The following is a 111,512-nucleotide window of genomic DNA, read 5'->3' as shown; positions in this document are numbered from 1 at the left end:
TGCCCCTGCTTGATGGCGAGGACCGTGCAATCGGCGTGGCCGGCCTGTATCTGCCAGGTGCGCGCCTGCTGCCCGAGCAGCGCCAGCTCGCCGAAGCGATGGTGGACGACATTGCCCAGGCGGCATTGCGCACGCGGCTGGTGGCCGAGCTGGAGCGGGCGCACGTCAGCAACGAGACCGAGCGCCTGCGCTCTGCTCTGTTGTCTTCGGTATCGCACGATCTGCGCTCGCCGCTGGCGGCGATGATCGGATCGGCCGACAGCCTGGCCAGTTATGGCACGGCGATGGACGTGGCTGACCGCCGCGCGCTGCTGGACACCATCCTGGTCGAAGGCGAACGGCTGGACCGCTACATCCAGAACCTGCTGGACATGACCCGGCTGGGCCACGAAGGCTTGAAGATCAACCGCGACTGGATCGGGGTGGACGAGTTGATCGGGTCGGCCGCGCGACGGCTGCAGCGCTACCAGCCCAACGTGAGGCTGGAACTGGATATCCCGCCGACCCTGGCGCCGATCTGGGTGCATCCGGCGCTGGTCGAGCAGGCGGTATTCAATGTCATGGAGAATGCGGCCAAGTTCTCCCCCGCCGATGCCGCGGTACAGGTGCAGGCGCGCGAACTGGACGGCCAACTGCGCATCGACGTGATCGATGCCGGTCCCGGCATCCCCGACGAAGAGCGGGCACGCATCTTCGACATGTTCTACAGCGTCGAGCGTGGCGACCGTGGCCGCCATGGTACCGGTCTGGGCCTGACCATCTGCCAGGGAATGATCGGCGCGCATGGCGGCAGCGTGCAGGCGCTGCCGGGACGCGACGGTCGCGGTACCCTGATCCGCATCACCCTGCCCCTGCTCAAGCCAGCCTCCCACGATGAGCCCGACCCCGATTGATGCGAGCGTACCGGCCCCGCGCGTGCTGGTGATCGATGACGAGACCCAGATCCGCCGTTTCCTGGATATCAGCCTGCGGGCGCAGGGCTATCAGGTCAGGCAGGCCGCGACCGGCCAGGAAGGCCTGCAGCTGGCTGCCAGCGAGGACATGGACCTGGTGATCCTGGATATCGGCCTGCCGGACATGGAGGGCCACCAGGTGCTGGAGCAGCTGCGGCAATGGAGCCAAGTGCCGGTCATCATGCTGACCGTGCGTGCCGGAGAAGCGGAAAAGGTGCGGGCGCTGGACAACGGTGCCAACGACTATGTGACCAAGCCCTTCGGCACGCAGGAACTGATGGCGCGGGTGCGCGCGCTGTTGCGGACACGCAGCGTGCCGACCGATGGCACGCCTCCGGTATTCGACGACGGCCATCTGCATGTGGACCTGGTGCGCCGGGAAGTGGCGATCGCGGGCGAACCGGTGGCGCTGACCCGCAAGGAGTACGCGCTGCTGTCGCTGCTGCTGCGCAATGCCGGCCGGGTGGTCACCCAGCCGCAGATCCTGCAGGAGATCTGGGGACCCACCCACCAGCACGACACGCACTACCTGCGCATCCTGGTGGGCAAGCTGCGGCACAAGCTGGGCGATTCGGCGCTGGATTCACGCTACCTGTTCACCGAACCTGGCGTCGGATTGCGGTTCAAGGGGTGAGGGTGTGCCGACCAACGGTCGGCACCCACCCGGATCGATCAGAACCCCAGCGGGGTGTCGCCGACGATCGGCTGCAGCTGGCTGCGGAACAGTGCCTGGATGCGCTCCAGCGCCGCCTCGTCGTCGCCCTCGAAGCGCAGCACCAGTACCGGGGTGGTGTTGGAGGCGCGCACCAGTCCCCAGCCGTCGGGGAAATCCACACGCAGGCCGTCGATGGTCGACAGGCGGCCACCCACATACGGGTTGTCCGGCGACTGCGCTGCCGCCACCAGCATCGCCACCAGGGCGTGCGGCGTACCCTCGGACACCGGCACCTTCAGCTCCGGTGTGGCCACCATCTCCGGCAGTCCGGACAGCACCTCATCCGGGGTTTCCTCGCGCTGGGCCAGGATCTCCAGCAGGCGCGCGGCGGCGTACAGCCCGTCATCGAAGCCGAACCAGCGTTCCTTGAAGAAGAAGTGGCCGCTCATCTCGCCCGCCAGCTCGGCGTCGGTCTCGCGCATCTTCGCCTTCATCAGCGAGTGCCCGGTCTTCCACATCAGCGGGCTGCCGCCGTTGCGCAGCACGTGGTCGGACAGCTTGCCCGTGCACTTCACGTCGTAGATCACCATCGCCCCGGGATTGCGCATCAGCACATCGGCGGCGAAGAGCATCAGCAGGCGGTCGGCGTAGATGATCCTGCCCTCGCCGGTGACCACGCCCAGGCGGTCGCCATCACCGTCGAAGGCCACGCCGAGATCAGCGCCAAAGCGTTTGACCGTCTGTACGAGGTCCTGCAGGTTGTCCGGCTCGCTGGGATCGGGATGATGATTGGGGAAGGTGCCATCAACATCGCAGTAAAGCGGAATCACCTCGGCACCGATCGCTTCCAGCAGCTGCGGGGCCAGCGCACCGGCAACCCCGTTGCCGGCGTCGGCCACCACCTTCAGCGGGCGGTCGAGCTGCACGTCGTCGGCGATCCGCTGGATGTAATCGGCGCCGACATCGCGCTGCTGGTAGTCACCCGGTTCGGCCGCCTGCACAAGGCGACCCTCGACGATGCGCTGGTACAGGCCGGTGATGGCATCGCCGGACAGCGTTTCGCCGCCGATGACGACCTTGAAGCCGTTGTACTCGGGAGGATTGTGGCTGCCGGTCACCGCCACGCAGGTGCCGGTACGCAGGTGGAATGCGGCGTAATAGACGACCGGCGTGGGCGCCAGGCCGATGTCGATGACCGCGCAGCCGGCACGGCGCAGGCCTTCGGCCAGGCCGGCTGCCAGCTCGGGGCCGGACAGGCGCCCGTCACGGCCGATCACCACCTCGCGCAGGCCCTGTTCCAGCGCAGCGGTACCGATGGCCTGGCCGATCAGCGCGGCGGTCTTTGCCGTCAGTTCGCTGCCCACCACACCGCGGATGTCGTAGGCCCGGAAGATGCCCGCTGCCAGCGCTTCCGCCGGGACCGGCGGCGGAGGGGCCACTGTGGCGTCGGCGGCAGCTTCGGCGACCTGCGGTGGCGCCATCTGCAGGCTCTCGCGCAGCGTCGGGCCCTCATCCACCTCGACGGCGGACGTGCGCCGCGGCAGCGGCAGGCGCTTCGGCAGGCGATCGCGACCGACCAGCAGCAGCACGGCGATGAAGGCCAGCAGCAGCGCGACGATGCCGCTGGCCAGCGCGCCCAGACCGAGCGGGCCGGGTTCGACGTTGGGCACGGCCGCTGCCAGCCGCAGCGGGGTGCCGGCAATCGGCCTTGCCTGCGCCTCGGCGATCTGCGCCAGGCCGGAATCGCCCTGGGTGACCAGATCGTGCGTGCCCTGGCGCAGGCCGAGGAAACCACTGGCAGGTGCGCGGATCTGATCCAGCGGCGCGGTCAGGCGCAGCAGCGGCTGACGGACGTAGACCACCGCCGCCCCCAGACTGCCCAGTTGCACCGGCGCAGCCAGGCCGAGGCGGTTGCCTCCCCCATCGCGGACCACCCGCAGGCTCGGCCGGTCCTCGCCCAATGCCTGCTCCAGCAGGGCCAGGCGCGCATAGCCAAAGGTGGCCGGATCGGCGTAGGCAGCGGCCAGGTCGGCGCCCAGCACCTCCACCCGCTCCACGCCGGACCAGCTCTCGCGCAGGGCCAGCGCAGCGGCGGACGCATCGCCGGCCTGCAGCGCCTGCTGCAGGCGCTCGTTCTTCAACTGCTGCTGCAGCTGCTGCAACTGGCCACTGGCGGCCTGTTGCAGGCCCTGCACGGCCTGGTCACGCGCCTCTTCCAGCGCCTTGCCACCTGCCTCCTGGCGCCACTGCTGCACGGCGCTCCAGCCGATCCAGCCGGCCAGCAACACGAGCAGCACTGCCAGCAGCGGTGCGCTGCGCCCCAACGACCGTCCCTGCTGCCTTTCCCCGATGCCGCTCATCAATGTCCCCCGTCAACGCACCCCGGTATGGCCGAATCCACCCGTTCCCCGCACGCTGTCGGTGAAAGTATCCACCACCTGCAGGCTGACGCGGGCAATCGGAACCACCACCAGCTGCGCGATGCGGTCACCCGGCTCGATCGTGAAGGCCTCGCGGCCCCGGTTCCAGACGCTGATCAGCAGCGGACCCTGGTAGTCGGCGTCGATGAGGCCGGTGCCGTTGCCGAGGACGATGCCGTGGCGATGGCCCAGGCCCGAACGCGGCAGGATGACCGCGCACAGGTGCGGATCGGCAATGTGGATGGCCAGGCCACTGGGAACCAGCGCGGTATCGCCCGGCTGCAAAGTCAGCGCGGTGTCCAGCGCTGCGCGCAGGTCCATGCCGGCACTGGCCTCGGTGGCATACGCCGGCAGCGGCCAGCTGTCGCCGAAGCGCGGATCGAGCAGTTTGACCTGCAACGGTTGCGATGAAATCACCTGGGTCATGCCTGAAGTCTCCGCGCGATCAGCGCCAGCAGTTGTTCGGCCAGCTCGCGCTTGGAGGTCGCCGGGAATACCTGTTCGCCATCCTGCCAGAAGGCCGTGGCGGCGTTGTTGTCACTTTCGAAGCCACCGCCACTGATGCCGACCTGGTTGGCGATCACCAGATCCAGGCGTTTGTCGACCAGCTTGCCACGCGCGTACTTCTCCACGTCGTGGGTTTCGGCGGCGAAACCGACCACCAGCTTCAGCGACTGCGTCTGCGCGGCCACCTCGGCCAGGATGTCCGGGGTACGCACCAGTTCGATCACCAGTGACTGGCTGTCGGCGGTCTTCTTCAGCTTCTGCGGCGCCACCTGCCGTGGGGTGTAGTCGGACACGGCGGCGGCACCGATATAGATGTCGGCCGGCAGCGATGAGAGCACGGCGTCGCGCATCTGTGCGGCCGAGCGCACATCGACGCGCTGCACGCCGACCGGCGTCGGCAGCTGCACGGGACCACTGACCAGCACCACCTGCGCCCCCATCGTCGCCGCGGCCGCGGCCAGTGCGAAGCCCATCTTGCCGCTGCTGCGGTTGCCGACGTAGCGCACCGGGTCGATGTCCTCGTAGGTGGGTCCGGCGCTGATCAGCACACGCAGTCCCTGCAGCGCGCGGGTTGCCGCGGGCGCGGCAGGCGCCACGGCATTGCCGTTGGCCGCCAGCGCGGCAACGATGTCACCCGGCTCGGCCAGCCGCCCCGGGCCGGACTCACCCTCGGCCAACGGCCCGTCGACCGGTCCGATCACCTGCGCGCCCCGCTGGCGCAGCAGTGCGACGTTGGCCTGCGTGGCCGGATGCAGCCACATGCGATGGTTCATCGCCGGACACACGGTCAGCGGCGCGGTACTGGCCAGGCACAACGTGCTGACCAGGTCGTCGGCGTGACCATGGGCCAGCCGCGCCAGCAGGTCGGCGGTGCCCGGTGCGATCACGATGCGGTCGGCCCAGCGCGCCAGCTCGATGTGGCCCATGGCCTGTTCTGCGGCGCTGTCCCACAACGTAGTGCGGGTCGGCTGCCCGGACAGGGCCTGGAAACTGAGCGGGGTCACGAACTGCTGGGCGCCGGCAGTCATCGCCACCTGCACCAGCGCCCCGGCATCGCGCAGCCGCCGCACCAGTTCCAGGGCCTTGTAAGCCGCAATCCCGCCGCCGACACACAACAGCAGTTTCTGGCCTTCCAGCGCGCCGGCCGGCGCGGGGGATGCGTTGGGGGAGTCAGCCACCTGGAATTCCTGTGCAAACGAGGGCGCTAGCTTACCCGATGGTCGGTAATGTCCCGATGCACAGCGCACATAGCCGGCAGCTATCAGCAGATGGAACTTCCACTACCGCAGTTCCCGGGTTCACCCGCCGATGATTCGGAACTTTCCTATACCCGTGCCCTGGTCGGCTTTGCAGAATCGGTACTGGCCACCTCCGGTGCGCCGCTCCGCTTCCCCGAGGATCCCGCGTGCAACCGCGCATCATCATCGCCGACGACCATCCGGTTGTACTGCATGGCATCCGTATCGTGCTGGAGGCTCACCAGATGCAGGTGGCCGGCAGCGCGGCCGACGGTGCCCAGCTGCTCGACCTGCTGCAGCGTGAAACCTGCCATGCCGTCCTCACCGACCTGTCCATGCCCGGCGCCGGCCCCGACGGCCCTGCGCTGCTGGGCGCACTGCGCGAGCGTCATCCGGGCCTGCCGGTGGTGGTGCTGACCGGAGCGCGCCACCCGGGACTGCTGGACAGGCTGCTGCGCGAAGGCATCGATGGCCTGGTCGACAAATGCGCCGGCTTCGCCGAACTGCCGATGGCGCTCGCGGCAGCCATGTCCGGCCAGGTCTTCGTCTCACAGCAGCTGCGTCATCACCTGCAGTCGCGCGACCTGCTGTTCCAGCGCACGCCGGTCTCGCTCTCCGCGCGCGAGCAGGAAGTCCTGCAGCTGCTCGCCGAGGGCCTAAACATCAACGCCATCGCGGCCCGCTGCGGCCGCAGCCCGAAGACGATCAGCCGGCAGAAGGCCGAGGCCAAGCGCAAGCTGGGACTGCAGAGCAACCAGGAACTGTTCGACTACCTGAAGACCGTGCGCGATTGAGGCATCGGCTGACGGTCATCGGCGGCAAGCGCCGATGGGAGCGCCGGGCGCCGCTGGCGATGATGCAGGCATGCCCATCCATGACTGGCCTGAACAGGAACGTCCCCGCGAGAAGCTGCTGGCGCGGGGCCCCACCATGCTGTCCGACGCGGAGTTGCTGGCGCTGTTCCTCGGCTCCGGGGTCGGCGGCCGCGATGCCGTGCAGACCGCACGCGACCTGCTGCACGCGCACGGTCCGCTGCGGGTACTGCTGGACCGGCCTGCCGGCGAGCTGGCACGGCTGCCCGGGCTGGGGCCGGCCCGCAGCTGCACCCTGGCCGCCGGCCTGGAACTGGCCCACCGGTACCTGGCCGCCGAACTGCAGCACGGCGAAGCAGTTGGCGACAATCCCGGGGCGGTGGGGCGCTACCTGCAGCACCGTCTGCGCGGGCAGGCCCGCGAACTGTTCCTGGTGCTGTTCCTGGACAACCGCCATCGGCTGATCGCGTGCGAGGAACTGTTTGCCGGAACCCTCACCGCAGCGGCGGTCTATCCGCGGGAGGTCGTGCGGCGCGCCCTGCAGCTCAATGCCGCCGCCGTGATCATCAGCCACAACCACCCGTCCGGCGACCCGGAGCCATCGCCGGCCGACGCGCGCATCACCGAGGAGCTGCAGCAGGCCCTGGCCCTGGTCGACATCCGCCTGCTCGACCATTTCGTAGTGGGCGAAGGCCGTCCTGTTTCGTTTGCTGAACGTGGCCTGCTGGGCCAGCGCCAGGCCCGCCTGTTCGGCTGAGCCCGGCCCCCCGGCCGACCCCGGGGGACCGCACAGGCAGGCAACGGTCAGCGTGGCCGCCGGCATCTGCGCTAAAATGGGCGATTCCGCCGCTCATTCTCACAGCAGGCCTCGTGAAAAATCTCCTCCGCGCCCTGATCAGCCAAGGCATCGAAGCCTTGCGCGCCAATGGCACCCTGCCCGCCGACTCCCTGCCGCCGGACTTCGTGGTCGAGCGCCCGAAGACCCGTGACCATGGCGACTTCGCCACCAACGCCGCAATGCTGCTGGCCAAGGCCGCGCGCAGCAACCCGCGCGCACTGGCGCAGGCACTGGTCGAGGCGCTGCCGCGCAGCGAGGACGTCAGCAAAGTCGAGATCGCCGGACCCGGCTTCATCAACTTCCATCTGGCTCCGGCCGCGTACCAGCGCGAAGCCGCCTCGGTCATCAAGGAAGGCCACGACTACGGGCGCAACCTGTCCGGCAACGGCCGCACGGTGGGCGTGGAGTATGTGTCGGCCAACCCGACCGGTCCGCTGCACGTCGGCCATGGCCGCGCTGCGGCGATCGGCGACTGCGTGGCCCGCGTGCTCGACGCCAACGGCTGGAACGCCAAGCGTGAGTTCTATTACAACGACGCCGGCGTGCAGATCGAGAACCTGGCGCTGTCGGTGCAGGCCCGCGTCCAGGGCATCGCCCCCGACCAGGAGGGCTGGCCGGAAGGCGGCTACCGCGGCGAGTACATCGCCGATGTCGCGCGAGCCTACATGGCCGGCGCCAGCGTCGACCTGGAAGGCACCCTCGTGGTCGGCGCCAAGGATCCGCACGACATGCAGGCGATCCGCCGCTTCGCGGTGGCCTACCTGCGCAACGAGCAGAACCTGGACCTGGCCGCGTTCGGCGTCGATTTCGACATCTACTTCCTGGAAAGCTCGCTGTACGCCGATGGCAAGGTCGCGGAAACCGTGGCCAAGCTGCAGGCGTCCGGCCACACCTACGAGGAAGGCGGCGCACTGTGGCTGCGCAGCACCGACTTCGGTGACGACAAGGACCGCGTGATGCGCAAGTCCGACGGCACCTTCACCTACTTCGTGCCGGACGTGGCCTACCACCTGTCCAAATGGCAGCGCGGCTACGAGCGCGCGATCACCGAGCTGGGCGCCGACCACCACGGGTCGCTGGCGCGCGTGCGTGCAGGCCTGCAGGCGCTGGAAGTGGGCATCCCGCAGGGCTGGCCCGAGTATGTGCTGCATCAGATGGTCACCGTCATGCGCGGCGGCGAGGAAGTGAAGCTGTCCAAGCGTGCCGGCAGCTACTTCACCCTGCGCGACCTGATCGAAGAAGCTGGACGCGATGCGACCCGCTGGTTCCTGATCGCGCGCAAGCCCGATTCGCAGCTGACCTTCGACATCGATCTGGCCCGCCAGCAGAGCAACGACAACCCGGTGTTCTACGTGCAGTACGCGCATGCCCGCGTGTGCAGCCTGCTCCGCCAGGCGCAGGAGAAGGGCCTGGCCTATGACCAGGGCAGTGGCCTGGGTCAGCTCGTGCGCCTGGCCGATGACGCCTCGCTGCTGCTGATGAACGAGATCTCGCGCTATCCGGAAGTGGTCGAAGCCGCCGGCGTGGCGCTGGAGCCGCATCTGGTGGCGCAGTACCTGCGTGAATTGGCGCATGCCTTCCACACGTGGTATCACGGGACACCGGTGCTGGTGGACGACGCCGACGATCGCAACGCCAAGCTGACGCTGGCCTGCGCGGCGCGTCAGGTGCTGGCCAATGGCCTCGACCTCCTGGGCGTGAGCGCCCCGGAAAAAATGTAAGCATCAGGAGACGCAGTACACATGGCAGCACGACGCGGCAAAAACCAGGCACGACGCAACAGCAGCAGCCAGGGCACCCCGGGATGGGTGTGGCTGGTCGCCGGTGTGGCCATCGCCGCCGTGGTGTTCCTGGCGGCGCCGAATCTGTTCAAGGGCGAGGGCGATGGCTTCCTGCGCGCCGGTCCGCAGCCGAACCCGAACGCGCAGCCGGCGCCGGTCGCCGATGCCGACAGCGATGTCGGCACGCAGCCGGCCGCACAACCGGCCACGCCGAAACCGGCCGAAGCCGAGAAGCCGGCGGCGACCCAGTACGACTTCTACACCCTGCTACCCGGCAAGGAAGTGGAGATGTCCGATGCCGAACTGGCTGCCAGCACCCGCGCCGAGGAACAGCGCCGGGCCAAGGCCGAAGCGCAGCGCGCGCAGGCGGCGCTGGAGGGCAAACCGGTCCCCGCAACGCTGGCACCGACCGCGACGGCCAGTGTCGCCAGCACGGCACCGGTGACCGCGACCAGCCGTCCGCTGCCTGCCCCGCTGAGCGAACGCCCGGCAACGGCTGCACCGGCCACGACCAGTCCGGCGGCGACCAGCACGGCATCGACCGCGCAGGCCGCCCGCGTGGACGCGCCGCCGGCCGCCGCTGCAGCACCGGCCGTGGCCGGCGACAACGCGCGCTACATCCTGCAGGCAGGTGCGTTCGGCGCCTCCGGCGACGCCGAGGCCACCAAGGCCAAGCTGGCGATGATGGGCCTGGCGGCACGGGTGGAGTCGGCGCAGATCAATGGCAAGACCGTGTACCGCGTGCGCATGGGGCCCTACGGCAGCGCCGGTGAGCTGTCCGAAGCCAAGCAGAAGCTGGATGGCACCGGCCTGCAGGCGATGGCGATCAAGGCACAGTGATCGTTCGGGTCTGAACGGAAGAAGCCGGGCATTGCCCGGCTTTCTTTTTTGGGCCCCGCAGGGCCGACCCACGCCCGGCGGCCCTGAAGGCACGCAGGTCAGCCCTCGCGCGCGACCTGGAAGCCGGCGAACGACTGGCTGACCGGCATCAGTTCCAGGCGGTTGATGTTCAGATGCGGCGGCAGGCTGGCAACCCAGAAGATCTGCTCGGCGATGTCCTCGGCGGTCATCGGGTTGGCGCCGGAGTACAGCTTGTCCGACGCGGCCTGGTCACCGTGGGTACGCACCACCGTGAACTCGGTCTCGGCCATGCCCGGCTCGATGGTGGTCACACGCACGCCCGTACCGTGCAGGTCCGAACGCAGGCCCAGCGAGAACTGGCTGACGAACGCCTTGGTACCGCCATACGCGTTGCCGCCCGGGTACGGGTAGACGCCGGCAACCGACGAGATGTTGATGATCGCACCCCTGCGTTCGACCAGCTGCGGCAGCAGGCGGTGGGTCAACGTCACCAGGGCGGTGATGTTGGTATCGATCATCGTCGTCCAGTCCTGCAGGCTGGCGCTCTGCGCCGGAGCGGTGCCCTGCGCGAGACCGGCGTTGTTGACCAGCAGGTCGATCTCACCGAATGCGGGGGGCAGCGCCAGCAGCGCCGCTTCCATTGCGATCGGATCGCGGACATCAAACGCCGCTGCGTGCACCACGTCCTTGCCATAGCGCTCGACCAGCGGTTGCAGGCGGTCGCTGCGACGGCCGGTGGCGATCACCTTCCAGCCTGCCTGGGCGAAGCGATGGACGGCGGCGGCGCCAAATCCGGACGTGGCGCCGGTAATCAGGACGGTGCGGGACATCAGGCAACTCCGTGGAGGAACGAGACCCCCATTCTGGCACCGTCGGCAGGACCCTGCCTTGCCTGATCGGTCTTCGCGCCGGGCACACTCAGCGCAGGCGGAACACGCGGGCCTTCGGCAGATCCTCGTCGACCTGCAGGAACCAGCGGCCGGCGATGCCCGGGATCACTTCGATCTGCGGCGCCTGGAGGGCCCTGCGCAGCTTCATCTGTCCCTTCATCACCTGCCATTGCTGTCCGTTGTCGAGGGTGAACACCGTGCCGGGGGCCCAACCGGCCACCTCCCCCACCATGCGTGCGCTGACCGGGCCTTCTTCCAGCCCCAGGTGCATGGCGGCCGGCGCCGGAACATTCGCAGGCAGCGGCGCGCCGGCGGGGGCGGCCGTGACCGCGGAAATGGCAGGCGACGCGGCCTCTGCCTGGCGCAGCACGCGGTTCAACGCCTGCAGCTGGGCCGGACTCAGCCCCACTTCGGCCAGCTGGGCCGCAGTGAGCCGCTGTTCGACCGGAACAAAACGGTCCTGGGCATGGGCGGCAACACTGCTGGCCGCCAGCAGGAGGAGAACGAGGTACCGGCGCATCGGAGGAGGTCTCTACGGAACAGCGCTCACGATGCTTCAATCCGGTGACAATCCGGTGACAACGGCCAGACCGCTACAATGGGCCATGATCAACAATGATGTACTGCGCAGCGTGCGCTACTCCCTGGACCTGGGCGACCATCACGTGGTGGCCCTGTGCCAGCTGGCCGACCCGACCTTCGCGGTGGATCTCGAGCAGGCCAGGGCCTGGCTGCGGCGCGAGGATGAAGCCGGCTTCGTGCCGATGGACGACAGTGCGCTGGCGCACTTCCTGGATGGCCTGATCGTGCACCTGCGCGGCCGCGACGAGAGCCAGCCGCAGCGCGCCGTGGAAACCCGCATCGACAACAACCTGGTGCTGAAGAAGCTGCGCGTGGCGTTCCAGCTGCGCGACGTCGATCTGATGGACATCTTCGCCAGCGCCGGCTTCAAGGTATCCAAGTCCGAGATCGGGGCGCTGTTCCGCCAACCCGGGCATGCCAACTACCGACGTTGCCTGGATCAGATGCTGCGCAATTTCCTCAAGGGCCTGAGCCAGCGCCTGCGCGGTTGAGCCGCCCGGTACCGGCCCATGGATGGCCGATACCGTCGTGGCGGCGCCGGCCCGCTAGAAGCTGCCCTGCAGCGCCAGTTCCCAGCGCCCGCCCGCGTTGCCCGGGAACAGGCGTCTGGCCGCGGTATCGGTGTCATGCACGGTGGCCCGCACTTCCCACGCCGGAGCCAACGTGGCGATGGCGCTGAGCTGCCCGTGCACGTAATCCGGCCCCTGCGCGGCCGTCAGCCAGTAGTGGCCCACGGCCGCTTCAAGCCGGATGCGCTCGTGCAGCGGCAGGCGCACGCCCAACTGTGCGTAGGTACCGCGATGGCCACCGCCCAGGGCATCGCTGGAATGCGCGACCTGCAGCCAGGTCCGCTGCTTCCAGCCCACCGTGGCAGCGAACTCTGTCCAGTCCAGCGCGCGGGCTGTCCCCGGATACACGTAGCGGGTCAGGTTGGCGTCCAGCGTCCAGTCCGCGGCCGGTGTGCCGGACCAGCCCGCCACCAGATCGAACTCGCTGCGTGCGCCGTTGTCCGGATTGAACGATACGTTCGAGCCCCACGCGCTGGCATACCACCCGGACGCGAGCGCGAGCTTCGCTCCGGCCTGCACCGCCGGGTCGCGGTCACTCTGCGAACTGCCCCGCCAGACGTAATCGCTGGTCAACGTGGCGTTGCCGCTCACCTGTGCCTGCGCGCTGCCCACGCCCAGCAGTCCCGCCAACGCCGCGGCCAACGCCACGATCATTCCCTTGCTGTCCACTGCACATCATTCCTCATCCAATGGCGGCTCAACCGCCGGGACGGCAGTGTCGATGGCCGGGCCGTAACGGTTCGATGGCGTTGCGGTGGCCGGGGCGCAAAATCAGCGTAAAACCGCTTGGCAGTGGCGCGGTATGATGGCCGCCTGTTTCCAGGAAACCACCCATGGACGCCATCCTGACGCCGGTATCGATCGGCGAGCTGATCGACAAGATCACCATTCTCGAGATCAAGGCCGAACGCATCGGCGATGCCACCAAGCTGGCCAATGTGCGCACCGAGCTGGACGGCCTGCTGCCGTTGCAGCAGCAGCAGCTGCAGGCACAGCCGGCACTTGCCGCGCTGAAGCAGCAACTGAAGGCCATCAACGAGCGCATGTGGGACATCCAGGACCAGCTGCGCGACAAGGAAGCGGCACAGGTGTTCGATGATGCCTTCGTCCAGCTGGCGCGCGGCGTGTACGGTACCAATGGCGAGCGCGTGCAGGTCAAGAACGAGATCAACCGCGTTGCGGGGTCGGCACTGGTCGAAGAGAAGCAGTACCAGGGGGAATAAGCCCGGGTTTCAGCCGCATTCGAGCAGGTGGCGGATGCGGAACAGCTCGCCGTCGCTGCGGATGCCGAGCTTCTGGTAGGCGGCTTTTTTCTGCGAGCTGACCGTGCTTGCGGAACGGCCGAAGCGCTGCGCGACTTCGCCGGTGCTGCAGCCTTCCAGCACCAGGCGCAGCACCTCGCGCTCGCGGCGGCTGAGCGGCATCAATGAGGGCATGCGGCGCGCCCGCGAGCGGCTCAACTGCGGGCGCAGTTCCGGCGGCACGAACCGCCCACCCCGGGCCACCACCTCCACAGCCCGCAGCAGCACGCGCGGTGCGGTCGCCTTGGACAGGAAGCCGCGCGCGCCGGCCTGCATGGCCGTCACCACCGTGCTGGCGTTGCAATGGGCTGAAAGCACCAGCACCGGCAACGACGGCCACTGCTGCGACAGCGTGCGCAGCAGTTGCAGGCCAACCCCCTGGTCACCCAGCGGAAGTGCATCGATCACCAGCAGATCGACACAACCGGGCTGCTGATGCAGCAGCGACAGCAGGTCGGCTTCATTGGCGAAGCTGCCACGGACCTGCAGACCGCTGTGCTCACATAACAACACTTCCAGGCCCAGCCGCAGCACCGGATGCGGATCCAGCAGCGCCAGGCGGCGCAGCTTCCCGGTATGCGGGGTGGCGGGGGCGGGCGGCATCAGTCGGATCCGGCGGAAGTGGATGCCCACCGTAGGTCGCGCCCTGCAACGGCGGAATCCAATTCGTTGCAATGCAGCATCGACTGCGCAGCCGCAGTCAGATTTCATTTCGGTTGGGTGGAACGCAACAGGCCCGGCAGATGCCGGGCCTGTCGATGCATGCAGGGCGCAGAGCGCCTGCAGCGATTACCAGCTGAAGCGCGGGCCGACGGTGTATTCCTTGTCACCGTCGCGGTTCATCTTGAGCTCGCCGTTCAGGCCCCAGTTCTGGTTCAGCTTCACCTGACCACCCAGGCGGCCGTACCACTCGCCTTCCGGATTGATGCCGCGCTTCTTCGAGAAGTCTTCGTAACCAACCATGCCGTAGACTTCGGCGTGGGCACCGAACGCGGTGCGGATGCCGGCTTCAGCGCTGTAGCCGTTGAAATCCAGGCCATGCTCCAGGTCACGCTTCTGGTACGCCACGCGTGCCACGAAGTCGGTCGACGGTGCGATTTCCTGGTTGTAGCCGACACCGACCTTCCACTGGTCCAGCTTGAGATTGGTGTGGTCGATTTCCTGGCGGCTGTAGTCACCGAAGGCGTGGAAGTTCGGCAGGAAGCCGTAGGAACCCTTCACGCCCCAGCCGTCGGCCTTGAACGCGTCGATGTCGGTCTTGGCGTAGTTGGCTTCAGCATAGTTGTAGGACAGGTTCTCGGCAGCCGAGGCGGAGAACGGCAGGGCAGCAGCCAGCGCCAGGGCAATCAGCGAATTCTTCATGGGGGTACACCTTTGCTTTCTTATGGTGAGCAGCAGCGCGGAAGCGCCGTCGCATCGGGAATGTAAATTCTCCGTTATTCGCCACAACGCACCCTGAAAACAGCAACCTTCGCATTGCTGAATTTTCTGGCTTGATTCAGGCGGTCTCTGGCATACGCGCGGCGCGCGGTACGTCCTGAATGCTTCGACCGCGGCCGTGTCGATCTGCGGCGCCCTGGTTCGTCGAACAGAAGAAGGCCGCACATGCAGTGCGGTCCATCACGGAGGCAGGCAATGAGTTACATCGATGGTTTCGTTCTGGCGGTTCCCACCGCCAACAAGGAAAAGTTCCTCGCCCATGCGCGAAGCGGCGACGTGGTCTTCATCGAGTACGGGGCGCTGCGCGTGGTCGAGTGCTGGGGCGATGACGTGCCGCATGGCAAGACGACGGATTTCTTCGGCGCAGTGAAAGCGACACCGGAAGAGACGGTGGTGTTTTCCTGGATCGAGTGGCCTGACAAGGCCACCCGTGATGCGGGCATGCAGAAGATGATGGAAGACCCGCGCCTTGACCCCGCTAAGAACCCGATGCCGTTCGACGGTGCGCGGATGATCTATGGCGGTTTCACACCCATCTACGAACTGACCCGCTGACGCCTTCGCGGCGCTCAGCGCGTACCTGCGTCGTCTTCTCCGGCAGTGCCGGCGCCCAGTGCGGCGCCGGCCCCCAGGCCGAGCCCGCCCATGCCGGCGCCCATGCCCATTCCTCCGCCTCCGCCCGCACGACCGCCCTTGCCTTCGCCTTCAGGGCGGCCCTTGCCGCCCCCGCTGCCGCCCGCGGGCCGGGTCGGGCCCTGCCGTGGAATCTGCAGATCGGCCGGGATCGGCGCCAGATCCAAGGCTTCGCGGACAAAATCGCGCAGCGACACCACCAGCTCATGCGTGTGCACAGGTCGTCCCTGCGCCAGCTCATCGGCGGCGCGCGCGGCCAGCCGCACCTGCTCATCGGTACCCAGCAGCAGGATGTCCGACAAGGCCGCTTCGACGGCATCGCGGATGCGCCTCGCGCGATCCGAGCCGGGTTCGACGATGCCCTGCTCATGGGCGCGCTGGCGCAGGTCGCGCAGATGGCTGGGGTCGACCCCCAGCTCACCGGTGAACGAACCGCCCAGGGTCTTGTAGGCGGCCATCAGCGTGCGCAGCCGTTCGTTGATCTGCCGGTTCTCGCGCTCGCGGCGCTGCTGCAGGGTCTGCATCACCAGCAGGCGGATACCCACGCCCAGCAGCGTTATCAGCACCAGGCCGGCCAACGTGGAAAGCACACCCTGCCAGGAACTGAAATCGATGCCGCGCATGATGGGAACTCCAGCGGAGGGACTTCATCTTGCCCCAGGACGACCCCGCAGGCTTCATGCCGGGCCGTTGTATCGCCCCATGAACGCAGAAGGCCCCACCACCCGGCAGGGCGGAGGGGCCTTCGCCGCTCGCGCGATTACTTGCGCTTGGCGGCCTTGCGCACGGCTTTCTTGGCCGGAGCCTTCTTCGCCGGAGCCTTCTTGGCAGCGGCCTTCTTCAGAGGCGCAGCCTTGCGGGCGACGGCCTTCTTGGTGGTCGCTGCCTTCTTGGCAACCGTCTTGCGGGTGGCAGCGGCCTTCTTGCCGACAACCTTCTTGGCGGCAGCCGTCTTCTTGGCGGCGACCTTGCGGGTAGCGGCAACCTTCTTGCCGACAACCTTCTTCGCGGCCACGGTCTTCTTGCCAGCCACCTTCTTGGCGGCGACCGTCTTCTTGGCCACGGCCTTCTTGGCGGTGGCCACCTTCTTGCCGACAACCTTCTTCGCGGCGGCGGCCTTCTTGGCGACCGTCTTCTTGGTGGCGGCTGCCTTCTTGGTCGCAGCCTTCTTCACCGTGGCGACCTTCTTGCCGGCAGCCTTGGTGGCGGCCTTGGTGGACTTCTTGGCAACAGCAGCCTTCTTGGCGACAGTCTTGCCGGCAGCGGCCTTCTTCTTGGCCACTTCCTTCTTCAGGGCAGCGGCTTCGGCCTTGGCATTCTTCTTGGCGGCTTCCAGCTTCTGCTTGGCCTTGGCGACCGTCTTGCCGACCGACTTGGCGGCCTTCTCGGCCTTCTTGGCAACGGTCTTCTCGACCTTGGCCACGGCCTTCTTGGCCTTGGCGACGCGGGTGGTGGCGGCCTTGCGGGCGCGCTTGACGGTCTTCTTGACCGACTTCACTGCGTCTTCAGCGGCGTGGGCGATGGTCTCGCCGACGTTGGTGGCGGTTTCTTTCGCGTTCTCGACGGCGTCGGTCACGACCGACACACCATTACCGTTGCTCATGTTGCCCTCCTGGGGGCGTGGATTGTCAAAACGGGGCGATGCTATACCGACAATGACGATCGTGGAACGGGTGGTACGCCTGCAATCGCGTCTGCTGCGACGATAGTAGTGTATGGGGAGGCTGGTGCTGCTACCGTCGATCCGCAGCAAACCCCTTTTTTTCAGCGCTGCGCCATGGGATTGAGGTGCACGTCGCGGCGACGGGCTGCCTGCACGCCCCTTGCCGGAACCTGCACGCGCGACGTGCCATCGCACACCTTGGATCGGCGGAACTGCGCAAGTATCAGAGGGTGTCCTGACCACGCCGGCGGACACACCCTATCGGTGTAGCGCCGATGGCCGACCGCACCGCAGGCGGGTCAGCCGTCGTCGAGTGCCGCATCGACGAGGGTCTCTTTCATCGCGCATTTATCCACGCCGCGGCAGATTCATTCAGCTTGTTTTACCGTATGGGCCAACGGCCCCCATCCCACGCCTGCGAACCGACTCCCATGCGACCGCTACCTACCCTTCTCACGCTCGCAATCGCCGCCGCCTTCGGTGGATTCGTCGCCACCGGCATCAACGCCCACCTGGACAACCGCGCCGACGCCGCGCCCTTGCCGGCGGCCCTTCCGGCCACCGCCGCATTGCCGGCTTCGGTCGCCGGCCAGCCGGTGCCTTCGCTGGCACCGATGCTGGAAAAGACCATGCCCGCCGTGGTCAGCGTCAACACCAAGCAGGTGGTACGGGTACGCAACCCCTTCTTCAACGACCCGTTCTTCCGCCGCCTGTTCCCGGACATCCCGCAGGAACGGATCAACGAATCGCTGGGTTCGGGCGTCATCATCGACGCGAAGGAAGGCCTGGTGCTGACCAACCACCACGTCATCGAGAACGCCGATGACGTGCAGGTGACGCTCGCTGACGGGCGCACGGTCAAGGCGGAATTCCTCGGTTCGGACCGCGACACCGACATCGCCCTGATCCGCATCCCGGCGCAGAACCTCACCGAGATCAAGCTCGGCAACAGCGACCAGCTGCGGGTCGGCGACTTCGTGGTGGCGATCGGCAATCCGTTCGGCTTCAGCCAGACGGTGACCTCGGGCATCGTCTCGGCGGTCGGCCGCAGTGGCATCCGTGGGCTGGGCTACCAGAACTTCATCCAGACCGACGCCTCGATCAACCCGGGCAACTCCGGAGGTGCGCTGGTCGATCTGCAGGGCCAGCTGGTCGGCATCAACACCGCCAGCTTCAACCCGCAGGGCAGCATGGCCGGCAACATCGGCCTGGGCCTGGCCATTCCCACCAACCTGGCGCGCAGCGTGGTCGACCAGCTGGTCAAGCATGGCGTGGTGGTGCGCGGCACCCTGGGCGTGGAAAGCCAGAACCTGAGCGCGCAGATCGCCCAGGGCCTGGGCCTGGGCGAAACCCGCGGCGCGCTGATCACCCGGGTACTGGCCGGTTCGGCCGGTGCGGCGGCCGGGCTGAAGCCGGGCGACGTCGTGGTTGCCGCCAACGGTCAGCGCGTGGACAGCGCCGAAGCCCTGCACAACGTGGAGGGCCTGGCAGCGGTAGGCAGCGTACTGGCGCTGGACGTGCGCCGCGAAGGCAAGCCGCTGCAGATCCGGGCGACGCTGAAGGAGCAGGCGCGCGCCGCCAGCGGCGACAGCCTGGACCCGCGCCTGGGCGGCGCGACCTTCGTCGACCTGCCCGAATCACTGCGCCAGTCCGGCGTACGCGGGGTGCTGGTCAGCGAGGTCAAGCGCGGCAGCCGCGCAGCCAGCAACGGGCTCCAGCAGGGCGACATCATCACCGATGCCACGGTGGGTGAATTCGCCGACCTGGCCAGCTGGCGCGCCAATTTCCAGCAGCGGCCACCGACCCTGGTGCTGCGCATCCTGCGCAACAACGGCCAGCAGCAGGGCCAGTTGGTGATGCGCTGATCGCTCCGCCGTAACACCCCCTATACCCGGCCAGTGCTATTGCTATACGTCCCTGTCGGCTGAAGCCGATCGTCCGTTCCCCCATCGCAACAGGAGTGATTCGATGAGCCCCACCAATACCGAGAACCTGAAGGAACACCTGGGTGAAGCCGGTTCCCACCTCAAGCAGGCCGCCAGTGCTGCCGGCGGTGCGATCAAGGGCGCGACCGGCGCTGCAACCGACGAACTGCGCATCGGCAAGGCCAACGTCAAGGCCGAGCTGTCCGACACGGCGCTGTCCGGCCTGGCTGCGGCTGAATTCGGCGGCGCTGCCGCCAAGGAACAGGTCGATGCACTGATGGACAAGGGCAAGGATCTGATCGACAGCGCCGCTGAACTGATCCGTGAACGTCCCTTGGCATCGTTCGGTGTTGCCTTCGCCACTGGCTGGATCATCGCCAAGCTGGCTCGCGGCAGCAGCGACAAGTAAGTCCACGGCGTGAGCGAAGACAACACGCAACGCCCCGATCCGGCGGCCACCCCGCCGCTGGACGAGAGCATCCGCCAGGTCGGCGCGGCCGGTCGCGCCGCCGCCGATTCGGCCAAGCACACGCTGCGCTCGCTGCGTCGCCTGGCCTCGTCGGATTTCGCGCTCGCCCGCAGTGCGTTCGGCCGGGCCCTGGCCTGGGCGGGCGTGGCGATCGTGTTCGGGGCCTCGGCCTGGCTGCTGATGGCCGCCACGCTCATCGCCCTGCTGCAGAGCTGGGGCCTGAGTTGGCTGCAGGCGCTTCTGATTACCTCGCTGATCAGCCTCGCAGTAACCGGCTATGCGATCTGGCGGGTGTCCTACTTCTTCCACCACACCGGCATGCATGCTACCCGGCGCCAGCTGTCGCGCCTTGGCCTGTTCGACGAGCCCAGCGAAGACGATCCCGATGCCGGCGTACAGATTCCGGAGGGCAAGCCATGAAGTTCGGCGCATTGCAGCGGCGGGTGAAGCGTTGCGAACAGGTGGTGGCCGTGCGCATGGGTGAAACCCAGGACAACTGGACCGTGCTCAGCGAGGTCTGGCGCCGGGGCTGGTCTCCCCTGCGCATCGTGGTGGTCGGCCTGGCCGGTGGCTTCGTGGCCGGCAAGCTGGAAGTGCCGGGCAAAGTGAACGGTGCGCGCTGGCTGCAGATGATCGGCTCGGTCTCCAGCCTGGTGGCCAGCGGCCAGGCAGCGCTGGCTGCCGCCGTGGCAGCCTACGCCGCCGACACCGCAGACGATGCGGCCGACACTGCCGAAGCCGCCGCCGACCCGGTCGCTCCCGCTGCCGCGGCACCCGCTTCCGCGCCACCTGCCGAGCCTGAGGCGCGCGAACCGCGGCCTGCCGAAGCGGCCACCGAACTGTCCGAACGTTGACGAACAGCATCCGCCGCGTTGACCGCGGCGGACAGATAATAGGCTCCCCTTCCCGGTCGGTACGTCGATGAGCGAGTCCCTCCTGTCCCCGTCACCGGCCGAACCCGCACCGTCTGCTGCCGCCCTTCCGCCGCCCACCCGCCCGCGCGGGCCGATGTCGCTGGTGGTGCTGGCAACGCTGGCGGTGGCCTACACGCTGTGGGCCGCACAGGACATCATCCTGCCGGTACTGCTGGCGATGTTCTTCGCGCTGGTCGGCAACCCGATCCTGCGCCTGCTGCAGAAGCTGTGGATTCCGCGGGCGCTGGGAGCGCTGCTGGTTCTCGGTGCCGGCCTGGGCGTGACCAGCTCGCTGGCCGTGCAGCTGATCGGCCCGGCGATGGAATGGGCGCAGGAAGCGCCACAACAGCTGCGCAAGGTCGCCCGGCAGGTACAGGATCTGACCAAGCCGGTGCAGCAGGCCAATCTGGCGGCCGAGAACTTCGCCCGCGTTGCCGGCGGCGACAGCAATCGCAAGGTGCAGGTGATCCGCACCCAGCTGGACGATCCCTATCGCATGCTGACCCGCGCACCCCGGCTGGCCGCCTCGGTACTGGCCGTGGTCCTGCTGACGCTGTTCTTCATGATCTATGGGCAAAGCCTGCAGCGCGCGGCGATCGCATTGTTCCCGAACCGCCAGCAACAGCGCTTCACCAGCGACATCCTGCGCTCGATCGAGCGCGAGGTGTCGCGCTATGTGCTGACCATCAGCGTGATCAACACGCTGGTCGGCCTGGTTTTCGCGGGCGTGCTGATGCTGCTGGGGATCGGCCTGCAGGAAGCGCTGCTGTGGGGGACGGTGGCGGCACTGCTGAACTTCGCGCCCTATGTGGGCCCGTTGATCGGAGTAGCGCTGATGCTGCTGATGGGCTTCGTCGAATTCCGCGACCCGCTGCAGGCACTGCTGCCCGCCGCGGCGTATCTGGGCCTGCATACCCTGGAGGGCCAGCTGGTGACCCCGATCGTGCTGGGCCGGCGCATGAAGCTCTCGCCGCTGGTCCTGATCCTGGCACTGATGGTGTTCGGCTGGGCCTGGGGCATGATCGGGCTGCTGCTGGCGGTGCCGCTGCTGGTCTGCATCAAGCTGGTGCTGGCCCGGCTGGACGGCATGCAGGGCTGGGCGCGCCTGCTGGAATGAAAGCGCGCGCGGGCAGGCGTAGAATGACCGGGTGAATTTCCCCGTCCTTGCCATCACCCTCGACCTCGACGACACGCTGTGGCCGTTCGCACCGATCGGCGCCCGCATCGACCAGGTGCTGCACGACTGGATGCGTGAACACAGCCCGGCCACCGCCGCGATGTATCCGCTGGCGGCGATGCGCGAACTGCGCGAGCGCTCGTTCCGCGACAACCCGCATCTGCATCATGACCTGAGCGCGCTGCGCCGGCTGACGCTGCGTGAGGCGCTGCAGAACAGCGGCGCCAGCCTGGACCTGCTGGAGCCGGCCTACGAAGCGTTCTATGCCGCGCGCAACCAGGTGGAGTGCTATCCCGATGCCCTCGAGGCTCTGGAGCGTATCGCCGCGCGGGTACCGGTGGCCGCGCTGAGCAATGGCAATGCGGACCTGCAGCGGATCGGGCTGGCCCATCATTTCGCCTTCCAGCTGGGTGCGCGCGAACATGGCGCGGCGAAGCCGGAGGCGAGCATTTTCCATGCCGCGTGTGCCCGGCTGGGCGTGGCCCCGGCGCAGGTGCTGCATGTCGGTGACCACATCGAGATGGACGTGGCCGGCGCCATCGCCGCCGGCCTGCGCGGCTGCTGGATCAACCGCGACGCCGCCACCTGGACCCATCCGCAGCTGCAGCCCGACCTGCAGTTCGACACCCTCACCGGCCTGGCCGACTGGTTGGACGCCAACCTCGGCGCCACCGCACCCCGGAGCAATTGACGCATGAGCGAGATCACGGGCTTCACCGCCGACACTTCTGCCGCACTGCCGCTGTACGTGCTGGATCGCGAGCAGTTCGCCCGCTGGAACGCCGGACAGCCGGCCGCCACGCAGGCCTGGCTGGCCTCGCAGGGCTTCACCGCCGGCTCGCACAGCATCGCCCTGCTGCCCGGCAGCGAGGGTCTGGCCGGTGCGGTGATGGGCGTGGGCGATCGCGGCGATGCCTACAGCTATGCGCACGCGCCGCACGCCCTGCCCGAAGGCAGCGTGTGGCAGCTCGCCAGTGAGCTGCCGGCCAGCGAGCAGGCACTGCTGCAGCTGGGCTGGGGCCTGGGCAGCTATCGCTTCGACCGCTACCGCAAGCGCAACCGGCACCCGGCGCAGCTGGTTGCCGCACCGACCGGGGAAGTGGCGGATCTGATCGCCGCCAGCCTGCGCGTGCGCGACTGGGTCAACACGCCCACCGAAGACATGGGTCCGCAGCAGCTGGAAGAGGCCGCACGCACGCTGGCAGCGGCGCACGGCACCGAGGTCGAAGCGATCACCGGTGATGCGCTGCTGGCGCAGAATTTCCCGGCCATCCATGCCGTCGGCCGCGCATCGCATCGCGCGCCGCGCCTGGTCGTGCTGCGCTGGGGCAAGGCGACGGATCCGGCGCTGGTGCTGGTCGGCAAGGGCGTGTGCTTCGATACCGGTGGGCTGGACATCAAGCCGGCCGATGGCATGCGCAACATGAAGAAGGACATGGGCGGCGCCGCGCACGCGCTGGCCCTGGCAGGACTGGTGATGGCCCAGCAGCTGCCGGTGCGCCTGACCCTGCTGGTGCCGGCGGTGGAGAACGCGATCGGCCCGGATGCGTTCCGTCCGGGCGAAGTCATCGCCACCCGCAAGGGCCTGAGCGTGGAGATCGACAACACCGACGCCGAAGGCCGTGTGATCCTGTGCGACGCGTTGACCTTCGCCGCTGAGCAGAAGCCGGACCTGGTTCTGGACTTCGCGACCCTGACCGGCGCTGCGCGCATCGCGCTGGGCCCGGACCTGCCGGCACTTTTCAGCAACGATGACACCGTCGCCCAGCAGTGGCTGCAGGCCGGAGATGAAACGCGCGACCCGGTCTGGCGCATGCCGCTGTGGCGTCCCTACCTGCGTTACCTGAGCAGCGGCATCGCCGACCTGGCCAATGCCGGTTCGCGCATGGCGGGCTCGGTTACTGCCGCGCTGTACCTGGAGCGCTTCCTTGAGGATGGCCAGCGCTGGGCGCACCTGGATGTGTACGCCTGGAACGATGGTGAACGGCCGGGCCGCCCGGCCGGCGGCGAAGCACTGGCCCTGCGCTCGGCCTGGGCGATGCTGAAGGCACGCTACGCCTGAGCGCAGCCGATGCGCGGGTGGAGCCGGACAGGGGTCCGCTCCACCGAGTTGTGACGAAAAATTGAATTCCGGCCACGGTCGGGTTCTGCGAGGATGTGTCGGTCGACCACCCACACATTCCGTGAAGGCAGGACTCCGACCATGTCGCTCTTCCGCTACACCCGCGCCGGCCAGGGGCCGCGCACACCGCGCAGGCATTCGCCGCTGCCCTGGATCGCGCTGATCGCCCTGATTCTTGGCGGGATCACGCTGGGCTTTGCCTGGCTGGCCGGCTGGGTCGGCCACCGCCTCACCGCGCAACGCTTCACCGACACCATCGAGGCCACCGGCCCGGCCCATCCCGGGTTCCGCCGTGCGCACAGCAAGGGCGTGTGCGTGAGTGGCTGGTTCGCACCCAGTGCACAGGCGCCGACGCTGTCCAGCGCGCGCGTGTTCTCGCAGGCCCGGGTACCGGTGCTGGGCCGCCTGTCGATCGGTGGTGGCGATCCCCATGGGGCCGATGGCAGCGCCCGGGTGCGCAGCATCGCCCTGCAGCTGGTCAGCGACGATGGCCAGGAATGGCGGATGGCGATGAACAGTTTCCCGTTCTTCGCGGTGCCGACGGCGGAGGCCTTCTTCGAACAGACGCAGGCGCAGATCCCGGATCCGGCGACCGGCAAGCCCGACCCGCAGAAGATGGCGGCGGTGCTGGCCAAGTACCCCAGCGCGCAGGCGTTCCAGCAATGGGCACGGACCGCGCCGTGGACCGACAGCTGGGCCAATACCCGCTTCAACAGCGTCAACAGCTTCTGGTTCACCAATGCGCAGGGCCAGCGACGCGCCGTGCGCTGGCAATGGCAGCCCCGCACGCCGGTCGCCGAGCTTGATGCCGACGCCCGCAAGCGCGCCGATGTCGATTTCCTCAGCCAGGACCTGCAGCGCCGGCTGGCGGCCGGCCCGGTGCAATGGGACCTGGTGGTCAGCATCGCCGAACCGGGGGACGCCATCGATGATCCGTCGGTGCCCTGGCCGGACGCGCGGGAAACGGTGGTGGCAGGCGTGCTGAGCCTGGAACGCATGCAGTCGCAGGAACAGGGCGCCTGCGGCGAGCTGAACTTCGACCCGCTGATCCTGCCCAGCGGCATCCGCGGCAGTGATGATCCGATCCTGGCCGCGCGGTCGGCGGTCTATTCGCAGTCGTTCAACCGGCGCGAGCGCGAGCGCGCGGCCGGAGCGGCAGCGCAACCGAAGGAGGCTGCACGATGAGTACCGGCAATGGCCACTTCAACCTGTTGGCGCGGGTACTGCACTGGTCGATGGCGGTGATGATCATCGCCATGCTGTTCATCGGCGTGACCATGGTCGCCTCGCTGCACCTGCGGCCGATGCTGCTCGACCTGCACCGCCCGCTGGGCATCGCAATCGGCGTGCTGGTGCTGCTGCGCCTGTACAACCGCCTGCGCCATCGGCCGCCGCCGCTGCCTGCCGATCTTCCGGTGTGGCAGGTGATGGCGGCAAAGGCATCGCACTGGATGCTGTACGCGCTGATGCTGGCAATGCCGCTGGTGGGCTGGGCAATGCTGTCCGCGGGAGGCTACCCCATCGTGCTGGGGGGCGGACTGCACCTGCCACCGATCGTGCCGCACACACCGGCACTGTATGCAGCGCTGCGCAGCGCGCACAGCCTGCTGGCCTACGTGCTGTTCGCCACGGTGCTGATGCATGTCGGTGCCGCCCTCTTCCACCTGTGGGTCCGCCGCGATGGCGTGTTCCAGGCGATGGCGCGCGGGAAGGACTGACGCGACTGCGGCCTGTCGATCGCTCGTGGGCCAGGGAACCCCTCGGGAGCCGCCGGGCATGGCTCGGCTCAAAAGGGTCGAGCCACTCCGCTACAGCCAGCCCTTCTGCCGTGCCAGCCGGTACGCCTCGATCCGGTTGGCCACGCCCAGCTTGCCGATGCACTCGGACAGGTAGTTGCGCACCGTGCCGTGCGACAACCCCAGCTGCTCGGCGATTTCGCTGGCAGTCCGTCCTTCGCCCGCCAGGCGCAGCACGCGCCGCTCGCGGTCGGTCAGCGGGTCCGCCTGTGACCAGGCATCGAGTGCCAGCTGTGGGTCGATCGCACGCACGCCCTGCTTCACCTTGCGCAGTGCATCGGCCAGGTTCTCCGCTGGCGCGTCCTTGAGCAGATAGCCGAGCACGCCTGCGTCCAGCGCGCGGCGCAGGAAACCGGCGCGCGCGAAGGTGGTCACGATCACCACCTTGATGGGCAGTTCGTGGCGTGCGATGCGCTGGGCCAGTTCCAGCCCTGACAGACCGGGCATCTCGATATCGGTCACCAGGATGTCCGGCTTCAGCTGCTGCAGCATGCGCCAGGCGGCCTCGCCATCGGCGGCGCTGCCCAGCACCTCGATGTCCGCCTCCAGACTGAGCAATGCGGACAGTGCGCCGCGCACCATGGCCTGGTCTTCCGCCAGCAGGATGCGGATCATGCCGCGCCATCCTGCGCCACCGGCGCGGGTGCAGCGGGCGGCAACGGGACAGTGGCCGCCGACAGCGGCACGCGCACGCTCAGCACCGTGCCCTCGCCGCGCGGAGACTGCACGGTGACATCCCCGCCCAGCGCCGCAGTGCGCTCACGCATGCCGCTCAGTCCATTGCCCTCGGCCTGCATGCCACCCCGGCCATCATCGCGGATCTGCATCACCAGTACTTTTCCTTCCTTCATGAAGTCCACCCGCGCCTGTGTCGCCTGCGCATGGCGGGCAATATTCGTCGCGGCCTCCCGCAGGACCAGCGCCAGGCCACGCTCCACCTCCACCGGCATCGGCGGCGGCGGCGCGTACTGCAGATGCACCTGCTGGCACTCCAGCAGCAGCCGCGCCGAGGCCAGCTCCCCGGCCAGGTCGCTGGCCCGGATGCCGGTGACCGCACTGCGCACCTGCGCCAGCGCTTCGCGGGCGATGGCCTCGGCCTCGCCAATCTCCTGCCGCGCGCGCGCGTCGCCGCGATCGTGCAGTTTGCGTGCCAGCTCCAGTTTCAGGGTGATCAGCGACAGCGTGTGGCCCAGCAGGTCGTGCAGGTCGCGACCGATCCGCTCACGCTCGGCGGTCGCCGCCAGGCGACGTACTTCCTCCTGCGACAGCTGCAGGGCCGCCTCCTTCTCCTGGTTGAGCGCCTCGACATTGACGACCAGGCCGACGATGTACGACACCGCCGGAATCCACACCAGGCTCTGCCAGGGATACTCGAACGCGAGCGCGACCACGCAGAACACGATGTTCAGACCGGTCAACTGCAGCAGGTACCGCCACCAGCCGCCACGCCCGCTGACCCGCATCAGTACGCAGCCGAACACGAAGTAGGTCAGCCCGGACGGATACCAGGGCAGCAGGACCAGGGCCATTGCAATCAGACCCAGCGCATAACGGGTTGCGTGGTGGCGGGGCGACACCAGCACCTTGGCGTACAGCAGCAGGAACAGCGGGTAGCTGGCCAGGGTCAGCAGCAGCCAGCGCAGGGTGAACCCATGGCCCAGCAGCGGGGTCAGGACGATCCACACCGACCACAGCAGATGGATCGCCTCGCTCCAGGGCGACTTGCCGCGCCGCAGCGTGTCGGCGACCGCCGAGTCCGGCGCAGGGCGCAGCAGGGAGGCCAGCCAGCTCGATGACACGGGAGGGTCCAGGCGGGAACGATCGCTGCCGATCATGCCAGTTCAGCCGATCCTGCGCAGGCGCGGGCGCGCCAGCACGGCCCTGCCGGTCGCGTGCGCTGCCCTCCGCCAGGCCTGCGCAGGCGCAACAGCCCGCTGATCGCGGTACTCTTGCCGGCGCCGTTACGGCGCACCTGCACCTGCTGCAGGCCAGCCAGCGACGGGGCGATCGGAGCCATGGGCGGTACCGGTAGCGGGGACGTTGCCATCCTGCGCCCCCTTGGTCACGTTTCGCAGTTGCCACCGTCAAGGTCATCGGATGACAGCTGTCACTGCCGCCATCCCCGTGCCTGCCGTCATGCTGTGCCGCACGCTCCACTGCCGGAACCGCCGCTGTCGCCCTTCCGGTCACACCCGCCCGAACGCCTGTGATGGAACGAATGAACGCTTCTGCCGAGCTGTTGAAGGAACTCCGTATCGAACGCAAGTCACCGCCGCCTGCCTCTGGTGGTGGTGGCAGCGGGCGCCGCTGGCTGTGGATTGCCGTGATCGCGGTGATCCTGCTCCTGGCCGCAGGCGCCTTCGCGCTGTTCGGCCGCACACCGGCCGTGCAGGTGGAAACCGCACCGGCGGTCGCCATCCAGCAGGGCAGCGCCAGCAGCTCGGTCCTCGATGCCAGTGGTTATGTCGTCGCCCGGCGCATGGCTACGGTGTCGGCCAAGATCACCGGCAAGGTGCGCGAGGTGATGATCGAAGAAGGCATGCGCGTGGAGGCGGGACAGATCATGGCCACCCTCGACCCGATCGATGCCGATGCGCAGCGCAGTCTGTATGCCTCGCAGCTGCAGGCCGCACGCAGCCAGGTGGCCGGACTGGAGGCACAGCAGAGGCAGGCGGCGGCAGAGGCCAGCCGGCTGCAGGCGCTGGTCGGGCAGCAGCTGGTCTCGCGCTCGCAGTACGACCAGGCCGTGGCCCAGCGCGACAGCCTGCGCGCGCAGCTGGAAACCGCACAGCGCAACGTGAAGGTGGCCAACGACCAGCTGGCGATCGCCGACCTTGGGGTGGACAACAACATCGTGCGTGCGCCGTTCTCCGGCGTGGTCACGGCCAAGGCGGCACAGCCGGGCGAGATCGTCTCGCCGCTGTCGGCCGGTGGTGGCTTCACCCGCACAGGCATCGGCACCATCGTCGACATGGATTCGCTGGAGATCGAGGTCGAGGTCGGCGAAGCCTTCATCGGCCGCGTGCAACCGAAGATGCCGGTGGAAGCCATCCTCAATGCCTATCCGGAATGGAAGATTCCGGCCGAGGTGATCGCCATCATCCCCACCGCCGACCGGGGCAAGGCGACGGTGAAGGTGCGCGTGGCCCTGAAGCTGAAGGACCCGCGCATCGTGCCGGAGATGGGCGTGCGGGTCAGCTTCCTGGAACAGGCAGCGCCGCAGGCTGAAGCCAAGCCGCAGGGCGTGCGTGTGCCGGCAGGCGCGGTGGTCGAGCGCGAGGGTGCATCGGTGGCCTTCGTGCTCGGCGACGAGAACCGCGTGCAGCAGCGCACGGTCCAGGCTGGCCAGGCCATGGGCAAGGATCGCCAGCTGCTCAAGGGTGTGAATGCCGGCGAGCTGGTGGTGGTCAACCCGCCGGACACCCTGCGCGATGGCACCCGGGTCCAGCAGAAGCAAACGCAGTAGCGGCACGGCGCCTTCCGGGGCGCCGCCAGCGGCACCGTTCGACAACGACACCGTTCCACGCATGCCCGGCCGGCAGCCGGGGTGCGTCACCGTTTCCCGCCTACGTGGAGAACCACCCATGTCGACCCTGGTTTCACTGCGCAACATCACCAAGACCTACCAGCGCGGCCCCGAGAAGGTGCAGGTGCTGCACGGCATCGACCTGGACATCGCCCGCGGCGACTTCGTCGCGTTGATGGGGCCGTCCGGTTCAGGCAAGACCACCCTGCTCAATCTGATCGGTGGCCTGGACAATCCCAGCGGCGGCGAGATCAGCATCGAAGGCGAGCGCATCGATCAGATGAGCGGTGGCCAGCTGTCGACCTGGCGCAGCCACCACGTTGGCTTCGTGTTCCAGTTCTACAACCTGATGCCGATGCTGACCGCGCAGAAGAACGTCGAACTGCCGCTGCTGCTGACCCATCTCAATGCCGCGCAGCGCCGCCGCAACGCCGAGATCGCGCTGACCCTGGTCGGCCTGGCCGACCGCCGCAACCATCGTCCCAACGAGCTGTCCGGCGGCCAGCAGCAGCGCGTGGCGATCGCCCGTGCGATCGTCTCCGACCCGACCTTCCTGATCTGCGACGAACCCACCGGCGATCTCGACCGCCAGTCCGCCGAGGAGATCCTGAGCCTGCTGCAGCAGCTCAACCGCGAACACGGCAAGACCATCATCATGGTCACCCATGACCCGAAGGCCGCCGAGTACGCCACGCACACGGTGCACCTGGACAAGGGCGAGCTGGCCGACGCGCCGCTGGCCCACTGACGGAGGCCACAGCGATGAAATACTTCTCTCTGGTCTGGGCGCAGCTGTTCCGCAGCCGCACCCGGACCCTGCTGACCCTGCTGTCGGTGGTGGCCGCGTTCCTCCTGTTCGGCATGCTCGACTCGGTGCGCGTGGCATTCACCTCCGGTGGCAGTGTGGAAGGGGCCAACCGCCTGGTGGTGGCCTCGCGCCTGTCGATCACCCAGTCGCTGCCCATCCGCCTGGAAACGCAGATCCGCCAGGTGGCGGGCGTGCGCGACGTGGCCTATGGCATGTGGTTCGGCGGCATCTACCAGGATCCGAAGAACTTCTTCCCGAACTTCTCGGTATCGCCCAACTACTTCGACGTCTACCGCGAACTGCAGATCGACCCGGCGCAGCTGGAAGACTGGAAGAACACCCGCACCGGTGCGATCGTCGGCGAGACCTTGGCCAAGCAGTTCGGCTGGAAAGTCGGCGATACCATCCCGCTGCAGGCGACGATCTTCCCGCGCGGCGGCAGCAACGACTGGCCGCTGGAACTGAAGGGCATCTTCCGTTCCAAGGATCCGGCGCAGGCCTCCAACGAAGAGCGCCAGCTGATGATGAACTGGAAATACTTCGATGAGTCCAACGACTACATCAAGAACCAGGTCAGCTGGTACACGGTGACGCTCGACAACCCCGACCATTCTTCGCGGGTGGCACAGGCCATCGATGCGATTTCCGCCAACTCCGACCACGAAACCAAGACCCAGACCGAATCGGCGTTCCAGCAGGCCTTCGTCAAGCAGTTTGCCGACATCGGCATGATCGTCACCTCGATCATGGGCGCGGTGTTCTTCACCCTGCTGCTGCTGACCGGCAACACCATGGCGCAGGCCGTACGCGAGCGCGTGCCGGAGCTGGCCACGCTGAAGACACTGGGCTTCAAGGACAGCACGGTGCTGATACTGGTGATGATCGAATCGGTGCTGCTGATCGGTCTCGGTGGCCTGATCGGCATGGGCCTGGCGGCACTGATCCTGCCCGCCATCGGCCCGAAGAGCATGGGCCTGCTGCCGCCGCACATCCCCACCCCGACCTGGCTGATGGGCTTGGGCCTGATCGTGGTGATCGGCGCGGTCGTCGGCCTGCTGCCGGCGCTGCGCGCCAAGCGCCTGAAGATCGTCGACGCACTGGCCGGCCGCTGAGGAGGACACCGACATGTTCAAGAACAAGCTCAAGAAGTGGTTCGGCAACACGGTGACCGTGCTGGCGCTGGCAATCGGCCTGGCGGTATGGATCGGCCTGCCGTGGGTGGGCGTGCTTGCCGTGGCGGTGCTGGTCGGGCTGTGGCTGGCGCTGACCCGCAGCGGGCGGCTGGCCCTGGCCGCCACCCGCATCGGCGTCGCCAGCCTGCCGCAGCGCTGGGGGGCATCCTCGGTGATCGTGGTCGGCATCGCCGGCGTGGTCGGGGTGCTGGTGGCGATGCTGGCGATGGGCGAAGGCTTCCAGGCCACGCTCAGCAACACCGGCGATGACACCACCGCCATCGTGCTGCGCGGTGGTTCGCAGGCGGAAACCAATTCGGTCATCACCCGCGAGCAGGTACCGACCCTGTCCACCCTGCCCGGCATCAGCCGCGATGCACAGGGACGGCCGCTGCTGTCGCCTGAACTCTCGCAGGTGGTCAACCTGGTCTCCAAATCGGACGGTACCGACGTCAACGCGCAGTTCAGGGGCGTTGGGCCGCAGGCGTGGGCGGTGCATGACAAGGTCAAGATCATCGAAGGCCGCAAGTTCGCCACCGGCCTGCGCGAGATCGTGGTCGGCCAGGGCGCCAAGGGCCAGTTCCGCGACATGGAGGTCGGCAGGACGCTCACCCTGGGCAACCAGACCTGGACGGTGGTCGGTGTGTTCGCCACCGGTGATGCGCATGACTCCGAACTGTGGACCGACGCCGATACCCTGGCCACCACGTACCAGCGCAGTGCCTGGCAGTCGATCAGCGTGCGCACTGAGGGCAAGCCCGGCTTCGATCAGTTCAAGGCCGCCGTCGCCGCCGATCCGCGCCTGAAGCTGGACGTGGAAACCACCCGTGCGTACTACAGCAAGCAGGGCGGCGGCCTGACCAAGCTGATCGACATCCTCGGCAAGGTGATCGGTACGATCATGGCGGTGGGCGCGGTGTTCGGCGCGCTCAACACCATGTATGCCGCCGTGGCCACGCGTGCGCGCGAAATCGCCACCATGCGCGCGATTGGTTTCCGCGGCCTGCCGGTGGTGACTGCGGTGATGCTGGAAACGATGCTGCTGGCCCTGCTCGGCGGCCTGCTGGGCTGCACGGTGGCATGGCTGCTGTTCAATGGCTACAGCGTGTCCACCATCGGCAGCAACTTCAGCGCGGTGGTGTTCAAGTTCCACGTATCGCCGGAACTGCTGTGGACGGGGCTGAAGTGGGCGCTGGGCATCGGCCTGGTCGGTGGCCTGTTCCCGGCGCTGCGCGCCGCCCGCCTGCCGATCACCACGGCACTGCGCGAAACCTGATGCGTGCGCCGCCAGCGGAGGCGGCGCGGACGCGGGACGGGGCCGGTGCTCCGTCCCGCGTTGCTTTCCGGCTCAGCGCTTTGCCGCCCGCATCGTGCGCAGGTTGTCACCGATGAACAGCAGCAGCCCGGCCCAGATCGCTGCGAAACCGACGGCCTTGGCCATGTCGAACGATTCGTGGAAGAAGAACACGCCGAGCAGCAGCTGCAGGCTCGGTGCGATGTACTGCAGGATACCCACCAGCGACAGCGCGATGCGCTTCACACCGTAGGCGAAACCGATCAGCGGCACGGCGGTGACCACGCCGCCGAAGATCAGCAGCAGATCGTTGCGCAGGCCCCAGCCGCTGAAGAATCCGCCACCGTGGCCATTCTCGGCCCAGACCGCGAACGCCAGCGCAGGCAGGAACAGATACAGGCTTTCCACGCCCAGCCCGGCTACGGGATCGACCGAGACCAGCTTGCGCAGCAGGCCGTACAGGCCGAACGAACAGGCCAGGCCCAGCGCGATCCACGGCGGCGTGCCAGCGTCGAGAGTCAGCCAGGCCACGCCCACCGCCGCCATGCCCACCGCCACCCACTGCAGCCGGCGCAGGCGTTCCTTCAGCACCAGCACCCCCAGCAGCACGTTCACCAGCGGGTTGATGAAGTAGCCCAGGCTGGTCTCGATCACGTGGCCGGCATTGACGGCCCAGATGTACAGGCCCCAATTGAACGCGATGGTCAGGCTCGACACCGCCAGGATCGGCAGCGCGCGCGGCTGGGCGGCGATCTTCCGCCACCAGCCCAGTTTCGCACTGAGCAGCAGCCAGGCCACCACCAGCACCGTGCTCCAGATGATGCGATGGGCGATGATCTGGAACGACGGCACTTCATTGAGCAGGTGCCAGTACACCGGCACCAGTCCCCACAGCACGAAGGTGGATGCGGTGACCAGCAGGCCCCGGCGTTGTTCTGTCTCGTCGATGCTCATCGCTTGCGCGTCCTTGCCATTGTCAGTACCACCACGCCCAGCAGAATCACCACCATCGCCAGCACGTCGCGCCAGCCGAAGCGTTCGCTGTTGAGGGCTGCGCCCAGCAGCACCGCGATCACCGGGTTGACGTAGGCGTAGCTGCCGGCCAGCGCCGGGCGTACGTTCTGCAGCAGCCACACGTAGGCCGTGAACGCGACGATCGAACCGAACACGCACAGATAGGCCATGGCCAGCAGGCCACCGGTATCGGGCAGTGTGGTGGGCCGCTCACCCACCGCCAGCCCGATCAGCACCAGCAGCACGCCGCCGCAGATCATCTGCCCGGCGGCCGTCATGAACGGGCCAGGCAGGTCCAGGCCGCGCGCCCACACCGAGCCGAAGGCCCAGCCGATCGGTGCGATCAGCAGCAGCACCAGCCCGGTGGGCGTCGCCGTCAGGCTGCTGCCCGCATTCAGCCAGACAACGCCGAGGAAGCCGATGGCGATGCCCAGCCATTCGCCACGGCTAGCGTGCTGGCCGCGCAGCGCCGAGAACAGCGCCATCCACAGGGGCACCGATGCCACCGCCGTGGCCGCCAGGCCGGACGACACATCGCGTTCGGCCAGCACCACCATGCCGTTGCCCAGCACCAGCATGGTCACCCCCATGAGCACCAGGCTGCGCCACTGCCGCAACGTCGGCTTCGGCATTTTCCAGAACAGGCGCAGCGCCAGGTACATCAGGCCCCCGGCGATGATGAAGCGGCTGCCGGAGACCATCGTCAGCGGCAGCGCACCGCCGTGCAGGGCCTTGGCGATGCCGAGATAGGTCGAGCCCCAGACCACGTAGACCAGCAGCAGCGCCAACACGACAAGGCCGCCCCGGGGGGCAGCCGCAGACGGAACAGGGGGAGCCGACATGACGCACCAAGGGACCGGGGGAAGGCGGATTCTAGGACGTTTTGAGTATGGTCCGGCACCCCGCAAGGTGGCACGCTGTCGTCCATCCATGCACCCTGTCCTGGCCTGCCACCCCGCGTTGACGGGTCATGCAGTACCAAGAAGGCTGCCCGGCTGCGCCACCACATGGTCGGACGCTGTATTTTCCGCGCACGGACGCTATCGCATCGAGGATCCCCGCCCAGATGAGCACCACGCCCCACCCCGCTGTTCCCGCGACCGACGGCGCCGCATTGCGCCGCTCGATCTCCAATACCCTCAAAGGCTCCGCCGGCAACCTGGTGGAGTGGTATGACGTCTACGTGTACTCGGTGTTCGCCGTGTACTTCGAGTCGCAGTTCTTCTCGCCGGAAGACAAGAACTCCACGATGTACGTCTGGGCGATCTTCGCCGCGACCTTCCTGATGCGCCCGATCGGTGCCTGGTTCTTCGGCCGCTTCGCCGACCGCCATGGCCGTCGCCTGGCCCTGACCGTATCGGTCACGCTGATGGCGTTCTGCTCCTTCATCATCGCCATCACCCCCACTGCCGCCAGCATCGGCATCTGGGCGGCGATCATCCTGCTGTTCGCGCGCCTGCTGCAGGGCTTCGCCACCGGTGGCGAGTACGGCGCGAGCGCCACCTACATGTCCGAGGCCGCCATTCCGGGCCGTCGTGGCTTCCTGTCCTCCTTCCACTACGTCACCCTGGTCGGCGGCCATGTGCTGGCCCAGCTGACCCTGTTCCTGATGCTGAACTTCTGGGGCAAGCCGGAGATCTCCGAGTTCGGCTGGCGCATCGCCTTCGGCATCGGTGGCATCGCCGCGGTCGTGGTGTTCTGGCTGCGCCGTGGCATGGATGAGTCGCTGGAAGAATCCTCGATCGAGGCCGCGCGCGAAGGCAAGGCCAAGAAGTCCGGTTCGATGTACGAACTGTTCGTGCACCAGTGGCGCCCGCTGCTGCTGTGCTTCCTGATCACCGCCGGCGGCACCATTGCCTTCTACACCTACTCGGTGAACGGCCCGAAGATGATCCAGAGCGCCTTCGCAGGCGACGACCCGATGACCGGCACCCTGATCAACCTGGGCGTGCTGGCCTTCCTGATGGTGCTGCAGCCGGTCGGCGGCTGGCTGTCGGACATCATCGGGCGCAAGAGCCTGCTGGTGTTCTTCGGCGTGGGCGGCGTGCTGTACAGCTGGTACCTGATCACGCAGCTGCCGCACCAGCACGATGCCACCCTCGCCTTCCTCACCCTGGCGCTGGGCTTCGTCATCCTCACCGGCTACACCTCGATCAACGCCGTGGTGAAGGCCGAACTGTTCCCGACCCACGTTCGGGCACTGGGCGTGGGCCTGGGCTACGCGCTGGCCAACTCGCTGTTCGGCGGTACGGCCCCGCTGCTGTACCAGGGCGCGCTGAAGACCGGCCACGTGGACTGGTTCGCCATCTATGTCACCGCCACCATCGCGGTATCGTTGGTGGTCTATGTGTTCTTCCTCACCAACAAGGGCCCGAACTGGCTCGACGGCACCCGCAAGTAAGGATGCCGTGCTGATGGCAGCCACCGGTGCAATGCCGGTGGCTGCCGCATCTCCCGCTACGCCCCTGATGTGGGCCGCCCTGCTGCTGGCGGTGGCAACCACGCTGGGCTGGCTGCTGCGACGCCCGGGCGCGCAGGCGCGCTGGCCACGCACCGGCTTCGGCATCGCCCTTCTGGTCTTCGCCAGCGCGCTGGCAGTGCAGCTGGCAGTGGACCTGGGCAGCGGTCACAGCTCGCTGCGGATGAACCTGCTCGGCCGCTTCAGCGGCCTGCGCACGGTCAGCCTCGGCACCATGATCACCTGCTACCTGGCGGCATTGGCCGCCAGTGCATGGGGTGCCTGGACGCTGCTGCGCAGGCGCTAGCCGTCAGCGGCGTGCCGCCTCGCTCTTGTCGCGGGCAGCGCGGAACTCGGAGTCCTTCTCCCAGGTCGGCCAGCGCCGGCTGTTGGCCAGCTCCGCGCCCAGGTCGTAGACCAGCAGCGTATCGGCGGCATGACCGCTGGGATCCCAGCCCGGCGTCCACGCGTCGCAGGCCTGGTGATAGCAGTCGGCGAAGTACTTCTCGCGCAGCGCGCGCCCTGCTTCCACGCCTCCGTCCAGCTTGTCCAGGCCCGGGCCGATGGTGATCGCCGGTACACCCAGCCGGGCGAAGGCGAAATGGTCGGCGCGGTAGAAGAAACCGGCCTCCAGGTTGGGGTCCGGGCTGTAGCTGCGGCCGCGTGCCTTGGCCACCCGCTCCAGGTCGCCTTCCAGCGATACCCGGCCCTTGCCCCACGAAGCGATGTCACGGGTCGGCCCGTCCGGGCTGAACATCTCGATGTTCAGTACGGCAGCGGTCTTGTCCAGCGGCGCCAGCGGATGCGCAGCGTAGTAGCTGGCCCCCAGCAATCCCTTTTCTTCAGCCGTCAGCGCCACGAAGTAGAGCGTGCGCTGCGGCTGCGGGCCGGCCGCGAACACCCGGCCCAGTTCCAGCACGGTGGCTACGCCGGTGGCGTTGTCGATGGCGCCACGGCGCACGCGGTCGCCCTTCGCATCGGGCTGGCCGATGCCGAAAGCGTCCCAGTGCGCCGAGAAGATCACCGCTTCATCGCCGTGCTCGCCGCCCGGCAGCTTGGCCACGACGTTGCGGGTCACCACCTGCTCGCGCTTGAGGGCGAAATCGACGCTCAGCCGCGCGTTGTCCAGGGCCACCGGACGGAAGTCGGCACGCATCGCCTTGCGCTTCTCCGCCTCGAAATCGAGGCCGGCGTCGGCGAAGATCGCCTCGGCCAGCTCGCGCTGCATCCAGCCGCGCAGCGGTGTGTGCTGGGCCATCGCCTCGGCCTGGCTGCGCTCGATATCGAACAACGGCGAGGTACCCGAGCTCTTCACCGTCGCCCAGCCATAGGCCGCAGGTGCGGTCTCGTGCACGATCAGCACACCTTCGGCGCCGCGGCGCGCAGCCTCCTCGAACTTGTAGGTCCAGCGGCCGTAGTAGGTCACTGCCTTGCCATCGAACGCGCCGGGAGCGTCGGCCTCGAAATCGGCATCATTGATCAGCATCACGGCAATCTTGCCGTGCAGGTCAATGTCCTTGTAGTCGTTCCAATGGCGTTCCGGTGCGTCGATGCCATAGCCCACGAACACCAGCGGTGCATCCTTGATCTGCACCCGGGCGCGCGGCTGCAGGCTCTGCAGGGTCACATCCACGCCATTGACCAGGGCGCGGCGGCCCTGCTTCAACGCCAGGCTGGCCGTGGCCGCACCCTCCAGCTGCGCACGCACCAGCGGCACCGGCTGCACCCAGCTGCCGTCCACGCCGCCGGGTTGCAGGCCATAGCTGCGGAACTGTTCGATCAGGTACTGCACGGTGCGCTCTTCGCCTTCGCTGGCCGGAGCGCGGCCCTCGAATTCGTCCGACGCCAGTACACGCACGTGGCGCGACAGCGCCTGCGGGTCGATACCGCCGCCGGGAAGGTCATTGGCCGCCTGGGCCAGGCCACCCACGAACAGGCAGGACGACAGCAGCAACACGCGCATCGGGTTCACGGCAATACCACGGCAGGATGGGAAGTCACCAGAGTGTAACGTGACAGCAGTGCCGGCCGCAGTCCCGCTCCGTCAGCGGCGCTCGCGATCCAGCCAGCAGGCCAGTCCCTGCGCGTTGAGCTCGATGTCCATGGCCAGCACGGCCACCACCGCTGCGTCATCCAGCACACAGCCATGCTGCTGCGCGCGCTCCAGGTACAGGGCCTGCAGCGCCGCCAGCAGGCAGCGATGGCGGTCGGGCCGCTCGTCGCACTGGCGGCCGATCGCCGCCATCGCATCGATCTGCTCGAACAGGTCGCCGGCCAGCCGCTGCACCTGCTCCACGCGGCCATAGTGGGTGAGGTACATCGACTGCGGATCGTAGTCGAGCATGCGCTGGATCGACGCCTTCATCGCTTCGGGATCGAACTGCACGGGCGAAGAGGTCGGAAAGATGAAGGCGCCCTGCGCGCTGTCCAGTTCGCGGTAGGAGATACCGAAGGTATCGCCGGTGAACCAGCTGCGGCTGCGCGCATCCCATACGCAGTAGTGATGCAGTGCGTGGCCGGGCGTATGCAGCAGGAGCAGTTCGCGTCCGGCAAGATCGAGGCGATGGCCATCCTCGGCCACCACGACGCGGTACTCGGGAATCGCCTCGATGCGGCCATAGCTGCGTGCGATCTCCTCCGCGCCGTAGACCGCGGTGGCGCCGGCGATCAGCCGGGTCGGATCGATCATGTGCGGCGCACCGCGCGGATGCAGCACGGCCCGGGCATTGGGCAGCTGCTGCATCAACAGGCCCGCACCGCCGGCATGGTCCAGATGCACATGGGTGAGCAGAAGCCAGTCCACCGCGTCGGGCTGCAGGCCGGCATCGGACAGCGCCCGCAGCATCGCCGGCACGGACAGGCCGGTGCCACAGTCCACGAAGGCGCCCCGCCCGTTCTCGACGATCAGGTAGGCCGCATCGAAGTCGGGACGTTGGAAGCCGGTATCGATGGTGTGGATGCTGGGGTCGGCGATCATCGGCACGCACCTGGCGGAATCGGAATCAGGCGTCCATGGTAGGCGTGCAGGCAGGACCGGTTCGATGCGGCTTTGGTCGGAGGCACGCGCTCTGCCCCGGGACTACAACCATCGCGGTCGCAGCAGCAGTGCCAGCACCAGCACCGCCAGGAACGCACCGTAGGCATAGAGCACCGCCAGCACCTGCGGCCAGATCGGCCCCGCGTCGGTCTGCACCAGGCCCAGGTGGTGGCCCCACAGCATCGCCACGATGCTCAGAACAAAGGCCAGCAGCAGCACCAGGCCATCGAACAGGCGCCGCCGCGACGTGCGCGGCTGGCGCGGGAACAGCCAGTACAGGCTGCCCAGCACGACGAACCAGGGCAGGAAAAGCAGCAGCGACAACCACGCCATCGCAGACTCCTTCCATAGCGCCGGGCCCGATGCCCGGCTCCACATCCATCGGTAGCGCCGGGCCATGCCCGGCGGGGTGCATCAGGTAGAGCCGCCGGGCATGGGCCCGGCGTTACAGCATCGTCCGCTCAGGCATCTTCGCGCAGCGCGGCCAGTGCCGCCAGGACCGCGTCAACCTCCGCCTCCAGCTTGAACAGCTCGCTCTGCAGCGCATCACCCTGCTCGGCCTGCTTGATCACGGCGATCAGCTGGCCGGCATCGCGCGGCGAATCAAAACCAATGCTCTGCATCAGCAGCGTGCCGTCGCCGGCGGTCAGCTTGAAGTAGAAGCGACCATCCTTCTCGCGGTACTGCTTGAACTGCGGCGGCGCCACGCGGGCAGCGCCGGCATCCTCGCTGGCGATGTCGCCGGCGGTGGACAGGTCGCGCAACCCCACGGCGTGCCGCAGCTCATCCAGCAGCGGCATCGCGAACGTCTCGCGCAGCTGCTGGCCACGGCGCTTCAGCAGCGCCTCGATCTTTTCCGGCTCGGCCATCAGTGTGTTGTAACGCTCGCGCAGCGGTGACAGCTCACCGTCGATGCGCTCGAACAACTGCTGCTTGGCATCGCCCCAGCTGATGCCCTCGGCGAATGCCCGGGCGAAAGCAGCGGTCTGCTCCGGGGTAGCGAAGGCCTGGTACATCTGGAACAGCGCCGAACCCTCGGTGTCCTTGGGCTCACCCGGTGCGCGCGAGTCGGTCAGGATCGAGAACACCAGCTTCTTCAGCTCCTCGCGCGGCGCGAACAGCGGAATGGTGTTGTGGTAGCTCTTGCTCATCTTGCGGCCGTCGAGGCCGGCCAGCGTGGCCACCTGCTCATCGATCACCACCTCCGGCAGCGGGAAGTATTCCCTGCCGTAGACGTGATTGAAGCGCTGGGCGAAGTCGCGGGCCATCTCGATGTGCTGGATCTGGTCACGACCGACCGGCACCTGGTTGGCCTTGAAGATCAGGATGTCGGCAGCCATCAGCACCGGGTACATGAACAGCCCGGCGCTGACGCCGGCATCCTCGTCCAGGCCTTCCTCGCGGTTCTTGTCCACCGCTGCCTTGTAGGCATGGGCACGATTGAGGATGCCCTTGCTGGCGATCGCGGTCAGGAACCACATCAGTTCGGTGGTTTCGCGGATGTCGCTCTGGCGGTAGAACCAGACGTGTTCCGGATCCAGGCCACAGGCCAGCCAGCTGGCTGCGATCTCCAGGGTCGCGCGCTGGGTGCGCTGCGGATCCTGCGCCTTGATCAGGCTGTGCAGGTCGGCCAGGAAGAAGAAGCTCTCGATCCCCGGGGTGCGGCTGGCCGCGATGGCCGGACGGATGGCGCCAACGTAGTTGCCCAGATGGGGGGTGCCGGAGGGGGTGATGCCGGTAAGGACTCGGGTCGTCATGACTGCGTGGGGAAACCTTCGATGAACGGAACCAGTTTACCGTGCCCACGGCCAACCCCGTCAGGGCCTGCGGGTCGTTCATTCACCCGAGCCCACCGGAGTTCCCACATGAAACGCCTGCTGCCCCTGCTGCTGATCCTGCCCCTGGCCGGCTTCCGCCCGGTTCCGCCGCCACCGCCGATGCCGCAGGACGGCCCTGTGCGGATGACCCTGATCGACCGCGACCGCGGCACCGAACTGCGCAGCCATGCAGCCGATGGACAGCGCTGGGTGGCGGGCGAGCGCGGCCATCGCTATGCGGTACGCCTGTACAACGACAGCCCGCGGCGGGTGCTGGTGGTGCTCTCGGTGGATGGCATCAATGCCATCTCCGGCGAAGATGCCGACCCGTCGCAGACCGGCTATGTGCTCAACCCCGGCCAGCGCGCCGACATCACCGGCTGGCGCAAGAGCCAGGATGAAGTGGCGCAGTTCGTCTTCAGCAGCCCCAGTGGCAGCTATGCCAGCCGTACCGGCCGTGCGGACAACATCGGGGTGATCGGCGCGGCGGTGTTCGAGGAGGCCCGTCGCTGGCCGCTCCGACCGGAGCCGCTGCTGCGCCGTGGCGCCCCGGCGCCGGCCGCTGCGGAATCCGCTGCGGAATCCGCTGCGGACGCCAGCGCCAGCCGCATGGACGGCTACTCAGCGCGGTCGCAGGCACCGTCGCTGGGCACCGGTCACGGCGCGCGCGAACGCTCCTCGGTGCGTGATACCGCATTCGAACGGGCCAGCCGCACGCCGGCGCAGGTCGTGCAGCTGCGTTACGACAGCGCACGCGCGCTGCGCGCACGCGGCATCGTGCTCGACCCGCCCTCGCGCCTGCCGCGCGAGCCGCAGGCGTTTCCGAACCGCTACGTGCCGGATCCGCCGACACGTTGAGTCCCTGACAGCACGACGCCCGCACCAGAGGGTGCGGGCGTCGACGTGGGGGAACCGCTTACCGCCGGCTGCTTACTTGTAGTCCGGGTAGTCCTTGCGCACGCTGTCTTCGAAGTCACGGACTTCCTTCTCGGCGCGGTCCTTGGCCCAGCCATACCGTTCCTGCAGGCGGCCGGCCAGATATTCGGCATTGCCCTCGGCCACATCGAAATCGTCGTTGGTCAGATCGCCCCACTTGGCCTGGGCCTTGCCCTTCAGCTGCGACCACTTGCCGGAAATGATGTCTTTGTTCATTGCTGGGAATCCTTGGTTGCAACGGCGTTCTTACCGTGACTGCAGCTTCCCGCATCCGCTGTTGAAAGGCGGTCAACCGCTCATGAAACACATGCTCACGTGCTTGAATGGTTCACTCCATCGCCACACGCGATGGCGACTACGCGGCCATACACACGCACGAAAAAAAGGCCGGGAAGATCCCGGCCTTTTTCTGTTCCACACCGCGTCGGGCTTAGTTGCCCTTGGCGGCATCCTCGACCTTTTCACCGGCCTTCTGCACGTCCTTGCCGGCACCGGCAACGGTGTTGCAGCCGGCCAGCATGGCCACCGAGAACATCGACAACAGCATCAGGGCAACTACGCGCTTCATGGGCTTCTCCTTGGGTTCGCCGCTTCACCGCTACAACGCGGATGGGGTTCTGTCGCTCGGCAGGCAGGGCCGAAGCCACCGCCGCCGCGTGAGGTGCAATCTGGCGGCTGCGGCGTGCAGCGGGCGTGAACGGATCGGCGATCCGTTCAGGGATGCCCTCAATCGCGCATCAGCGTGGATTTGCCGAACAGGCTTTCCACCAGGTCCACGGCCAGTTCGGCGGTGGCGTTCTGCTTGTCCAGCAGCGGATTGAGCTCGACGATATCCAGCGACCCCATGCGCCCGCTGTCGGCGATCATTTCCATCACCAGCTGCGCTTCGCGGTAGTTCACCCCGCCCGGCACCGTGGTGCCGACGCCGGGTGCAATGCTCGGGTCGAGGAAGTCGACATCGAAGCTGACATGCAGATGGGTGCTGTCATCGATTCCGGCCAGCGCGGCCTCCACGGTGCGCTTCATACCGTTCTCGTCGATGTAGCGCATGTCGTAGACATCGACCTTGTGGGTCTTGATCAGGCGCTTCTCTTCCGGGTCCACCGAGCGGATGCCGATCTGGTGCACCTGGGCGGGCGTGATTGCCGGCGCACTGCCGCCCAGACGGGTCAGTGCCTCCGGCCCCAGCCCGCACAGGCAGGCCACCGGCATGCCGTGGATGTTGCCCGACGGCGTGACATCACTGGTATTGAAGTCCGAGTGTGCATCCAGCCACAGCACGCGCAGGGTCTTGCCCTGCTCGCGGCACCAGCGGGCCACCGCGGTGATCGAGCCGATGCCCAGGCAATGGTCGCCCCCGAGCATGATCGGCATGCGCCCGGCCTGCAGCTCGGCATAGCTGGCCTCCATCAGTGCATGGTTCCAGGCCACCACCTCGTCCAGATGGCGGTAGCCTTCAACCGGCGCGGTCCACGGGTTGCGCGGGCCATCCAGGTTGCCCAGGTCGCGCACGTCCACGCCGCGCGCCGCCAGCGCCTCCGGCAGGCCCGCCACGCGCAGCGCTTCCGGCCCCAGCCGCGCGCCCCGATGGCCGGCACCGACATCGGTGGGGACGCCGATCAACGAGACGGAAATGGGATGGGCCATGGGTGCCTCCTGCAACGGAAAAAGAAGCACAGTCTAGCCAGAGCTGTGTGACACGACTCGCGGCGGTGCAGCAGGGCAGATGCGGTCAGCGGTGGCGGAACACCGCACGGCAACGCAGTGTCGGAATCGGCACGGCTGGGCGCGTATGGGCGATGTAGCCAGCCCGCACGTGAGCGACGGGCCATGACGACGCATGCGCAGATGGCAGGGCCGCCCGGGCCGGGCGGATGGCAGCACTGAGGCGTCTACGCCAGTGCCGATCCTTCAGCACCATCAGGATCGGCGCTGCGCTTGCCGGCGATTGCCGTTAGCATCGTGACTGCCGTCGTCTGCCGCACCGGTTAAGCCAGCTTTACTTCGCGTATGTCGCGTCCATTGCCGCGCGTGGGATCACTGGAATTCCGCCCTTGCAAAGGCCTCGCGCAGGATGTCGCTTTTGCCTTTACATCGCGCGAAACAGGTCAAAAGCGATAATTCATTTTTTTTTTCGAATCGCACGAAGTCATTGGAAAGAATGACTGGCGGGCGGTGTTTGCGCGTGCGCATGATGAATCGCCACCGACAACGGGTGGCCGGGACTTCCAAGCCCGTGTGATTGAAGCTGTATACGCTTTGTCAGTCGGCGCCACCTGTCTCGGGGTGGCGCCGGCTGGCAATCCGTCTGCCGATCTACGGCGGGCGGTGCGTGGGGGCCTTGTGCCCGCCGGCTCATCGATCTCCGGTCTTGGAAGCCACGCATCGTCCGCCACCCTCTGCGGGTGGCGCCTCTGTTCCGCATGAGGATGTCCCATGACCGCACCCCGCTACCCCTATCTGCTTGCCACCCTGGGCGATGCCGCCGAGCACCTGCCCCGCGAACTGGCCGAGCCTCTGGAAGCTGCGCTTTCCGCTGCCGTTGATCTGCCTGAGCCAATCACGCTGGTGGGCTGCCTGCAGCGCATCCGCAGCGGCGACGCCGCCGATGGTCAACCGTGGAAGGGCCCCGTGCCCAGCCCAGGCCAGGGCGTGACCCGTGCGCGTACCGACCGCGCCGCCGCCGGCCTGATCACGCTGCTGGAGGTATTCCACGCCGCCGAGCGCGTGCGTATGGATGGCGCCGAAAAGGACGACATCGGCGACGGCGCGCGCGAAGGCCTGCTGCTGGCCTGCCGGGGGCTGGCGGAGTATGTGGAGCTGCAGGCGCGGCTGTGAGAGTGCGCAGCTCACATGTTCAGCGCCGTGGATCGAACGAACTGTCACCCCAATGCCCGGTGGTTATTGGGATGGGCATGGGAAAAAGTAACATTGCTGGAATACAGGCCCACGTCGAGCACGCACCCATTCCTCCATTATCGACATAGGCCGACTGCAGCGCCCCATTCAATCTCCCCTCAGGCACACATAGAGAGGCCCGCCGCGCAAGCTGTCGGATTCTGCACGGAAACTGCACTGCAAGAGCGCTTGAGACCACCACGCAGGCGCCCTTGGAAGAGGCACTCGAATTTTGAGAACAGAGGGAAATTCTGACGGATTTGCCTGCTATCTGCGGCCGCCGACAAGTACGTGCCAGGCTGCCAGCTGTCCGGATACCCTCCTCACGGAATTTACGGCCGCACAACCGTAAGAGATGATGGGAATTCAGTCGCGCACATAAATTGAACAATGAGAATCGCATCTGGATATCTGCTTCTATGCATATCCATCCTGGCATGCATGCCAGCGTGCAGCCCTCCGAACAGAAAATTCAGCAATGACCACCTCAGGGAAAAATTGATCTCATCTGAACAAAAGACCATGGGTTCCGTGGGCACAGGCGAAGACATGACCGCTGACAATGACGCCACGATGGACTTTTTCAGCGATGAAGAATCACTGGACGCCGCCAAGAGATTCTATAGATACAACAAATACGCGCTTAAGGAAGTCCTTGGACAAATGCCGAAAGATTGGCGGACCGCCAATAGAAAAGACCAGAAAGCGTGGAACAGGTCGAAGAATGAGAAATGCGGCACTGTTGGCGGCGCGCGGTACAGATCAAAAACAATCCGTGAACGCACCGACACCCTCAACTGCCACTCAAGCGCCATCACGTGGAGAGCGGCTCGTCTTGTTCTGGAGGCTGACCGTTTCCACCGAGAAGGCCGGCAGCAAGGCCAACCATAGCGTCGACCGGACACGCCATTTCGCCAAATTTCATGCATAGACATTCCCCCCAACAATTCGCTCCGGCAACACACACGATCACTGATGAAAATCCATGCGATAGCTCGAACCTTCATTCTGGCGGGATCCTGCTTCAGTGCTGCTGACTTTGCCGATGCAACCCCGCTTGGAATAGGGAGAGAGGCGCAGGTCATCCTTGTCGATGGTATTCCGGCGATCTGCGTCCCAAGCAAGAGCAGAACTTCATTTGCAGTTGGCCGCGTGATGATCCATGAGAGCCGCGCACCAAGTGGAACCTGGGCTATTGAGCTGGCAGCGGGCGCCAAGCCCCTGACACTCATGCCGGGTGATTGCATGTCATACGGAAAGGTGCCGGATGGCTATATTCCAGTATCCACCCATGAAAGGGCGCTCAATCCAACGCTTTCACTGAACAGGCCGTATGTATTCAGTATGGATACCGCTCGCACGGTCGAGAGTGTTGTTCAGACCCGCTTTTATTCCACCGTGTTCTGCATCAAGACTGGAGGGAGCGGAGAGCTTGCAGTTCATAAGGGGCAGGCCTGCGTCGGCAATCATTGAAGCGGTGCGAAGCGGCAGGCGTCACCACATCGCGGGAGATCCTGCGTACCACCTAGCGCGTGCGTGTGGATGGCGCCGAGAAGGACGACATCGGCGACGGCGCGCGCGAAGGCCTGCTGCTGGCCTGCCGGGGGCTGGCGGAGTATGTGGAGCTGCAGTTGCACGCGGCATGAGCCGCGCCGCCACGCCCGCCGATTGTTTTGATTTGGCAAATAGTGATGGCGCTTTATAGGCGTTTATCCGGCCAATGCCGAGGACTACCTTGGGGCTCATCGATCCCCTTCTGGAGAATCCCATGAGCAAGCGCAATGCCGTTTTCCCGGCCGGCAGGACCTGTACACCTCGCAGACCTATTCGGCTGCGATCCAGTCGGGTGACCTGCTGTTCGTGTCCGGCCAGGTGGGCAGCCGCAGCGACGGGACACCCGAGCCCGACTTCGAGGCGCAGGTCCGCCTGGCCTTCGCAAACCTGGAGGCAACCCTGAAGGCCGGTGGTTGCGGGCTTGACGACATCGTCGACGTGACCACCTTCCATACGGACCCGCAGAACCAGTTCGGAACCGTCATGACCGTAAAGAGCGAGGTGTTTCCCGAGAAGCCCTATCCCAACTGGACGGCGGTAGGCGTCAACTGGCTTGCCGGATTCGACTTCGAGATCAAGGTGATCGCCCGCATTCCGGGCTGAGCGTGCCGCCTCCGGGAGATCGTGTGCGCGAGCGCGTGTCGCTCAGGCAGCGGTCGCGAAATCAGGACTCCGCTCGCCGGACAGCGCCCGATAGGGCACGTGCGATATCGCCCAGTGTCTTGGCAGTGAAGGCCGAATCGCCATTGCTTTCAACGATGCACGCATCGAGATAGGCGGCCATTTCTTCAGGCGTACGAAGATGCGTGGCCACGTCAAATGCTTCGAGTTCACTCTTCCTTTTGACAGCCCTGCGTATGCGACTCCGGCGCCTGACAAACGCGCTGCAATTCGCCACAGGAGAAAGAACGCTGCGGAAGCGAGCGACTGCGGGATGGTGCCGCTTATCCGAATCGAACGGATGACCTACTGTTTACAAGACAGTTGCTCTACCAACTGAGCTAAAGCGGCATGAGTGACGCACCGGCGGCAGCGCCGCAGTGGGGGGATTCTAGCGCAGTCGCGCGCATTCCAGCGACTGTTGCCGGGCGGCGCCGCTGCGCTGCTGCACCTGCGCAGGCTGTGCGGTGCCGGCCAGCTGCCCGTCCAGCCACCACTGGCCGGCATCGCCGCTGGCCACCAGGCGCGGCTGGAATCCGGCGGCCTGCACCGCAGCGATACGCCGCTCGGCGCCTTCGCGGTTGCGGTACTGGCCCAGCGCCACGGCGTTGGCGTCCTCACCCTGGCTGATGATGTAGTAGTCGCCCAGGCCCGCAGCGACGATGCGCTTGACCGTGGCCTGCGCCTCTTCGCGGCTGGCGGCGGCCGGCAGCAGCACGCGGTAGCGGGCGCTGCCGCTGGCGGCCGGCTGCTCGCGCAGGCGTGCCTGGCTGAGCAGCGTGCCGGCCCGGCCCTGCGCCGCGCTGGCGGCGGCACGATCGGCGAACGGACCCAACGCGATGCAGCGCGGCGGCTCGCTGGCGGCAGGCGCCTGCGCAACCACCGCTGCGACCGGCGCTGGCGTCGGGCTGGAGGTTGCCTCCGCAGCCGGCGCTTTGGCCGGTTCGGCTTGCGGCTTGGCCGGCGCGGCAGGGGCAGGAGTGGACGCCACGGCGGTCGCCGCTGCGGGGTCGCGCTCCACCAGTGCTGGCGCCGGTGCCTCCGACGATGCCTGCGCGGCCACCGCCGCATCGGTGCCGCCGGGCACCCAGCGCAGTTCCGCCACGCCGGCGGGCCGCGGTGGCGGCGCAGGCTTCTGCGGCGCATCGCGCAGCAGCCACCAGCAGGCAACGCCGAGGTTGAGGATGGCCAGAACGACGATCAGGGCACGGGTGAGCATGCGCGGATACTAGCCTGCAGGCTGGTGCACCGCCCAGCGGGCGAGGCCGTCCAGCACCAGCGAGGGGTGGTAGTCGGCGCCGTCCAGCAATGGCATCAGCGCGGGCGCGCCGCCACCGTGCACCAGCAGCGACGGCATCACACCCAGCAGTGCCTGCGCCTGCTGCGCACTGCGCTCGACCAGCGCCACCGCAGCACCATCGCAACCGGAGGCGAGTGCGTCGGCGGTGTCATTGGCAAACTCGCTGTAATCGCCGCCACTGGCGGGCAGCTGCACGGCGCGCGCATGCAGTGCTTCGCGCATGGTGGTGGGTGATGCGGCGATGCGGCCGCCGTGATGCTGGCCACTGGCATCGAGCAGGTCGATGGTAAGCGCCGTGCCCACGCCCACCACCAGCACCGGGCGCTGCGCCTTGGCGGCGGCCAGCAGGGCAAGGAAACGATCCACACCGAACTTCTCCGGGCGCGCGTAGGCGATGCGCACGCCTGCGCATTCGGCGCTGGTGCGCACCACATGCACGTGGTCGAAGCGCCGCTGCAGCTGGTCCAGCATGGCGCTGGTCAGCGAAGGTGCGGCCACGCTGGCGACGAACGCCGTCGCGCCGCTGGGCAGGCTGTGCGGCGGCTGCCCGGCCATGCCTTCGGCGCCATGCGCCCAGGCCTGTACGTCACCCGCGCGATCCCCCTGCAACGGCGCGAACTTGAAGCGCGAATTGCCGAGGTCGAACAACCAGTCGCTCATGCCGCCCTCACCGTGACTTCGCCGGCATGCAGGCGGCGCTCGCAGCCGTCGATGCTCACGCGCAGCGCGCCGTCATCGGCCAGGCCCAGTGCGGTGCCGTGCTGCCACTGCCCCTCCAGCTCGACGCGCACCTCGCGGCCGGCCAGCATGTCGAAGGCGGCGTAGCGCGGCAGGAACGGGGCCAGCCCTTCGCGATCGAATTCCTCCAGCGCCGGCAGCAGCCGTGCAAGCACGCCGGCGACGACGATGTTGCGGTCGACCGGCGCGCCGGCCAGTGTGTCCAGATCCACCCAGGGCTGGGTGATCTGCTCGGCGAACGAGGGCGGCATGTGCGTGTTGATGCCGATGCCAATCACCGCGCGGGCCGGACCGGCGTATTCGCCGCCGCCCTCGGCGAGCAGGCCGACCAGCTTGCGACGGCCATCGACGATCAGATCATTCGGCCACTTCAGCTGCGCCTGGGTGAAACCCAGATCGTGCAGCGCTTCGGCCACGGCGATGCCGGCAACCAGGCTCAGCCCCGCCAGCCGACCAAGGCCCCCGGAGAACAGGCGCAGTACCGACAGATAGACGTGGGCCGCCAGCGGCGAGGCCCAGGTGCGGCCGCGCCGCCCCCGTCCGCCGGTCTGGCGTTCGGCCAGCAGGACGCTGACCCCGCGCTGGGGCGCGCTGCACCGCAGCAATTCGGCATTGGTGGAATCCACCGTCCAGGCCACCTGCAGGTCATGCAGCAGGGACAGGGCATCGGCCGGCAGGGCGGCACGGATGGTCGCCGGGTCCAGCAGCTCGACCGGGCGGGTCAGGCCATAGCCTTCGCCGGCACGGCCCTCGATATCGACACCTGCGGCCCTAAGCCCTTGAATGCGCTTCCAAATTGCCGCCCGGGTCTGGCCCAGCTCACGGGCCAGGGCGTCGCCGGACAGGCGACCGGCAGCGAGTTTGGCCAGCAATTGGCGATCGTCCACGGCAGCTTCCACGAAGTCAGGACGGAATTATGCGGGAAAGCCGCCAGCGACGCCCGCCACGGGGCCGGCGGCGGGCTTCCAATCCGGTGCCGGGTTCGGGCTAGAATCGGGAACTCACCTTCCCTTAACGTGGATGTCGTCAATGCGCCGTTATGCCCATTGCCTGATCCTGCTGACGATGCCCTTCGCGGCGTCGGCCACAGCAGCACTGGATGACAGCCGCGGCGCCTGTGTGTCCTCCAACGGCGATGCCGCCTCGCAGCGCGCACCGACGGCATCGACCACCACGGCCAAGCCTGCTCCGGCACGCCCGGCGGCCAGCAGCGCCACCAGCACCGGCGGTGGCGGCAGCGATGAGGACATGCTGCAGCGGCTGCGTGCGCCGAAGTGGCACAGCTACCTGCCGGGAATGTTCCGCTGATCAAGTCGTTGCTGCAGTGGCTGCGGCCCGCACCGCGGCCGATCGACGACGCGTACTGGGATGAGGCCTGCCGCCGTGCGGCATGGCTGCAGGGGCTTTCCGACGAACGACGCGCCCGGCTGCGCACGCTGGCGGCGCGCTTCCTGCATGAGAAGACCATCACCCCGATCGGCAACCTGCAGCTGCAGGCCGCCGACGGCGTGCTGCTGGCGGCCCTGTGCTGCCTGCCACTGCTCGAGTTCGGCGAGGTGGGGCTGCAGGGCTGGTCGCAGCTGATCGTGTACCCCGACGCATTCCGCGTGCATCGCAGCCACATGGATGCGGCGGGCGTGCTGCACGAATGGGACGACGAGCTGATCGGCGAATCGTGGGACAGCGGGCCGTTGATCCTGTCCTGGGCCGACGTGCAGGCCGATCTGGCCGCACCGCACGAGGGCTACTGCGTGGCCGTGCACGAGATGGTGCACAAGCTCGATGCGCTCGATGGCGCGATGGACGGCACGCCGCCGCTGCCGCGTGCGTGGCAGCGTGAGTGGGCTGCTGTCTTCCAGCAGTCCTACGATGCGTTCTGCGCGCAGGTGGATGCCGGCCAGGAGACGCTGATCGACCCGTATGCCGCCGAAGCACCGGAGGAGTTCTTCGCGGTCGCCAGCGAGTACCACTTCTCCGCCCCGGACGTGCTGGCCGAAGCGCTGCCCGATGTTGCCGCACATCTGCGGCGCTTCTATGGTGAACCGCCGGCGCGGGGTGGCTGAGCCATGTCATAGGTTCGCCGGGCGTGGCCCGGCGCTGCCTGCATTCGCGTTGACCGGTGGATCGAAGCAGGCCCGCCCTACGGGCCCGGCGGCAGACGCACTTCGAAGCGGGCGCCTTCCAGTTCGCTGGAACGGCCGACCGCCAGTTCGCCGCGGTAATCCTTGATCAGGTCCTGCACGATCGACAGGCCGATGCCGTGGCCCTGCACGCGTTCGTCGCCACGTACGCCACGCTGCAGCACCTTGCCGATATCGTCCGGCGCAATGCCCGGGCCGTCGTCGTCCACGGCCAGCAGCAGGCCGGCGCGGCGTGCATTCGGTGCCGGCAGGGGCTGCGCGGTCAGCAGGACACGGCGCTTGGCCCATTTGAAGGCGTTTTCCAGCAGATTGCCCAGCAGCTCCTGCAGGTCACCCGGCTCGCCATGGAAGCGCGCGGCCGGATCGATGTCGAACTCGCACAGCACGCCCTTGGCCGCATAGACCTTTTCCAGGCCCCGCACGATCTCTTCGGCGTTGGACTCAATCGGCAACGGTGCGGAGAACAGCTTGTGGCCCGACGACGCAGCGCGCGCCAGCTGATAGGACACCAGGTTGTTCATGCGTTGCAGCTGCACGTCCAGCTCTTCGCGCAGCGCGCCATCACCGGCACCGCTGTCCATCTGCGTGCGCAGCACCGCGATCGGCGTTTTCAGGCTGTGCGCAAGATCCGCCAGGGTATTGCGCTGGCGCTCGAGGTTCTCGCGCTCACTTTCGATGAAGGCATTGATGCTGTCGGTCAGCGGTTCCAGCTCGCGTGGGTGGCGCTCGCTCATGCGCTCGGTCTCGCCGCGCTGCACCTTGGTCAGCTCGGTGATCACGCGACGCAGCGGACGCAGGCTCCACTGCAGGATGACGGTCTGCAGCAGCAGCAGGATCAGGCCGATGCCACCCAGGTAGAACCAGACACGGCTGCGGAACACCCGCAGCTGCGCACCGAGCGCGCGCGAGTCTTCCATCACGTAGATGGTGTACGGGAACTCGGTGGCGGGATCGGCATCGGCGTCCCACACCAGGCCCAGGCCGTAGCGGTACACCGAACCCTGGCTGCCGTCGATCTGGATCATCGGCAGCGGGCCTTCGAATACCTCCTGGCGTGGCGCAAGCAGGCCGCCGCCGACGGTGGGCAGCATCGGGCCTTCGGCCGACATCGAATTGCCCTTGCCGTCCGGCATCACCACCTGCAGGTAGAGACCGCTGCCGGGCACGTCGAAGCGCGGGTCCGGTGGCTGCTCGCGGATGTACAGCGAACGATCGCGGGTGAAGTCGATGCCCGCCGCATAGGCAGTGGCGTAGTTCTTCAGGCGCTCACGCAGGTTGGCCTTCGCCGTATCGGCGAAGGCGGCGTCGAGCGCGTAACCGGCCAGGGCCAGGAACGCGACCAGGCCCACGGACGCGGCGAACAGCTGGCGCGCCTGCAGGGAGCGCGGCCGCCAGCGTCGGAAGAACCACAGACGGCCGGACATCGTGCAATCGCCAGGGTGAGCCGGCTCAGCCCTCGTTGCGCGGGATCGCGAAACGGTAGCCGCGGCCGCGCACGGTCTCGATCGGCTTCAGCTCGCCGTCCGGGTCCAGCTTCTTGCGCAGGCGGCCGATGAACACTTCCAGCACGTTCGAGTCGCGGTCGAAGTCCTGCTGGTAGATGTGCTCGGTGAGGTCGGCCTTGGAGACCAGTTCACCGGCATGCATCATCAGGTACTCCAGCACCTTGTACTCGTAGCTGGTCAGGTCGACATTGCTGCCGGAAACGCTGACCGTCTGCGCGGCAAGATCCAGGGCGACCGGGCCGCATTCCAGCGTCGGCTTGCTCCAGCCGGCGGCGCGGCGCAGGAGCGCGTTGACGCGGGCCAGCAGCTCTTCGACGTGGAACGGCTTGACCAGGTAATCGTCGGCGCCCTGCTTCAGGCCCTCGACCTTGTCCTGCCAGCTCGACCGCGCGGTCAGGATCAGCACCGGGAACTTCTTGCCCTCGTCACGCAGCGCCTTGATCAGCTCCATGCCCGACATCTTGGGCAGGCCGAGGTCGATGATGCCGACGTCGAACGGGACTTCGCGCCCCATGTAGAGGCCTTCCTCGCCGTCCTGCGCAGCATCGACGGCAAAGCCTTCGCGCTTGAGCCGGGCTGCCAGGGTCTCACGCAGCGGGGCTTCGTCTTCGACCAGAAGGATACGCATGAACTCTCCCTAGTGTCCTGGGTGTGGCCCGGAGGCCAGTGGGGTACGGGTTGATAGCGACAACTATCCCTGTTCAGGGGTTATCGCCGCGTAGTGAAGACATATCCGACCGCGGCGTGCGCGGTTGTGAACGCGACGGGGCGGGGTCGTCCATGTAGCGGACCCGGCCCCGGTCGTCCATGTACTTGACCCGGTTGATGTCACGACCATCGAACGGCACCCGTTCGGCGCCCAGGATGTGGCCACCGGTGGTGCGCTGCACGCGGCGCACGGCATCGGACAGCGAGCGCTCGTCGCCACGGCCACCCCGCTCGCTCCGCTCCATCATCTCCGCCCGGCCGTGTTCCGCACGCGGGGGCTGCTGTGCCATTGCCGACGACAGCGGCGCAGCCGCCAGCACCACGCAGGTGGCCAGGGCAATGCGGCAATGGAGGGGAGCGGAAGACATCGATGCGATCCTAGCCGAGCACGGCGATTCGTTCAAAAGTCGTAAATCCGGGAACCGGGTGCGGGACCCGGTCTTTACAATTCCTTTGCAAATTCTTGGTTTGGGGCAGTGAATCCGATCTGAACTTTTCCGGGCGAACCGCAAGTTTGTTCATCTAAGTGAACATTCGGGACGAATCGGCCGGCATTGTCAAGTCAGGAATGTGACGTACGTCACGCAGCGGCACGGTCAGCGTCGCGCTCGGTGACGGCAAGGGCCTGTTCGACCAATGTCCAGTCGGCGCCTGGACGGTGCGCACCCTCGCTCAATACCTGGCGGAACGCGCGCCCACCGGGCTGCCCATGGAACAGGCCGAGCAGGTGACGGGTGATGTGCTTCAGGGCCATGCCCTCGCCCAGACGGGCCTCGACATACGGGCGCAGCGCGCGCAGCAGGTCCGCGCGCGACCGCAGCGGCGTACCGGTGTGCAGCGCTTCCAGCTGATGCAGCAGATAGGGATCGTGGTACGCGGCCCGGCCCAGCATCACGCCATCGACATGGCCGGCCTGGGCCTGCACGGCTTCCATGCTGGCCAGGCCACCGTTGAGCACCACCGGCAGCGCAGGCCGCTCCTGCTTCAGGCGGTAGGCCCAGTCGTACTTCAGCGGCGGAACCTCACGGTTCTCCTTGGGCGACAGGCCCTTCAGCCAGGCATTGCGCGCGTGCACCACCACCATTGCTGCACCGGCAGCGACCTGGCGATCGACGAAGCTGGCGAACGCCTCGTACTCGTTGTCCTCATCCACGCCCAGACGGCACTTCACGGTCACCGGGATGTCGACCGCATCGACCATCGCGGCCACGCATTCGGCCACCAGCACCGGCTCGCGCATCAGGCAGGCACCGAAGCGGCCGGCCTGCACGCGATCGGACGGGCAGCCGCAGTTGAGGTTGACCTCGTCGTAGCCCCAGTCCGCGGCGATGCGCGCGGCCTGCGCCAGCAGGGCCGGATCGCTGCCACCCAGCTGCAGGGCCAGCGGCTGTTCGCTGCGGTCGAAGCCGAGCAGGCGCTCGCGGTCACCATGGATGACCGCGTTGGCGTGCACCATCTCCGTGTACAGCCGCGCCCCGGGAGCCAGCACGCGGTGGAACACGCGGCAATGGCGGTCCGTCCAGTCCATCATCGGGGCGACGGACAGGCGCAGGGAATCGGCGTAACGGGCGGTGGCGGACGTCATCGGAGCGTTGATCGTGGAGACTGGCATTGCCAGTGAGATCAATAGTTTACACCGGGTGGCTGAATGCGCCCGGTCAGCCGCGCGGCGAGCGCCGGTTGGGCCCGGTTCCGGCTGGCGGCCGGGCATGGCCCGGCGCCACCAGCATGCCCCACGCGATCAGTGCCCGCCGCGTGCGCCACCCACCTGCTCGATCAGCGTCTGGCTGGCCGCATTGAGCCCCACCACGGTTACCTCTGCTCCGTGCGCGGCCAACTTTTCCTGCGCGCGCTCCAGCGCGGCCACGGCGGTCAGATCCCACAGGTGGGCATCGCGCAGATCAATCTGCACCTTCGGCGCCACATGCTGATAGTCGAACGCTGCGCCCAACTGCCCCGCCGAGGCAAAGAACACCTGCCCGCGCACGCGGTAGACCTGCGTCTCATGGGCATCGTCGCGCTGCACCTCCAGCAAGCGGCCTACTTTGCGCGCGAAGAACAACGCCGACAGCAGCACGCCGCTGAGCACGCCCTTGGCCAGGTCGTGGGTGGCCACGGTGACCACCACGGTCAGCAACATCACGGCCGAGGAACTGCGCGGGTGCGTGCGCAGGTCGCGCAGCGAGCGCCAGCTGAAGGTGCCGATGCTGACCATGATCATCACCGCCACCAGGGCGGCCATCGGGATCTGCCGCACCAGGTCGCTGCCGTACACCACCAGTACCAGCAGCAGCACGCCAGCCACCAGGCACGACAGGCGGCCACGGCCACCGGAGGTCACGTTGATGACCGACTGGCCGATCATCGCGCAGCCGGCCATGCCGCCGAGAAAGCCGGTTACCGTATTCGCCACGCCCTGGCCGATGCATTCGCGATTGCGCTCGCTGGGTGTCTCGGTGATGTCCTCGACGATCTGCAGGGTCATCATCGATTCGAGCAGGCCGACCACGGCCAGCGTGGCCGACACCGGCAGCAGGATGCGCAGCGTCTCCCAGCTGAGCGGGACATCGGGCAGCAGGAAATGCGGCAGGCTGTCGGGCAGCTGGCCCATGTCGCCAACACTGCGCACGTCGATACCGAAGCCGATCACCACCGCGGTGAGCATCACGATGGCCACCAGCGGCGAGGGCACGGCGCGGGTGAGGCGCGGCAGCAGATAGATGATGACCAGCGCCGCCGCGCACAGCACGTAGACCGTAGGACCGCGGCCGATCAGTTCCGGCATCTGCGCCAGGAAGATCAGGATCGCCAGCGCATTGACGAAGCCGGTGATGACCGAGCGCGAGACGAAGCGCATCAGCGAGCCCAGTTTGAACACGCCTGCCAGCACCTGCAGCAAGCCGGCCAGGATGCTGGCGGCGAACAGGTACTGCAGGCCGTGATCCTTCACCAGGTCGACCATCACCAGCGCCATCGCGCCAGTGGCAGCAGAGATCATGCCAGGGCGGCCACCCGCGATGGCGGTGATGACGGCGATGGAGAAGGCGGCGTACAGGCCGACCTTGGGGTCGACGCCGGCAATGAGCGAGAACGCGATGGCCTCGGGAATCAGGGCCAGGGCGACGACGATGCCGGACAACAGGTCGCCACGGACGTTGCCGAGCCATTGCTGGCGCAGGGGATAGGACGTTTGCATGGGAAAGCTCCGCGCGCAGGCGGGCGTGGCCGCATGGCGCTGCAGTGGAAAGACACGGGTTCCTGAGCCGGGCGGGCCGGCTGCCGATGTGCGGCAAGGGTCAGGGTGGCGTGATCACTGCAGGCGGGTGTCGGTACGTGGGAGGGGCGCAGTCTACGGGAAGCGGCTGCATGAAGGTAGCGCGGTCGGCCGCCAGACGCAGCGGAGCATGGCTCCGCTCTACAATCGGGTCATGGCTACCGATCGCCCCCACTTCTTCGACCCCACCACCGAACAGGGGGTGCTGCGCCTGTCGATTGCCGGTGCGTTGCTGCTGGCGCTGACTGCGGTGGTGTTCGGCCTGCTGGCCAATTCCTCGCTCATCATCTTCGATGGCATCTACGGGCTGATCGATGTGGTGATGACCTGGCTGTCGCTGCTGGTCGCGCGCCTGATCGCGCTGTCGACCAACACCGATGCGCTGCAGTCGCGCCTCAACCAGCGCTTTACCATGGGCTTCTGGCACCTGGAACCGATCGTGCTGGGCGTGAGCGGCACGCTGATGATCGGTGCGGCGCTGTATGCACTGGTCAATGCCGTGGACGCGCTGATGTCCGGCGGCCGCCACATCGCGCTGGGGCCGGCGATGATCTTCGCCGCGCTGTCCCTGCTGGCCGAGGCAGCGCTGGGCGTGTTCGTGCTGCGCGCCAACCGCCGCATCGGGTCGGAGTTCATCGCGCTGGACGCGAAAAACTGGATGATCGCGGCCAGCATGTCGGCCTGCTATCTGGTCGCCTTCCTGGGCGGCGCGCTGGTGCGTGGCACCGCGTGGGACTGGATCGGGCCGTACATCGACCCGGCCATCCTCGCCTTCGTCTGCGTACTGGTGATGATCGCGCCGCTGGGCACGGTGCGGCGGGCATTGGCCGGCATCCTGCTGGTGACCCCACCGGAGCTGCAGGCCCACGTGGACGCGGTGGCGCGCACGATCGTCGCCAGGCATGGCTTCGTCGAACACCGCAGCTATGTGGCGCAGGTGGGACGTGGCGAGCAGATCGAGCTGTTCTTCGTGGTCCCGGCCGATGATCCGCCGCGGCCCCTGCGGGAGTGGGACCAACTGCGTGACGAGATCGGCGATGCACTGGGCGAAGCCTCGCCGGACCGGTGGCTGACGATCATGTTCACCACCGATCGGGAATGGACGATCTAGACAGGCAGGACGATCGGTCAAATTTCTCAGACGGTCTGTCACCCATCGTCCTTGGAAAGCGGGCAAAGTAGGCTCCAACGCACTACCACCCACTGACCAGGAGCATCCCGATGTCCATCGAAAAGGTTCTGTACACCGCCCAGGCGACCTCCACCGGCGGCCGCGAAGGCCGTTCCGTCTCCTCCGACAACGTGCTCGACATCCAGCTGTCGACCCCGCGCGAGCTGGGCGGCGCGGGCGGCCCGGGCACCAACCCGGAGCAGCTGTTCGCCGCCGGCTACTCGGCCTGCTTCCTGGGCGCGCTGAAGTTCGTGGCCGGCCAGGCCAAGGTCGCGCTGCCGGCTGACACCACCGTGACCGGCAAGGTGGGCATCGGCCAGATCCCGACCGGCTTCGGCATCGAGGCCGAGCTGACCATCAACGTGCCGGGCGTGCCGCGCGAGCAGGTTGAAGCGCTTGTGCAGAAGGCGCACGTCGTGTGCCCGTACTCGAATGCCACCCGCGGCAACATCGACGTGACGCTGATCGTCGCCTGATGGAGGCGGGGTCGGATCCCTTTGCAACGGCAAAGGGCTCTGACCCCAGCGGCTAAATGGGGTCAGATCCCTTTCGCGTTGCGAAAGGGATCCGACCCCGGGGCTCCAAGCGCAAAAAAATGGGCGGATGCCGGTCGAAACCAGGCATCCGCCCATCCCACCCCGGGTGGGCCCCGGCACGCGGCCGGGGACGCATTCGCTTACTTCTCGCTGGTGATGAGCTGTACGACGCTGGAGAAATCCAGCTTGCCGCGCCCGGCCTGATGATTCATCGAATACAGGTTGCGGGCCACTTCACCCAGCGGGATCGAGGCGCCGACACTCATCGCCGCTTCCACTGCCAGGCCCATGTCCTTGAGCATCAGGTCGCTGCCGAAGCCGCCGCTGTAGCCACGCGAGGCCGGCGCATTCTCCAGCACGCCCGGCCACGGATTGCACACTTCGGTGGCCCAGCTGCGGCCGGTGCTCACCGCCATCATCTGCGACAGCACCTTCGGGTCCAGACCGTGCGCCACGCCCAGTGCGATGGCCTCGCCGGTGACGGCCATGATCACGCCCAGCGCCATGTTGTTGCACAGCTTGGCCACCTGGCCGGCACCACTGGCGCCAACGTGGAAGATGTTCCTGCCCATCGCCTGCAGCACCGGGCGCGCACGCTCCAGTGCACCCTCCTCACCACCGACGATGAAGGTGAGGGTGCCGGCCTGGGCACCGGCCGTGCCGCCGGAAACCGGCGCATCGATCATCTGCAGGCCGCGTGCGGCCGCCGCTTCGGACACCTTGCGGGCGCTGGCCGGAGCGATCGTGCTGCAATCGATGACCAGCGCGCCGGCCGGAATCGCGGCGAGAATGCCGTCATCGCCGAGGTACAGGCCTTCGACGTGGCGACTGGCCGGCAGCATCGAGATCACCACCTCGGCGTCGGCCAGGGTGTCACGTGCTGACGACGCGGCACCGGCACCGGCGTCGACGGCGGCCTGCACGGCGGCCGGCACCAGATCGAACACGCGCACGGTGTGGCCGTTCTTGACCAGATTGGCGGCCATCGGGCCACCCATGTTGCCCAACCCAATGAATGCAATGCGGCTCATGCCAGGCTCCTTTCAGCGGCAGGGGTACCCAGGTCGGCCAGCGGATGCGCGGCATCGGCCCAGGGCGAAGCGAAGAACGTATCGGCCCACAGGGCGCTGGCTTCGGCCAGCGTGGCCGGGTTCCACGACGGCGTGCGGTCCTTGTCGATCAGCAGCGCACGGATGCCTTCGGCGAAATCGCCGTGGGCAGCGCAGTGCAGGGCGACGATGTATTCCAGGCGGTAGACCGCAGCCAGATCCTGGCCCGCGCTGCGGCGCTGCAGCTCGAACGCCAGCCGCGCCGAACCGGGCGCGCCGGCCGCGAGGGTCTTCTGGGCGGCCTGCAGCCAGGCATCCTCGGTCTGCAGGTGGGCGATGCCTTCGACGATGGCATCGAGGTCATCGCCGTCGCACAGTGCGTCGACCTTCGCCGCGTTGGCCAGCAGCGGACCGGTCGCGGCATCGCTGGCATACGATTGCAGCAGGTGGCCCAGACGCTCGTGGTTGCTCGCGGCGTCGCGCGACCAGGCCACCTGCAGCAGTGCATCGAACACATCGCTGCGGCGCGCTTCGGCCACGTGCACGTCGGCCAGGCCGGCATAGATCGCATCGCCCGGGTTGAGCAGTGCACCGGTCAAGGCCAGGAACAGGCCACCCTTGCCCGGCACGCGCGGCAGCAGCCAGCTGCCACCCACGTCCGGGAACAGACCGACGGTGATCTCCGGGAACGCGAGCTTGGAGCGCTCGCTGACCACACGGTGGCTGGCACCGGACATCAGGCCGATGCCCCCTCCCATGACGATGCCATGGCCCCAGCACAGGATCGGCTTGGCATAGGTGTGGATGAGGTAATCCACGCGGTACTCGACGTCGAAGAACTCGGCCGCGTAGTCGTTGTCGCGGATATCGCTGCGGCCGGCCTCGCGGAATGCACGCATGCTCTGGTACAGGCTGTGCAGGTCACCGCCGGCGCAGAACGCCTTTTCACCGGCGCCCTGCAGCACCACCATCGCGATGCCGTCGTCGTCGGCCCAGGCATTGAGCTGCTTCAGCAGCAGGTGCGCCATCGGCAGCGAGAAGCCATTGAGCGTGCGCGGCGCGTTCAGCGTGGCGATGCCGATGCGCGCGCCATTGCCGGCCACGCGCTCTTCGAACAGGACCGGCGCTTCGTCGGCGACCGTGGTCATGCGTTCTTCCACTGCGCGGCGCGCTTTTCCAGGAAGGCGTTCACGCCCTCGACCTGGTCGGCGGTATCGAACAGATCGACGAAGGCCTCGCGTTCGGCCACCAGCGCCGAGGCGTGGGTGCCGGTGCGGGTGGACTGCACCAGCGTCTTGCAGGCCGCGATGCTGGTCGGGCTCTGCTTGCCGGCCTTCTTCGCCCATTCCAGCGCCAGCGCCTTGGACTCGCCCTTGCCGACCTTCTCCTCGGCCAGGCCGATGCGCAGCGCGGTCTCGGCATTGATGCGCTCGCCCAGCAGGATCATGCGCTTGGCCCAGCCCTCGCCCACCAGCCGTGGCAGGTTCTGGGTACCACCGGCGCACGGCAGCAGGCCGACGGTGGCCTCCGGCAGCGCGACCTGGGCGTGGTCTTCGATGATGCGCAGGTCGCAGGCCAGCGCGCATTCCAGCCCGCCGCCCATCGCATAGCCGTTGATTGCGGCGATCGACACGCCGCGGAAGCCGGACAGCGCCTCGAAGGCTTCGCCGAAGCGGCGTGCGGCCTCGCGCGCGGCCGCCTTGTCGCCAGAGGCGAACTGGTTCAGATCCGCGCCGGCGGAGAAGAACTTCTCGCCATCACCGGTGATCACCAGCGCGTAGATGTCGCGGTCCGCATTGAGCGCAGCCACCAGGTCGCGCAGCGCGGACAGGCTGTGCACGGTCCAGGTATGCGCCGGCGGGTTGTGCAGGGTGACCACGGCGGTGTGGCCATCGGCCTCGACCTTCAGGCCCACGTGCTCCTGGGTACGCCAATCCTTCATCGCAGTTCCTCTTCGGTGTTGAGCAGGTGACGGGCAACGATCACCCGCATGATCTCGTTGGTGCCTTCCAGGATCTGGTGCACGCGGCAGTCACGCAGCAGGCGTTCGATCGGGTATTCGCGGATGTAGCCGTAGCCGCCGTGGATCTGCAGCGCTTCGTTGCAGACAGTGAAACCGGCATCGGTGGCGAAGCGCTTGGCCATTGCGCACCACACGTTGGCGTCGCTGGCGCCGGCATCGAGCTTGCGCGCGGCGGTATGCACCATCTGCCGGGCGGCCACCAGTTGGGTGACCATGTCGGCCAGCTTGAACTGCAGTGCCTGGAACTCGGCCAGCGCCTTGCCGAACTGGCGACGCTCGCCCATGTAGCGGCGTGCGGCATCCAGCGCGCCCTGCGCGGCACCCAGCGAACAGGCGGCGATGTTGATGCGGCCGCCATCGAGTCCCTTCATCGCCAGCTTGAAGCCACCGCCTTCCTCTCCCAGAAGGTGGCTGACCGGCACGCGGACGTTCTCGAAGGTGATGCCACGGGTGGGCTGGCTGTTCCAGCCCATCTTCTCTTCCTTGCGGCCGAAGCTGATGCCCGGCAGGTCCGACGGCACCGCGATGGCGCTGACGCCGCCGGCACCGGCACCGCCGGTGCGCGCCATCACCACCAGCAGTTCGGTGGCGCCGGCGCCGGAGATGAAGGCCTTGGCGCCGTTCAGCACGAAGTGGTCGCCATCGCGCACGGCGGTGGTTTTCAGCGAGGCGGCATCGGAACCGGCGCCCGGTTCGGTCAGGCAGTACGAGGCCAGCTTGATGCCCGCCGCCAGATCGTTGCCCCACGCGTCGCGCAGTGCCGGCTGACCCCATTTGGACACCATCCACGAGGCCATGTTGTGGATGCTGATGTAGGCCGCCGTCGAGGGGTCGACACTGGCGAGCTCCTCGATGACGACGGCGGCGTCCAGCCGGCTCAGGCCGCTGCCGCCCACTTCCGGGTCCATGTACAGACCGCAGAAGCCCAGTTCACCGGCCTTGGCGATCGCCTCGCGCGGAAAGATGCCCTCCGCATCCCATCGCGCGGCGTGCGGCGCCAGTTCGGCCAGTGCGAAGTCGCGGGCGGCCTCGCGGTAGGCCTGCTGCGCTTCTTCCAGTTCCGTCGTCATCGAGTGGCTCATGGCTGCTCCTGCCGTTACTTCAGGCTGATCGTGGTGTTGACGCCGTGGCTCAGCGTCTCGTCATCGAACCAGCGCGCGGTGACGGTCTTGGTCTGGGTGTAGAACAGCACCACCTGCTTGCCGTACGGGCCCAGGTCACCCAGCTTGGAGGCGCGCGAACCGGTGAAGGAGAACAGCGGCACCGGCACCGGGATCGGCACGTTGATGCCGACCTGGCCGACGTCGATGTCTTCCTGGAACCTGCGCGCGGCGGCGCCGGACTGGGTGAACAGTGCGGTGCCGTTGCCGTTCGGGTTGCTGTTGACCATCGCGATGGCGTCTTCCAGCGTTTCCGCTTCCAGGATCACCAGCACCGGCCCGAAGATTTCTTCCTGGTAGATACGCATGTCGGTGGTGACACCGGCAAAGATGGTCGGGCCGACGAAGTTGCCCTTCTCGAAGCCATCGACCTGCGGATTGCGGCCATCGAGCACCAGCTGCGCGCCCTGCTCCACGCCCGAGGCGATCAGGCCTTCCACGCGCTCGCGCGCGCTGCAGGAAATCACCGGGCCGACATCGGTACCGGACACGGTGCCACCGCTGACCTTCAGGGTCTTGGCCTTGGCCACCAGATCCTGCACCCAGCCGCGCGCTTCACCCACCAGCACCAGCGTAGAGGCCGCCATGCAGCGCTGGCCGGCGGCACCGAAGGCGGCACCGACCATCGCATTGAGGGTCTGCTCCTTGTTGGCATCCGGCAGCACCACGGCGTGGTTCTTGGCGCCCATCATGCACTGCACGCGCTTGCCGGCCAGCGACGCACGGTTGTACACGTGGGTACCCACGCGGGTGGAACCCACGAAGGAGACCGCCTTGATGTCCGGGTGGTCGCAGATCGCGTTGACCACTTCCTCGCCACCGTGGACCACATTCAGCACGCCCTTCGGAATGCCGGCTTCCAGCGCCAGTTCAACCAGGCGCATGGTGACCATCGGGTCCTGCTCGGACGGCTTGAGAATGAAGGTGTTGCCGGTGGCGATGGCCATCGGGAACATCCACAGCGGAATCATCGCCGGGAAGTTGAATGGGGTGATGCCGGCGCACACGCCCAGCGGCTGCATGATCGTGTAGGTATCCACGCCATTGGCCACGTTGTTGGCCAGCTCGCCCAGCTGCAGGTTGCCGATGGCGGCGGCGTGCTCGACCACTTCCAGGCCGCGGAACACATCGCCTTCGGCATCCGGCAGGGTCTTGCCCTGTTCGGCGGTGAGGATGTGCGCCAGCTCGCTCATGTTCTCGCGGATCAGCTGCTGGTACTTCAGGAAGATGCGCGCACGGGTGCCGATCGGGGTCTTGCGCCAGGTCTTGAACGCTTCCTTGGCGGCGGCCACGGCAGCGTCCACTTCAGCGGTGGTGGCGAACGGGACCTGGGCCAGCACGTCCTGGGTGGCCGGGTTGATCACGTCCTGCCAGTGGGAGGTCGCCGATTCGACGAACTGGCCATCGATCAGCATGCGGATACGGGGCGCTGCAACAGTCATGACGACATCCAGGGGTGCGAAAGATGCTTGGCATTATTCACAGCCGCCGCCTCGATTTCCGGCCTGAATCCGCTTAATCTGGCCAACACCCCCCACGATTCCTGTTAATTCTGTGAATCTGCCATCCTCACAGCGCCAGCTGGGCCTGCGCCTGCTGCGCCTGCGCGAGCAGCGCGGCTACAGCCAGATCGACCTGGCCCGCGCCCTGGGCCTTTCTGCCAGCTACCTGAACCAGATCGAGCGCAACAAGCGCCCGTTGACGCCCGCCGTGCAGAAGAAGCTGAGTGAGGTGTTGGGCGACGTTTCCGCCCTGTTCGACGAGGATGAACCCGCGGCATTGCAGGAATCATTGGCCGAAACCCTGCGGGACCTGGGGCTGGCCGACGTCAGTGCCACCGAGCTGCGGGCACTGGCCGGCAACCTGCCGCAGGTGAGCCGGGCGCTGCTGGACCTGCATCGCCGCCACCTGGCGTTGCGGGAACATGCCGCCGCACTGGAGTTTCAGCTGGGCGAACCCGGTGCCGGCAGCACCCTGCCGGCGGGCGACCAGGTGCGCGAGTTCTTCAACCGCATGCACAACCACATCCCGGAGCTGGATGAGCTGGCCGAGCGGTTATTCGCCGAATGGGGACTGTCGCCGGGGCACGTCGCCCCGCGCCTGCGCCAGTTGCTGGCCGATCGCCACGGCGTGCTGGTGGAAGTGACTGCCTTGCAGGCCGGGCGCGAGAAGCGCCACTACGATGCCGGTGCCCGCCGGCTGTGGCTGCCGGACTATTTGGAGCCGGGCCAGCAGGCCTTCCAGATGGCCGCCGAACTTGCACTGCACGGCTACCTGCCGCAGATCGATACGGTGATTGCCCGCGCCGGATTCAGCGACGAGGCGCGCATCGCGCAGGCGCGCATCGGCCTGTCGAACTATTTCGCCGGGGCCCTGGTAATGCCCTACCTGCGCTTCCTGCGTGCGGCCGAAGCCAGCAGCTACGACATCGAGCTGCTGGCGCACCAGTTCGGTGTCGGCTTCGAAGCAGTCTGCCACCGGCTGAGCACGCTGGCCCGCCGCAGCGCGCCCGGCCTGCCGTTCTTCTTCATCCGTGTGGACCGCGCCGGCAACGTCTCCAAGCGTCACTCGGCCACCGACTTCCACTTCTCGCAGGTGGGTGGCTCATGCCCGCTGTGGATCGTCTACGAGGCGTTCAACCAGCCCGGCCGCATCCTGACCCAGACCGCGCGCATGCCCGATGGGCGTCGCCACTTCTGGCTGGCCCGGCAGGTCAGCAGCGGCCCGGTTGGTCACGGCCAACCACGCAAGACCTTCGCAGTAGCGCTGGGCTGCGACCTGCAGCATGCCGAGCGGCTGGTGTATTCGCTGGGGCTGGATGTGCAGAGCCCGGGCAATTCGGTGTCGATCGGCCCGGGTTGCCGGGTGTGCCCGCGCGAGGACTGCATGCAGCGCGCGTTCGCGCAGCTGCCGGGGCGATAGGGTTGGTTCGGCAGGGCTGCGCCCTGCACCTGCACAGGCCGAAGCAACGGCAACGGCAAAAGCTGGCATTCCGTGGGATGGCGGGGCGGGTCCGGTTGCGGGGGACGGCGCAAGTACGTCCATGTAGCCTCGGTCGCGCCATCCATGGCGCTCACGCCCCCGCAACCGGACCCACCCCGCCTTCGACAGATCTCCGCAAGCTGTCAGAACGACGCATTGCCCTGGTGGGTGTCGACCTTGGTCGACACGGTTGAATCCTGGCGATGAGCCACCGCAGGGATCAGATCGTGCCGACCAAGGTCGGCACCCACCAGACAAGGTCGGCACCCGCCGGAACAGTTCAATCGGCTGCGGCAGCGGTCAGTAGATCGGCGTCACCTTCATCTGCGGCAGCGGCCGTGGTGCGCCGTCGGTGAGGTCCGGGCCAAGATCCTCCCAGCTGCGGCCCTGCTCCACCATCAGCCCCCACAACTGCTGTGACGCCAGCCGCTTGTCCTCCGAGCCCAGCTTGTACGACGGTGGCGACGGCACGCCGGCAGCCACCATCGTGTACGCCGCCCGATAGGCCAGCACCTGCTGCGCGGGATCGTCGGTACGCGCCACTTCCAGCGTGTAACGCTGGTAGGCCGAGGCCAGGTTGCGCCAGCGGATCCAGTAGTGATTCTCGAAGGAGAACGCGCAGAAGCGCGCACCGGCCAGGCTGCCCTTGTCGGCGATGCGGGTCAGCACCTCCTGCGGCATGTCCAGGTTCATGCCGCCCTCATCACCCTGCAGCGTCACGTGCACGATGCGGTCGCGATAGCCCGGAGCACGCGCCTGCAGCAGGTCGCGCCAGTTCTGCATGGTTGCCACCACCGCGAACAGGAAACGGCCGAGCTCGCCGGCGGCCACCGGTGCGGCGATGGACTGGTAGGTGCGTTGCCAGCCATGACGGTTTTCGCTGGGCAGGAACACCGATCGCTCCAGCGCCTGCCGTGCATTGCCGCCGGAACCGACCTCCTCCGCATGCTGTGGATAGACCAGGTTGATGGCGAAGGTCGGCCAGCGCGGAAGCGCCGCGTCGAACAGATGGATCGGGAAGTTGCTGCTGATGCCCCCATCGGAGAACCAGCAGATCCGGAAGGCGGTGATCACCGGGCCGCAGGCCTGGCCGGCACTGGTCAGCCCCTCCATGCTGTCGGCCACGTTGTGTTCCGGATCGGAGGCGGTCGCTCCAGGCTCGCAGCGGCGCTCGCGGCGCGAGGGCTCATGCAGCGGCACTGCGCTGATCAGCAACGGGAAACTCAGACTCATCCGCGTTGCCACCAGTACCGGCAGCTGCGGCCCCTGCGGCAGGCGGTAATAGAGTCGTCCATCCACGCCCAGCGGCGGACCCGCATGGTTGACCAGCCACTGCACCACGCTGGCCGGGAACAGCTGGTCGAACTCTTCGCGCAGGAACCAGAACTGCGCGCCGCCCAGCGGCAGCGTGCGGGGTTCGTTGTGCGATACGCAGGTGGTGATCATCTGCAGGGTGATGGCATGCGGGCTGTCCGGCTCGTCGGCATAGCGCGGCGCATCGTGCAGGTCGGCAAAGGTGAGCGGCACATCGGCCGGCTTGCCTGACAGCTGCTGCAGGCAGCCGTGCAGCCATTCCGTCAGCGCCGGCCGGCGCGCGTCGCTGCCGAGGCCGCTGCACAGGCCCAGCAGATTGCGTCGTGCCACCCGCGCGACCCGCAGCGCGGCCCCGGCCACGCCAGCGCCGTAGGCGCACAGCAGGGACGGCAGCAACGTTGCCGCCACTCCACTCCAGCCGCCGCCCCACGCGCCCAGCGCGAGCAGCAATGCCAGCGACACCAGCACTTCCAGCGGCGCGATCTGGAACACGGCGATGGCCAGGCACAGCAGCTTGCGGGGCCAGCCTGCATTGCCGGTCAGCACCACCAGCAGCCGATAGGCTGCACGCGCGCCGCGCGCCGGCTGGAACAGACCGTAGATGAACCCGCGCCGCGACAGCTGCGCCGACACCGCCGACAATCCACCGTACCCGGCATCGCCGGGCAGCGGCTCGCCCGCCTGCTGGCGGCGATCACCATAGGCCGCCGCAGCAGCCACCGCGGCGGCGATGGCGCCTGCCGAGGTGCCACCGATGCTCTTGAAGCGATACTCGCGCGCCAGCGCCAGTACCGCATTGGGGTACACGATGCCGCTGGTGATGCCACCTTTCATGACCAGATCGCAGTACTTCGCCGCCACACGTCACCTCCCGTCCGTCGGTTGCCAGTATCGCAAGCCGGCCTCTCACTGCCTGAGAAAGGCGCCACATCCCGGTGGTGTGATGCCGGGCCTTGACCATTGCTGCCAACCGGCCTACCTTGTGCACGCCGAAGGTATTCATCTCTTCATGCGAATGAAGGGATGAATTTAAACGGGAATCCGGTGAAGGCGCTTCGCGCGCCCATTCCGGAGCTGCCCCGCAGCGGTGAATGGAAACGAATCCTGCCAACAGCACTGGGCTCGCGCCTGGGAAGCGGCAGGTAGTAGGTGGGCTGCGGCCCGCGTCCAACAGCCCGAATACCGGCCCCGGCCGGGGGACACGACCGTCCCCTGACTCGACCTGGAATCTCCGCGGGGAGGTTGCCGGGGCCGTCGTCGTCCTGCGGCTGCAGGGTGCGCGGCCACGTGCGTCCTTCTCACGGCATCCGGTTCGCCCGCGGGGGCGAAGGTCGCTGGCAAGACGCCCGTGGGCCGGCAACGGCACGCGTCGTCCTGCGGTTCCTTCGTTCCTCAATGCCGACATGCAATGAGGACACGCTGCAATGACCACTGTTACCAACCTGGGCTTTCCCCGCATCGGCGCCAAGCGCGAACTGAAGCGGGCGCTCGAACGCCACTGGGCCGGCGAGGACGACGCCGCCACCCTGCAGGCCACCGCCGCGGCGCTGCGTGCCCGGCACTGGCAGCTGCAGATCGAGGCCGGCGTCGATGTACCGCCGAGCAACGACTTCAGCCTGTACGACCAGGTGCTCGACACCGCATGGCTGTTCGATGCCATTCCCGAACGCTACCGCGAACTGGCCGCGCACGATCCACTGGCCGCCTACTTCGCCACGGCCCGTGGCCTGCAGCGCGATGGCATCGACCTGCGCGCGCTGGAGATGACCAAGTGGTTCGACACCAACTATCACTATCTGGTGCCGGAACTGCACGCGGGCCAGGCCTTCGCCCTGCGCGGTGACAAGCCGCTGGCCGAGTTCAACGAGGCCAGGGCGCTGGGCATCCACACCCGTCCGGTGCTGCTGGGACCGGTGAGCTTCCTGCTGCTGTCCAAGACCACCGACGGCAGCGCCGCGCTGGACCTGCTGGATGCCCTGCTGCCGGCCTATGTGCAGCTGCTCGGCCAGCTGGCCGACGCCGGTGCCGACTGGGTGCAGCTGGATGAGCCGCTGCTGGTGCAGGATCTCGACGCCGGTGCGCAGGCAGCCTATGAGCGCGCCTATGCCCGGTTGGCCACGGCACGGCGCCCGAAACTGCTGGTCGCGACCTATTTCGGTGCGCTCGAGGACAACCTGGCGTTGGCCACCGGCCTGCCGGTGGACGGACTACACGTGGACCTGGTGCGCGCGCCGGAGCAGCTGGACGCCGTGCTGAAGGCGCTGCCGGCCGAGCGCGTGCTGTCGGCCGGCCTGGTCAACGGCCGCAACATCTGGCGCACCCATCTGGACAACGCACTGATCCTGGCCCGGTTTGCCCAGGTGGACCGCGGCGCCGACCGGCTCTGGCTGGCACCGTCCTGTTCCCTGCTGCACACGCCCGTGGATCTTGCGCTGGAAAAGAAGCTTGATGACGAACTGAAGGGCTGGCTGGCGTTCTCCCGGCAGAAGCTGCAGGAACTGCGCCTGCTGGCCGACGCGCTCGATGGCAGGGCGGATGCGGAAGCGGGCCTGGCTGCCAATCGCGCTGCGCTGGAGGGGCGTCGTCGCTCGCCACGCGTGCACAACCCGGCCGTGGCCGCACGCCTGGCCGCGCTGACCGTGGCCGATGCGCAGCGGCACACCGCCTACCCACAGCGCCGCATCGCGCAGCATGCGGCGCTGCAGCTGCCGCTGCTGCCCACCACCACGATCGGTTCCTTCCCGCAGACGCTGGAGGTGCGCGAGGCACGCGCCCGGCACAAGTCCGGCAAGCTGGGCCTGGCCGAGTACGAGGCCTTCCTGGAACAGCAGACCGCGCATGCGGTACGCGTGCAGGAAGCGCTGGGCCTGGACGTGCTGGTCCACGGTGAGTTCGAGCGCAACGACATGGTCGAGTACTTCGGCGAGCAGCTGGAAGGCTTCGCATTTACCGGCAACGGCTGGGTGCAGAGCTATGGCTCGCGCTGCGTCAAGCCGCCGGTGATCTTCGGCGACGTCAGCCGCCCGCAGCCGATGACGGTGCGCTGGTCCAGTTACGCGCAATCGCTCACCGACAAGCCGATGAAGGGCATGCTGACCGGTCCGGTGACGGTACTGCAGTGGTCGTTCGTGCGCGACGACCAGGAACGCGATGTGACCTGCCGGCAGATCGCGTTGGCCCTGCGGGACGAAGTGCAGGACCTGGAAGCAGCCGGCATCGGCGTGATCCAGGTGGACGAGCCGGCCATCCGCGAGGGGTTGCCGTTGCGCCGTGCTCACTGGCGCGCCTACCTGGACTGGGCGGTGGAATCGTTCCGCATCAGTACCAGCGGCGTGCGCGATGCCACCCAGATCCACACCCACATGTGCTATTCGGAGTTCAACGACATCATCCACTCGGTGGCGGCAATGGACGCGGACGTGATCTCGATCGAGACCTCGCGCTCGCGCATGGAACTGCTGGATGCCTTCGTGAAGTTCAACTATCCCAACGAGATCGGCCCGGGCGTGTATGACATCCACTCCCCCCGCGTGCCGGACAAGGCGGAGATGGTGGACCTGCTGCGCAAGGCGCTGGCCGTGCTGAAGCCGGAGCAGCTGTGGGTCAACCCGGACTGCGGGCTGAAGACCCGTGGCTGGCCAGAAACCCGCGCTGCACTGCAGGCACTGGTTGCCGCCGCAGTGGAACTGCGTGCCGAGCACACCGACGCCCGCGTCGCCTGACCTGTCTCTCCACCCCGATGCACGGGCCGCCGCCGTTGCCGGCGGTCCGTGCGGTACCTGATGATGACCGAGCTCCAACGCCCCACCCTGTCCCTGCCCGCCGACGGCAAGCGCCTGCTGCTGCATTCGTGCTGTGCGCCCTGCTCCGGCGAAGTGATGGAGGCGATCACCGCCTCCGGGATCGACTACGCGATCTTCTTCTACAACCCCAACATCCATCCGGTGAAGGAATACGAGCTCCGCAAGCAGGAGAACATCCGCTTCGCCGAGCAGCATGGCGTCCCCTTCATCGACTGCGACTACGACACCGACAACTGGTTCAGCCGCGCGCGCGGCATGGAGAACGAACCCGAGCGCGGCATCCGCTGCACGATGTGCTTCGACATGCGCTTCGAGCGCACGGCGCTGTACGCGCATGAGCACGGCTACGACACCATCAGCTCGTCGCTGGGCATCTCGCGCTGGAAGAACATGGCGCAGATCAATGACTGCGGCATCCGCGCCGCGGCGCGCTACGAGGGCCTGCAGTACTGGGATTACAACTGGCGCAAGGGCGGTGGTGCCAGCCGCATGATCGAGATCAGCAAGCGCGAGCGGTTCTACCAGCAGGAGTACTGTGGCTGCGTGTACTCGCTGCGCGATGCCAACCGGCACCGCCGGGAGACCGGCCGCGAGCGGATCCGGATCGGGCTGCTGTATTACGGCCAGGACAACGAAACGCCGCAGGGCGATTGACGTGTGGCGAGGGGGCGGCCACGCTGGTCGCCTCTTCCGCCGCGCTGGAACGTCCATGCCCACCCTGCCCGCCACTGTCGCCCTGCTGGTGATCGATCTGCAGCCGGACTTCATGCCCGGTGGCGCGCTGGCCTGCGACCGTGGCGATGCGCTGGTCGCGCCGATCGCGCAGCTGCTGGCGCAGCGCCGCTACCGCACCGTAGTGGCCACCCAGGACTGGCATCCCGCGGACCATGCTTCGTTCGCCAGCCAGCACCCCGGCCATCGTCCGTTCGAAACGATCCTGCTGCATGCGCAACCGCAGACCCTGTGGCCGGACCACTGCGTGCAGGGCAGCGCCGGTGCCGCCCTGCATCCGCAGGTGGACTGGAACATGGCCGACCTGATCCTGCGCAAGGGCACCCGCCAGCAGGTGGATTCCTACAGCGCCTTCCGCGAGAACCACGGCCCCGATGGCGGGCGCCCCGCCACCGGCCTGGCCGGCTGGCTGCATGAGCGCGGCATCGACGAGGTGCACGTCTGTGGCCTGGCCCGCGACTACTGCGTGCTGTGGAGCGCGCAGGACGCAGCCACGTCCGGCTTCAGGGTGAAATTCCTCTGGGACCTGACCCGGCCGGTGACCGAGGCCAACGACGGGATGGTGCGCGAAGCACTGGGCACTGCGGGGATCGGGATCCTCTGACGCACGTCCGGCCGGGCAGGTATCAGCGGAACACCACCGTGCGGTGCCCGTTGAGCAGGATGCGGTGCTCCACATGGCGGCGCACGGCACGCGCCAGCACCTGCGATTCGGTATCGCTGCCCAGGCGTACCAGGTCGCGCGGCGTCATCGCATGATCGACCCGGGCCACGTCCTGTTCGATGATCGGACCTTCGTCCAGATCCTCGGTGACATAGTGCGCGGTGGCGCCGATGATCTTTACCCCGCGCGCGTGCGCCTGGTGATAGGGCTGCGCGCCCTTGAAGCTGGGCAGGAAGCTGTGATGGATGTTGATCGCCCGGCCGGCCAGCGCGCGGCACAGGGTGGGTGAAAGAATCTGCATGTAGCGCGCCAGCACCACCAGGTCGATACGCTCGTGTTCGACCAGATCGATGATCTGCTGCTCCTGCACCGCACGCGTATCCGCGTTCACCGGCAGATGGTGGAACGGCACGCCGTAGGACGCAGCCAGCGGTGCGAAATCGGCATGGTTGGACACCACTGCCGCGATATCCACTTTCAGCTGCCCGCTGTGCGCGCGGAACAGCAGGTCATTCAGGCAGTGGCCCTGCTTGCTGACCAGCACCAGCAGGCGCGCACGACGCCGACCGTCCTGCAGCTGCCAGTCCATGCCGAACTCGCGGGCCAGTGCCGCCATGGACGCATGTACCGTGTCCAGGGGCAGGCTGGCGCCGCGGTCGAAATGCACGCGCAGGAAGAAGCGGCCGCTTTCCTCGTCGCCGAACTGCTGGGCGTCGAGGATGTTGCAGCCATGATCGAACAACAGGCCCGACACGCGGTAGACGATGCCGGTACGGTCGGGGCAGGACAGGGTGAGGATGGAATCGGGTCGCATCCTGCAAGTGTAGGGCAGCACCCCGCCCGCGTGATCCATTGTCACCGATGCAACGAACCGCTTCGGACAGTTCCAAGTGATCGTGGCCGTCTTTCGTGGCACGCTGGCGGGTCATGAACCTGTTGCAGCTGATCCGCAGCTTCACCCGCACCGCAGACACCGGCAGCATTGCCGCTGCGGCCCGCAGCCTTGGCATCAGCGCCACCGCCGTCGGCCAGAACATCCATCGCCTGGAGGCACACCTGGGCGTGCGCCTGCTGAACCGCAGCACGCGCCAGCTGGCGCTGAGCGAGGCCGGTGCGCTGTACCTGGCGCAGGTGCGCCACATCGAAACCGATCTGGCGCGGGCGCAGGCCCTGGTCACCAGCGGTGACATCGAGCCGGCCGGGCCATTGCGCATCGCCAGCAGCCGCGCGTTCGGCCGCCACGTGCTGGCGCCCCTGCTGCCTTCACTGCAGCAACGCTATCCGCAGCTGCAGCTGGAACTGCGGCTGTCCGACCGGGCCGTGCAGCATGGTCCGGAGGCGGTCGATGCCAGCATCCGCATCGATGCGCAGCTGGAGGACGGCGTCGTGGCGCGGCCGCTGGCACGCATTCCCTTCGTCTTCTGCGCCTCGCCTGCCTACCTGCAGGCGCATGGCTGGCCACAGGAGCCGTCCGATCTGCGCGGCCATCGGGGTGTGCTGCATCGTTTCCCCACCGATGGGCGGCCTCTGCGCTGGGGCCTGCGCAAGGGCGACCAGCGCGCGGATGCGCCGCTGCCGCCCGGCATGGTGTGCGATGACATCGACGCGCTGGCCGAACTGGCCGCGGCCGGTGCCGGCATCACCCGGCTGGCGGCCTTCGTGGCCGATCCCTTTCTGCGCGATGGCCGGTTGCAGGCGGTGTTCGGCGCGGACAGCGCATGGCGCCCGGAACCGATGGAGGTCTATTTCTGCGTCAGCGACCGCCACGACTTCACCGCCAGGATCCGTGCGCTGTTCGATCACCTGCAGGCCGGCCTGCCGCCGGCCTGGCGGGCATGACCTTCAGCGCGGGGTGAACACGCCGCGTGCCTCACGCGGCTCGCAGCGCAGGTACTGCGCGGCCGGCACCACGCTGTCGCCCAGCGCGGCTGCCGCGTGCCAGGGCCAGCGCGGGTCGTAGAGGATGCCGCGGGCCAGGGCGATGGCATCGGCGTGGCGATGACGCAGGATCGATTCGGCCTGCTCCGGTTCGGTGATCATCCCCACCGCGATGACCGGCATGCGCACCTTGGCCTTGATCGCGGCCGCGAACGGCACCTGGTAGCCCGGCCCGACGCTGATCTTCTGGCGCTCATCCAGGCCGCCGCTGGAGACGTGCAGGAAATCGCAGCCACGCGCGTCCAGCACCTGGGACAGCGCTTCGCTCTGCAGCAGATCCCAGCCACCGTCGACCCAGTCGCTGGCGGAGATGCGCACGCCGACGGCCACCTTGTCGGACACTGCCGCGCGCACGGCATCGAATACCTCTACCAGCAGGCGCAGGCGATTGGGCAGCGAACCCCCGTAGCCATCGGTGCGCCGGTTGCTCAGCGGTGACAGGAACTGGTGCAGCAGATATCCGTGCGCGGCATGCACTTCGATCAGTTCGAAGCCCAGGCGTTCGGCGCGCACCGCGCTGGCGGCGAAGGCAGCAACGATTCCCGCGATGCCCGCCTCATCCAGTTCCTGCGGCGCGGGATCGGCAGCATGGAACGGCAGCGCTGACGGCGCCACCGTGGTCCAGCCACGTGCATCATCGGCCGGCAGCTGGCCACCGCCGTCCCAGGGACGCTGTACCGAGGCCTTGCGGCCGGCATGGCCCAGCTGGATGCCCAGCGGCATCGGCGACCAGCGCCGCACGCTGGCCAGCACGTGTGCCAGCGCAGCTTCGGTACCGTCATCCCACAGGCCGAGGTCGGCCCAGCTGATGCGTCCACGCGGCTCAACCGCCGTCGCTTCCAGGATCAGCAGGCCGGCACCGGATTGCGCCAGGTTGCCCAGATGCATGGCATGCCAATCGCTGGCGCGCCCGTCTTCGGCGGAATACTGGCACATCGGCGCGATGACGATGCGGTTGGACAGGGTCAGGCGGCCGAAGGTGATCGGCGAGAACAGCTGGCTCACGAGGGGTGCAGGGACGGGCAGAGGGGGGTGCGTATTGCACCGCTGCAAGGGCGGCGAATCAACCATGTGGATGGATCGCTGTTTCGCGGTGGCGCTGCATGCTCGCCGGGCATGGCCTGGCGCTACCCGATGACGAACCCGGCCAGCGCTTCAGCGCAATCGCGCTCGTCCTTGAACTGCAGCAGGTCGTCGGCACGGGTGCGGCCACGGTTCACGGCAGCCACCGGCAATCCGGCCTTTGCTGCGGCCTGCACGAAACGGAAGCCGGAATAGACCATCAGCGAGGACCCCACCACCAGCACGGCATCGGCCTGCTGCAGGTGCTCATGCACTGCCGCCACGCGTTCACGCGGCACGTTCTCGCCGAAGAACACCACGTCCGGCTTCAGCAGGCCGCCACAGGACGGACAGTCGGGCACCACGAAGGAGGAAAAATCGGTCTCCAGATCAGCGTCGCCGTCGGGGGCGATGCCGGCCTCGAGCGTGTCCCAGCCGGGATTGGCGTCCAGCAGGCGCTGCTGGAACGCCTGGCGACCGCTGCGGCGCTCGCAGCCCATGCAGCGCACCAGGTCCAGCCGCCCATGCAGGTCGATCACGTTCTGGCTGCCGGCGCGCTGGTGCAGGCCATCCACGTTCTGGGTCAGCAGCAACTGCACCTTGCCTTGCTTCTCCAGCGCGGCCAGCGCCTGGTGGGTGCCGTTGGGCTGGGCCAGGCCGAAGCGCGGCCAGCCCAGCAGGCTGCGTGCCCAGTAGCGCTGGCGGGTGGCGGCCTCGCCCATGAATGCCTGGTAGGTGACCGGCGGCGTGCGTTTCCATTGGCCATCGGTATCCCGGTAATCGGGGATTCCCGAGGCCGTGCTGCAGCCAGCGCCGGTCAGCACGAACAGGCGCTGGGCGCGGTCGATGAAGTCGGTCAGCGGCGGGGTCATGCCGACCAGATGGGGGCAGCACGGCGCCCCCACAAGCGCCGGCTCAGGGCGCCGGCAGCGGCGGCACCGCGATCGGCTGGCCCGCCTCGTCCAGCGCGATCATCACGAAGTGGCCGCGGGTGCAGAGCCTGCGCTCGCCGCTGTGCAGGTCTTCGGCAATCAGTTCCACCTCGACCTTCATCGAGCTGCGGCCGACCTCGACGATGCGGCCGATCGTTTCCACCATCTGGCCGATGCGGATCGGCAGCTTGAAGTCGACCTGGTCGCTGCGCGCGGTCACCACGGTGCGGCGCGAGTAGCGGGCGGCGGCGAGGAAGGCGGCCTTGTCCATCCACGCCAGCGCCTGGCCACCAAACAGCGTGCCCATGTGGTTGGTATGGTTGGGAAAGACGATTTCGGCCATGCGCACTTCGATCGGTGGCACGGTTTCAGGGATCGGGGTCATGGGTAGGGCTTCGGTGTGGGGTGCGGCAATGTTAAGCCAGGCCCCGTACAGGCAGCGCTACACTGCGCCACGCCCACTGCCAGGACTGCCCATGCCCGCGACCTCCGATCTGCTGGCGTTCGCCCTCATCTCGCTGGGCATGGTGCTCACGCCCGGGCCGAACATGATCTACCTGGTCTCGCGCTCGATCTGCCAGGGCCGCCGCGCCGGCCTGGTCTCGCTGGGTGGGGTGGTGCTGGGTTTCGTGTTCTACATGCTGTGCGCGGCGCTGGGCATCACCGCCCTGCTGATGACGGTGCCGTTCGCCTACGACGCGCTGCGCATCGGGGGGGCGTTGTACCTGCTGTACCTGGCCTGGCAGGCGCTCAAACCCGGTGGCCGCTCGCCGTTCGCGGTGCGCGACCTGCCGCAGGACACCCCACGCAGATTGTTTGCGATGGGCTTTCTGACCAATCTGCTGAACCCGAAGATCGCGGTGATGTACCTGTCCCTGCTGCCGCAGTTCCTGCATCCGGACGGACACGGCAGCGTGCTGATGCAGTCGCTGGTCCTGGGTGCTACCCAGATCGTGGTGAGCCTGAGCGTGAACGCGGTGATCGTGGTGCTGGCCGGCAGCATCGCTGCATTTCTCGCCGCGCGCCCCACCTGGCAGGCGGCACAGCGCTGGTTGATGGGCACGGTCCTGGCCGGGCTGGCGGTGCGCATGGCGGCGGAAGGGCGGCGGTAGCGCCGGGCCATGCCCGGCGAAGGCGCAGCGCAATCGACGCTGCGCGCAGCCCCGGACGGTACCCGCCGGGCACGGCCCCGCGCTACCCACAAAAAACCCCGGCATCGGCCGGGGTTTTCGCTGCGACAGGCCTGACCGGACGGGTCAGAAGTTCATGTCGAAGGCAACTTCGCCCTGCACGCCGACCTGGTAGGCCGAAACACGGCGTTCGAAGAAGTTGGTCAGCTCCTGCACGTCCTGCAGTTCCATGAACGGCAGCGGGTTGCGCACGTTGTACTTCTTTTCCATGCCCAGCTTGGCGAAGTGCTGGTCGGCGCAGTGCTGCAGGTACTGGCGCATGTCGCGCGTGGAGATGCCCGCCACGCCGCCGGACAGCACGTCCTCGGCGAACTGCACTTCGCACTCGATCGCTTCGGCCAGCATGTCGTACACCTGCTGCTTCATCTCCTCATCGAACAGGTCCGGCTCTTCCTCGCGGACCACGCGCACCGACTCGAACGCGAACTCCATGTGGGCGCTTTCGTCGCGGAACACCCAGTTGGTGCCCGAGGCCAGGCCCGGCAGCAGGCCGCGCGAACGGAAGTAGTACACGTAGGCGAACGCAGCAAAGAAGAACAGGCCTTCGATGCAGGCGGCGAAGCAGATCTGGTTGAGCAGGAACTGGCGGCGCTGTTCGCGGGTCTCGATGCGGGTCAGGTCCTGGATCGAGTCGATCCACTTGAAGCAGAAATCGGCCTTCTTCTTGATCGAGTCGATGTTCTCCACCGCCGAGAACGCCTTGGCGCGCTCTTCCGGGTCCGGCAGGTAGTTGTCGAGCAGGGTCAGGTAGAACTGCACGTGCAGCGCTTCTTCATACAGCTGGCGCGACAGGTACATGCGCGCTTCCGGCGCATTGAGGTGCTGGTACAGGTTCAGCACCAGGTTGTTGGACACGATCGAATCGCCGGTGGCGAAGAACGCGACCAGGCGATGGATCAGGTGGCGCTCACCCGGCGACATCTTGCTGTGCAGGTCGGTGATGTCGATCTGGAAATTGATCTCTTCCACCGTCCAGGTGTTCTTGATCGCATTCCGGTACATGTCATAGAACTGCGGGTAGCGCATCGGGCGCAACGTCAGTTCAAAACCGGGATCGAGCAGCATCTGCTTGGGCTTGTCGGCCATGGGTGTTTCCTTGTCTTCTCGGGTCAAAACGCCGGGCATGGCCCGGCGCTACCTTGTCATTGCGCAGCCGGGCCGAGCCCGGCTCCATCTACGGCACAGCGCGCGATTACTGGCAGGCCTCGCAGGCTTCCGGGTTCTCCAGCGAGCAGGCGATGGCTTCGTCCGGGCTGAACACCTTGGCCGGGGCCGCGTTGCTGACCGTGGTCTTGGCGATCTTGGTGGCCGGACGCGAGCGCAGGTAGTAGGTGGTCTTGATGCCCTGCTTCCACGCGTACATGTACATGGACGACATCGCGCCAATGTTCGGGCTTTCCATGAACAGGTTGAGCGAGGCCGACTGGTCGATGAAGGCGCCACGCTCGGCGGCCATGTCGATCAGCGAACGCATCGGCAGTTCCCACGCAGTGCGGTAGACCTCACGCAGGGTTTCCGGAATCTGCGTCAGGCCGGCGATGGAACCTTCGGCCAGCTTGATGGCATCGCGCATGTCGGCGGTCCACAGGCCCAGCTTCTTCAGCTCGTTCACCAGGTAGCGGTTGACCTGCAGGAAGTCACCGGACAGGGTTTCGCGCTTGAACAGGTTGGACACCTGCGGCTCGACGCACTCGTAGCAGCCGGCGATGGAGGCGATGGTCGCGGTCGGGGCGATCGCGATCATCAGCGAGTTGCGCAGGCCGTGCTCCTTGATGCGGGCACGCAGGGCATCCCAGCGCGCGGTGTCTTCCGGCACCACGTTCCAGGCGTCGAACTGCAGTTCGCCACTGGCGGCACGGGTGTCGTTGAACGACGGGTGCTTGCCGCGTTCCTGGGCCAGCTCGGTCGAGGTTTCCAGCGCGTGGAAGTAGATCGTCTCGGCGATCTTCTTCGACAGGGCACGGGCTTCGGCGCTGTCGAACGGCAGGCGCTTGCGGAAGAACACGTCCTGCAGGCCCATGCAGCCCAGGCCGACCGGGCGCCAGCGCAGGTTGGCGCGGCGGGCGGTTTCGATCGGGTAGAAGTTCAGGTCGATGACACGGTCGAGCTGGCGCACGGCCAGGCGCACGGTCTCGGCCAGCTTCTCGAAGTCGAACTCGTTGTGCTCGTCGAAGTGGTTGCCCAGGTTGATCGAACCCAGGTTGCACACCGCGGTTTCATCGTTGGAGGTGACCTCCAGGATTTCCGTGCACAGGTTGGACAGGTGGATCACGTTGCCCGGACGCAGGGTCTGGTTGCTGGCGCGGTTGCACTTGTCCTTGAAGGTCATCCAGCCGTTGCCGGTCTCGGCCAGCGTACGCATCATGCGGGCGTACAGCTTGCGGGCAGAGATGGTGCGGTTGGCCTTGCCCTGGGCTTCGGCCTGCAGATAGGCCTGCTCGAAGGCTTCGCCGAACAGATCGGTGAACTCCGGCACGACGCGCGGATCGAACAGCGACCATTCCTGGTCGGCCTCGACGCGCTTCATGAACAGGTCCGGCACCCAGTTGGCCAGGTTCAGGTTGTGGGTACGGCGGGCTTCGTCACCGGTGTTGTCACGCAGCTCGAGGAAATCCTCGATGTCGGCGTGCCAGGTTTCCAGATACACGCAGGCCGCGCCCTTGCGCTTGCCACCCTGGTTCACCGCCGCCACGGACGAGTCCATGGTCTTCAGCCACGGCACGATGCCGTTGGAATGGCCGTTGGTGGACTTGATGAGCGAACCACGCGAACGCACGCGGGTGTAGCTGACGCCGATGCCGCCGGAGAACTTCGACAGCTGGGCGATGTCGCCGTACTTGGCGTAGATCGACTCCAGCGAGTCCTGCGGCGAATCGAGCAGGAAGCACGAGGACAGCTGCTCGTGGGTGGTGCCGGAGTTGAACAGGGTCGGGCTGGACGGCAGGTAGTCCAGGTTGCCCATGCGCTTGTACAGCGCCAGGGTCTCGGACACGTCCTCGCTCAGCGCGCTGGCGATGCGCAGGAAGAACTGCTGCGGGGTCTCGATCACCTTGCGGGTGTGCGGATGGCGCAGCAGGTAGCGGTCGTACAGGGTACGCAGGCCGAAGTAATCGAAGTTCAGGTCCAGCGAGATGTCGATCGCATCGTTGAGCTTGCGCGCGTTGGTCTGCACGAAGTTCAGCAGGCGGTCGTTGATCAGGCCGACTTCATGGCCACGGCTGACCGACTGCGAGAAGGCATAGATTTCCTGGCCCGACACTTCCTTGGCGATGTAGTTGGCCAGCAGGCGCGCGGCCAGACGTCCGTACTCGGGTTCTTCACCGATCAGCAGGGCGGCGGTGCGGATGGACAGCTCGTCCAGTTCGCGGGTGGTGGCGCCGTTGTACAGGCCGGAAATGGTGCGGGTGGCCACGCGCATCGGATCGACGGCGTGCAGGCCTTCGGAGGAACGCTGCACCGCACGCACGATCTTGTTCAGGTCCACCAGTTCGGTCGTGCCATTGCGCTTGGTCACACTCATCGCGTTGGCCGTCGGCGGCGACGTCAACAGGAACTCGCTTTCCTTTTCGATGGTGGCGCTGGTTTCGGTGGTCACGGCGTGTGTCCTCTTGGCGTGATGGGGTGGTTGCAGGTGCATCGGTGGCGCGGCCCAGGACATGACGGTCCAGGATGGCAGCTGGGCGTCGCAGGAGGTGAGACCTGCGCCTGCCGCTGCCGTGACGGTCGCCGACGGGTATCGCTGTGGACGGGGGTGCCGCGTGGCTCCCGCCTCTGCGCCTTCCCCGTTGTCCTTGCGACGTGGGGTCGCTGCGACCGATGGCCACAAGATAGTGGGGGTGGTGGGGTCCGTCAACGCCAAATGTAGTGAAATTCGGCAATCCCTTGCGCCGCAAGGATCGTGCCATCGGCGCCCGGATCGGACGCTTTGGACCTGCCGGAACGGGCCGCGCAGTCAAGACCGGAACGCGTCATTCCGGCGGTACAACGGAGTGCGGAAACAGAACAATGACAGCTTCACATGACAGTAACGGAATGACCAAGGGACAACCCTGTGGATAGAAGGTGGGCAGCCGGTGGACGGCGTGACTTTCGGCCGATGACGGACAGGCCGGAGAGGCGGACGCTGGGCTCTGGCGACTGGAAAAGGAATGTCCAATGGACCTGCGACTGCCTGCCCTGGCAGTGCTGTCGGCGCTGTGCATCATGCCGGCGCAGGCGGCCGACGCGCCGAAGCTGCACGCGGACCAGTGTGGCATCCGCACGGACTATGACGTGCTGGTGGACAGCGGCGGCATCTGGCTGCGACACGGCCCACAGGCGCCGCACGAGGTGGTGTTCCACGATGGTGTGCTGAGCCTGGATGACACGATCGTGCCGGTCAGCGACGCCGATGCCGCCCGCCTGCGCCAGCTGGAGGCCGGCGCGCGCCGGTTGATGCCCGCCGCCACGGCATTGGCGCGCGATGTCAGCCAGCTGAGCTTCGACGCGCTCGATGGCGTCTACGAGAGCCTGACCGGCACCGCCAACAGCCGCAAGGTCAGGCGCCTGCGGCGGCAGGCGGATGACTGGATCGAGGGGACGCTCGGAAAGGGCTACTGGGAACAGGCGACCTTCGGTCCCGGATTCGAGGCGAAGGTGCAGGACATGGCCGAGACGCTGTCCGGCTCGATCGCCCGCAGCGTGCTCTGGCAGGTCTTCACCGGCCGCAGCGACGCCATGGAGGAACGTGCCGAGCGCCTGGATGCCGAGCTGGACCGGCGCCTGGAAGCCGGTGCCCAGCGTGTGGAGGCCAGCGCGATGGCGTTGTGCCCGCTGGTGCGTGCGCTGGCCGATACCCACGATGCGCTGGAAGTGCGTTACCGGGGCCAGCCGCTGCGGCTGCTGGAGCGCAGCGACAACGGCCTGCAGGTGTCGACCGGGCCGGAGGAGCGGCCGCAGGGGAACGCACTGGCGCCCAGCCGGTAACGTCGAGCTGCCGCTGCAGCGCCTGCGCGCGGCTGCCCTTCCGGCAGATCGTGCAGCTCCCGGGCCCTCACGCCCGGTGCGGTGTACCCAGGTATTCAGCGCTCTGCATCTCGATCAGGCGCGAGGCGGTGCGCTCGAACGCGCCCTGCAGGCGCTGGCCGGTGTACAGCTCGACCGGCGAGGTGCTGGCGGTGCAGACCAGGTTGACGTGGCGGTCGTACAGTTCGTCGATCAGGTTGACGAAGCGGCGCGCGGCGTCCTCGTTCAGGCGATCGAAGGCGGGAATGCCGCCCAGCAGCACCGTATTGAACTCGTGCGCGATCTCGATGTAGTCCGATGGGCCGCGCGGGCCTTCGCACAGGGCGGCGAAGTCGAACCAGGCGATGCTCTTGCCCCGGCCGCGGACCGGAATCTTGCGGCCTTCGATCTCGATGTTGCCGGCCTTGGCGGGCTGACCACCACTCAGTTCGTTCCAGCGCGTGGCGAGCCAGTCGTCGCTATCGGCGGCCAGCGGCGCGCGGTACACCGGCGAGCGGGTCAGCGCGCGCATCCGGTAATCCTCCGTGCCTTCGGCGTACAGCTCGACGCAGAAGCGCTGCAGCAGGCTGATGGCGGGCAGGAAGCTCTCGCGCTGCAGGCCATTGAGATACAGGTTCTCCACCGCCGTATTGGAGGTGGTGACCAGGGTCACGCCCTCGGCGAACAGGCGTTCGAGCAGGCGCGCCAGCAGCATGGCGTCGCCGATGTCGGTGACGAAGAATTCGTCCAGCACCAGCACGCGCAGGTTGCTGCGCCATTCCTGGGCGATCTTCGCCAACGGGTCGCTCTGGCCCTGGTGCTCGCGCAGGCGCTCGTGGACGCTGCGCATGAAACGATGGAAGTGGGTGCGGTACTTCTGCTTGATTGGCAGCCCGTCGTAGAACAGATCCACCAGGAAGGTCTTGCCGCGGCCGACACCCCCCCAGAAATACAGCCCCTTGACCGGCTCGGGCTTCTTCCAGAACGAGGACAACCGGTCCAGCCAGCCGTCGTCGGCGTTGTCCAGCAGGCCCACGTGGATGCGGTCCAGCTCGGCCAGCGCCGCGTGCTGGGCGGGGTCGTCCTGCCAGTCACCCCGGGCAACCCCGGCCGCATACCGCTGCGACGGGGTCAACTCGACTGCACTCATGCCGCTGCGCCCAGCCAGTGCTTGACGCCGTGGGTCAACGCACCACGCAGGTCGATCAGCTTGCGATGGAAGAAGTGGCTGGTGTCGGGCATCCGCACCAGCTCATGCGGAGCCTGCAGCGCGTCCAGCCACTGATAGACCGCCTGCGGGTCGACGATCTCGTCCTGCTCGCCCTGGATCACCAGCCAGCGGGCCGGTGGCTGCACGCCGTCGAAATCCCAGCGGCCGGCCGGCGGCGCGATCGAGATCAGCGCCTCCGGCTGCAGCGTGGCGGCCGCCTTCAGCGAAACGAACGCACCAAAGCTGAAGCCGGCCAGCCACAGGCGGTCGTCGGGGCGCTGGCTGCGCACCCAGGCGGTCACGGTCTTCAGGTCATCCTGCTCGCCCACGCCGCCATCGAAGGTGCCCGCCGAACCACCGACGCTGCGGAAGTTGAAGCGCACCGTGGCGATGCCCAGCTCGCGCAGGGTGCTGGCGGTCATGGTGACCACCTTGTTGTGCAGGGTGCCGCCCTCGGTGGACAGCGGATGGCAGACGATGGCCACGATCGGCTGCACCGGCACATCGGCCTTGGGCAGGTCGACGACCACTTCCAGCGGGCCGGCCGGGCCGTCCAGTTCGAGGCAGGTGGTTTCGCCAGGGGCGACGGGGAACGAAGGCTTGTGCATGGCACCATGATACCGTCCCCCGCCCCTGCCCTGTGCCCGCCCCATGCTCTACCTGTCTTTGGCCGTGATCTGCAGCGTGCTGGTTTCGGTGTTGTTGAAGGTGGCCGGACGCCGCCAACTGGATGTTGCGCAGATGGTCACCTGGAACTATCTGGTGGCTGCGACCCTGACCGCCGTGGTGCTGCAGCCGTCGCTGGATGCGCTGCGCGCGCCGCATGCCCCGTGGCCGTCGTTGCTGGCGCTGGCGGTGGTGCTGCCCTCGATCTTCCTGGTGCTGGGCCGCGCGGTGGCGGTGGCCGGCATCGTCCGCAGCGACGTGGCGCAGCGGCTGTCGCTGCTGCTGTCACTGGCGGCGGCGTTCCTGTTCTTCGGCCAGACCGCCACGCCGTGGAAGCTGGCCGGGCTCGGCCTGGGCCTGCTGGCGATGGTGGCCATCAGCCTGCGCCCGCGCGGCCCGGCGGTGGCGTCCTCGCCGGGTGGCTGGGGCTGGCTGCTGGGCGTGTGGGGCGGCTTCGCGGTGGTGGACGTGCTGCTCAAGCAGGTGGCGCTGTCCGGCACGCCGTCGATGGCGGCGGTGCTGGCCAGCTTCAGCGTGGCCTTCGTACTGATGCTGGCATTGCAGCTGTGGCGGCACTTCAGCGGTCGCAGCCGGCTGGCCTGGCACAACCTCGGCGCGGGTGCGCTGCTGGGCCTGCTCAACGGCGGCAACATCCTGTTCTATGTGCACGCGCACCAGGCGATGCCGGACAGCCCGGCCACGGTGTTCGCCGGCATGAACATCGGCGTGGTGGTACTGGGCGCGCTGGTGGGCGTGTTTGCCTTTGGCGAACCAACCACGAAGTGGAACCGGGCCGGCCTGGCGCTGGCGGTGCTGGCGATCGGATTGATCGCCTGGGGGTGAGTACGGCCCGGGGGTCGGATCCCATTCCAACGGAATGGGCTCTGACCCCACGTGCGGCCCACGCGTTCATGGCCCGGCGATGCATCGGGGTCAGAGCCCATTCCGTTGGAATGGGATCCGACCCCGGCGTTGGGCATTACTTGTCGAAGCCCAGCAGCAGCGGGTCGTGGTCGGAGCTGCGCCATGGGCCGGGCACATTGCGCCCCTGGTAGCCGCTGGCGTCCTGCTCGTCGGCATTGCTGTGCCATTCGGCGGCGCCCGCCAGGCGGCGGGCCATGGACGGACTCAGCAGGGCGTGGTCGAGGCGGCCGCTGTAGCCGTTGTAGACGTAGCTGTAGGGATGTTCGACCTTGGCCACCTTGAAGGCGTCCTGCCAGCCCAGCGTGTGCAGCGTGCGGATCGGATCCTCCATCGCATAGGCGTTGAAATCGCCCAGCATCACTACATCCTTCACCTTCAGGCGCGCGGCTTCGGCCTGCACCCACTGGTTGAGCTGGCGGGCCGATTCGACGCGCGTCGCATTCCAGCAGCCCTGGCCATCGTTGCGGTCGGCGTCGGCACCGCTGGCGTCGCGGCACCCCTTGGACTTGAAGTGGTTGGCGACCACCATGAACGGTGCGCCCTTGCCCTGGAAAGCCTGCGCCAGCGGTGCGCGGCTGTGCTCGGCAAACGGGCCGTCAAGCTTGGTCAACGGCGGGCCCAATGTCTTGAACGCACCGCGCTTGTAGATGATGCCGACGCGGATGGGATTGGTGCCGGGGCCTTCGCCCGGATCGACCGCCACCCATGCGTCGTCCGGCCCGGAGTGTGGCCGGTCATTGAGCGCGGCCAGCAGCTCGGCAATGGCCGACTGCGGTCCGTAGCCATCGTTCTCCAGCTCCATCAGGGCGGCGATGTGGGTATCGAGCGCATTGATGGTGGCGACCAGCTTGGCCACCTGGGCCTTGTGCTCCTCCAGCGTGCGGGCACCGCGCAACGTCGGGAAGCCACCGCCCTGGCCGTCGCCATTGAAGTAGTTTTCCAGGTTGAACGCCGCGATACGCAGGCTGCCAGGCACGTCCGGCACCGCCGGCCGCTGCAGTGCGGGCAGGCTCAGCGTGCCTTCGACCCGCAGCTGGGGGCGGCCCTGCGCGTCCACGCGGACGATGCCTTCCACATTGCGCAGCAGCATGCCGGTGCGCAGCACCGGGTTGCCCGGCAGGTAGGCCACGCTGCCCGGATCACGCACGTCGCTGCCATCGTCCAGGACCAGGCGGCGGCGCAGGTTGTCAGCCATCACCTGTTCGATGCCGGCGGTGCCCGGCGCGGCCACTTCGGTCGGCTGCCACAGGCGACCGCCGAAGGCGACCGTCAGCTGGCCGGAGCGTTCCAGAGCGTCGGTGCCGGCCAGGGTCAGCGGCGCAGCGATGCGCACACGCTGGCCGTCCAGCGCGCGCCAGTCGGCCGGCGCGGTGGCCAGTACAACGGTGGAGTTGCGCGGGGTGGCCGTCGCCGGGGCCGGCATGGCCTGCGGCTGGGCCTGGGCAAAGGCAGGTGCCGGCAGCAGCAGGGACAGGGCGAGAACAAGGAAACGGCGGCGCATCGACGGGCGACTCCACGGAATGGGGGGCACAGACTAACCCCGAAATACGAACGCCCGACTGCAGCCCGGCGATCGGCCCGGGTGGGCAAAGCCCCGGGGCCGTCGATGGCGCGATCGCAGCGCCGGGCCCATGCCCGGCAGCCGCCCACGCAGGTGGAGCAGAGGCTGCCGAGGGCAGGCCCGGCGCTGCGGAAAGGTCCTACTTCAGGTTGCCCAGCATCCAGTCCACGGTGGCGTGGATCTGTTCCTCGGTCAGCGCCGGGTTGCCGCCCTTGGGTGGCATGATGCCGCCGTCCGGGCCGGTGTAGCCCTCGATGGCGTGCTTGTAGAGCGTGTCCTTGCCCTGCGTGATGCGCTGGTCCCAGTGCGCGCGGTCCAGGGTCGGCGCCTGGCCCACGCCGGTGGTATGGCAGGCGGTGCACAGGTTGTCGAAGATGACCTTGCCATCCGTGGTGCCGCCGTACGCCACCTGCGAGGCGGCCTTGGCCAGCGCGGCCGCCTTGGCGGCCGCCTGCGCGGCCGCACCGGTACTGCCGGCGTACACGGCTCCGGTCGGCGCGATGCGCTGTTCGGTGCGTTTGGCCGCAGTGGGCGACACCTCGGGCGGAATCCGGGTGTGCAGGAAGGCGGCAAGGAAGATCAGACCCAGAGTGATGGCCATCAACAGCGCGATCACCATGGAGAAGCGTTTCAGGAACTCCAGATCGTAATTCCGCACTCTTCGTTACCCCTGGCTGGTAGTCGTTGGACCACGGCTGAGCGACTGCGTGATGGGCCGAGTATAGAACGCGCCCTGCGCGCGACAACAGGCGTCAATGCTGGTGCGGCGCAACATGCCGGGGCTGGGGTCAGATCCCTTTTGCGCCGCAAAAGGGATCTGACCCCAGCAACACAAGCCACCGGGCATGGCCCGGCGCTACCGATTTACCGGTGCGCCGATGGCACGCAGGCAGAAGCTGCAGATGGCGTCGACCAGCGCATCCTCGTCGCGATGCGCTTCACGGCTGGGCGCAGTCGGGCCAACCATCGCTTCGGTGAAGGCGCCGACCAGGCACGCGGCCGCCACATGCGCATCCTGCGCAGGCAGTTCGCCGGCGGCCACACCTTCCTCCACCAGGCGCAGGAACACATCGCCGAAGGCACGGCGGCCGCGCATGCGCTCGGCTTCCACGTCCGGATCGACCGGTTCGACGATGAAGGCGTGGGCCAGCCCCGGACCCGCCAGGGCGCGACGCACGAAGGCGGCGATGGCCAGCCGCAGGCGCTCGCTGGCGGCCTCCGGGCCGCTGGCGATGCGTTCCATGATCGCCACTTCATGGGCCACCGCCGCGTTGAGCACCTCCACGAACAGGTCGGCCTTGGAGGGGAAATGACGGTAGATCAGGCCGGTGGAGACCCCCGCCTGGGTTGCCACGGCGGTCACCGGGGCGTTTCGCCAGCCGCCGGTGGCGACCCGTTCACGGGTTGCCAGCAGGATCCGCTCGCGGGCCCCGGCCAGGCGTTCTTCCATCAGTGCAGAGCGTTTGTAGGCCATGTTTTGATTCTGGTTTCAATTTTTGAATTTGTGTTCACTTCTTTCCCGAACCCCGTTACGCTGGGGCCTCGCCCGTGCCGGCGCGGTCCTGGAAACCATCGCCGGCAAGCCCTGGGTGCGTCCATCCCCCACTTTGCCGCCGTGGAGCCGCTGTAATGCACGTGCCATCCCTGAACTTCGATCTCGGTGAAGAGATCGACCTGCTGCGCCAGAGCGTGGCCCATTTTGCCGCCGCCGAGATCGCGCCGCTGGCGGCCGAGGCCGATGCGACCAACCAGTTCCCGCAGGCACTGTGGCCGAAACTGGGCGAACAGGGCCTGCTCGGCCTTACCGTCGAGGAAGAATACGGCGGTACCGGCATGGGCTACCTGGCCCACGTGGTGGCGATGGAAGAGGTCTCGCGCGCCTCCGGCGGCATCGGCCTGTCCTATGGCGCGCACTCCAACCTGTGCGTGAACCAGCTGCGCAAGAACGGCAGCGAGGCGCAGAAGCAGCGCTTCCTGCCCGACCTGTGCAGCGGCGCCAAGGTGGGCGCACTGGCGATGAGCGAACCCGGCGCCGGTTCGGACGTGGTATCGATGAAGCTGCGCGCCGACAAGCGTGGCGATCGCTATGTCCTCAACGGCAACAAGATGTGGATCACCAACGGCCCGGACGCCGATGTGCTGGTGGTCTATGCCAAAACCGACATGGACGCCGGCGCCAGGGGCATCACCGCCTTCCTGGTTGAAAAGGGCATGCCGGGTTTCTCCACCGCGCAGAAGCTCGACAAGCTGGGCATGCGTTCCTCGCCGACCTGCGAGCTGGTGTTCCAGGACTGCGAGATTCCCGAAGAGAACGTGCTCGGCAGCGTCGGCGGTGGCGTGCGCGTGCTGATGTCCGGCCTGGACTACGAGCGCGTGGTGCTGTCCGGCGGCCCGCTGGGGCTGATGGCTGCGGCCATGGACGTGGTGATGCCGTACGTGCACGAACGCCACCAGTTCGGCGAAGCGATCGGCAGCTTCCAGCTGATCCAGGCCAAGATCGCCGACATGTACGTGGGCCTGGGCGCCTGCCGCGCCTACGTGTACGCCGTGGCGCGCGCCTGCGACCAGGGCCGTACCACCCGCCAGGACGCGGCCGGTGCGATCCTGTACGCCGCCGAGAAGGCCACCTGGCTGACCGGGCAGGCGATCCAGATCCTCGGTGGCAACGGCTACATCAACGAGTACCCGACCGGCCGCCTGTGGCGCGACGCCAAGCTGTACGAGATCGGTGCGGGCACGTCGGAGATCCGCCGCATGCTGATCGGCCGTGAATTGTTCCAGCGCACTCTGTAAGGCCACCCCATGACCGTCCTGAACAGCCAGCTGCAACCGGGCAGCGACACGTTTGAAAGCAACCGCGCGGCGATGCAGGCCGTGGTCGACGATCTGCACGCCACCCTCGCCCGCACTGCCCTGGGCGGCAGCGAGGCGGCACGCGCCAGGCACACCGCGCGCGGCAAGCTGCTGGTACGCGACCGCATCGACGCCCTGCTCGATGCCGGCAGTGCCTTCCTGGAAATCGCGCCGCTGGCTGCTCATGGCATGTATGACGATGCCGTGCCGGCAGCCGGCGTGGTCGCCGGTATCGGCCGGGTCAGCGGCGTGGAGTGCGTGATCGTGGCCAACGATGCCACGGTCAAGGGCGGCACCTATTACCCGATGACGGTGAAGAAGCACCTGCGTGCACAGGAGATCGCCGAGCAGAACCACCTGCCGTGCATCTATCTGGTCGACTCCGGTGGCGCCTTCCTGCCGCTGCAGGACGAGGTGTTCCCCGACCGCGACCATTTCGGCCGCATCTTCTACAACCAGGCCAACCTGTCCGCGCAGGGCATCCCGCAGATCGCCTGCGTCATGGGCAGCTGCACCGCCGGTGGCGCCTACGTGCCGGCGATGAGCGATGAAACGGTGATCGTGCGTGAGCAGGGCACCATCTTCCTCGGCGGCCCGCCGCTGGTGAAGGCGGCCACCGGTGAAGTGGTGACGGCCGAGGAACTGGGCGGCGCGGACGTGCACACGCGCATTTCCGGCGTGGCCGACCACATGGCCGACAACGACCTGCAGGCGCTGGCACGGGTCCGCGCGATCATCGCCCAGCTGAACTGGCGCAAGCCGGAACCGGCGATGGCGATGCAGCCGCCGGAGGAACCGTTGCTGCCGGCGCACGAACTGTACGGCGTGATCCCGGCCGATACGCGCAAGCCCTACGACGTGCGCGAGGTGATCGCACGCCTGGTCGATGGCTCGCGCTTCGATGAGTTCAAGCCGCGCTATGGCGCCACCCTGGTCACCGGCTTCGCCCATCTGAACGGCTACCCGATCGGCATCATCGCCAACAACGGCATCCTGTTCTCCGAGTCCGCCCTGAAGGGCGCGCACTTCATCGAGCTGTGCACCCAGCGCGGCATCCCGCTGCTGTTCCTGCAGAACATCACCGGCTTCATGGTCGGGCGCAAGTACGAACAGGGCGGTATCGCCAAGGACGGTGCCAAGCTGGTGATGGCGGTCGCCTGCGCGAAGGTGCCCAAGTTCACCGTGGTGATCGGCGGCTCGTTCGGCGCCGGCAACTACGGCATGTGTGGGCGGGCCTATTCGCCGAATTTCCTGTGGATGTGGCCCAACGCACGCATCGGCGTGATGGGTGGCGAACAGGCCGCCAGCGTGCTGGCCACGGTGCGTCGCGATGGCATCGAAGCCAAGGGGGGGCAATGGCCCGCCGAGGAAGAGGACGCGTTCAAGGCGCCGATCCGCGAGCAGTTCGAGCAGCAGGGCCACCCGTACTACGCCAGCGCGCGCCTGTGGGACGACGGCGTGATCGATCCGGCCGATACCCGCCGGGTATTGGCCCTGGCGCTGTCGGCCAGCCTCAACGCCGCCCCGCAGCAGACGCGCTTCGGCGTGTTCCGCATGTAACCCGCGCCATGACCGAGCCTGTCGCCATGTTCACCAAAGTCCTGATCGCCAACCGTGGCGAAATCGCCTGCCGCGTCGTCGCCACCTGCCGCCGCCTCGGCATCGCCACCGTGGCGGTGTATTCCGATGCGGACCGCAATGCCCGCCACGTGCGCCTGGCCGACGAGGCCATCCACATCGGGCCGGCCGCCGCACGCGAGAGCTATCTGCGCGGCGAGGCCCTGCTCGACGCCGCACGCCGGAGCGGCGCGCAGGCGATCCATCCCGGATACGGCTTCCTGTCCGAGAACGCCGACTTCGCCGATGCCTGTGCCGCCGCCGGCATCACCTTCATCGGGCCGCCGGCCAGCGCGATCCGCGCGATGGGTGACAAGAGCGCGGCCAAGGCCTTGATGGCCAAAGCCGGCGTGCCGCTGACGCCGGGTTATCACGGTGACCAGCAGGCGCCGGACTTCCTGCGCGCGCAGGCCGATACGATCGGCTATCCGGTGCTGATCAAGGCCAGCGCCGGCGGTGGCGGCAAGGGCATGCGCAAGGTCGAACGCAGCGAGGACTTCATCGATGCGCTGGCCAGCTGCCAGCGCGAAGCCGCCTCGGCGTTCGGCAACGGCCACGTGCTGGTCGAGAAGTATGTCGAGCGCCCGCGCCATATCGAGATCCAGGTGTTCGGCGACAGCCACGGTGATGCGGTCTACCTGTTCGAGCGTGACTGCTCGGTGCAACGCCGGCACCAGAAAGTGCTGGAAGAGGCCCCGGCACCGGGCATGAGTGCCGAGCGCCGCGCGGCGATGGGCCAGGCGGCGGTCGACGCTGCACGCGCCGTGGGCTACGTCGGCGCGGGCACGGTGGAGTTCATCGCCGGCCCGGACGGTGATTTCTACTTCATGGAAATGAACACCCGCCTGCAGGTCGAGCATCCGGTCACCGAGTTCATCACCGGTACCGACCTGGTGGAATGGCAGCTGCGCGTGGCCTGTGGCCAGCCACTGCCGCTGCGCCAAGACCAGCTGGCCATCCACGGCCACGCGATCGAAGCACGGCTGTACGCCGAAGATGCCGACCGCAGCTTCCTGCCGTCCACCGGTACCCTGCGCCGCCTGCGCCTGCCGGCGGCCTCGGCCAACGTGCGCGTGGATACCGGCGTGGAGGAAGGCGACGCCATCACGCCGTATTACGACCCGATGATCGCCAAGCTGATCGTCTGGGATGTGGACCGCGACAGCGCATTGCGGCGCATGAGCCAGGCACTGGCTGACTGCCAGGTGGTGGGCGTGACCACCAATGCCGGTTTCCTGCGCCGGCTGGTCCACACCGATTCATTCGCGCACGCCCGGCTGGATACCGCACTGATCGAACGCGAGCAGGCCGCCTTGAGCGCCATCGGTGACAGCGACGATGCCTTCTGGCAGTTGGCCGCGGTCGCCGCGGTTGCCAGCACGGCCGACGCCGGCAGCGACCCGCGCGACCCCCATTCGCCCTGGCGCGCACAGGATGGCTGGCGCCTGGGTGCGCCCGCGCCCCGCGTGCTGCCGCTGCAGCAGGGAGAGCGCCGGCACGTGCTGAAGGTGTGGGCACAGGCCGATGGCTGGCGTGTGCAATGTGATGATGCGGCCCCGCAGTCGGTGCTCGGTCGCCTCGACAGCCAGCACCTGACGGTGCAGCTGGACGGCCGTCGCCGGTCACTGCAGCTGCTGCGCGAGGGTGACCAGCTGTATCTGTTCGGCGCCGATGGCCAGCACCGCTTCACCCTGCACGACCCGGTCGGCGAGTCGGAGCATGCGGTGGCCGATGCAGGCAGCCTGCTGGCGCCGATGCCCGGCAGGATCGTGGCCACGCTGGTCGAGGCCGGTGCCCAGGTCAAGCGTGGCACGCCGCTGGTGGTACTCGAGGCGATGAAGATGGAGCACACCCTGCAGGCACCGGCCGACGGCACAGTGAAGGGTTACCGGGCGAAGGCCGGCGACCAGGTCGGGGACGGCGCGGTCCTGGTCGACTTCGAAGCGACCTGAGCCACGCTACGGCGTGATCCTGGCGGGCCAGACACGGCCCGCCGGGTCCATCTCCGAGGTCTGCATCGTTGCCGCGCGCCAGCCGAAGCCGCATACCGCCAGCGCGCCTTCCGCCATCGGCTGCAGGGCAAGCGCGCGCGCGGCCTCGGCCTCGTTGATGGCCGCCGTGACGAACGCGCCCAGGCCCTGTGCGGTGGCCGCGCTGTAGAACGCCTGCGAGATGTGCCCGGCGTCGAGCATGACCGCACGGTAGGCCTTGGCGTGGTTGCGGTACTTCCAGAAGGTGCGCTCGAAGCGGCACACCAGTACCAGCAGCACGTGGGCATCGGCGAACCAGTGCTGGCCCGCCAGCAGGCGCAGGCGGAACCCTGCGGGATCGTCGGGCTGCACCGGCAGCGGGGCCAGTTCATGCGCGACTGCGTGGTAATGGTAGAGCCCCGGCGCCAGGCCCTGCACGTCGCGCACCATCAGATAGGCTTCCAGCGGATGCAGGCTGCCGGCCGAGGGCACGTTCTTCTTCAGGAACCGCACGTCCGGATCGGTTTCCACCTGTGCCTGCGCCATCAGCACCTGCTGCAGCAGCCGTGCCAGCAACGGCAGCGGCAGCGCGCGGGTTGCATCAAAATTCCGGCAGGTGGCACGCGCCTGCAGCAGTTCCTGCATCGGATCATCATCGCAGCGGGGCAGCGCAAGCGCGCCGGGCTGGCGTGGCGGCGCCTCCGGCGGCGGATTGCCGAAGCTGCGGACCAGGTCGCGCGCGGTCACCAGCTGCTGACGCTGCATGTCCGCGCTGCTGTCCACGCCATCCCAGCAGGATTGCTGGTAGTGCAGCGCCGACAGCGGCCACCAGTGGCTGTCGCGCACGCGCTGCTCGGCCGCACAGGCCTCGGCATGGGCCGGATCGTCGCTCACCAGCAGTCCCTGCTGCAGCAGCGCCAGTACGCGGCGGCGGCAGGCCGCATCCTCCGGCATCGGCTGCCAATGCTCGGCGCTGCAGGCCAACAGCCAGGCGCAGCTGTCGGCATCGATCTCGCATGCCGAAGGCAGGTGGGCGGTACGCACCTGCAGCCGCTGCTCGAAGGTCACCCCGGTGCCGCCGGCCATCAGGTCGGCCAATGCAAAGGCCGGGCGTTCGACCGGCTCGACGAACAGTGTCCGGCAACGGCGGAATCTCATCGGCGTGCAATCGAAAGGCCTGCGGGGGCGCCGATCATAGCGCGATGCACGTGCCTGCCATCAACTTCGCACGATCGCCGCCGATACTTCCATTTTCCCAGCCCGTCGGTTGCACGCCATGTCTTCTTCACCGCTTCCCACCCACGTCGTCCAGCAGCTGCTGGAACGCCTGTCCAGCGACGATGACTTCCGCAAGGCTTTCGCCGCTGATCCGGGCCAGGCACTGCTCGATCTGGGCGCCGATGAAGACTGCGTGCGCGCCTGCCATACGCCGCTGGCCACGCTGGGCAGCAAGGCCGAGTTCGCCAAGGCCGCTCCGCGCCTGCGGGAGCTGCTGGACGCGCGTGCCTCGTTCACCGTGCCGTTCCTGTTCGAGGATGGCCTGCCCGGCCTGGATCGATAGACCGGCCTCAGGGCGCGGCCACCGTGCCCTTGTCAGGCATCACTGCGGCGGCGCGGCCTGCCGCCAGCCGCTGCACGTCCATCGCGTTCAGTGGCAACAGAGCGTAGTCACCGGTGTCTTCAGCAAATGCTAGGCCGGCGTGGCGCTGCAGCCACGCCGCCTGCCGTGCGACCGCGGCCTGGTCGCCGCGCGCGGTCACCAGATCCAGCTGCAGCACCCGCCACTGGAACAGGTTCGCCGACGGCTGCTGCGCCAGCAGGTCCTGCGCCTGGTCCAGGTCACCTTGGTCGAAGGCCATGCGGGCACGCAGCAGGTTCCAGAGCTCGCGCAGACGCGGATCCGCGTCGCGCTCGGGCAGGGCCTGCAGCGGGTCCCTGCGCTGCATCACCACCGAGGCGTGGCCTGCGCGCGCGGCATGATAGGCCGCCGCCAGGGCGATGAATGCATTGCGGCGCGCTGGCGCAGGATGGCGACGGTCGACCGCGGCCAGCGCCCGGTCCAGCACACGCAGGTATTCCTGCGCCGTCACGTGGTCGCCTTCCTGTTCGCGCCAGGCCAGTGCCTGCAGCGCGTAGATGTCGCACAGCCCACCGACCGTCGTGCACTGGGCAGCCACCTGCCGCATGTCGGTGGCTGCCTCGTGCGCGCGCTCCTGCATGGCCAGCACCGCCGCGCGCAGCATGCGCGTCCCCGGCCCCGATACGGGCATCGCCGCAAAACCGGCATTGGCGGCCTCGAAATCACCAGCCAGCGCGGCGATCACCGGCTCCATGCCATCGCCATTCCAGCCCGGATGAAGGCGTGCGCCACGCAGCGCCGCTTCGGCTGCGGCGACTTCGCCACGGGCCAGCTGCACCCGCGCCACGAACACCAGCACCAGTGCACGCCGAGAATGCTGGCGGGCCAGCAGCGGCTGTGTTGCGGCCAGGGCGCCGTCATAGTCGCCCTGGGTGTACAGGATCTTGGCGTAGTTCATCCAACCGGCCGGGTCGTCCGGGTACAGCTCGGTCAGCAGGCGCCACTTGTCGGCGATGCGCATGGGCGGTGCACCTGCGAAATCCGCTGCCCACGCGTCAAGGTACAGCTGGTCGCGTGCGGTCAGGTGGGCACGCTGGCTGACCGCCTTTCGGTACAGCACGGCGGCCTGCTCCAGGTTGCCCTTGGCGTGCTGGATGGTCATCTGCCCCACATAGGCAAAGGCGAATGCGGGATCGAGCCGGGTGGCCTGCTCGTAGAACATCAGTGCGTCGTCGTAGCGGGCGGCCGCCGTGGCATCGACGCCCTTGGCGTAGGCATGCAGGGCATCGAGATTGGCCGTCGCCACGGTGGGCAGTGGTCGCTGATCGCGACCGACATCACGCAACGCTTCGCCCAGGTCGGCGCGCAGCGCTGCCACCACGTGGTCGGTGGAGGTCAGGATCGATTCCAGGCCTCGACCATCGGCGTAGCGCGTATAGACGGTCTGGCCGCTGTGCGGATCGACCACTTCGACACTGACCCGCACCTTGCCGTTGAGCTCGAGCACGCTCGGTACCAGCACCGCGCGTGCGCCGTCGCGCAGGGCCACCTCGATGGCCAGGCCTCGGTCGAGCCGTGCCTGTGGCGAGCGCTGCATCAGCTGCAGGGTGTCGCGCACCTTCAACTCGCTGAGGATGTTGACGAAGCGTGACTGACCCAGGCTGATGTACAGCGCCTGCTCCAGGCTGCTGTCCAGCTGCGGATAGGCGGTGGTGTTCTGCACCGCGGCCAGGATCACCCAGTCCCGTTCGGCGAAGGCGATGGCCGGCGCCGGGCGCAGCAGCATCCACAACAGCACGCCCAGCGTCACCGCCAGCGCGGCCTCGGTGACCACAGCCGCGGGACGCCGCCACAAGGGTAGATCGCGCCATGCCTTCTCGCCCGAGCGCGGTCGACGCAGCGGCGCACTGCCACGCAGGCCGATCTCGAACACATCCTGGCGCTCGGTGATGCCCTTGAAGCGCCAGCGCCCATGGTGCTTCCAGCGCAGCGCCTCGCTGGCCCAGGGCAGCGTGGAGGTAGCGCGCCGTGCCATGTGCTCGGCGGTGGCCGACAGCAACACCTGGCCCGGCCAGGCCAGCTGCATCAGCCGCGCCGCCATCGGCTTGGCCAGGCCCTCCACCTCCACCGGCTTGGCGCCATGGGCCATTGCTTCGGCACTGTTGTTCCACAACAGCACGTCACCGACATGCAGGCCCGCACGCGCGCGCAGCACGATGCCGCGCTCACGCCCCAGCGCCTCCACCGCAGTCTGGTAGGCCAGGGCAAAACCGACGCCATCGATGGTGCGCTCGAACAGTACGAACAGGCCGTCGGAACGGTCGATCAGCTGCCCGTTCCAGCGCTGCTGCAGACCCAGCACCAGACGGTCATGCTGCTGGAACAGCTCGGCCGCCGCCACATCACCGATCCGCTCAACCAGCTGCAGCGAATCGCACAGGTCGGTGAACAGCAGCGCGCGCAGCTGCTGGTTGTGTGGCGCCGACGTTCCTTTGTCGCCCTTCATCACCGGTGTCTCCGCTCTAGTGCCCGTCCGGCGCGTCCACCCAGCGCAGGCAGTTGCCGCCATCGCGCTTGGCCTGGTACAGCGCTCGGTCCGCACGCGCATACCACTCGCTCCAGTCCGCATCCGGCGCCAGCAGGCTGGCGCCGATGCTCACCAGGCTCACATGGGGCGTGCCATGGCTGCGTTCGAGTAGACCATGCACCGCGCTGAGGATGAACTCGGCGGCATGCTGCACGATTTCGTGGGTGCCGCGCCGCAGGATGAGGCAGAACTCATCGCCGCCCAGGCGGCAGGCCAGGTCGTGTTCGCCAGCCATCGAGCGCAGGATGTTGCCCATGCTCTGCAGCACCCGGTCGCCGGCCTGGTGACCGTGCCGGTCGTTGATCTGCTTGAAGCGATCACAATCGATCAGCAGCAGGCCCTGCGGTGCGCCCTGCCCATCGGCCCGGCACTCCTGCAGGTACAGGGTCAGCCCGCGGCGGTTGTGCAGCCCGGTCAGTTCGTCGGTACGCACCAGCTCACGGGTGTGCGTGAGCTGGTGGGTGGTGATGTACAGATTGTCGAGCGCAGTTTCCAGATCGTGGTTGCGGCGCCGCAGCTGGCTGATCAGGGCCTGCTCGTTGGTCAGCACGCGCATGATCGTACGGCGCAGGAAGTAGGCCACCAGCCCTGGATCGGCATCGACCAGACGCTGGAAATCGGCCGGCCCCAGTTCCAGCACCTGGCAATCGACCAGCGCACGTGCACCGGCACTGCGCAGGTGATCGCCGACCAGCAGGCCCAGCTCGCCGAAGAACTCTTGGTGGCCGAGGACCTTGATCACCAGATCCTCGCCGAAATCCAGTTCGATCCGGCCTTCCAGGATCACGTACATGCGCTCGCCACGATGGCCGCGCTGGAACAGCCACTGCCCGGCTTCGAGCCGGCGCGGCCGGCCGAATCTGGCGAACAATGCGACCTCGGCATCGGACAGCAGCGCATGCACGATCTCGGCCATCGCCACATGGGCGATACCGGTCGTTGCATCAGTGTTCTCGGCCGCACCCCTGCCGGTCATTCCCTGCACCCGCCGCCAGCGTCCCCTGGTGAGCCGCGGAGCATAGCACCGCTTTAAAGTGTGCGCCCTATCTCATTTTTACGAATCGACAGCCGGTAGGTGCGTGGAGACCGGGGGCTGCACCTTGGGAGCACGACTGTCCGTAAAAATTCCTGCCGGATCAAGCTGATGCCCGTCTTCACAGGGTTTGGGCCAAGTTGCGTGGCGAGGCGTGCGCCCGATTGACGCGGATGCCATGCGGGACCGGGCCGAGGGGATACAACAACGCCGGCAGGTCCCCCGACCGGCCGGCGTTGTCTGGCCCTTCCCTGGCCACCCTGAGCGGTGTCGGCAGCCGATCGCACGGCCACCGTTGGATCAGGCCGCGCGTTCGCTGTGGAACTGCTCTTCTTCGGTCGAACCGGTCAGCGCGGTGGTGGAGGACTGTCCCTGCTGGATCGCCTGGGTGACCGCGTCGAAGTAACCGGTGCCGACCTCGCGCTGGTGCTTGACCGCGGTGAAGCCGCGTTCGGCCGCTTCGAACTCCGCCTCCTGCAGCTCGACGAAGGCGCTCATCTGCCGGCGCGCGTAACCGTGGGCCAGGTTGAACATGCCGTAGTTCAGCGCGTGGAAACCAGCCAGGGTGATGAACTGGAACTTGTAGCCATAGCTGCCCAGCTCCTTCTGGAACTTGGCGATGGTGGCGTCGTCCAGGTTCTTCTTCCAGTTGAAGCTCGGCGAGCAGTTGTAGGCCAGCAGCTTGCCGGGGAACTTCGCATGGATGGCTTCGGCGAACCTGCGCGCGAACTCCAGGTCCGGCTTGCCGGTCTCGCACCACACCAGATCGGCATACGGTGCATAGGCCAGGCCGCGGCTGATGGCCTGTTCCAGGCCGTTGCGGGTCTTGTAGAAGCCTTCGACGGTGCGCTCGCCGGTGGTGAACGGCTTATCGTTGCCGTCGATGTCACTGGTCAGCAGGTCGGCCGCTTCGGCGTCGGTGCGCGCCACCAGCAGGGTCGGCACACCCAGCACATCGGCCGCCAGCCGCGCCGCGTTGAGCTTCTCGATGGCCTCGCGGGTCGGCACCAGCACCTTGCCGCCCATGTGGCCGCACTTCTTCACCGATGCCAGCTGGTCCTCGAAATGCACGCCCGCGGCGCCGGCTTCGATCATCGCCTTCATCAGTTCGAACGCATTGAGCACGCCACCGAAGCCGGCCTCGGCATCGGCTACGATCGGCTGCAGGAAATCGATGTCGTCCTTGCCTTCAGCGTGATGCAGCTGGTCGGCGCGCAGCAGCGTGTTGTTGATGCGCTTGACCACCGCCGGCACCGAATCGGCCGGATACAGCGACTGGTCCGGATACATCTGCCCGGCCAGGTTGGCATCGGCCGCCACCTGCCAGCCGGACAGGTAGATCGCCTTCAGGCCGGCCTTGACCTGCTGCATGGCCTGGTTGCCGGTCAGTGCGCCCAGCGCGTTGACGAACTCGCGCTCGTGCAGCGATTTCCACAGCTTCTCCGCGCCCAGCCGGGCCAGCGAATGCTCGATATGGACAGTGCCGCGCAGGCGCACCACGTCGGCGGCGCTGTAGTTGCGCTGGATGCCTTCCCAGCGCGGGTTGGTATCCCAGTCGTGCTGGATCTGTTCGGCAGTGGGCAGGGTGCTCATGTCTTTCTCCAGTTCAGTGGTGCGTGCAGCGGGAAGGGAAGCGGCGTGGAAACGGGCGCGGGGATCAGTCGATGCGCGCGTAGGCCGGCAGGGTCAGGAAGTCGGTCAGTTCATCGTTGCGGCTCAGTTCGCCAAGCAGGGCGATGGCTTCGCCGATGCGCGCGCCGCCGGGCAGCGCGGTGGTATCACCCAGGCGTGCGGGCAGCTGCGCCAGGGTGGTGTCGAGCAGTGCCAGGTCGATGGCAGTGCCGTCGTCCAGCTGCTGGCCCGGGGTATGCAACCACTGCCACAACTGGCTGCGGCTGATCTCGGCGGTGGCCGCGTCTTCCATCAGGTGATGGATGGGCACGCAACCGTTGCCGTCCAGCCACGCGGCCAGGTAGCGCACGCAGACTTCGACATTGCCCTCGAAGCCGGCGCGGGTGATGGTGCCCGGCGGACGCGCGATCAGTTCGTCGCGGCCCACGCGCACGTCCTGACGCAGGACGTGGTGCTGGTTGGGCGCAGGCATGTGCTCGTCGAAGATCGCCATCGCCACCGGAATCAGCGCCGGATGCGCGACCCAGGTGCCGTCATGGCCTGCACTCACCTCGCGCAGCTTGTCGGCACGCACACGCGCCATCGCCTGCTCGTTGGCAGCGGCGTCGTTGTTGATCGGAATCTGCGCCGCCATGCCGCCCATCGCATGTGCCCCCCGGCGGTGGCACGTCTGGATCAGCAGTTCCGAATACGCCTTCAGGAACGGCTGGGTCATGGTCACCTGGCCGCGCTCGGGCAGCACGCGGTCGGCGTGGCGGCGGAAGGTCTTCAGGTAAGAGAAGATGTAGTCCCAGCGCCCGCAGTTCAGGCCGACGATGCGGTCGCGCAGCGCGTGCAGGATCTCGTCCATCTCGAACACCGCCGGCAGCGTTTCGATCAGCACGGTCACCTTGATCTGCCCGTGCGGCAGGCCCAGCATGCCTTCGATGTGCGACAGCGCGGTCTCCCACAGGGCCGCCTCTTCCATGCTCTGCAGCTTGGGCAGGTAGAAGTACGGGCCACGATCCTTGCGCTGCAGCGTGCGGGCGTTGTGGAAGGCGAACACCGCCGCGTCGAACAGGCCACCGGCCAGGAACTGGCCATCGATGCGGACGTGCTTCTCGTCCAGATGCCAGCCACGCGGGCGCACGATCAGCACGGCCTGCTCGTCGTACGGGCGCAGGGTGTAGTGCTTGCCATTGGCCGCGGTGTACTCCAGGTCACCACGCACCGCAGCGGCCAGCGACTGCTGCCCGGCCAGCAGGTTGCGCCAGGTCGGCGAGGTCGAATCCTCGAAGTCGGCCATGAACACCTTGGCGCCGGAGTTCAGCGCGTTGATGACCATCTTCGGATCGGTCGGGCCGGTGATCTCGACGCGGCGGTCCTGCAGCGCGGCCGGCAGCGGCGCGACGGTCCAGTCGCCGCTGCGGATCGCGGCAGTGTCCTCACGGAAGTCCGGCAGGCCGCCGCGGTCGAAGAACGCCTGGCGCTCACGGCGGGCCTGCAGCCGCGCCTGCCGACCCGGCTCCACCGCCCGGTGCAGCGACACCAGCAGGGCCAGCAACGGCGCCGGCAGCAGGGTGTCCTGGCCGGCCACCCGGGTCGCCAGGGCGATGCCGGGCGTGGCCTTGGCGGCGGGGGAGGGAACAGCGGAAGCGACGGCGGACATGGGACGACTCCAGCAGTGGGGAACGTCTCCACCGTGCCGCTGGCGCTCAGTATTTGGCAAAACAGTTTTTGCAATGCTTTACATAAATTGTGCTAATACTCGTTACGCCATGACCACGCGCAGCTCGCCAAGTCCTCGTTTTTCCTACAAATCCGACCGCCTGAAGCCCTTGCGTGCGTTCTGCCAGACCGTGCGTCTGGGTTCAGTCTCACGGGCGGCTGAGGCGCTTTTCGTCAGCCAGCCGGCCATCAGCCTGCAATTGCAGGCGCTGGAGCGGGAGCTGGGCGTACCGCTGTTCGAGCGCAGCGGCCGCCGCCTGGTGCCCAGCCGCGAGGGCCAGCTGCTGTATGAAATGGCGCAACCGCTGGTGGAGAGCCTGGACGGGCTGGAGGCACGCTTCCGCGACAAGGTGCGCGGGCTGGATGCAGGCGAACTGAACATCGCGGCCAACAGTTCGACCATCCTGTACCTGCTGCCGAAGATCGTCGAGCGCTTCCGCATGCATCACCCGGACGTGCGCCTGACCCTGCACAACGCGATCAGCGCGGACGGCACCGACCTGCTGCGCGAGGACGCCGCTGACCTTGCTATCGGCTCGATGACCGACGTGCCCGCCGATCTCAGCTACGCCCCGGCCTATCGTTTCGAGCAGGTGCTGATCGCGCCGCACGACCATCCGCTGGCCCGGGGCGCGGAGCTGGAGCTGGCCGACATCGCCCGCTATCCGCTGGTGCTGCCGCCGAAGCGGCAGATCACCTACCGTCTGGTCGACCAGGTGTTCCAGCGCCATCGCATCGCGTACACCGTCGCCCTCGAGGTGGGCGGCTGGGAAGTAATCAAGCAGTACGTGGCGATGGGCATGGGTATTTCCATCGTGCCGGCGCTGTGCCTGAACGAGACCGACCACGAGCGGCTGGCGGCGCGGTCGATGAAGCGCTGGTTCCCGGAGCGCAGTTATGGCGTGATCGTGCGGCGTGGCAAGGCGCTGTCGGCGCAGGCGCGGGCGTTCATCGAGCTGATCCAGCCGGAACTGTTCAGTCCGCGCGATTACGACCAGAGCGGGCATTCCGAGCGGTGAGGGGGTTCTGGTTTGCAGGGCTGCCGCCCTGCACCTGGATGACAGCTACCTCGGGGGTCAGATCCGTTTTCCTGCGGACAACGGATCTGACCCCATTCACGGCTGGCGATGAATAGACTGGGCGCATGTCCATCGAACTGCGCCACCTGCGCTATTTCCTTGCCGTTGCCGAGACCCTGCACTTCGGCCAGGCGGCCGAGCGGCTGGGCATGTCGCAGCCGCCGCTCAGCCAGCAGATCCGCCAGCTGGAGGACCTGATCGGGGCGCGCCTGTTCGTGCGCAGCCATCGCCGCGTGCAGCTGACGCCTGCCGGTGAACTGCTGCAGGAGCGCGCGCGGGCCATCGTGCAGCAGGTGGAGACGGCTGTGGACGAGGTGCAGCGCGCACAGCGCGGCGAACAGGGTGAGCTGCATATCGGGCTGACCCGGGCCACACCGCTGTCGCCGCAGATTCCGCGCTCGATCCTGCGCTACCGCCAGCAGTATCCGCAGGTGCGGCTGCAGCTGAGCGAGATGAACACGCTGCAGCAGATCGACGCCCTGCTCGACGGTTCACTGGACGTGGGCATCATCCGCAAGCGCGCGCTGCCGCCGGAACTGGTTGCGCACAGCCTGTTCGTCGATCCGCTGGCGTTGATCGTGCATGCCGACCACCCTGCCCTGCGCCGGCTTCCGGAACAGGGAACGCTGTCGCTGCGTGCGTTCGCGCAGGAACCGTTCGTGGCCTTTCGACGCAGTGCCGGCGCCGGCATCCATGACCACATGATCGCGCTGTGCGCGGCTGCCGGATTCACTCCACGCATCGTGCAGGAAGCCGGTGAGGCGTCCACGCTGATCAGCCTGGCGGCGGCTGGCCTGGGTGCGGCGATCCTGCCGTCCTCGTGCGACCACATCCGGGTGGAAGGCGCGCGCTTTGTCGCGCTGGCCGATGCCGGCGCGCACTCGGAGGTGCAGCTGGCATGGCGCCGTGAGGGAGTGACGCCGCTGATCCGCAACTTCGCCGGCCTGCTGCGCGGCGCATTCGCCGAAGAGTGAAGCGCCGCGCTGCGCGCTCGCCGGGCATGGCCCGGCGCTACCCGGTCAGGGTGGAAACGGTAGCGCCGGGCCATGCCCGGCGAGCATCAGGCCGTCACCGGCTGCGGGGCGCGCTGCTGCAACGCCCAGACGATGCCACCGCCAAGCAGGGTCAGCACTGCCGCGAACGCGCACACCCCCAGCCAGTCCCACGCGGCGTAGGCAAGCCCGCCCACACCGCCCAGCACGCTCGACCCCAGGTAGTAGGCGAACAGATACAGTGCCGAGGCTTCCGCGCGCATCATGCCCGCCCGGCTGCCGACCCAGCTGCTGGCGACCGAATGACCGCCGAAGAAGCCGAAGGTCACCAGCGCGATGCCCAGCGCCATCGTGGTCAGCCACGGCATCGCCAGCAGCGCGATGCCGGCACCGATAAGCACGAAGGAGATCGACAGGACGCGCCCACGGCCGTACCGCGTGGCCTGTTGGCCCATCCATGCCGAGCTGAACGTACCGACCAGGTAGACGCTGAAGATCAGCCCGACCACGGTCTGGCTGAGGTGGTACGGCGGCGCCAGCAGGTGATAGCCGAGGTAGTTGTAGAGGGTGACGAATACGCCCATCAACACGAAGGAGGTGGCGAACAGCCACGGCAGGCCGGGATCGGCGAACAACGTGCGCCAGCGCGACGGCAGCTGGCGCAGGCCGCCGCGACGGGCCTGGAAATGCCGCGATGGCGGCAGCTGCAGCCACAGCAACACGGTGCTGGCCACGGCGATGATCGAGACCACGCCGATGCCCCAGCGCCACCCCCAATGGTCGGCGATGATGCCGGCGAGCAGGCGCCCGCTCATGCCACCGATCGCGTTGCCGCCGATGTACAGGCCCATCGCCAGGCCCAGTGCGCGGCTGTCCATTTCTTCGACCAGATAGGTCATCGCCACCGCCGGCACGCCACTCAGGGCCAGGCCCAGCAGGGTGCGCAGCACCAGCAGCGTGGTCCAGTCATCGACCAGGGCGGTACTCAGCGAGAGGATGGCCGAGGCCAGCAGGGCGACGATCATCAACGGCCTGCGGCCCACGGCGTCGGACAGCAGCCCGGCCAGCAGCATCGCCACGGCCAGCGTGCCGGTGGTCAGTGACAGCGACATCGCGCTGCCGGCGGCGGAGACGCCGAAGTGGCGGCTGAACTCGGGCAGCAACGGCTGCACCGTGTACAGCAGGCCAAAGGTGGAGAAGCCGGCCAGGAACAGCGCGACCGCCGTGCGGCGGAACGCTGGCGTGCCCTGCTGGATGCGCGTCTCGGGGCTGGAATCGGCAGGAGGGAAGCGACGTTCGGGGGCCGCGGCGGTTTCGCCAGTCATGGGATCGATGGGCCGTAGGGGCGGCCGGGGTGGAGGGAACGGGCCCCAGAGTAGGCCCGTCCATCCAGTCGATCCATAACCTGAAAAGTCAGGATTGATATCCCTGACGTATCGATTCAACTCACAGGTGCTGCCACTGGAAGCCATCGCCGCGGCGGTAGTAGACGGCCACCGCGCGCCCGTAGACCTTGTCGGCGTCGACAAAGCCGAAGAAGCGGCCATCGAAACTGTTGCCGCGATGATCCCCCAGTACCAGCAGCTTGCCGGCCGGTACCACCAGGTCCGCAATGTCGGGACCACCGCCCATGTCCAGGTCCAGACGGGCACGGCGGCTGCCGAAGGCCTCCACGTCCTGCAGGTCGGCCATCTGCAGCGGGTGGCCGTTGATGCTCAGGTGGCCCTCGTGAAGTTGCACGTGGTCGCCGGCCACGGCGGCGACCCGCTTGATCAGGCGGGTGCCGTCGGCAGGCGAATCGAATACCGCCACCTCGCCGCGCTGCGGCTGGCCGGTGGACAGCAGGGACGTGTTGGTGAACGGCAGGCGCAGGCCATAGGCACGCATGTCCACCACCACCCGGTCACCGGGCTGCAGGGTCGGCTGCATCGAGCCACTGGGCACCACGTAATGATTGGCGAGGGTGTCGCGGGCGGCGGCGAGCAGGCCCAGCATGAGCAGCAGCGGCAGCGCCTCCTTCTTCAGCCAGGCGAGAGCGCGTTGCGGGAACGGCGGTCGGGCAACAGCATCCATGTCAGGTTCCGATGGGGTGGCAGGGTCTTCAGACCCCATCCGGGTGCAAGAGGTTCCCGGTCGCGCCGGGCCATGCCCGGCGGAGTGTTGGGACGGCCGCGCCATGTGCTCGCCGGGCATGGCCCGGCGCTGCCGATGCAGGGTTACACAGGTTTTACGCCCGGGCCCGGCGCCCGGCATCGCACCTTTACGGGCACTGCGCGCATCGTCTGCCCACCGCGCCGAACGGCGCTTTCCGCAAGGTGTTGTATGACCCTCCTGGTGATCCGCCACGCCTCTTCATCGGCACCGCGTCCGCAGCTGCCGGCGCAGTTGTCCGGCCACCGCGTGCTGTGCAGCGACTGCGCCAGCCTGTCCGAAGTGCGCCAGTGCCTGTGCCAGCCGCAGGCGCGCTCGGCCGACTGGGTACTGCTGGACGTGGGCGTGGCCGACGAGGCGCAATGGCAGGCCGAGGGCAGCGCGCTGCAGGCCGCTCTGGAGCGGCTGCCGGCGCATTACATCGAACTGCAGAGCGCCCGCGAACCCGGCCTGGACGCGCGCCTGCGCCTGCAGCATGGGCCGGCCGCGGTGGTGGTCGACCAGCGCAGCCAGCAGGCCGGTTATCCGCTGTCGCTGGCCATCGTCGGCCGCCGCCTGGCGCAGGAGGGCTGAGCCATGTCGATCTTCATCATCCGCGGCCCGGAAGCGGCCGGCACATTGATCCGTACCGCACTGCCGCTGCCGGCACCGGTACTGAAGTCGCTGGTACACCGTGCGATCGATGCCGGCACCAGCGTGGCCATCCGTGCCTGCGGTTCGGAACAGGAACTGCTGGATGCCCTGCGCGTGGCCGATCACAGCCGCGGCGAAGTGACATTGCTCGATCCCGGCGCGTGTGCCGGCAGCCTGCGTCTGCAGCGCCTGCTGCCCTATCTGCACAACGCCTACGTGGAGGTGCATGACGACGGCGCGGTGGCTGAGCCCTGTCTGCCGGCCGGCATCGGCCAGCGCCTGGGCATCGCCGCCGGCTATGGCGCGCAGAGCTACGTGCTGGCGCTGGATATCGCGCTGGATCACCTGGGCCTTGCCGAACAGGCGAACCGGGTGCACGTGGGGACGTAACGCTGTTTGTAGAGCCGAGCCCATGCTCGGCTGCCTTTCCAGGAAACATCAGCCGAGCATGGGCTCGGCTCTACAGAAGAACGTCGAGCATGGCTCGACGCTACAGAAAAAAACGGCGGGGTCGCCCCCGCCGTTTTCGCTTTCTTACTTCAGCCCGCGGAACTTCAGCAGCGGTTCCACCGACGGGTCCTTGCCGCGGAAATCGCGGTACAGGGTCGACAGCTCCACGCTGTTGCCGCGCGAGAGGATCTTGTCGCGGAATTGCTGGCCATTGGCCGCGGTCAGGCCGCCGTTCTCGGTGAACCACTGGAAGGCGTCATGGTCGAGCACCTCCGCCCAGAAGTAGGCGTAGTAGCCGGCCGAGTAGCCACCGCCCCAGATGTGGTCGAAGTAGGTGGTGCGGTAGCGCGGCGGAACCTGCGGCAGATCGACCTTGAACTTCTTCAGCGCGCTGGCTTCGAAGGCTCCGACATCCTGCAGCGGCGCGTCGGCCTTCTGCGTGTGCCAGGCCAGGTCCAGCAGCGCAGCCGACAGGTACTCGGTGGTGGCGTAGCCCTGGTTGAAGCTGCGCGCCTTGAGGATCTTGTCGACCAGTTCCTGCGGCATCGGCTCGCCGGTCTTGTAGTTCTTGGCGTAGTTGGCGAAGACCTTCGGATCCAGCGCCCAGTGCTCGTTGAACTGCGACGGGAACTCGACGAAATCGCGCGAGGTGGCCGTGCCGGCGATCGAGGGGTACTTCACGTTCGAGAACATGCCGTGCAGGGCGTGGCCGAACTCGTGGAACAGGGTGGTGACGTCGTCGAAGCTCAACAGCGCCGGCTGGCCTTCGGCCGGCTTGGTGAAGTTGCAGACGTTGTAGACCACCGGCTTGGCGCCGGTCAGGCCATCCTGCTCGACGAACACGTCCATCCACGCGCCACCGGACTTGCTGTCACGCTTGAAGTAGTCGGTGTAGAACAGGGCCAGCGAGGTGCCGTCCTTGTCGAACACTTCATACACCTTCATGTCCGGGTGGTAGGTCGGGATGTCGGTACGTGGCTTGAAGGTGATGCCGTACAGCTGGGTGGCGGCGTAGAAGACGCCGTTCTGCAGCACGTTGTCCAGCTCGAAATAGGGCTTGATCTGCGACTCATCCAGATCGTACTTGGCCTTGCGCACCTGCTCGGCGTAGAAGTCCCAGTCCGAGGCCGCAACCTGGAAACCGCCCTTCTGCGCGTCGATCACCTTCTGGATCTCGCCGGCTTCGGCACGTGCCTTGGCGGTGGCAGCCGGCACGGTGTCGGTCAGCAGCTTCAGCGCGGCGGCCGGGGTCTTGGCCATCTGGTCGCCCAGCTGGTAGTCGGCGAAGGTGTCGAAACCCAGCAGCTTGGCCTTCTGCGCACGCAGCTGGGCCAGGCGCTGCACGGTCTGGCGGGTGTCGTTAGCATCACCGCGCTCGGCGCGGGTTTCCGAGGCCTTGAGCACGGCGGCGCGCTGGTCGCGGTCGCTCAGCGAACCAAGCACCGGCTGCTGGGTGGTGTTCTGCAGCGGCAGCAGGAACTTGCCGTCAAGCTTGCGCGCCTTCGCATCGGCAGCTGCGGTGTTGATCGCGTTCTCATCCAGGCCGGCCAGCTTGGCCTTGTCGTCCACGATGACGGCAGCGGCAGCGGTGGCGGCGACCAGGCGGGTATGGAACTGGGTGGAAAGCGTGGTCTCTTCCACGTTGAGCTTGCGCAGGCTGGCCTTGTCGGCGTCGGACAGCTGCGCACCGGCACGCACCAGGCCGTCGTAGTAATGCTCGACCAGGCGCTTCTGCACCGGGTCCAGGCCCAGCGTGTCACGCTGGTCGTACAGCGACTTCACGCGTGCGAACAGCTTCGGGTCGAGGCTGATCTCGTCCTGGTGCGCGGCCAGTTTCGGCGCGACTTCTTCCTGGATCTTCTGGCGCGCATCGTTGGTATCGGCCTGCACCAGGCCGAAGAAGATGCGCGACACGCGGGTCAGGGTCTCGCCGCTGCGCTCCATCGCCACGATGGTGTTGTCGAAGGTGGCCGGCTCGCTGTTGTCGGCGATCTTGCGCACGTCGGCCAGGTGCTGGCGCATGCCTTCCTCGAACGCCGGCAGGTAGTCGCTGTCCTTGATCTTGTCGAACGGCGGCGCCTGGAACGGCAGCGTGCTGGCGCTCAGCAGCGGGTTGGTGGAGGCATCGGCCGGCTGCTGGGCCGGGGTATTCTGGGCTGCGGACACGGGGGTGGACTCCTTGCCGGAACAGGCCGCCAGCGCCAGGCTGATGGCGGCGGCCAGGACTACGGTACGCGACATGTAAAACGCTCCTTGGGCAGACGGGACGGGATGCCGACCGTCCACCCTACTCCTGTCGCGCTCGCCCGGCATGTGCCGGACGTGGCGTCTGGACCTTCACTGGCGGCCGGCTCAGACCGTACCGCGGGTCTTGCCGATCCAGGGCCGGTAGAACTCGCGGATGGCGGCCATGTCGGCCACGTCATCGCCGGTGGGATGGAACAGCGGACCGACGCCGATGACCTTCTCCGGATAATGGAAATAGGCGGTCAGGATCGGCACGTCGGCCATCCGCGCGATCTTCAGGAATCCGGCCTTCCATTCCTTGACCGCCTTGCGGGTGCCTTCCGGGGTGATCGCGAACCACATCCTGTCGTTGTTGCGGATCAGGTCCACGGCCTGGCCGACGGTTCCCTGCGGCGAGCTGCGGTCCAGCGGGATCACGCCCAGCCGGTGCAGCAGCGGGCCCAGCGGCCACCAGAACAGCGACGCCTTGCCCAGCACCTTGACCTTCATGCCCAGTGCGATCTTGGCCGCCATGCCCCAGAACCCGTCCCAGTTGGACGAATGCGGGGCGATGATGAAGACCAGCTTCGGGATGTCCGGCAGGGTGCCGACCACCTTCCAGCCGCCCATGCGCAGGGTGCAGCGCGCCAGCCAGCGCAGGAACGGGTTGGATCTGACCTGCGGCATGTTCGGCGGGATGGCCGGCAGCAACGGAGTCGGGTTGTTCAAGCAATCACTCCCAGTCACGTGAGGAGCGCCCGCGCTTGATCTGCGCGCGCCCGCGTTTGGCGTCCAGACGACGCAGTTTCGACCCGAGGGTCGGCTTGGTGGCCTTGCGCGGTTTGGGCACGCTCAACCCGGCCTGGATGAAGGCCGCCAGCCGCTCGCGCGCATCCTCGCGATTGCGATCCTGGGTCCGGAAGCGTTGCGCGTCGATGACCAGCACGCCTTCGCCGGTCATCCGCCGGTCACGCCGCGCCAGCAGGCGCGCGCGCAACGGTTCGGGCAACGAGGGCGAGTTGGCCACGTCGAAACGCAGTTCCACCGCGGTGGACACCTTGTTGACGTTCTGGCCACCGGCACCACTGGCACGCACGAAACGCTCGACGATCTCGCCGTCGGGGATCTCAAGCTGCGCGCTGATGGTGACCGGTCCACTGCCCATCCGCGCATTGTAACGGCAGCCACGTGGTGGAGTGCGGCATCGCGCGCCGTATGCCGCCGATCAGGCACCGAACACGCCGCCTTCGCCTTGCCGGCGGGTATGCTGGCCGTCCCATGTACCGCAGGAAGCTTCGCATGATCCGCTCCGCATCCACCCTGCCCGCCCTGCTGCGCCGTGCTGCCCTTCTGCTGGCGCTTGCCGTGGCCAGCGCCCCGGTCCTGGCCGCCGCGCCGACCGACGGCGACATCAACCGCCTGCTGTCGGCCTCCCGCGCGCAGAGCATGATCGACACCATGCTGCCGCAGATCGAGGCGATGCAGCAGCAGCAGTTCCAGCAGGTCGCGTCGCAGCGCCAGCTCAATGCCCAGCAGCAGGAGCAGCTCAAGCGCATCCAGGCACGGACCAGCCAGACCCTGCGCCAGGCCCTGTCATGGCAGCAGCTGCGGCCGATGTACGTGGATCTCTACAAGAAGACCTTCAGCAAGGAAGACGTGCTGGCGATGGCCGAGTTCTACGAGAGCCCGGCGGGCCAGAGTCTGCTCGACAAGACCCCGGCGCTGATGCAGAACGTGATGGTGGCCATCCAGTCGCGCATGCAGCCGCTGTTCGCCGACCTGCAGAAGGATCTGGAAGCGATCGTCAACGAGCCGGAAAAGAAGTGAGGCGGTAGCGCCGGGCCATGCCCGGCGCTGCCTTCACTCCACCCGCCAGCCGAACAGGTCCAGTGCCTTCTGGAATTCCCGGTCCAGCGGCGCCCGCACATCCACCGTGCCGCCCTCGGGATGCGGAAAACGCAGGCGCTCGGCGTGCAGCAGCATGCGGTGCACCCCCTGCATGCGGAAGATGCGGTTGTGGCGGCCGTCGCCGTGGCTGGTGTCGCCGATCATGTGGTGCGAAAGATGCTTGAGATGCCGGCGGATCTGCCGGAACCGTCCGGTCTGCGGCTGGCAGCGCAGCAGCGCATAGCGCGAACGGGCGAACTCGCCGACCGGCACCGGCAGCTCGCCGGTAGCCAGGCACTGGAAGTCGGTGATGGCAGGCTTCTTGACCGGTTTTCCGGGGCCGCCGTCGAGGTCGTGGTCGACCCGCCAAGACGCCTCGGCCGGCCAGCCGCGGCAGATGGTCAGGTAGTCCTTGGCCACCTCGCCGCCCATCAGGGCCTTGCCCAGCGCACTGGCGGTGTCACGGTCGAAGGCCAGCAGCAGGCAGCCACTGGTGGCACGATCCAGCCGATGCACCAGAAAGATCGGGCGCCCGAGCTGCTCACGCAGGCGATCGGCCAGGAAATCATCTTCGCCACGGGCCAGCTTGCTGTCATGGACCATCAGCCCGGCCGGCTTGTCGACCACCGCCAGGCGTTCATCCAGGTGCAGGAGCCGAAGGGGGGCGGTGTCGGTCTCGACCGCGGCGAGGGTATCGGGTTCGGTGCTCACCGCGCGATTATACGGGCGGCCTGTATGGGGTCAGATCCCTTTTCCTGCGGAAAAGGGATCTGACCCCGGGTTTGTGCCGCGAGGCAGTCAAACGTTGCGCAGTGCCAGCAGTTCACCGT

The 111,512-nt window shown here is 67.6% G+C and carries 109 protein-coding genes, 1 tRNA gene and 1 riboswitch (2 of these 111 cut by a window edge); of the genes, 50 read left to right on the top strand and 60 right to left on the bottom strand.

Annotated features, from left to right (window positions below; translation table 11 throughout):
* On the top strand, window positions 1–893 hold the 3' end of the coding sequence (locus ACZK08_RS01540) for a sensor histidine kinase (RefSeq protein WP_065182159.1). 1,762 nt of this gene lie to the left of the window's left edge; 893 of the gene's 2,655 nt are visible here — the last part of the coding sequence; its start codon lies off the left edge, out of view; it ends in the stop codon at window positions 891–893.
* A complete protein-coding gene (locus ACZK08_RS01535) occupies window positions 874–1,587 on the top strand; it encodes a response regulator transcription factor (protein WP_053516504.1) in 714 nt (237 codons plus the stop codon). Before ACZK08_RS01540 ends, ACZK08_RS01535 begins: the two co-directional genes overlap by 20 nt.
* Before the next feature lie 38 nt (window positions 1,588–1,625).
* On the opposite strand, the gene ACZK08_RS01530 is transcribed toward ACZK08_RS01535, so the two are convergent.
* Genes ACZK08_RS01530 through coaBC form a run of 3 tightly spaced genes read right to left on the bottom strand, consistent with a single transcriptional unit; the run spans window position 1,626 to window position 5,713 of the window.
* Entirely contained in the window at window positions 1,626–3,968 is a 2,343-nt protein-coding gene (locus ACZK08_RS01530; RefSeq protein WP_065182001.1) for a phosphomannomutase/phosphoglucomutase, read from the bottom strand.
* A gap of 12 nt (window positions 3,969–3,980) precedes the next feature.
* Window positions 3,981–4,454, bottom strand: coding sequence for a dUTP diphosphatase (gene dut / locus ACZK08_RS01525; RefSeq protein ID WP_053516506.1), 474 nt, complete (start codon window positions 4,452–4,454; stop codon window positions 3,981–3,983).
* A complete protein-coding gene (gene coaBC / locus ACZK08_RS01520; protein WP_065182002.1) occupies window positions 4,451–5,713 on the bottom strand; it encodes a bifunctional phosphopantothenoylcysteine decarboxylase/phosphopantothenate--cysteine ligase CoaBC in 1,263 nt (420 codons plus the stop codon). The genes dut and coaBC overlap by 4 nt, the downstream gene beginning before the upstream one ends.
* Window positions 5,714–5,940: 227 nt before the next feature.
* On the opposite strand from coaBC, the gene ACZK08_RS01515 reads away from it, so the two are divergent.
* The 4 genes from ACZK08_RS01515 (at window position 5,941) to ACZK08_RS01500 (ending at window position 10,044) form a co-directional block, all read left to right on the top strand.
* Window positions 5,941–6,567: a response regulator gene (locus ACZK08_RS01515; protein ID WP_065182003.1), complete on the top strand. Its 627-nt coding sequence runs from the start codon at window positions 5,941–5,943 to the stop codon at window positions 6,565–6,567.
* Window positions 6,568–6,637: 70 nt separating this feature from the next.
* Window positions 6,638–7,342 carry a RadC family protein gene (radC, locus tag ACZK08_RS01510; RefSeq protein WP_065174506.1) on the top strand — a complete coding sequence of 235 codons (705 nt, stop codon included), beginning with the start codon at window positions 6,638–6,640 and terminating at the stop codon, window positions 7,340–7,342.
* A gap of 113 nt (window positions 7,343–7,455) precedes the next feature.
* On the top strand, window positions 7,456–9,144 hold the full coding sequence (gene argS / locus ACZK08_RS01505; RefSeq protein ID WP_053516518.1) for an arginine--tRNA ligase: 1,689 nt from the start codon (window positions 7,456–7,458) through the stop codon (window positions 9,142–9,144).
* Between the two features lie 21 nt (window positions 9,145–9,165).
* Entirely contained in the window at window positions 9,166–10,044 is an 879-nt protein-coding gene (locus ACZK08_RS01500; protein WP_065182004.1) for an SPOR domain-containing protein, read from the top strand.
* A 98-nt stretch (window positions 10,045–10,142) separates the two neighbouring features.
* On the opposite strand, the gene ACZK08_RS01495 is transcribed toward ACZK08_RS01500, so the two are convergent.
* Both ACZK08_RS01495 and ACZK08_RS01490 read right to left on the bottom strand, forming a co-directional pair.
* Window positions 10,143–10,895, bottom strand: a complete 753-nt coding sequence (locus ACZK08_RS01495; protein ID WP_065174225.1) for an SDR family NAD(P)-dependent oxidoreductase — start codon at window positions 10,893–10,895, stop codon at window positions 10,143–10,145.
* Window positions 10,896–10,983: 88 nt separating this feature from the next.
* Window positions 10,984–11,475: a hypothetical protein gene (locus ACZK08_RS01490; RefSeq protein WP_065182005.1), complete on the bottom strand. Its 492-nt coding sequence runs from the start codon at window positions 11,473–11,475 to the stop codon at window positions 10,984–10,986.
* An 85-nt stretch (window positions 11,476–11,560) separates the two neighbouring features.
* Between ACZK08_RS01490 and ACZK08_RS01485 the strand changes: the two genes are divergently transcribed.
* Window positions 11,561–12,028, top strand: a complete 468-nt coding sequence (locus tag ACZK08_RS01485) for a YehS family protein (RefSeq protein ID WP_065182006.1) — start codon at window positions 11,561–11,563, stop codon at window positions 12,026–12,028.
* Window positions 12,029–12,082: 54 nt separating this feature from the next.
* Here ACZK08_RS01485 and ACZK08_RS01480 read toward each other — a convergent pair whose 3' ends face one another.
* Entirely contained in the window at window positions 12,083–12,775 is a 693-nt protein-coding gene (locus ACZK08_RS01480; protein ID WP_065182007.1) for a TorF family putative porin, read from the bottom strand.
* 164 nt (window positions 12,776–12,939) lie between these two features.
* Between ACZK08_RS01480 and ACZK08_RS01475 the strand changes: the two genes are divergently transcribed.
* Window positions 12,940–13,329, top strand: coding sequence for a DUF6165 family protein (locus ACZK08_RS01475; RefSeq protein WP_065182008.1), 390 nt, complete (start codon window positions 12,940–12,942; stop codon window positions 13,327–13,329).
* Window positions 13,330–13,338: 9 nt separating this feature from the next.
* Here the strand turns inward: ACZK08_RS01475 and ACZK08_RS01470 are convergent, their stop codons facing one another.
* Window positions 13,339–14,010 carry a response regulator transcription factor gene (locus tag ACZK08_RS01470; RefSeq protein WP_053516559.1) on the bottom strand — a complete coding sequence of 224 codons (672 nt, stop codon included), beginning with the start codon at window positions 14,008–14,010 and terminating at the stop codon, window positions 13,339–13,341.
* 186 nt (window positions 14,011–14,196) lie between these two features.
* A complete protein-coding gene (locus ACZK08_RS01465) occupies window positions 14,197–14,769 on the bottom strand; it encodes an OmpO family porin (RefSeq protein ID WP_053516527.1) in 573 nt (190 codons plus the stop codon).
* Window positions 14,770–15,042: 273 nt separating this feature from the next.
* On the opposite strand from ACZK08_RS01465, the gene ACZK08_RS01460 reads away from it, so the two are divergent.
* Window positions 15,043–15,402, top strand: coding sequence for a DUF1428 domain-containing protein (locus ACZK08_RS01460; RefSeq protein ID WP_053516528.1), 360 nt, complete (start codon window positions 15,043–15,045; stop codon window positions 15,400–15,402).
* 14 nt (window positions 15,403–15,416) lie between these two features.
* On the opposite strand, the gene ACZK08_RS01455 is transcribed toward ACZK08_RS01460, so the two are convergent.
* Complete coding sequence (locus tag ACZK08_RS01455) at window positions 15,417–16,103, bottom strand: hypothetical protein (RefSeq protein ID WP_065182009.1); 687 nt, start codon at window positions 16,101–16,103, stop codon at window positions 15,417–15,419.
* A 137-nt stretch (window positions 16,104–16,240) separates the two neighbouring features.
* Window positions 16,241–17,083, bottom strand: a complete 843-nt coding sequence (locus tag ACZK08_RS01450) for a histone (RefSeq protein ID WP_065182010.1) — start codon at window positions 17,081–17,083, stop codon at window positions 16,241–16,243.
* A 491-nt stretch (window positions 17,084–17,574) separates the two neighbouring features.
* On the opposite strand from ACZK08_RS01450, the gene ACZK08_RS01445 reads away from it, so the two are divergent.
* The 9 genes from ACZK08_RS01445 to ACZK08_RS01405 all read left to right on the top strand — a co-directional run bounded on the left by ACZK08_RS01445 (window position 17,575) and on the right by ACZK08_RS01405 (window position 25,468).
* Complete coding sequence (locus ACZK08_RS01445; protein ID WP_053516532.1) at window positions 17,575–19,008, top strand: Do family serine endopeptidase; 1,434 nt, start codon at window positions 17,575–17,577, stop codon at window positions 19,006–19,008.
* A 103-nt stretch (window positions 19,009–19,111) separates the two neighbouring features.
* The gene (locus ACZK08_RS01440; protein WP_053516533.1) at window positions 19,112–19,477 is read left to right on the top strand and encodes a hypothetical protein; all 366 of its coding nucleotides are present in this window, start codon (window positions 19,112–19,114) and stop codon (window positions 19,475–19,477) included.
* 9 nt (window positions 19,478–19,486) lie between these two features.
* The gene (locus tag ACZK08_RS01435; protein WP_053516534.1) at window positions 19,487–19,957 is read left to right on the top strand and encodes a phage holin family protein; all 471 of its coding nucleotides are present in this window, start codon (window positions 19,487–19,489) and stop codon (window positions 19,955–19,957) included.
* Complete coding sequence (locus ACZK08_RS01430) at window positions 19,954–20,391, top strand: hypothetical protein (RefSeq protein ID WP_053516536.1); 438 nt, start codon at window positions 19,954–19,956, stop codon at window positions 20,389–20,391. The genes ACZK08_RS01435 and ACZK08_RS01430 overlap by 4 nt, the downstream gene beginning before the upstream one ends.
* A gap of 67 nt (window positions 20,392–20,458) precedes the next feature.
* A complete protein-coding gene (locus ACZK08_RS01425; RefSeq protein WP_053516537.1) occupies window positions 20,459–21,568 on the top strand; it encodes an AI-2E family transporter in 1,110 nt (369 codons plus the stop codon).
* A 31-nt stretch (window positions 21,569–21,599) separates the two neighbouring features.
* Window positions 21,600–22,319, top strand: a complete 720-nt coding sequence (locus ACZK08_RS01420) for an HAD family hydrolase (protein ID WP_065182011.1) — start codon at window positions 21,600–21,602, stop codon at window positions 22,317–22,319.
* 3 nt (window positions 22,320–22,322) lie between these two features.
* Window positions 22,323–23,690, top strand: coding sequence for a leucyl aminopeptidase family protein (locus ACZK08_RS01415; protein ID WP_065182012.1), 1,368 nt, complete (start codon window positions 22,323–22,325; stop codon window positions 23,688–23,690).
* Between the two features lie 141 nt (window positions 23,691–23,831).
* Window positions 23,832–24,935, top strand: a complete 1,104-nt coding sequence (locus ACZK08_RS01410; RefSeq protein WP_065182013.1) for a catalase family peroxidase — start codon at window positions 23,832–23,834, stop codon at window positions 24,933–24,935.
* Window positions 24,932–25,468 carry a cytochrome b gene (locus ACZK08_RS01405; RefSeq protein ID WP_065182014.1) on the top strand — a complete coding sequence of 179 codons (537 nt, stop codon included), beginning with the start codon at window positions 24,932–24,934 and terminating at the stop codon, window positions 25,466–25,468. The genes ACZK08_RS01410 and ACZK08_RS01405 overlap by 4 nt, the downstream gene beginning before the upstream one ends.
* Window positions 25,469–25,558: 90 nt before the next feature.
* Here the strand turns inward: ACZK08_RS01405 and ACZK08_RS01400 are convergent, their stop codons facing one another.
* From ACZK08_RS01400 to ACZK08_RS01390, 3 genes are read right to left on the bottom strand one after another with little or no spacing between them, the layout of a single operon-like run.
* Window positions 25,559–26,161, bottom strand: a complete 603-nt coding sequence (locus tag ACZK08_RS01400) for a response regulator transcription factor (protein WP_053516542.1) — start codon at window positions 26,159–26,161, stop codon at window positions 25,559–25,561.
* The gene (locus tag ACZK08_RS01395; RefSeq protein WP_065182015.1) at window positions 26,158–27,381 is read right to left on the bottom strand and encodes a sensor histidine kinase; all 1,224 of its coding nucleotides are present in this window, start codon (window positions 27,379–27,381) and stop codon (window positions 26,158–26,160) included. The genes ACZK08_RS01400 and ACZK08_RS01395 overlap by 4 nt, the downstream gene beginning before the upstream one ends.
* Window positions 27,378–27,563, bottom strand: coding sequence for a hypothetical protein (locus ACZK08_RS01390; RefSeq protein WP_065182016.1), 186 nt, complete (start codon window positions 27,561–27,563; stop codon window positions 27,378–27,380). Before ACZK08_RS01390 ends, ACZK08_RS01395 begins: the two co-directional genes overlap by 4 nt.
* Window positions 27,564–27,764: 201 nt before the next feature.
* Here ACZK08_RS01390 and ACZK08_RS01385 point away from each other — a divergent pair, with 201 nt between their 5' ends.
* The 4 genes from ACZK08_RS01385 to ACZK08_RS01370 all read left to right on the top strand — a co-directional run bounded on the left by ACZK08_RS01385 (window position 27,765) and on the right by ACZK08_RS01370 (window position 32,328).
* Complete coding sequence (locus ACZK08_RS01385) at window positions 27,765–29,012, top strand: efflux RND transporter periplasmic adaptor subunit (RefSeq protein ID WP_065182017.1); 1,248 nt, start codon at window positions 27,765–27,767, stop codon at window positions 29,010–29,012.
* A gap of 118 nt (window positions 29,013–29,130) precedes the next feature.
* A complete protein-coding gene (locus ACZK08_RS01380; protein WP_065182018.1) occupies window positions 29,131–29,820 on the top strand; it encodes an ABC transporter ATP-binding protein in 690 nt (229 codons plus the stop codon).
* A gap of 14 nt (window positions 29,821–29,834) precedes the next feature.
* Window positions 29,835–30,992 (top strand): ABC transporter permease, encoded by a 1,158-nt coding sequence (locus ACZK08_RS01375; protein ID WP_053516548.1) that lies wholly within the window; start codon window positions 29,835–29,837, stop codon window positions 30,990–30,992.
* A 13-nt stretch (window positions 30,993–31,005) separates the two neighbouring features.
* On the top strand, window positions 31,006–32,328 hold the full coding sequence (locus ACZK08_RS01370) for an ABC transporter permease (RefSeq protein ID WP_065182019.1): 1,323 nt from the start codon (window positions 31,006–31,008) through the stop codon (window positions 32,326–32,328).
* 72 nt (window positions 32,329–32,400) lie between these two features.
* Here ACZK08_RS01370 and rarD read toward each other — a convergent pair whose 3' ends face one another.
* Entirely contained in the window at window positions 32,401–33,300 is a 900-nt protein-coding gene (gene rarD / locus ACZK08_RS01365; RefSeq protein WP_053516550.1) for an EamA family transporter RarD, read from the bottom strand.
* The gene (yedA, locus tag ACZK08_RS01360; protein ID WP_053516552.1) at window positions 33,297–34,202 is read right to left on the bottom strand and encodes a drug/metabolite exporter YedA; all 906 of its coding nucleotides are present in this window, start codon (window positions 34,200–34,202) and stop codon (window positions 33,297–33,299) included. The genes rarD and yedA overlap by 4 nt, the downstream gene beginning before the upstream one ends.
* 224 nt (window positions 34,203–34,426) lie before the next feature.
* Between yedA and ACZK08_RS01355 the strand changes: the two genes are divergently transcribed.
* Both ACZK08_RS01355 and ACZK08_RS01350 read left to right on the top strand, forming a co-directional pair.
* The gene (locus tag ACZK08_RS01355) at window positions 34,427–35,761 is read left to right on the top strand and encodes an MFS transporter (protein ID WP_065182020.1); all 1,335 of its coding nucleotides are present in this window, start codon (window positions 34,427–34,429) and stop codon (window positions 35,759–35,761) included.
* A gap of 13 nt (window positions 35,762–35,774) precedes the next feature.
* Entirely contained in the window at window positions 35,775–36,125 is a 351-nt protein-coding gene (locus ACZK08_RS01350) for a hypothetical protein (RefSeq protein WP_231107765.1), read from the top strand.
* A 3-nt stretch (window positions 36,126–36,128) separates the two neighbouring features.
* Here ACZK08_RS01350 and ACZK08_RS01345 read toward each other — a convergent pair whose 3' ends face one another.
* The 4 genes from ACZK08_RS01345 to ACZK08_RS01330 form a co-directional block, all read right to left on the bottom strand.
* Window positions 36,129–37,781 carry a M28 family metallopeptidase gene (locus ACZK08_RS01345; RefSeq protein WP_065182021.1) on the bottom strand — a complete coding sequence of 551 codons (1,653 nt, stop codon included), beginning with the start codon at window positions 37,779–37,781 and terminating at the stop codon, window positions 36,129–36,131.
* 81 nt (window positions 37,782–37,862) lie between these two features.
* On the bottom strand, window positions 37,863–38,795 hold the full coding sequence (locus tag ACZK08_RS01340; RefSeq protein WP_065182022.1) for an MBL fold metallo-hydrolase: 933 nt from the start codon (window positions 38,793–38,795) through the stop codon (window positions 37,863–37,865).
* A 102-nt stretch (window positions 38,796–38,897) separates the two neighbouring features.
* The gene (locus tag ACZK08_RS01335; RefSeq protein ID WP_065182023.1) at window positions 38,898–39,188 is read right to left on the bottom strand and encodes a hypothetical protein; all 291 of its coding nucleotides are present in this window, start codon (window positions 39,186–39,188) and stop codon (window positions 38,898–38,900) included.
* A 128-nt stretch (window positions 39,189–39,316) separates the two neighbouring features.
* The gene (locus ACZK08_RS01330; protein WP_065182024.1) at window positions 39,317–40,612 is read right to left on the bottom strand and encodes a tryptophan--tRNA ligase; all 1,296 of its coding nucleotides are present in this window, start codon (window positions 40,610–40,612) and stop codon (window positions 39,317–39,319) included.
* A 108-nt stretch (window positions 40,613–40,720) separates the two neighbouring features.
* Here ACZK08_RS01330 and ACZK08_RS01325 point away from each other — a divergent pair, with 108 nt between their 5' ends.
* Window positions 40,721–41,530, top strand: a complete 810-nt coding sequence (locus tag ACZK08_RS01325) for a hypothetical protein (protein WP_065182025.1) — start codon at window positions 40,721–40,723, stop codon at window positions 41,528–41,530.
* A 72-nt stretch (window positions 41,531–41,602) separates the two neighbouring features.
* Here the strand turns inward: ACZK08_RS01325 and ACZK08_RS01320 are convergent, their stop codons facing one another.
* From ACZK08_RS01320 to rocF, 3 genes are all read right to left on the bottom strand, one after another.
* Window positions 41,603–41,824 (bottom strand): CsbD family protein, encoded by a 222-nt coding sequence (locus ACZK08_RS01320; protein ID WP_019661831.1) that lies wholly within the window; start codon window positions 41,822–41,824, stop codon window positions 41,603–41,605.
* A 214-nt stretch (window positions 41,825–42,038) separates the two neighbouring features.
* Window positions 42,039–42,176: an entericidin A/B family lipoprotein gene (locus tag ACZK08_RS01315; RefSeq protein WP_053520147.1), complete on the bottom strand. Its 138-nt coding sequence runs from the start codon at window positions 42,174–42,176 to the stop codon at window positions 42,039–42,041.
* Window positions 42,177–42,334: 158 nt separating this feature from the next.
* Entirely contained in the window at window positions 42,335–43,255 is a 921-nt protein-coding gene (gene rocF, locus ACZK08_RS01310; protein ID WP_053520148.1) for an arginase, read from the bottom strand.
* 789 nt (window positions 43,256–44,044) lie between these two features.
* Here rocF and ACZK08_RS01305 point away from each other — a divergent pair.
* The 4 genes from ACZK08_RS01305 (at window position 44,045) to ACZK08_RS01290 (ending at window position 46,663) form a co-directional block, all read left to right on the top strand.
* On the top strand, window positions 44,045–44,446 hold the full coding sequence (locus ACZK08_RS01305; protein WP_065182026.1) for a hypothetical protein: 402 nt from the start codon (window positions 44,045–44,047) through the stop codon (window positions 44,444–44,446).
* Window positions 44,447–45,055: 609 nt separating this feature from the next.
* On the top strand, window positions 45,056–45,397 hold the full coding sequence (locus ACZK08_RS01300) for a hypothetical protein (RefSeq protein WP_155761027.1): 342 nt from the start codon (window positions 45,056–45,058) through the stop codon (window positions 45,395–45,397).
* 84 nt (window positions 45,398–45,481) lie between these two features.
* Window positions 45,482–45,979 carry a hypothetical protein gene (locus tag ACZK08_RS01295; protein ID WP_155761028.1) on the top strand — a complete coding sequence of 166 codons (498 nt, stop codon included), beginning with the start codon at window positions 45,482–45,484 and terminating at the stop codon, window positions 45,977–45,979.
* 333 nt (window positions 45,980–46,312) lie between these two features.
* The gene (locus tag ACZK08_RS01290; RefSeq protein WP_155761029.1) at window positions 46,313–46,663 is read left to right on the top strand and encodes a RidA family protein; all 351 of its coding nucleotides are present in this window, start codon (window positions 46,313–46,315) and stop codon (window positions 46,661–46,663) included.
* A gap of 332 nt (window positions 46,664–46,995) precedes the next feature.
* Here ACZK08_RS01290 and ACZK08_RS01285 read toward each other — a convergent pair.
* From ACZK08_RS01285 to birA, 4 genes are all read right to left on the bottom strand, one after another.
* Window positions 46,996–47,071 (bottom strand) — tRNA-Thr (locus ACZK08_RS01285).
* Between the two features lie 40 nt (window positions 47,072–47,111).
* The gene (locus tag ACZK08_RS01280; protein WP_065182027.1) at window positions 47,112–47,939 is read right to left on the bottom strand and encodes an SPOR domain-containing protein; all 828 of its coding nucleotides are present in this window, start codon (window positions 47,937–47,939) and stop codon (window positions 47,112–47,114) included.
* 9 nt (window positions 47,940–47,948) lie between these two features.
* The gene (locus ACZK08_RS01275) at window positions 47,949–48,680 is read right to left on the bottom strand and encodes a type III pantothenate kinase (protein ID WP_065182028.1); all 732 of its coding nucleotides are present in this window, start codon (window positions 48,678–48,680) and stop codon (window positions 47,949–47,951) included.
* A complete protein-coding gene (birA, locus tag ACZK08_RS01270; RefSeq protein WP_065182029.1) occupies window positions 48,677–49,645 on the bottom strand; it encodes a bifunctional biotin--[acetyl-CoA-carboxylase] ligase/biotin operon repressor BirA in 969 nt (322 codons plus the stop codon). The genes ACZK08_RS01275 and birA overlap by 4 nt, the downstream gene beginning before the upstream one ends.
* A gap of 142 nt (window positions 49,646–49,787) precedes the next feature.
* Here birA and ACZK08_RS01265 point away from each other — a divergent pair, with 142 nt between their 5' ends.
* Window positions 49,788–50,066 carry a hypothetical protein gene (locus ACZK08_RS01265; RefSeq protein WP_053520154.1) on the top strand — a complete coding sequence of 93 codons (279 nt, stop codon included), beginning with the start codon at window positions 49,788–49,790 and terminating at the stop codon, window positions 50,064–50,066.
* A complete protein-coding gene (locus ACZK08_RS01260) occupies window positions 50,033–50,821 on the top strand; it encodes a M90 family metallopeptidase (RefSeq protein WP_196768744.1) in 789 nt (262 codons plus the stop codon). Before ACZK08_RS01265 ends, ACZK08_RS01260 begins: the two co-directional genes overlap by 34 nt.
* Before the next feature lie 77 nt (window positions 50,822–50,898).
* On the opposite strand, the gene ACZK08_RS01255 is transcribed toward ACZK08_RS01260, so the two are convergent.
* The 5 genes from ACZK08_RS01255 to ACZK08_RS01235 form a co-directional block, all read right to left on the bottom strand.
* On the bottom strand, window positions 50,899–52,323 hold the full coding sequence (locus ACZK08_RS01255; protein WP_065174201.1) for an ATP-binding protein: 1,425 nt from the start codon (window positions 52,321–52,323) through the stop codon (window positions 50,899–50,901).
* A 25-nt stretch (window positions 52,324–52,348) separates the two neighbouring features.
* Complete coding sequence (locus tag ACZK08_RS01250) at window positions 52,349–53,032, bottom strand: response regulator transcription factor (RefSeq protein ID WP_053520384.1); 684 nt, start codon at window positions 53,030–53,032, stop codon at window positions 52,349–52,351.
* A 73-nt stretch (window positions 53,033–53,105) separates the two neighbouring features.
* Entirely contained in the window at window positions 53,106–53,480 is a 375-nt protein-coding gene (locus ACZK08_RS01245; protein WP_053520383.1) for a hypothetical protein, read from the bottom strand.
* Window positions 53,481–53,692: 212 nt separating this feature from the next.
* Window positions 53,693–54,724, bottom strand: a complete 1,032-nt coding sequence (gene dusA, locus ACZK08_RS01240) for a tRNA dihydrouridine(20/20a) synthase DusA (protein ID WP_065182031.1) — start codon at window positions 54,722–54,724, stop codon at window positions 53,693–53,695.
* A gap of 129 nt (window positions 54,725–54,853) precedes the next feature.
* Window positions 54,854–56,308, bottom strand: a complete 1,455-nt coding sequence (locus tag ACZK08_RS01235; protein WP_053520134.1) for a SulP family inorganic anion transporter — start codon at window positions 56,306–56,308, stop codon at window positions 54,854–54,856.
* A 208-nt stretch (window positions 56,309–56,516) separates the two neighbouring features.
* Here ACZK08_RS01235 and ACZK08_RS01230 point away from each other — a divergent pair, with 208 nt between their 5' ends.
* Window positions 56,517–57,497, top strand: coding sequence for a cation diffusion facilitator family transporter (locus ACZK08_RS01230; protein WP_053520135.1), 981 nt, complete (start codon window positions 56,517–56,519; stop codon window positions 57,495–57,497).
* Between the two features lie 110 nt (window positions 57,498–57,607).
* Window positions 57,608–58,033, top strand: a complete 426-nt coding sequence (locus ACZK08_RS01225) for an organic hydroperoxide resistance protein (protein ID WP_065182033.1) — start codon at window positions 57,608–57,610, stop codon at window positions 58,031–58,033.
* Window positions 58,034–58,233: 200 nt separating this feature from the next.
* On the opposite strand, the gene mmsB is transcribed toward ACZK08_RS01225, so the two are convergent.
* The 5 genes from mmsB to ACZK08_RS01200 are packed head-to-tail and all read right to left on the bottom strand — an operon-like array spanning window position 58,234 to window position 63,767.
* On the bottom strand, window positions 58,234–59,124 hold the full coding sequence (gene mmsB, locus ACZK08_RS01220; protein WP_478452401.1) for a 3-hydroxyisobutyrate dehydrogenase: 891 nt from the start codon (window positions 59,122–59,124) through the stop codon (window positions 58,234–58,236).
* Window positions 59,121–60,290, bottom strand: coding sequence for an enoyl-CoA hydratase/isomerase family protein (locus ACZK08_RS01215; protein ID WP_065174195.1), 1,170 nt, complete (start codon window positions 60,288–60,290; stop codon window positions 59,121–59,123). Before ACZK08_RS01215 ends, mmsB begins: the two co-directional genes overlap by 4 nt.
* Window positions 60,287–61,084 (bottom strand): enoyl-CoA hydratase, encoded by a 798-nt coding sequence (locus ACZK08_RS01210; RefSeq protein WP_053520138.1) that lies wholly within the window; start codon window positions 61,082–61,084, stop codon window positions 60,287–60,289. The genes ACZK08_RS01215 and ACZK08_RS01210 overlap by 4 nt, the downstream gene beginning before the upstream one ends.
* On the bottom strand, window positions 61,081–62,235 hold the full coding sequence (locus ACZK08_RS01205) for an acyl-CoA dehydrogenase family protein (RefSeq protein WP_440210885.1): 1,155 nt from the start codon (window positions 62,233–62,235) through the stop codon (window positions 61,081–61,083). The genes ACZK08_RS01210 and ACZK08_RS01205 overlap by 4 nt, the downstream gene beginning before the upstream one ends.
* Before the next feature lie 26 nt (window positions 62,236–62,261).
* A complete protein-coding gene (locus ACZK08_RS01200; protein WP_053520140.1) occupies window positions 62,262–63,767 on the bottom strand; it encodes a CoA-acylating methylmalonate-semialdehyde dehydrogenase in 1,506 nt (501 codons plus the stop codon).
* Between the two features lie 118 nt (window positions 63,768–63,885).
* On the opposite strand from ACZK08_RS01200, the gene ACZK08_RS01195 reads away from it, so the two are divergent.
* A complete protein-coding gene (locus ACZK08_RS01195; RefSeq protein ID WP_428992332.1) occupies window positions 63,886–65,247 on the top strand; it encodes a helix-turn-helix domain-containing protein in 1,362 nt (453 codons plus the stop codon).
* A 360-nt stretch (window positions 65,248–65,607) separates the two neighbouring features.
* On the opposite strand, the gene ACZK08_RS01190 is transcribed toward ACZK08_RS01195, so the two are convergent.
* Window positions 65,608–67,455 (bottom strand): patatin-like phospholipase family protein, encoded by a 1,848-nt coding sequence (locus tag ACZK08_RS01190; RefSeq protein WP_065182160.1) that lies wholly within the window; start codon window positions 67,453–67,455, stop codon window positions 65,608–65,610.
* A gap of 141 nt (window positions 67,456–67,596) precedes the next feature.
* A riboswitch (cobalamin riboswitch) is annotated at window positions 67,597–67,826 on the top strand.
* A 219-nt stretch (window positions 67,827–68,045) separates the two neighbouring features.
* Between ACZK08_RS01190 and metE the strand changes: the two genes are divergently transcribed.
* From metE to pncA, 3 genes are read left to right on the top strand one after another with little or no spacing between them, the layout of a single operon-like run.
* On the top strand, window positions 68,046–70,343 hold the full coding sequence (gene metE, locus ACZK08_RS01185; RefSeq protein WP_065182035.1) for a 5-methyltetrahydropteroyltriglutamate--homocysteine S-methyltransferase: 2,298 nt from the start codon (window positions 68,046–68,048) through the stop codon (window positions 70,341–70,343).
* A 60-nt stretch (window positions 70,344–70,403) separates the two neighbouring features.
* Window positions 70,404–71,078, top strand: a complete 675-nt coding sequence (locus ACZK08_RS01180) for an epoxyqueuosine reductase QueH (protein WP_414487958.1) — start codon at window positions 70,404–70,406, stop codon at window positions 71,076–71,078.
* Window positions 71,079–71,133: 55 nt separating this feature from the next.
* Window positions 71,134–71,760: a bifunctional nicotinamidase/pyrazinamidase gene (gene pncA, locus ACZK08_RS01175; protein WP_065174191.1), complete on the top strand. Its 627-nt coding sequence runs from the start codon at window positions 71,134–71,136 to the stop codon at window positions 71,758–71,760.
* A gap of 22 nt (window positions 71,761–71,782) precedes the next feature.
* Here pncA and purU read toward each other — a convergent pair whose 3' ends face one another.
* Complete coding sequence (purU, locus tag ACZK08_RS01170) at window positions 71,783–72,634, bottom strand: formyltetrahydrofolate deformylase (protein WP_478452399.1); 852 nt, start codon at window positions 72,632–72,634, stop codon at window positions 71,783–71,785.
* Window positions 72,635–72,747: 113 nt separating this feature from the next.
* Between purU and ACZK08_RS01165 the strand changes: the two genes are divergently transcribed.
* The gene (locus tag ACZK08_RS01165; RefSeq protein ID WP_065182036.1) at window positions 72,748–73,659 is read left to right on the top strand and encodes a LysR family transcriptional regulator; all 912 of its coding nucleotides are present in this window, start codon (window positions 72,748–72,750) and stop codon (window positions 73,657–73,659) included.
* A gap of 3 nt (window positions 73,660–73,662) precedes the next feature.
* Here the strand turns inward: ACZK08_RS01165 and ACZK08_RS01160 are convergent, their stop codons facing one another.
* The 3 genes from ACZK08_RS01160 to ACZK08_RS01150 form a co-directional block, all read right to left on the bottom strand.
* Complete coding sequence (locus ACZK08_RS01160) at window positions 73,663–74,763, bottom strand: NADH:flavin oxidoreductase/NADH oxidase (RefSeq protein WP_080375304.1); 1,101 nt, start codon at window positions 74,761–74,763, stop codon at window positions 73,663–73,665.
* Window positions 74,764–74,885: 122 nt separating this feature from the next.
* The gene (locus ACZK08_RS01155) at window positions 74,886–75,692 is read right to left on the bottom strand and encodes an NAD-dependent protein deacetylase (RefSeq protein WP_053518577.1); all 807 of its coding nucleotides are present in this window, start codon (window positions 75,690–75,692) and stop codon (window positions 74,886–74,888) included.
* Between the two features lie 43 nt (window positions 75,693–75,735).
* Window positions 75,736–76,137 carry an acyl-CoA thioesterase gene (locus ACZK08_RS01150; protein ID WP_053518579.1) on the bottom strand — a complete coding sequence of 134 codons (402 nt, stop codon included), beginning with the start codon at window positions 76,135–76,137 and terminating at the stop codon, window positions 75,736–75,738.
* A gap of 91 nt (window positions 76,138–76,228) precedes the next feature.
* Between ACZK08_RS01150 and ACZK08_RS01145 the strand changes: the two genes are divergently transcribed.
* Complete coding sequence (locus ACZK08_RS01145; RefSeq protein WP_065182037.1) at window positions 76,229–76,864, top strand: LysE family translocator; 636 nt, start codon at window positions 76,229–76,231, stop codon at window positions 76,862–76,864.
* Window positions 76,865–77,008: 144 nt separating this feature from the next.
* Here ACZK08_RS01145 and ACZK08_RS01140 read toward each other — a convergent pair whose 3' ends face one another.
* Together ACZK08_RS01140 and ACZK08_RS01135 are read right to left on the bottom strand one after the other, a co-directional pair.
* The gene (locus ACZK08_RS01140; RefSeq protein ID WP_019661865.1) at window positions 77,009–78,028 is read right to left on the bottom strand and encodes a ribonucleotide-diphosphate reductase subunit beta; all 1,020 of its coding nucleotides are present in this window, start codon (window positions 78,026–78,028) and stop codon (window positions 77,009–77,011) included.
* Between the two features lie 106 nt (window positions 78,029–78,134).
* On the bottom strand, window positions 78,135–80,537 hold the full coding sequence (locus tag ACZK08_RS01135) for a ribonucleoside-diphosphate reductase subunit alpha (protein WP_065182038.1): 2,403 nt from the start codon (window positions 80,535–80,537) through the stop codon (window positions 78,135–78,137).
* Between the two features lie 560 nt (window positions 80,538–81,097).
* Here ACZK08_RS01135 and ACZK08_RS01130 point away from each other — a divergent pair.
* On the top strand, window positions 81,098–81,907 hold the full coding sequence (locus ACZK08_RS01130; protein WP_065182039.1) for a DUF2884 family protein: 810 nt from the start codon (window positions 81,098–81,100) through the stop codon (window positions 81,905–81,907).
* Window positions 81,908–81,974: 67 nt separating this feature from the next.
* On the opposite strand, the gene zapE is transcribed toward ACZK08_RS01130, so the two are convergent.
* Both zapE and ACZK08_RS01120 read right to left on the bottom strand, forming a co-directional pair.
* A complete protein-coding gene (zapE, locus tag ACZK08_RS01125; protein ID WP_053518589.1) occupies window positions 81,975–83,075 on the bottom strand; it encodes a cell division protein ZapE in 1,101 nt (366 codons plus the stop codon).
* A complete protein-coding gene (locus tag ACZK08_RS01120; protein ID WP_065182040.1) occupies window positions 83,072–83,743 on the bottom strand; it encodes an alpha/beta hydrolase in 672 nt (223 codons plus the stop codon). The genes zapE and ACZK08_RS01120 overlap by 4 nt, the downstream gene beginning before the upstream one ends.
* 43 nt (window positions 83,744–83,786) lie before the next feature.
* On the opposite strand from ACZK08_RS01120, the gene ACZK08_RS01115 reads away from it, so the two are divergent.
* A complete protein-coding gene (locus ACZK08_RS01115) occupies window positions 83,787–84,644 on the top strand; it encodes an EamA family transporter (RefSeq protein WP_065182041.1) in 858 nt (285 codons plus the stop codon).
* A gap of 136 nt (window positions 84,645–84,780) precedes the next feature.
* Here ACZK08_RS01115 and ACZK08_RS01110 read toward each other — a convergent pair whose 3' ends face one another.
* The 3 genes from ACZK08_RS01110 to ACZK08_RS01100 form a co-directional block, all read right to left on the bottom strand.
* A complete protein-coding gene (locus tag ACZK08_RS01110; protein WP_065182042.1) occupies window positions 84,781–86,226 on the bottom strand; it encodes an ExeM/NucH family extracellular endonuclease in 1,446 nt (481 codons plus the stop codon).
* 199 nt (window positions 86,227–86,425) lie between these two features.
* Window positions 86,426–86,944: a c-type cytochrome gene (locus tag ACZK08_RS01105; protein ID WP_053518595.1), complete on the bottom strand. Its 519-nt coding sequence runs from the start codon at window positions 86,942–86,944 to the stop codon at window positions 86,426–86,428.
* Between the two features lie 198 nt (window positions 86,945–87,142).
* On the bottom strand, window positions 87,143–87,760 hold the full coding sequence (locus tag ACZK08_RS01100; protein ID WP_053518597.1) for a TetR/AcrR family transcriptional regulator: 618 nt from the start codon (window positions 87,758–87,760) through the stop codon (window positions 87,143–87,145).
* A 155-nt stretch (window positions 87,761–87,915) separates the two neighbouring features.
* Here ACZK08_RS01100 and ACZK08_RS01095 point away from each other — a divergent pair, with 155 nt between their 5' ends.
* The 3 genes from ACZK08_RS01095 to ACZK08_RS01085 are packed head-to-tail and all read left to right on the top strand — an operon-like array spanning window position 87,916 to window position 92,708.
* Window positions 87,916–89,079 carry an isovaleryl-CoA dehydrogenase gene (locus ACZK08_RS01095; RefSeq protein WP_053518598.1) on the top strand — a complete coding sequence of 388 codons (1,164 nt, stop codon included), beginning with the start codon at window positions 87,916–87,918 and terminating at the stop codon, window positions 89,077–89,079.
* Window positions 89,080–89,088: 9 nt separating this feature from the next.
* Complete coding sequence (locus tag ACZK08_RS01090; RefSeq protein ID WP_065182043.1) at window positions 89,089–90,699, top strand: carboxyl transferase domain-containing protein; 1,611 nt, start codon at window positions 89,089–89,091, stop codon at window positions 90,697–90,699.
* 26 nt (window positions 90,700–90,725) lie between these two features.
* The gene (locus ACZK08_RS01085; protein WP_065182161.1) at window positions 90,726–92,708 is read left to right on the top strand and encodes an acetyl-CoA carboxylase biotin carboxylase subunit; all 1,983 of its coding nucleotides are present in this window, start codon (window positions 90,726–90,728) and stop codon (window positions 92,706–92,708) included.
* Between the two features lie 6 nt (window positions 92,709–92,714).
* On the opposite strand, the gene ACZK08_RS01080 is transcribed toward ACZK08_RS01085, so the two are convergent.
* A complete protein-coding gene (locus tag ACZK08_RS01080) occupies window positions 92,715–93,884 on the bottom strand; it encodes a putative peptide maturation dehydrogenase (protein WP_053518602.1) in 1,170 nt (389 codons plus the stop codon).
* A 118-nt stretch (window positions 93,885–94,002) separates the two neighbouring features.
* Here ACZK08_RS01080 and ACZK08_RS01075 point away from each other — a divergent pair, with 118 nt between their 5' ends.
* Window positions 94,003–94,287: an NHLP-related RiPP peptide gene (locus ACZK08_RS01075; RefSeq protein WP_053518604.1), complete on the top strand. Its 285-nt coding sequence runs from the start codon at window positions 94,003–94,005 to the stop codon at window positions 94,285–94,287.
* Between the two features lie 7 nt (window positions 94,288–94,294).
* Here the strand turns inward: ACZK08_RS01075 and ACZK08_RS01070 are convergent, their stop codons facing one another.
* From ACZK08_RS01070 to aceB, 4 genes are all read right to left on the bottom strand, one after another.
* Window positions 94,295–96,811: a putative peptide modification system cyclase gene (locus tag ACZK08_RS01070; protein ID WP_065182044.1), complete on the bottom strand. Its 2,517-nt coding sequence runs from the start codon at window positions 96,809–96,811 to the stop codon at window positions 94,295–94,297.
* 16 nt (window positions 96,812–96,827) lie between these two features.
* Window positions 96,828–97,868: a GGDEF domain-containing protein gene (locus ACZK08_RS01065; RefSeq protein ID WP_053518607.1), complete on the bottom strand. Its 1,041-nt coding sequence runs from the start codon at window positions 97,866–97,868 to the stop codon at window positions 96,828–96,830.
* Between the two features lie 357 nt (window positions 97,869–98,225).
* Entirely contained in the window at window positions 98,226–99,518 is a 1,293-nt protein-coding gene (aceA, locus tag ACZK08_RS01060; protein ID WP_053518608.1) for an isocitrate lyase, read from the bottom strand.
* A 64-nt stretch (window positions 99,519–99,582) separates the two neighbouring features.
* Window positions 99,583–101,205: a malate synthase A gene (gene aceB / locus ACZK08_RS01055; protein WP_053518609.1), complete on the bottom strand. Its 1,623-nt coding sequence runs from the start codon at window positions 101,203–101,205 to the stop codon at window positions 99,583–99,585.
* 109 nt (window positions 101,206–101,314) lie between these two features.
* Between aceB and ACZK08_RS01050 the strand changes: the two genes are divergently transcribed.
* Window positions 101,315–102,283 carry a LysR family transcriptional regulator gene (locus ACZK08_RS01050; protein ID WP_053518611.1) on the top strand — a complete coding sequence of 323 codons (969 nt, stop codon included), beginning with the start codon at window positions 101,315–101,317 and terminating at the stop codon, window positions 102,281–102,283.
* Window positions 102,284–102,408: 125 nt separating this feature from the next.
* On the top strand, window positions 102,409–103,317 hold the full coding sequence (locus tag ACZK08_RS01045) for a LysR family transcriptional regulator (protein WP_053520468.1): 909 nt from the start codon (window positions 102,409–102,411) through the stop codon (window positions 103,315–103,317).
* 86 nt (window positions 103,318–103,403) lie between these two features.
* Here the strand turns inward: ACZK08_RS01045 and ACZK08_RS01040 are convergent, their stop codons facing one another.
* Both ACZK08_RS01040 and lepB read right to left on the bottom strand, forming a co-directional pair.
* Entirely contained in the window at window positions 103,404–104,660 is a 1,257-nt protein-coding gene (locus ACZK08_RS01040) for an MFS transporter (protein WP_065182046.1), read from the bottom strand.
* Between the two features lie 121 nt (window positions 104,661–104,781).
* The gene (lepB, locus tag ACZK08_RS01035) at window positions 104,782–105,408 is read right to left on the bottom strand and encodes a signal peptidase I (RefSeq protein WP_065174178.1); all 627 of its coding nucleotides are present in this window, start codon (window positions 105,406–105,408) and stop codon (window positions 104,782–104,784) included.
* Between the two features lie 249 nt (window positions 105,409–105,657).
* Here lepB and ACZK08_RS01030 point away from each other — a divergent pair, with 249 nt between their 5' ends.
* Together ACZK08_RS01030 and ACZK08_RS01025 are read left to right on the top strand one after the other, a co-directional pair.
* Window positions 105,658–106,059 carry a hypothetical protein gene (locus ACZK08_RS01030; protein WP_053518441.1) on the top strand — a complete coding sequence of 134 codons (402 nt, stop codon included), beginning with the start codon at window positions 105,658–105,660 and terminating at the stop codon, window positions 106,057–106,059.
* A gap of 3 nt (window positions 106,060–106,062) precedes the next feature.
* Window positions 106,063–106,509, top strand: coding sequence for a hypothetical protein (locus ACZK08_RS01025; RefSeq protein WP_053518439.1), 447 nt, complete (start codon window positions 106,063–106,065; stop codon window positions 106,507–106,509).
* A 144-nt stretch (window positions 106,510–106,653) separates the two neighbouring features.
* Here the strand turns inward: ACZK08_RS01025 and dcp are convergent, their stop codons facing one another.
* From dcp to arfB, 3 genes are all read right to left on the bottom strand, one after another.
* Window positions 106,654–108,810, bottom strand: coding sequence for a peptidyl-dipeptidase Dcp (dcp, locus tag ACZK08_RS01020; protein WP_065174176.1), 2,157 nt, complete (start codon window positions 108,808–108,810; stop codon window positions 106,654–106,656).
* A 111-nt stretch (window positions 108,811–108,921) separates the two neighbouring features.
* Window positions 108,922–109,524 (bottom strand): lysophospholipid acyltransferase family protein, encoded by a 603-nt coding sequence (locus ACZK08_RS01015; RefSeq protein WP_053518437.1) that lies wholly within the window; start codon window positions 109,522–109,524, stop codon window positions 108,922–108,924.
* Window positions 109,525–109,528: 4 nt separating this feature from the next.
* On the bottom strand, window positions 109,529–109,960 hold the full coding sequence (gene arfB / locus ACZK08_RS01010) for an alternative ribosome rescue aminoacyl-tRNA hydrolase ArfB (RefSeq protein WP_005420755.1): 432 nt from the start codon (window positions 109,958–109,960) through the stop codon (window positions 109,529–109,531).
* Between the two features lie 134 nt (window positions 109,961–110,094).
* Here arfB and ACZK08_RS01005 point away from each other — a divergent pair, with 134 nt between their 5' ends.
* Window positions 110,095–110,622: a DUF2059 domain-containing protein gene (locus ACZK08_RS01005; RefSeq protein WP_065174175.1), complete on the top strand. Its 528-nt coding sequence runs from the start codon at window positions 110,095–110,097 to the stop codon at window positions 110,620–110,622.
* A gap of 33 nt (window positions 110,623–110,655) precedes the next feature.
* Here ACZK08_RS01005 and ACZK08_RS01000 read toward each other — a convergent pair whose 3' ends face one another.
* Window positions 110,656–111,393, bottom strand: coding sequence for a pseudouridine synthase (locus ACZK08_RS01000; RefSeq protein ID WP_053518434.1), 738 nt, complete (start codon window positions 111,391–111,393; stop codon window positions 110,656–110,658).
* An 87-nt stretch (window positions 111,394–111,480) separates the two neighbouring features.
* Window positions 111,481–111,512: the final stretch of an O-methyltransferase gene (locus ACZK08_RS00995; RefSeq protein ID WP_065174174.1), read on the bottom strand. It continues 547 nt past the right edge of the window; the window shows 32 of its 579 coding nt (coding positions 548–579); the start codon falls outside the window, past its right edge; it ends in the stop codon at window positions 111,481–111,483.

The organism is Stenotrophomonas sp. 112478_Sma (genome assembly GCF_056479905.1).
This window is presented reverse-complemented; position numbering and strand designations above follow the sequence as displayed.

Coding starts and splice junctions, on each gene's coding strand:
- ACZK08_RS01535 (WP_053516504.1), top strand. CDS start 874: ATGAGCCCGACCCCGATTGATGCGAGCGTACCGGCCCCGCGCGTGCTG.
- ACZK08_RS01530 (WP_065182001.1), bottom strand. CDS start 3,968: ATGAGCGGCATCGGGGAAAGGCAGCAGGGACGGTCGTTGGGGCGCAGC.
- dut (WP_053516506.1), bottom strand. CDS start 4,454: ATGACCCAGGTGATTTCATCGCAACCGTTGCAGGTCAAACTGCTCGAT.
- radC (WP_065174506.1), top strand. CDS start 6,638: ATGCCCATCCATGACTGGCCTGAACAGGAACGTCCCCGCGAGAAGCTG.
- ACZK08_RS01500 (WP_065182004.1), top strand. CDS start 9,166: ATGGCAGCACGACGCGGCAAAAACCAGGCACGACGCAACAGCAGCAGC.
- ACZK08_RS01495 (WP_065174225.1), bottom strand. CDS start 10,895: ATGTCCCGCACCGTCCTGATTACCGGCGCCACGTCCGGATTTGGCGCC.
- ACZK08_RS01490 (WP_065182005.1), bottom strand. CDS start 11,475: ATGCGCCGGTACCTCGTTCTCCTCCTGCTGGCGGCCAGCAGTGTTGCC.
- ACZK08_RS01485 (WP_065182006.1), top strand. CDS start 11,561: ATGATCAACAATGATGTACTGCGCAGCGTGCGCTACTCCCTGGACCTG.
- ACZK08_RS01475 (WP_065182008.1), top strand. CDS start 12,940: ATGGACGCCATCCTGACGCCGGTATCGATCGGCGAGCTGATCGACAAG.
- ACZK08_RS01470 (WP_053516559.1), bottom strand. CDS start 14,010: ATGCCGCCCGCCCCCGCCACCCCGCATACCGGGAAGCTGCGCCGCCTG.
- ACZK08_RS01465 (WP_053516527.1), bottom strand. CDS start 14,769: ATGAAGAATTCGCTGATTGCCCTGGCGCTGGCTGCTGCCCTGCCGTTC.
- ACZK08_RS01460 (WP_053516528.1), top strand. CDS start 15,043: ATGAGTTACATCGATGGTTTCGTTCTGGCGGTTCCCACCGCCAACAAG.
- ACZK08_RS01455 (WP_065182009.1), bottom strand. CDS start 16,103: ATGCGCGGCATCGATTTCAGTTCCTGGCAGGGTGTGCTTTCCACGTTG.
- ACZK08_RS01450 (WP_065182010.1), bottom strand. CDS start 17,083: ATGAGCAACGGTAATGGTGTGTCGGTCGTGACCGACGCCGTCGAGAAC.
- ACZK08_RS01445 (WP_053516532.1), top strand. CDS start 17,575: ATGCGACCGCTACCTACCCTTCTCACGCTCGCAATCGCCGCCGCCTTC.
- ACZK08_RS01440 (WP_053516533.1), top strand. CDS start 19,112: ATGAGCCCCACCAATACCGAGAACCTGAAGGAACACCTGGGTGAAGCC.
- ACZK08_RS01430 (WP_053516536.1), top strand. CDS start 19,954: ATGAAGTTCGGCGCATTGCAGCGGCGGGTGAAGCGTTGCGAACAGGTG.
- ACZK08_RS01425 (WP_053516537.1), top strand. CDS start 20,459: ATGAGCGAGTCCCTCCTGTCCCCGTCACCGGCCGAACCCGCACCGTCT.
- ACZK08_RS01415 (WP_065182012.1), top strand. CDS start 22,323: ATGAGCGAGATCACGGGCTTCACCGCCGACACTTCTGCCGCACTGCCG.
- ACZK08_RS01410 (WP_065182013.1), top strand. CDS start 23,832: ATGTCGCTCTTCCGCTACACCCGCGCCGGCCAGGGGCCGCGCACACCG.
- ACZK08_RS01405 (WP_065182014.1), top strand. CDS start 24,932: ATGAGTACCGGCAATGGCCACTTCAACCTGTTGGCGCGGGTACTGCAC.
- ACZK08_RS01400 (WP_053516542.1), bottom strand. CDS start 26,161: ATGATCCGCATCCTGCTGGCGGAAGACCAGGCCATGGTGCGCGGCGCA.
- ACZK08_RS01395 (WP_065182015.1), bottom strand. CDS start 27,381: ATGATCGGCAGCGATCGTTCCCGCCTGGACCCTCCCGTGTCATCGAGC.
- ACZK08_RS01390 (WP_065182016.1), bottom strand. CDS start 27,563: ATGGCTCCGATCGCCCCGTCGCTGGCTGGCCTGCAGCAGGTGCAGGTG.
- ACZK08_RS01385 (WP_065182017.1), top strand. CDS start 27,765: ATGAACGCTTCTGCCGAGCTGTTGAAGGAACTCCGTATCGAACGCAAG.
- ACZK08_RS01380 (WP_065182018.1), top strand. CDS start 29,131: ATGTCGACCCTGGTTTCACTGCGCAACATCACCAAGACCTACCAGCGC.
- ACZK08_RS01375 (WP_053516548.1), top strand. CDS start 29,835: ATGAAATACTTCTCTCTGGTCTGGGCGCAGCTGTTCCGCAGCCGCACC.
- ACZK08_RS01370 (WP_065182019.1), top strand. CDS start 31,006: ATGTTCAAGAACAAGCTCAAGAAGTGGTTCGGCAACACGGTGACCGTG.
- rarD (WP_053516550.1), bottom strand. CDS start 33,300: ATGAGCATCGACGAGACAGAACAACGCCGGGGCCTGCTGGTCACCGCA.
- yedA (WP_053516552.1), bottom strand. CDS start 34,202: ATGTCGGCTCCCCCTGTTCCGTCTGCGGCTGCCCCCCGGGGCGGCCTT.
- ACZK08_RS01355 (WP_065182020.1), top strand. CDS start 34,427: ATGAGCACCACGCCCCACCCCGCTGTTCCCGCGACCGACGGCGCCGCA.
- ACZK08_RS01350 (WP_231107765.1), top strand. CDS start 35,775: ATGGCAGCCACCGGTGCAATGCCGGTGGCTGCCGCATCTCCCGCTACG.
- ACZK08_RS01345 (WP_065182021.1), bottom strand. CDS start 37,781: ATGCGCGTGTTGCTGCTGTCGTCCTGCCTGTTCGTGGGTGGCCTGGCC.
- ACZK08_RS01340 (WP_065182022.1), bottom strand. CDS start 38,795: ATGATCGCCGACCCCAGCATCCACACCATCGATACCGGCTTCCAACGT.
- ACZK08_RS01335 (WP_065182023.1), bottom strand. CDS start 39,188: ATGGCGTGGTTGTCGCTGCTGCTTTTCCTGCCCTGGTTCGTCGTGCTG.
- ACZK08_RS01330 (WP_065182024.1), bottom strand. CDS start 40,612: ATGACGACCCGAGTCCTTACCGGCATCACCCCCTCCGGCACCCCCCAT.
- ACZK08_RS01325 (WP_065182025.1), top strand. CDS start 40,721: ATGAAACGCCTGCTGCCCCTGCTGCTGATCCTGCCCCTGGCCGGCTTC.
- ACZK08_RS01320 (WP_019661831.1), bottom strand. CDS start 41,824: ATGAACAAAGACATCATTTCCGGCAAGTGGTCGCAGCTGAAGGGCAAG.
- ACZK08_RS01315 (WP_053520147.1), bottom strand. CDS start 42,176: ATGAAGCGCGTAGTTGCCCTGATGCTGTTGTCGATGTTCTCGGTGGCC.
- rocF (WP_053520148.1), bottom strand. CDS start 43,255: ATGGCCCATCCCATTTCCGTCTCGTTGATCGGCGTCCCCACCGATGTC.
- ACZK08_RS01305 (WP_065182026.1), top strand. CDS start 44,045: ATGACCGCACCCCGCTACCCCTATCTGCTTGCCACCCTGGGCGATGCC.
- ACZK08_RS01300 (WP_155761027.1), top strand. CDS start 45,056: ATGACCGCTGACAATGACGCCACGATGGACTTTTTCAGCGATGAAGAA.
- ACZK08_RS01295 (WP_155761028.1), top strand. CDS start 45,482: ATGAAAATCCATGCGATAGCTCGAACCTTCATTCTGGCGGGATCCTGC.
- ACZK08_RS01280 (WP_065182027.1), bottom strand. CDS start 47,939: ATGCTCACCCGTGCCCTGATCGTCGTTCTGGCCATCCTCAACCTCGGC.
- ACZK08_RS01275 (WP_065182028.1), bottom strand. CDS start 48,680: ATGAGCGACTGGTTGTTCGACCTCGGCAATTCGCGCTTCAAGTTCGCG.
- ACZK08_RS01265 (WP_053520154.1), top strand. CDS start 49,788: ATGCGCCGTTATGCCCATTGCCTGATCCTGCTGACGATGCCCTTCGCG.
- ACZK08_RS01255 (WP_065174201.1), bottom strand. CDS start 52,323: ATGTCCGGCCGTCTGTGGTTCTTCCGACGCTGGCGGCCGCGCTCCCTG.
- ACZK08_RS01250 (WP_053520384.1), bottom strand. CDS start 53,032: ATGCGTATCCTTCTGGTCGAAGACGAAGCCCCGCTGCGTGAGACCCTG.
- ACZK08_RS01245 (WP_053520383.1), bottom strand. CDS start 53,480: ATGTCTTCCGCTCCCCTCCATTGCCGCATTGCCCTGGCCACCTGCGTG.
- dusA (WP_065182031.1), bottom strand. CDS start 54,724: ATGCCAGTCTCCACGATCAACGCTCCGATGACGTCCGCCACCGCCCGT.
- ACZK08_RS01235 (WP_053520134.1), bottom strand. CDS start 56,308: ATGCAAACGTCCTATCCCCTGCGCCAGCAATGGCTCGGCAACGTCCGT.
- ACZK08_RS01230 (WP_053520135.1), top strand. CDS start 56,517: ATGGCTCCGCTCTACAATCGGGTCATGGCTACCGATCGCCCCCACTTC.
- ACZK08_RS01225 (WP_065182033.1), top strand. CDS start 57,608: ATGTCCATCGAAAAGGTTCTGTACACCGCCCAGGCGACCTCCACCGGC.
- mmsB (WP_478452401.1), bottom strand. CDS start 59,124: ATGAGCCGCATTGCATTCATTGGGTTGGGCAACATGGGTGGCCCGATG.
- ACZK08_RS01215 (WP_065174195.1), bottom strand. CDS start 60,290: ATGACCACGGTCGCCGACGAAGCGCCGGTCCTGTTCGAAGAGCGCGTG.
- ACZK08_RS01210 (WP_053520138.1), bottom strand. CDS start 61,084: ATGAAGGATTGGCGTACCCAGGAGCACGTGGGCCTGAAGGTCGAGGCC.
- ACZK08_RS01205 (WP_440210885.1), bottom strand. CDS start 62,235: ATGACGACGGAACTGGAAGAAGCGCAGCAGGCCTACCGCGAGGCCGCC.
- ACZK08_RS01200 (WP_053520140.1), bottom strand. CDS start 63,767: ATGACTGTTGCAGCGCCCCGTATCCGCATGCTGATCGATGGCCAGTTC.
- ACZK08_RS01190 (WP_065182160.1), bottom strand. CDS start 67,455: ATGAAAGGTGGCATCACCAGCGGCATCGTGTACCCCAATGCGGTACTG.
- metE (WP_065182035.1), top strand. CDS start 68,046: ATGACCACTGTTACCAACCTGGGCTTTCCCCGCATCGGCGCCAAGCGC.
- ACZK08_RS01180 (WP_414487958.1), top strand. CDS start 70,404: ATGATGACCGAGCTCCAACGCCCCACCCTGTCCCTGCCCGCCGACGGC.
- pncA (WP_065174191.1), top strand. CDS start 71,134: ATGCCCACCCTGCCCGCCACTGTCGCCCTGCTGGTGATCGATCTGCAG.
- purU (WP_478452399.1), bottom strand. CDS start 72,634: ATGCGACCCGATTCCATCCTCACCCTGTCCTGCCCCGACCGTACCGGC.
- ACZK08_RS01165 (WP_065182036.1), top strand. CDS start 72,748: ATGAACCTGTTGCAGCTGATCCGCAGCTTCACCCGCACCGCAGACACC.
- ACZK08_RS01155 (WP_053518577.1), bottom strand. CDS start 75,692: ATGACCCCGCCGCTGACCGACTTCATCGACCGCGCCCAGCGCCTGTTC.
- ACZK08_RS01150 (WP_053518579.1), bottom strand. CDS start 76,137: ATGACCCCGATCCCTGAAACCGTGCCACCGATCGAAGTGCGCATGGCC.
- ACZK08_RS01145 (WP_065182037.1), top strand. CDS start 76,229: ATGCCCGCGACCTCCGATCTGCTGGCGTTCGCCCTCATCTCGCTGGGC.
- ACZK08_RS01140 (WP_019661865.1), bottom strand. CDS start 78,028: ATGGCCGACAAGCCCAAGCAGATGCTGCTCGATCCCGGTTTTGAACTG.
- ACZK08_RS01130 (WP_065182039.1), top strand. CDS start 81,098: ATGGACCTGCGACTGCCTGCCCTGGCAGTGCTGTCGGCGCTGTGCATC.
- zapE (WP_053518589.1), bottom strand. CDS start 83,075: ATGAGTGCAGTCGAGTTGACCCCGTCGCAGCGGTATGCGGCCGGGGTT.
- ACZK08_RS01120 (WP_065182040.1), bottom strand. CDS start 83,743: ATGCACAAGCCTTCGTTCCCCGTCGCCCCTGGCGAAACCACCTGCCTC.
- ACZK08_RS01115 (WP_065182041.1), top strand. CDS start 83,787: ATGCTCTACCTGTCTTTGGCCGTGATCTGCAGCGTGCTGGTTTCGGTG.
- ACZK08_RS01110 (WP_065182042.1), bottom strand. CDS start 86,226: ATGCGCCGCCGTTTCCTTGTTCTCGCCCTGTCCCTGCTGCTGCCGGCA.
- ACZK08_RS01100 (WP_053518597.1), bottom strand. CDS start 87,760: ATGGCCTACAAACGCTCTGCACTGATGGAAGAACGCCTGGCCGGGGCC.
- ACZK08_RS01095 (WP_053518598.1), top strand. CDS start 87,916: ATGCACGTGCCATCCCTGAACTTCGATCTCGGTGAAGAGATCGACCTG.
- ACZK08_RS01090 (WP_065182043.1), top strand. CDS start 89,089: ATGACCGTCCTGAACAGCCAGCTGCAACCGGGCAGCGACACGTTTGAA.
- ACZK08_RS01085 (WP_065182161.1), top strand. CDS start 90,726: ATGTTCACCAAAGTCCTGATCGCCAACCGTGGCGAAATCGCCTGCCGC.
- ACZK08_RS01080 (WP_053518602.1), bottom strand. CDS start 93,884: ATGAGATTCCGCCGTTGCCGGACACTGTTCGTCGAGCCGGTCGAACGC.
- ACZK08_RS01075 (WP_053518604.1), top strand. CDS start 94,003: ATGTCTTCTTCACCGCTTCCCACCCACGTCGTCCAGCAGCTGCTGGAA.
- ACZK08_RS01070 (WP_065182044.1), bottom strand. CDS start 96,811: ATGAAGGGCGACAAAGGAACGTCGGCGCCACACAACCAGCAGCTGCGC.
- ACZK08_RS01065 (WP_053518607.1), bottom strand. CDS start 97,868: ATGACCGGCAGGGGTGCGGCCGAGAACACTGATGCAACGACCGGTATC.
- aceA (WP_053518608.1), bottom strand. CDS start 99,518: ATGAGCACCCTGCCCACTGCCGAACAGATCCAGCACGACTGGGATACC.
- aceB (WP_053518609.1), bottom strand. CDS start 101,205: ATGTCCGCCGTCGCTTCCGCTGTTCCCTCCCCCGCCGCCAAGGCCACG.
- ACZK08_RS01050 (WP_053518611.1), top strand. CDS start 101,315: ATGACCACGCGCAGCTCGCCAAGTCCTCGTTTTTCCTACAAATCCGAC.
- ACZK08_RS01045 (WP_053520468.1), top strand. CDS start 102,409: ATGTCCATCGAACTGCGCCACCTGCGCTATTTCCTTGCCGTTGCCGAG.
- ACZK08_RS01040 (WP_065182046.1), bottom strand. CDS start 104,660: ATGACTGGCGAAACCGCCGCGGCCCCCGAACGTCGCTTCCCTCCTGCC.
- lepB (WP_065174178.1), bottom strand. CDS start 105,408: ATGGATGCTGTTGCCCGACCGCCGTTCCCGCAACGCGCTCTCGCCTGG.
- ACZK08_RS01030 (WP_053518441.1), top strand. CDS start 105,658: ATGACCCTCCTGGTGATCCGCCACGCCTCTTCATCGGCACCGCGTCCG.
- ACZK08_RS01025 (WP_053518439.1), top strand. CDS start 106,063: ATGTCGATCTTCATCATCCGCGGCCCGGAAGCGGCCGGCACATTGATC.
- dcp (WP_065174176.1), bottom strand. CDS start 108,810: ATGTCGCGTACCGTAGTCCTGGCCGCCGCCATCAGCCTGGCGCTGGCG.
- arfB (WP_005420755.1), bottom strand. CDS start 109,960: ATGGGCAGTGGACCGGTCACCATCAGCGCGCAGCTTGAGATCCCCGAC.
- ACZK08_RS01005 (WP_065174175.1), top strand. CDS start 110,095: ATGATCCGCTCCGCATCCACCCTGCCCGCCCTGCTGCGCCGTGCTGCC.